A 115343-nucleotide genomic window follows, 5' to 3' on the forward strand; every position below is an offset into this window, starting at 1 on the left:
CTCCTCTCGCGTTTTAGTAAAGCTTAACGGTGCAGTTGTGGTATCCAATTTCAGAGGTTGCGCCAATAACGGCGTTGAGCTCGCACTTAATGGAGCCGTCCTCGGAAAGGGATCCATCCCAGCCGCCAGCAAGCGTCGAGATTGCTTTAGCGCTGCCAATAACTTTGTCTGCAGGCTCCAGGGTGACGACGTGGCTGACGTTGCCGGCGGATACGACGGCAACCGCTTCTTTTGTCGTGTCTGCGAGAGGCTGTGACATGCCGTCCCAACCGGAGCACTCGTCTGTGATGAGGACTGTTTTGACGCCGGCTTTTTCAAGGCGCTTACAAATCATAAGGAGGTCGGAGTCCGGGTTGCCGTAACCTTCCTCGGAAACGATGACACCATCCGCACCCATCATTGTGCAAAGCTTAGCGGTGTAGTCGCAGGTTCTGAACTTGCCTTCAAGGGTGGTCAGCTCAGGAGTGAGGATGACGCCGAGGAAGTTGATGGTTTTGCCGTGCTCCGCATAGAGGTCGAGGATCGCGGAGTTGTTTTGGTGCTGGTAAGTCGTGATTTTATCGCAAGCCGCGACGCAATTGCCACTGATGACAGCGCCGTCAAGCTCTTCATTCGGATGGATGAGCGTCGGAAGAATCTTCTGGCTGTTGACGCCGTAGATGTAACCGTCATGGAGCAGACCTTGGGAGATCAGCATTTCGACGTAGAGGACTTTAGGTAAATTAGGGTATTTTGCGGACTCTTCTGCATGGTTGCCCATTTCAAAGACTTCGACGTTGGTTGGCTCAGCATAACGGCCAGCTTCACCTATGACTTCAGCTGCTTTAAGACCAGCGAGTCTGACAGTTTCCTCATGAACGTGAGGCTCAAGCCCCTCGACAGGAATGATGTCCACAACGATGTTAAACGTTTTGGAGAACGGCGTCCATTTAGCGCCCTCGCCCCACATGTCGACAACGCCTTCCTGGAAACCGACGATGTCGCCAATAGTTACTACTGCAGCGCCGTCAAGAACGTTGACTTTGCCGTCGCCAAGGGGAACCATTTTGCCTGTGACACCAGGGAAGCCCTTGCCTTCGCCTTCGATCTTGACACGTGGCTCAATGCAGTCCTTGACAGGAATGATTCTGGTCTTTTCGCCCGGCTTCGCCAGGTCGATTTTGATTTCCTTGACTCTGTGGTCTTCCATGAGTTTTGCGACGACTTGATCCTTGTTGATGGTCAGAACGCCACCGTTGACTTCCATTTTGTCACCGAATACTACATCTTTGATCTGGATTTTTCTAAGCTCGAGTTTCAAGAAATTCACCTCCGGTAAATTTTGAATGAGTTGGGCATTTCATATCTTCATAAGCTTGTATAGAAGCTTCTAGAAGCGCTTTGTCGACTACGGCGTAGTCGTTCGCGTGTTGGGGCTCTGAATTGCGGCGCTGAGTCAGGGTGCGGTAGTTCAGGATGCTCTGTTCAATGAGTAAAATTTGATCTGCATTCATGGCTTGGCGCTCTGTACCGACGAGAATAGAACGGTAGGGCGAGAGCAGCATTCGGATGCTGGCACCGAGCGGACTGTCGATCAGCTCGACGCCGGAATGGACCAAGTCTCTGACTTTGACCAAAACGTCCTCGTAAGTGCCATCAATAAAAATGACGTTTTTATAACTGTCCCTCACCGAGGGATTGTTGGTGACGATGCGATAGGACAAGGTGCTTTCCTCCTCTTTTGATCAGGGGATAATTTGTGCATCTTTAAGATTTCTTGTTTGGATTTTAATTATATTTTATAGAAATACTTTGTGTATTCGTAATGTACCATAAAAATTCTGAATAGTCAAATGATTGTCAATGTTTATGTTTTTGTATCAAAACAATATATTGTTAATTCCTAAATTTCCCTATGCTTGATTCTACTCATGTTCAGCCTGTTTTACTTTAAAAGCAAAAAAAATAAACACCTGTTGCCCTTCTTTATAGGAAGGGAAGCAGATGTATAATCTCAACAGTACTTTGTGAGGTTTTTGACGTTTACAGCATCTCTTTTTTGATTTTTTCTACAAATTGATCAATATGCAGTCTGGCACTGCGCTCTGCTTTTTCAACATCCTGTTCTTTCAAGGCTTCCAGCAGTTCACCCAGGGTGTCTGTGAATATGTTGATGCTGTCGATATACTGCTCGGAATAGTGCCACATTCTCTCAGTCTGCATATGCAGTTTGGAGAGAATCTCTGCCAGTGCGGGGTTGCCGCTGCTTTCCAGGATAGTTTTGTGAAAGATTTCATCATCATCAATGGCCTTTTGGTAGTCATCAGGGATCCTGTAGTTTTGCAGGCGTCCCATGATTTCCTCGAGCTTGGCGATTTGATGTGGCTGAATACGTTCCACTGCCAGTCGTGCCGCGAAGGGATCAAGCTGCCGCGTCACCTCAAAGATTGATTTCATCTTTCTGAAGTCAACCGAAGTCACCTGGGCGCCATAACGCGGGATGATGTTGAGCAGGTTGTCCGCGTTCAGCTGCTGGAATATCTTGCGGATAGGCGTGCGGCTGACGTTGAACTCTTCTGCCAACTCTTCCTCGTTTAGGACAAGACCTGGCTCATACTCGAGATGGACAACTCTATTCTTCAAAATTTCGTAGATCTCTTCGGTTTTATAGGACTTCTCCATAGGCGTTTCCTTTCAAGCGGATTTGAGTGCTTTGAGCGTCTGAAAAACACTGTGTATTTCACTCAAACTTAATTATACGCAATTTAGGAAGCGGACGCAAATAATTTTGTTTGGTTGTTGAGTTGGGTGTTTACTTGGCGACGCGGACGGTAACACACACGCAACAATTCCAATCCAAATTGTTTATTATTGAGCCTGTTCAAATATCTTTCCCAACCATCCCCGCCCTTTTAAAGTTTTAGCCCAGCTTTTTCAAAGCCCAATTGCCATGCTTTCAGTTTGTCCTCAAAGGATACCGCATGCGCAGGGCTTGTAGATGGCAGCTGGATTAAGCTCAGTTCAAACCCAGTCACAGAGTTGAGTACATACTTTTCATAGAGTTGATAAGCTTTTGCGCCATTAAAAATAATTGTGTGTATACAGGGATGCGCAGCAAAAAACGGCTCAAATTCATTCACCACGACCTCCCGAATCGCTGAGTCCGCACTCCCTTCACGTCTGCAGGAATCCACCACATCCCACAGCGCAATCCCGTGTGCCAGCAGAATGCGCCTCCGCGCCAAATAATCTTCCGGACAAGGCTCGTTAAACAGACGGCAAATCAGCATCCAAAACTGGTTTCTTGGGTGGGCATAATACCTCTGCCTTTCCAACGACTCCTGGCTTGGCATCGACCCAAGGATCAGGACTCGGGCGTCAGGTGCCTCAATTGGCGAAAAAGCTCTCAGCCGTTCATTATCAGGACTCATGGGCTCACCTCATACGATTTGATAAAGATCAAAGTCGATCCCGCTTCACAAATTAATTATGGATAATGAATTAATACCCAAACTTTCACCCTTCTGAGAAGGTTTAACACATGTTTACAGCGTATATTGGGTAACTATTACATGAACCAGCAACTCATCAAGTTTTAAACAACCGGCTCAATCAGATTTACAGCCAGTTCAAAGGCTGTTGTTTTGCCGATGGTCAACGCCACCAACACCCATCCCCATCCCGAAACTCAACCGCGTCACCAAATAAAACAATATAAAAGCGAGGCTGCGAAAATGATACAAACGAACAATGACAACCAGCGGGTCGTCCTGATTACCGGCGGCGGTCAAGGTATTGGAAGGGCACTCGTCCTTCACTTCCTCAAACTTGGCTATGCCGTTGCTGCCATGGAAATAGACAGAGAAGCCAACGAAGAGCTCCGCACCATTACCCGAAATCAAGGTGTTTGCCTCGTCCTCGAAAGCGATGTCAGCAGCGAAAGCGATATTTCAAACGCCATCTCACAAACGATCCAAGTCTTCAGGCGTCTGGACGCTGTCATTCATAACGCCGCCGTCACGGCAAATCAACCCGTGGAGACCCTTTCCCTCGAAGCTTGGAATCACGTCCTAGCCGTCAACCTGACAGCGGGATTCCTCCTGGCAAAGCACGCCGCCCCCCACCTGAGGCAGTCAGAAGGCGGCGGCTCAATGGTCCTTCTCGCTTCTACCAGAGCCTTGATGTCTGAGGCCAATACTGAAGCCTATTCCGCGTCAAAGGGCGGCATAGTCGCCCTTACCCACGCTCTTGCCGTCAGTCTAGGGCCTGAAATCCGCGTCAACTGCATCAGCCCTGGATGGATCGAGACGCGGGACTGGCAAAAAGCCTCAAAAGCAACCCCCCCGGTGCACAGCGAGGAAGACAAGTCCCAACATCCTGTTGGGCGGGTCGGTGTTCCTGAAGACATCGCCAGAACCGCGGCGTTTCTGATCGATCCGGGCAGCGGATTCATCACAGGCGAGAATGTCGTCGTGGACGGGGGCATGACCAAAAAGATGATCTATGTGGAGTGACACTTCCAAAAAAGCCCGGCGCGGGCGGTTGAGACGCTTCTCAACCGCCCGCGCCGGGCTTTCCATTTTTGAAGGCGCAAAATCATAAAACCCTCAAAATTTCAAAAGTCACTAAATAACACTCCAACAAAAACATGCATTCACTTACTTTCGCCCATACTTTACATCTCGACGCCTTCTCTGCCGTTTCCGGTCTCAAACGCCTTTTTTCGCCAATCCTTCAGCAGTGTCAACAGATAAAACACTCCACCAACCAATGTCAGCAATCCCGCGGGCACTTGCCCCATCAGGACTCCGGCGCCCAGAAGCGCCACAGGCAGCACCAGTTTCGCAAGACTCATGACTACGCTGAGAACCCGGCCCTTCAGGTGCTCCGGCACGACCAGCTGAAAGTGGTACATCAGCGGCAGATCAATCCACGCAATACCAATACCGAGCAGCAGCATGCCAGGGATTAATCCCATCCAGGTAATGGACATCAGAGGCTCCGCGACTGAGGTGCCAATATTCACAAGCTGCCACTCCATAAATCCCATAAGCCCTCCGAGAACCACAAAGCTCGAGGCCAGAAGAACACCAGCCACTTTCATGGCCCGGTCAACACCCCATTTAAGCCATCCCAGTAAAATCGCCCCAAGGATCACACCCACAGGAGTTGCCCCCTGAACCACCCCAAGGACTTTCTCACCACCCTCCAGCGCGCGGTGCAGTACATACGGCAGTGGCACAGAAACGCAAAAGCCTATGAAAAAATTGATCGCCATTAATCGCCAGGCCAGTGAACGCATAACCGAGTCAGTCCAAACCGCTGACAAGCCCTCTCCAAATTCTCGTCGCAAAGTGCGCCACAGGCTCACTTTTTGCTTAGGCCCTTCTGAAATCAAATTGTGGACCGTCCTCAAACCTGAATCCATGTTGTCCGACACTAAACCTAAATCCCCACCGGGACCCTCATACCGCATCCAGCTCTCCGTCAACGCGGAAAGCAAAAAAGACACGCCGTTGATCCACAAAAATGCCTCCATCCCAATCCAGGCGTAAACTAATCCGCCAAAAACCGGCCCCGCCACCGACACCACGGACTCCACCACACGACTCGAGGCATTGAGCGACATCAGCTTCGCCTCCGTCACCAGCGCCAGCTTAGACGACTCGAGACTCACTGAAAACAGCGTCGTCAGCACCGTGGTCACCACGGCAGTCGCGTAAACCGCACCCAGTGTCAACCCGTGCACTGACGCATACAGTCCCATAGCCAAAAACCACATGCCATTCAGTGCGTCCATGCCCACCACCATCCGCTTTCGGTTGAGACGGTCGGCCAGGATGCCGGCGAGGGGCATGACCAGAACCATCGGCAAAATTCCCAGAGCCAGCGTCAGCCCAAAGGTCGCCGCGCTCCCCGTCACCGCCAGCACATACCACCCGGCCGCAAATGTATACAGCGCCGATCCGCTCTGGCTCACGGCTTTCCCCGCCAAAAATAGTCCAATGTTCCTGCGTTCCACCCAAGCGTTCATGTTGCTCCCTCCTTACCCTTATTGAACACCCGGGGTCTGACCCCATGTCAACGGGACTTTTGAACCAATTTCAGACAAAATGAAGCAAAAAATCAAAGAAGATGGCCCTAACCCCATGATTCCCGGGCAGGCCATCTTCGTTTATCCCCATTATGCCTCAAAACTGAGTTTTAGCCGATGGTCACCGCATCCCCACCCCCGCCAAACTGTTCAACGCGTTCACGATCTACGCCAGGCCTTCACCAACAGAACCTCGCTCGCCAACCACCACGACGGTCTTGACTCTCTCATCTGCTTCAAAATAGTCTTCGTAGACGCCGCCCTGACTGACTGTCTGAGTCCTGTACACCTCGTGCAGCTTATACCCCAGTGCTTTCAACCCCTCAAGCACTCCCGCCTCAGTAAACCAACTGCGCCGCGGGACTGGAATTCGGGTTTTAAGTCCAAAGCGCTCAAAGACTATATAAGAGGCAAAGAGCCTGGCGTCCTCTCGAATCAGCGGATTCACAAGGTTTGGCAAAAAACCGTCGTTATCAAAACTGTAATTGCTGCTTCCGGTAAAGTCCATAAGGACATCAAAACTGTCCGCCTTCAGCGGCAAGGCCTGAAAGTCCGCGCACAAAAGGACGATCTTTCTGGACTCAGCAGCACCTTCCAGGATCGTCTTCAAAAAGCGGTGACGCGCCGGATCGTGATCCACTGCAACATAAATCATGGAATCAAGCAGCTTATCATATACTGTCCGGAGATAGAAGCCATGACCGCTGCCAAGCTCCAGGGCAGCGCGGCATCCCGAAAAGTCCGCTCTTTCCCGCACCCAGCTGAGCCCCTCGTAGATACGGTCGAGATACGCCGGATCTGTGGAGGTGAGATAGGATTCCAGGAAGTCCGCTGGACTGTAACCTGCCTTTGATATCGCTTCCCGTGCATCATTAAACTCGAGCCGGTCATCTATCTCAGAACTCTGGCGAGATAATAGTTCCGGTACATAGACTATGCCCTCTTCGACTATAAGACCGCCGTTCTCCCCACATCCGCAGCTGCAGATGAGTGTGCCCCGGATGACTCTTCCATCACGGACATCCCCCTCGCTCAATGAGAGGCCGGCGCCACAGCAGCTGCATGCCAGCAACGGCAACGCCTCCAGAGGAAGACCTACAGTATGCCTAAGGTCATCACAATTGTCCTCTGATATAGTCATCAGCGTTCGCTCCGCTTTTTCCAGGGCTGCAAGCGCCTTCTGCCGCGCCTCAATATCGAGGCGTAAAGTGTTTATACGCTGTGAAAACAGCCCGCGGTAATAGACGTCTTTCTGATAATCTGTCATGACCCCCAGGCGCTCAAACTGAAAGATCCTTTTGATCTCCGCCAGAGAGAAGCCCATGTCCTTAAGCTGTAAGATCCGCTCCAGGTCACTTTGGACGCGCGCGTCAAACCCGTAGTGTCCACCCCGTTTCTCAACCACGAGGAGGCCAAGATCCATATAGTGCCGCAGGGTATCTACTGTGACACCAGTGCGAGTTGAAAATTCACCAATTCTCAAGTTATATGCCCCCTCAGCGCAGTTAAGTGAAAAACAGACCGCGAGACCTTTATTCCTCAGCCCCGCCACTTCAGCCGGTCAGAACGGCCCAGCTTAAGGGGTGACTTTTTGTGACCATCGGCAAAATCCTCTCCATGGCCTTCTTCCCGTTCCAGACTCGATTTGCCGCTTTGGGATTCGGCCAGATAACGGGTGAGATCCACGCGCTCGAGCTTCGAGGCCAGGTGCCGCCTGAAGCCCGGACCCCACATGTAAAAGTTCAGGAGGAGTGATGCCGCCAGGAGTCCCATTGTCCCATAAGGCACCAGGGTCGCGCCGTAGTGGAGCCCACCTAGGGCGCCCACGCCAAAGGTGAGGGGAAACATCTTGCCGCTCTCCGCGTTGCGTCCGGCAATGAAAGGCTCAGAAAACGGCAGCCGCTTGCTCAGCACCCTGAAGCAGAACATCAGGAACAGCATGGTGCTGAAAAACGCCACCACCAGGTCCAGCGCGATCCGCGTGCCGTAAATCACCAGAAAGACCGCCGACAGCAGCAGGAACACCGGCACCAGCAGCCGCAGCATCATGGCCTTGAGCGTCCCCCTGTAAACGGCTGCCATGTCGCCCACCGGTGTCGCCGCGTAGATCCAGGCGCCCTTGTGGCTAGACGAGTACTTCATCATGAGCAGGATAGTGGGCATCATCATGGCCGTGAAATAGATGAAGAGATAGGACTTGCCGGCGGTGACCTCTGCCCAGGTGCTGCCCTGCATGCTGTTGAGGATGAAAATGAACGGGAAGATCAGCGAAAATCCCAGGGATGGATACACCCGCAGCTTAAAGTCCCGCTCGGTTTTGATCATGTTGAGGGCGAAGCGGAAAAAGAGCGCTTCTTCGTGAGTTCTGCAGACCAGACCCGACAGCCTGTGGCCTAGGCCAAGCTTGGCGCTGCCCTTGGAGCCTCGCTGTTCCAATTTTTCCAGGCTTCGTTCAAACGTTCGCATGCCCCGGGCATACAGAACGACCGCGAGCACCGGTACACCCGCCGCGAGACCAGCCATGGCCACTAAAACGGGCTCCCGGCCGCCGTTCAGGAGCACCTCAAAGATAGCCCCAATCCAAACCGGCGGCAGCAGAAACTGCCACCAGGCCGTCTGGAAAGTGACCTCCAAATCGACGAACTGGAACATCCGCCCCACAAACTGATACCCCACTGCCATAGCAATAGACAGAGCGATCTGGATATAGTTGATGATGTCCCTGAGCTTCTCCCCGTCGAAAAACCTGAGCACCACCAGATACAGCATGGCGGTCAGGACGATCACCAGAAGGTCCATCCATAAGATCATCCACACATAAAGAAATCCAAAGCCCGCGCCGTGGCGGATAAAACCCGCGATCACACTTGGCCCGGTCAGCGCACCGGTGATCATCAGCAGATAGCCCAGGACGTGGATCGTCTTGGCCGCCGTCAGCGTCCGGCCTTCCACCGGCCGCGTCAGGACTATGCTCCGGTCCCTCAGGTCCAGCAGCACTGACGAAAAATCTGAGATCAGAGAAGTCATGACCATGAAAAGCACAATGCCCATGGCTGCGCTGATTTGAAACATGAAATTGCGCCCCATCAGGACGAGCGGGATCAGGATGATCCCCATCAGGCCGTACACCCAGAGGGACTTCAGGAACTGATTGCCGCTTTTCCCCGACGCGCCGCTCTGGCTGCCGGCCACACTTGGTGCCTTGCGTCCGTCCATGAGGAATTTAATTGCCAGAATCCGCCGCATGACCGGGTAGTCGACGCCCGCACTTGTAAAGAGTCCCGCGAAGCGGTCCAGGATGCTGAAGGGGCTGAAGTTTTTTTTACGCTTGTGAGGGGGTAGGGTGTCCGCGTCTGGGGAAACGCTGTGTGATCCATAAGATTCAGAAGCTTCAGGAGATCCAAGAGATTCAGGTGCTTCTGCCGATGGTTGCGGATCCGTCACCATCGGCACCTCACTAATAATTTTTTGCTCTTCAGTCATCCCGGGTCACCCCTTGAATGATCTGCATGATTTGATCCGCGGTCTCACTCTGGGTGTCAAAGCCTGTCAGCTGATTGAAGATGGCCTCCAGGGAACCCTCGTGGTTCAGAGCCTTGAGGTCCTCGAAGGTACCGTTGGCGACGATGCGGCCGCCGTCCAGCAGGACGATCCTGTGGCTGATTTTCTCCACCACATCCATGATGTGGGAGGAATAAAAAATGGTCTTTCCGGCCCTGGCCAGAGCTTCCAGCAGCTCTTTCACGATCATGACGCTGTTGGCGTCCAGGCCGCTGAGGGGCTCGTCAAGAAATAGAATTTCCGGATCGTGGAGGATGCTGGCAATCAGGAGGACCTTCTGTCGCATGCCCTTGGAAAAAGAGGTCATGCGGGAATTATAGACATCCTTCAGGCCGAAGAGTTCAATCAGACCCTGAGCTTTCTGGTCCGCGTCCTCAAAGGTCATGCCGTAGAGCTCGCCAATGAAGGTCAGGTACTCCCTGGCCGTCAGGTTGTCATAGAGGTCCGCAGTCTCCGGTACGTAGCCGATGTGCCGCTTGTAGCCGACACCCGCACTGCGGATATCCTCGCCCAAAATCTCCACGGTTCCGCTGTAGCCCTCGATCAGGCCCAGCATGATCTTGACCGTGGTGCTCTTTCCGGCCCCATTGGGGCCAATATAACCTATGATTTCGCCTTGTCCTGCCTCCAGATCAACCCCTTTGAGGACCTCCTTGGCGCCGAAGCTCATCTTGAGGTTTTTGAGGGTGAGAACGGTTTGAGGCGTTGCTTGCGTTTGGGTTTCCATGATATTCACTCCTTGAATAAGCGGTGGATGGCGGCGTTGGGGCAGCTGCGGAGGGAAGTTGGTGTCAGACACCGACTTTCACCGAAAGGCTAGTGAGAGAAACTGGGTGTCAGACACCAAGTTTCAAATCCGCCTCATGCTAAAAGTTTATCACATTGGATTCTGGAAAGTGTTAAGAAAGTCTGAACAACGATCAGCCTCTGACAGAAAAAAAAGGTGCAAGCAAAGTGGCGTTAACAGGCCTAAGCCGCATTCACCATCTTTCTTGTACCTTTTCCAAATATAATTATGTTCTTTTTATAACAAAATTAACGCTGTACTCTCCCAGAAGCGTCTCCGCCAACGAGCGCTTCAACTTCCTCAACAGTGACGAGGTTGAAATCGCCAAAGATGGTGTGCTTGAGAGCAGATGCTGCTACCCCAAATTCAAGTGCGTCTTTGTAGTCTTTGCCTGAAATCAGACCATAAATCAGACCAGAGGCAAAAGAGTCTCCGCCTCCAACGCGGTCGATAATTCTCACTTCGTATTTTTTCGAATGATAGAACTCCACACCGTCATAAATAAGTGCGGACCAGCCATTGTCAGAGGCCGAATAACTCTCGCGAAGAGATGTCGCCACATATTTGAAATTGAATTTTTCCTGCATTCTGCGGAACATATCCATATATCCCGCAAGTTCAAGTTCACCTTTTTCAACATTGGTATCGCCTGGTTTGAAGCCAAGAACCTTTTCCGCGTCTTCTTCGTTGCCAATACAAACATCAACATACTGCATCAGCGGCGTCATGACCTTTTGAGCTTCAGCTGGTGTCCAAAGTTTCTTTCTATAGTTGAGATCTACGCTGACAGTGACCCCATTTTTCTTGGCCGCTATGAGTGCTGCCTCCGTAAGAGCTGCTGCTTTTTCACCAAGTGCCGGAGTGATGCCTGTGAAGTGAAACCACTCTGCGCCTTGAAAAATTTCATCAAAGTTGAAATCGCTGATTTCCGCTTCAGATATGGCAGAATTTGCCCGGTCGTAAACGACTTTGGAAGGTCGCATAGAAGCGCCCGTCTCCAGGAAATAGATTCCCAGTCTTTCCCCGCCTCGTGAGATGTAATCAGTTTTAACGTTTTGCTTACGGAGTGCTTCAATTGCACACTGACCAATTTCATGTTTAGGCAATTTGCTAACAAAATAAGCATCCAGGCCATAGTTGGCAAGTGATGCAGCGACGTTGGCCTCCCCGCCTCCGTAAATCACATCAAAGCTGTTTGCCTGACTAAACCTTAAATTTCCCGGGGATGACAGGCGAAGCATAATCTCACCCATGGTCACAACTTTATTAGACATTCATGAACCCTCCTGCAATCTTTAACATTATGAATGACACACAGACTGTGTTCAATTCAAATGATCTATTTCTCGCGTGCTTCCCGAACTGCTTCTACAAACTTTCGAGCCGTTTCAGTGACGAGATCATAATCACCGGTTTTTGCACCTTTGGTTAGATCTCCTCCGGTGCCAACAGCTACAGCACCGCTCTTGATCCAGTCTTTTACATTATCAAGGCTTACTCCGCCTGTAGGCATAAAATTGCCTTGCGGAATTGGGCCTTTAAATGCGCTTATTATCGAAGGACCAAAGGCATTACCTGGGAACACTTTGCAAATTTCGACGCCCAGTTCAAGGGCTTCCAGTGTTTCTTTTACCGTCATAACACCTGGCATGACTGGTACACGATAACGGTTGCACAATTTGACTGTCTCAACATTCAGACTTGGGCTGACAATGTACTGTGCGCCAGCGAGTATGCACAGCCGCGCAGTTTCCGGGTCCAAAACGGTTCCGGCGCCAATTATGACATCCTCATCCTTATACAACTCTGCCAGCTCTTTAATTATGTCAACTGCCCCAGGTACTGTCATAGTCACTTCAAGAGCCTTGATGCCGCCTTTTTTGACAGCCTCTGTAATTTTGATTCCTTGTTCTTTAGATTCTGCCCTAATTACGGCAACAACGCCGCTGTCAACGATTTTTCTAATAAGTTCCATTCGCTTCATAAAGATCCTCCTCAAAAATCTTATACACCTGAATAAGCGTTGAACCCGCCATCCACAGGTATAACGACGCCATTGATAAACCCTGATGCCTTTGCATCCGCAAGGAATAGCAATGGTCCGATCAACTCTTCAGGTTCCCCAAAACGCTCACAGGGAGATTTATAAATAACCTTTTGAGCTCGCGGGGTAAAACTGCCATCTTCATTTAACATGAGTTTACGATTTTGCTCCGTTATAAACCAACCTGGCGCAATAGCATTGACTCGGATGCCAACTTTTGAGAAATGAACAGCCAGCCATTCTGTAAAATTGCTGATAGCCGCTTTTGCAGCACTATAAGCTGGCACTTTAGTCAAAGGAGAATAAGCTGCCATGGATGAAATATTGATAATCGTGGCATCTTTTTTTCCAACCATATCACGGCCAAAGATTTGTGATGGAATAAGAGTCCCCATGAAGTTTAAATCAAAAACATAGCTGACGCCCTTTGGATCAAGATCAAAGAAAGTGGTTCTTCCTTCGGAATTGTCGAGATCCTCCATCCTGAAGTATTCCTGGCTTGAAATTCCATTAGGATGATTGCCTCCAGCAGCATTAATCAGTATATCGCAAGTCCCAAATATTTTGTGAAGTTCATCTCTGACATTTTCCATGCTAGCGGTATCCAACACATCACCGGGAATCGCGATAGCGTCGCCCCCAGCCTCAACAATGCGGTCTGCCACCACCTGAGCTTTCTCTTTTGTACGATTTACGACAGCAACCTTAGCGCCGGAAAGTGCCAGCGCTTCGCAAAAATATCCGCCAAGTACACCGCCGCCGCCTGTGACGACAGCAACCTTTCCCTGCAGATCAACATTTAAAGGTAATTTCATGTTGGAAACCTCCATTTCTTTTGAACCTATTTATTGCCTAACTCCTTCTGAATAGCTTCCATTAACCCATATAAGTAGGTTGCACCTAATGCTCTATCAAAGAGTCCATAGCCAGGTTTTCCGGTTTCTCCCCAAATCATTCTGCCGTGATCCGGCCGGAATGGACCAGCATATCCGTTTGAAATAGCAGCCTTCATAATAGCGTACATATCAAGAGAACCATATTCAGAAGGATGCGCAACTTCATCAAAATTTCGATTCCCATAAGTTAAAACATTTCGCATATGAAGAAAATTGAGGCGATTAACGGATGAGAAATGACCAATAATTTCAACCATATCATTGTTGGGATCAGCACCTAAAGAACCTGTACAGATCGCCAATCCATTACTTGGACTGTTGATAATCTTTATAACCCTATCAAGGTCCTCTTTGTTTTTTACTATACGAGGCAACCCAAATATTGACCAAGGAGGATCATCCGGGTGGATAGCCATTTTTATGCCGAGCGACTCTGCCACCGGAATGATCCCTTCCAAGAAGTAGATTAGGTTTTTCCACAATCCATCTTCATTAAGTTCAGCATAGGCTTTTAAAAGCGCCTTTAGTTTCTCAGGTGTATAGTCCGTCGCCCAACCCGGCAGATCAAGTTCTCCTGAGGTCGGGTCCATTTTCAAAATATCGTCATGACTATAGGATAAGGTTAGCGAGCCATCTTTCAGATGTTTTGACAAAGTTGATCTGGTCCAGTCAAAAACAGGCATGAAATTATAGCACACTGTTTTTATACCAGCTTTTTCCAGATTTTTCAGGGTATCCTGATAATTTTTAATGTATTGATCCCGACTAGGAAGACCCAGTTTGATTTCTTCATGGACCGGCACACTTTCTATCACTTCCAAAGCAAGGCCGTGACGATTCACTTCACTCTTTAGTAATTCAATTTTATCCAGCGGCCAGACGTCACCGAGCGGAACATCATAAATAGCACTGACAATCCCGTACATCCCCGGAATTTGACGAATCTTATCTAAAGTAACCGGATCGTCAGCGCCATACCATCTAAAAGATAATTGCAATGGATTACCTCCTTCAACACAACTGCCATTCAAGTATGGCAACGAATTTACAGTTTATACTTCAGTCTCGTTCATCAAAAGTACTTTGGATAGCGAGCTTTCAAATCCGCCTGCTCATGAATGAGTTTACGAATGTGATTGCCTATCACAAGCTGTGCCTTTTCATCATTTTTCAGCCTGATCGCTTCAACCAGCTGCGCATGTTGTTCAATCAAACTGTTAATCATGTTGTCAAATGTATAACTTAGAATTCTGACGCGTTTATATTGTGTATTCACCTGATCAATGACAATCCAGGTTCTAAGCTTGTTGACACTTTCAAAAATAATCCTGTGAAAAGCTTCGTCAAGTTCAAAATATTTGGAAAGATCCCTGGTCACCAAACATTTTTGCTGCTCTTCGAGATTGGCATCCAATCGATCCAGAAACTCATCTGAGATTCCTTGTGTGACGATTTTCAGCACTGCGCTCTCAAGGACTTCTCTGATAAATCTAGCTTCCTCAACTTGATCAAGATCAATTTTAGCAATATATGTCCCTCTTTGAGGCAAGATGTATAATAAACCTTCTCTTGAAAGCTTAATAAAAGCTTCCCTGACCGGTGTTCTGCTTACCCCAAGCAGTTCTGAAATTTCATTTTCACTTATTCGGTTGCCGGGCTCAAGTTTCATTCTGACAATGTTCATTTTTAATAAGTCGTAAACGTATTCCCCTACGGTTGTCTTTTCGGTTTGGGGAAAAATATCAATTTTCATTGAATCACTTCCTAAAGGTTATTATCACATCGTCAAGTTGTACATGATTTAAATCTAGTATACCAGCAACCACAAACTATTTGGCCCCCAATCGAGCCAAATAGTTTGTTTTAATTAAGTTGACTAAAATAAGCGAGGACTTATTAGTTTAGGAATCCCAATGACGACTTGTGGCACAAATGCAACAAATAAGAGAACCAGTACTGCAACTAAGAAATACGGTCGTACACCTCTGAATGATCTTTCAATTCCAATTTTTCCAATAGAGCCTGCAATCAGAAGACACAAACCATATGGCGGGGTTACCAGGCCCAGTGACAGTGTTATAGTTACAATCAGTCCGAGATGGACAGGGTGAATGCCGAGCGCAATCGCTGCCGGTAAAATAACCGGTACAAATAAGATCATAGCCGGAACGCCATCCATGAAGGTTCCTATAAACAGGAAGAAAGCAATGACAATAGTGATAAACAGATACATTCCGCCAGGCGCATTCAAGAAAAACTCAGAAACAACCGCAGTGACACCATAGTATCCCATCAACTCTCCAAGCGCATTTGCTGTAGCGAGGGCAAAGAGAGAAAGTGAGCTCAATCTGAGGGTTTCAATGATAATTTCAGGAATTTGACGGGCTTTGATAGTCTTATAAATAAACATACCCACCAGCAGCGCATAAACTGCTGAAACACCCGCCGCTTCAGTAGGCGTAAAGAAGCCTGAGACGATCCCGCCAATAATAATAATTGGTGTAACCAGCGCGGGAAAGCTTTTTAAGAATAACTTTCCAATTTCATTAAGTTTTACACGTTCATTTTTTGGAAAATTGTATTTCTTGCCTCGGATCGCAACGACAACCATCATTGCTAATCCAACCATAATCCCTGGAATGACACCAGCTAAAAATAATGCTGCGACAGACGCATTTGTGATTCCCGCGTACACAACCATGACTATACTCGGAGGAATAATGCTGCCGATGGTCGATGAAGCTGCAGTGACACCTACTGCTGTCTCAGCATCATATCCCTGCTCAATCATACTGGGAATTAGAACCTTTCCAACACCTGCAGTATCTGCCTGCGAAGAGCCTGAAACGCCTGCAAAGATCATGGATACCAAAATATTTGAATGCGCAAGTCCACCACGTATATGACCCACCAAGGCCACCGAAAAATCTATCAGCATCTTAGAGATATTGCCGTGATTCATAAGGTTAGCGGCCAGTATGAACAGTGGAACTGCAAGCAAAATAAACGAATTCAGTCCATAAAACATCTTGTTGAAAATAACTATGCTTGGGATTCCGGGAACTGTAGCAATGCCAAAGAACGCAACAAGACCGAGGGAAAATGAGATTGGCACCCCGATCGCAATAAAGGTTATAAAAGCTAAAATCAGCAGGACCTCAGTCACGATATTTCGCCCCCTTTAATAAAGGCATAAATGCCCTCAAACAAATGCGTGATCAAATAAAAAGTCATTGTGATTCCGGTTATTGGGAGCGACATCCATACGTAACCCATTTTCAAGTTTGGCATATTTACCCACTGGTAATTCCAAAACTTCTTAGTGACGTCAATGCCGTATTTAGACATAGCAATTGTAAAAATCAACATTAAAACGATTATTAGGATTGCGTGGGCAGTCTTCCAGCGACCTTTCAAATGATCCCTTAATGAATCAAAGGCAAAATGCTGGTGACTGTTGACAGCAATAGCCGCACCTAAAAACACAGCCCACACAAACGAATACACTGAAACGTCCTGCGCCCACATTACAGGCACTTGGAGAAATCTTGCCGCTATTTGGATAATGACTGTAATGAGAAAAATTGAAATAGCAATTGCACCCGCCATAGTTTGAATTTTTTCAAGCGCGTTAGCAAGGCTTCTCATGTTAAGCCTCCTCTTATTGAAAATCGTTATTTTGATTTATAGTTAATTAGTGCGGTGCAATAAGGATAATGAATTGACCCTTATTGCACCGCTGCCTGTCATTTATTTAATTGCGCGTACCATCTCGAGGAACTCTTCCATGCCATTCTCTTGAGCATATTTGTCCTGAATAGGAACAGCTAATTCACGGAAAGCGTCAAGGTCAACTTCATTGACAACGCCGCCATCTGCGATAACTTTTGCTTTTGACTCGTCAAGCATACGATAAGTGACTGCTCTTTCTTCAGCTGTTGCTGCGTCAATAGCCTCAAGAATCCAAGCTTGCTGCTGCTCAGGAAGCGCGTCAAAGCGATCGCCATTCATGAGAAGAAGTCGCGTTGTGTAGTCATGCATTGTTTCGGAAACATACATGCCATTTTTGGTCTTGTGGTGATCCTGTAGCATAAAGTTAGTGTAGTCATTCTCAGCAGCGTCTACAACGCCTTGTTGGAGTGCTTGATAAAGCTCACCCCATGCAACTGAAGTCGGGATCGCACCAGCATTTGCCCAGAATTCCTGTTGAACAGGGGAAGACTGCGTTCTGATTTTAAAACCGGCTGCGTCTTGTGGCACATTGATTGGCGCTTTGCCATAATAGTTGCGGACACTTGAACTCCAGTAGTCCATGATCAAGAACTCGTTGTTTGTTTTCTCAGTAATAACTTCTTTCATTTTCATGCCAAACTCACCGTCAAGTGCTTTTTCCCAGTGATCAAAGCTATTAAACAGGTAAAGGAGTGACAGCATATCCACTTCATTGACGCCAATGGCTGTCATAAAGCCAGGAGAAGCGACGACCATATCTGCAGCGCCAAGGGACAATTTTTCAATTAATTCAGATTCGTTTGTGCCAATTGAACCATTATGGACCGTTACTGTGATGTTGCCTGCGGAAAGTTCTTCAACCACTTCTTTAAATTTTAAAAGACCATATTGGTAAGGGTTTTCGGTTGAAGTCTGGTTGTGCGCGACTACGAGGTTAACGGGTTCGAGTGTTGCTTCTGCAGGTGTTTCAGCTGGTGTTTCAGCTGGTGCCTCGGCCTTAGGCGCACAACCGGCAAACACACTGACTGCCAGAAGTAACACCATGATCAATGACAAATACTTTTTCATCTGATTCTCCCCTTTTGTTTTGTTTGATATTATGCGGCTTTCGCCGTTGTTGCCACAAAACTGCTTTCTTAGAGTGCTTTGATGGTTTCCCAAATTTCAGGCAATACCGGAATGCCATCTTTCAGGTTTTCAAGTCTCGTCTGATAGTCCCGTTCTCCGGGATAACGGATATTGGAACCTTCAGTGACCGGAATTGAACCTTTCACATCTTCGATGACCCGGTTAATAACATCATCCGTAAATTCCTCTGTATTGAAATGTCTAGGGTCAATAGCAATCAATACCTGAGACAGTCCATATTCATCTTCGCATTTCTTCCCTATATCAGTCGTGGACATCCCTGCTGACAGAATCGCTGCGACGAGATCCAGTGCAATCGACATGCCGGAACCTTTCCAGAAACCTATTGGAAGTACTCGCCATGTTGCTTCAATTTCTTCTGGTTCTGTAGTCAATTCACCATTTTGGTCATACCCGCCTGCAACCGGCAGCTGTGCGCCTTTGAATTTGGTTTCCTCGATTTTTCCGTAGGAGAACTGAGCCATAGCCATATCGACAACTAAATGTTGGCCATTGGATTTAGGTACCGCAATGACAAAAGGATTATTTCCTATTCGACGGTCTTTCCCGCCCCATGCAGGCATGTTAGGAAGAGTGTTCGTCCAGCAAATTCCGACACAGCCGGCATTTGCTGCCTGCCATCCGTAAGCGCCGCCCCGCATCCAGTGATTTGTATTTCCGATGGCGACAAGCCCAATTCCAAACTCCTTTGAAAGCTCAATGGCACGTTCCATAGCAAGTTTAGCATTGAGATTACCCATTCCGAGTTTACCGTCCCATCGCTCAAATGCCCCAATGGAAGATACTTTTTCTGGTTTAGCTTTGACGTCAATATAACCTTTGTCAATGTAGCTTACAACGCGTGGAAAACGATTGACACCATGCGAATAAACCCCGTCAAGACTATTCTCTGTAAAAAGTTTCGCTGATTCATACGCATCGTTCTCATTAAAGCCTTTGCTGACAAGGACCCGTTTAAATTCTTGGATCATATCTTCCTGTGAAATTCTCATGGACTATTCTCCTTTATAACGCACTGACTTTCTGTTACTTGTGTGAGTAGCGCTTTCTGTATTCATCCAATATTTGATCTGTGACTTTTATGACGTTTGCAGCACTGTTTAGGTTAGCTGGACTCTTGTCATATCCTGCAATTTCATTAACAATGGATTGAATATATGGCATCCCCACGTGCTCTGGAGGTGTAAATGAGAACTGTTTTTCGCCATCACTACTCACAACGGTTACCGGTCCATAGCCTAATCCTTCAAATGTCATAGTACCTGCATCCCCTATGATCCGAACAACCTCTTCGGCATGATCCGCAACATAACACCATAATCCATTGCCAACAACGCCGTTTTCGAATTTAAAACTCGCGGAAACGGTGTCTTCAACCTCGTAGAGTCCACCTAAATTCTCAGCAACACCATTAGCTTCAATAATACTACCAAAGAAAAAGTCGAGAATATCAAGTACATGGACACCCATATCCAGGAACTTGCCGCCGCCTGAAATATCCGGCATTAAGCGCCATGGAAGATTCCCCCTGTCAAAATCCGATGCTTCAGGCGGCATCAGATGCCTGACCTCCACGCAGCGAACCCTGCCAATAAGCTGATCCTCCAACATTTCCTTAATCTTGATATACTTTTCCATACCCCTGCGATAAAACGCGACGTAAACGGGTAGTCCTATTTCCTCTGCCTTTTCCATGATTTCAAGACAATCTTGATAGGTTTGAGCCATTGGCTTTTCAATGTAGGGAATCTTACCAGCTTCCAAACATCTTATAGCATACTCTTTATGAAATTTCGGCGGTACAGGCAAATAAACTGCGTCTACCTCCGGATCCCCAAGCATTTCATCCACTGAGTCATAGACATGCTCAATGCCATGCCGCACCGCATAGTCATGTGCTTTTTCAGAATTTCGGCCATAGACTCCTTTTAAAGTGGAATGTTCTGATTTATAAAGACCTGGACCACTTTTTACTTCCGTGACTGATCCATGCCCAATCATACCCCAACGCACATTTTTCATGGTGTGCCTCCTATTTTCAGATCGCACTGATTCGTCCTGCTTTTTCTTCAGAAGACAAATATTCAGAATTTTTCTTGTTCACAACTATACTACCATACAAGAATGGTTGGGTCAATCCATAAACAACTCCTGAATAGGTCTGTCAGGTCAATTTTGATCATTGAGATTTACTCAAATAATGACATATGAAGTTTCATGACAATTTTTCTGATGGAGATCGGTTCACCCATGGCACAAGCTGGCCTATGAACATCCCAAGGGAAAAATACAGCAAAACTGCCAGCGGTCATATTTAGGAAAACTTCATTTTCAACATGATCGTAGAACATAATATCTCTGTCATCCTGATAACCCTCTGAAGAAGAAAATTTACCCAAGTCAGGGACAAAGCCAATCAACTCATTCCCCGCCGGCGAGTATTGAAGATCTACATAATTTCTGTGAACTTCCGGACGCTTATTCTCGATTAGATTTGTGGTTGTATCAATAACCTGAACGTACATCTTCTTACCATCCAGTTCATATACACCGGCCTCCATGGCCAACATGTCATTCGCTTTCAGATAATTAAGCGCTCTTTTAACTGGTTCTGGATAAGTTGCTTCATTGCCCTGATTGTACAGATTTCCGAAAATCATGGTTACGCCTCCATTTTAAATAGTTGATAATATTTGCATTGAAGTCTGCAAGTTCTTTAAAATACAGATATGATTTTAAGGTATTTCTCCGGTGTCGATGATTGGTCGACAACAGCCTGAGCCAAGTCTTCAAATGCGACGCGCTTTGAAATGGTCGCGCCAACATCGACTTTAGAATTTAAGATCAGGTCAAGGGCTTCTTGAAATTCACCGGCACTTGTCCGGGAACCCCTCAAATCCAGTTCTTTCTTGGTAATCAAAGCAGTGGGCAACTCGGTGTCTGCTTTTGGCCATCCTGTAAACACAACTCTTCCTGCATAGGATACATAATCCAAAGTCGCTCGGATTGCTTGATTTGAGCCCGATGCCTCAACCACGGCCTGTGACATGACACCCAATGTCAACTCCTTAATAGCTTGAAGTGCATCCGTTTTTGAGCTGTTGATCGTGTTAGAGATGCCGAGTGTTTTAGCATAGTCAAGTCGTTCATCCAACACATCGATAAGAATTGGGACTGCCCCATACTCTAATGCTGCAAGTGCTGCAACCAGTCCAATAGGCCCGGCGCCAATGATTGTAATATGCTCTCCTGCCTTTAATCCTGCTCTGTGGATCGAGTGAAGCGATATGGTCAGTGGCTCTGCCAGCGGTACCAGGTCCCAGTCGATTTCCTCCGGAACTTTGTGCAGCAAATGGTCCGGATGAGAAAAGTACTCCGCCATGCCACCGTCCCGGTGTACACCTAAAACTTCAAGATTCTCACAGCAATTAGTCCTCCCAATTGAACAAGGATAACATTTTCCGCAGTAGACATAGGGATCCAGGATGACACGATCTCCGGGTTTTAGACCCTTATCGTTTGGTCCAATTTCAACAATTTCACCAGCAACTTCATGACCCAGAATTCTCGGGTAAGTGACCAACACATTGTTTCCTCGAAATGCGCCGACATCAGAGCCACATATACTTGCGGCCTTCACTTTGATAAGCGCGTAGCCTGGCTTTGATTCTGGCATCTCAATTTCTTTCATATAAATCACACCGGGTGCTTCAAGATATACCGCTTTCATCCTAATTCCTCCATGGTCGTTCAATCGATAAGTTCAATCTTCAACTTGTATACTAGTATTGTACTAAAATTCATCAAAAAAGAAAAGAGCTGATTTGTTTATTAATCGGCTCTTTTTGTCCTTAAAGAAACTGGATGTATGACAACATTTTTCATTTCATTTCATTCATTTCTACAACCCCAAAATCTTCTCCCACACCTCCGGCACCACTTCAATGCCGTTTTCAAGCTGCTCCAGGCGCACCTTGTAGTCGCGCTCGCCGGGATAGCGGAGGATGGTGTCGGCGGCCACGGGCTCCGAGCCCTTGAGGTCCTGAATCACGGATTCAATCAGACCGTCTGAAAATTCCGCTGAGTTAAACTGATTTTGGCCGATGGCGACGAAAACCTGCGACAAGCCATACTCTTCCGTATAGCGGCGGCCCACTTCCGAGGTGGTGAGTCCCGCGGACAGCAGCGCGGCGATGAGATCCAGTGCAACCGACATGCTGGAGCCCTTCCAAAAACCTGTGGGAAGAACGCGCATGGTCTTTTCTATTTCGACGGGGTCATCCGTCATATTGCCGTTTGTATCATAGCCGCCTGCGACAGGGAGCTTTTTTCCCTGGAGTCGCGCTTCCTCTATCTTGCCATAGGAGAACTGCGACATAGCCATGTCGACGACGACATGGCGGCCATCGCTTCGAGGAACGGCCAGGACAAAGGGATTATTGCCTATTTTTTTATCCATGCCGCCCCAGGCGGGCATGTTGGGTCGGGTGTTGGTCCAGCAGATCCCCACGCAGCCTGCGTCCGCGGCCTGCCAGCCATAGGCACCGCCCCGCATCCAGTGGTTGGTATTGCCCAGTGCAACGATGCCGACGCTGTGTTCGGAGGCCAGCTCAACAGCCCGGTCCATGGCAGCTCTGGCGTTCAGGACGCCCATGCCGAGGTGCCCGTCCCACCGCTCGAAGGCACCGGCGCTGAGGAGGCATTCCGGCTTAGCGTTGACATCGATGTAGCCTTCGTCAATATATTGGATCAATCTTGGGAAGCGGTTAGCGCCATGGGTGTAAACGCCGTCCAGGCTGTTGTCTGCCATAATTTTGGCGGTAAGGACCGCGACATCCGGGTTGGCGCCTCGCCGCGTGAGGATGTCGGTATAAGTTTGGATCATGGTTGAGTAGGCAATGCGCATTTTCGGCTCCTTTCGGGGTTGTGTTCTTTAAGCCTTTCCCATCTTGTCTTTATTGAATCTGAGACTTTTGGAGGTTTGAGCGTGGTCAACGGCGAGGATACCGTCCAGGTGGTCGTACTCGTGCTGGAGGAGCTCGGCGAGGTCACCATCGGCTAAAAGCTCTTGTTCTTGCCAGTTCAGGTCAAGGTATTTGATGCGCACGTGTTTGTAACGCTTCAGCCAGACTTCGAGGCCCGGAAAGCTGAAGCAGTCGTCCCAGACATAGAAGGTCTCCTTGTCGACGGGCTCCAGAACCGGATTGACGAATACGGTTTCTTCGCCGCTTATGTTCATGTAAAGAATTCTTACTAAGGCGTCAATTTGAGGCGCGGCAATGGCACGACCGAAGCCAAAATTTTTTCTGAAGTTGAGGAGGGTATCCCTCAGGTCTTCTGCTACTTTTGCTGCCAGCTCTTTTTGGGTGTCTTCCAGGGGCGCGCACTCGGCTCTCAAGTGGTCGTGTCCCAGAAGCAGGATTTCTCGAATAGCCATTTTACTGCTCCCTTCTGAAATGATAGTGACCTACATGGTCCACTGGGACGAAGCCCAGTCGCTTGTAAATTCTGCCTGCGCTTGGATTGTCATATTGGAGGGCGAAGGATCTTTCAGGCGTTGCCAGGCTGTTGATCAGCCCTGCGACACAGGCTGAAGCGATGCCTCTGCCTCTGGCTTCCGGCTCCGTGGCCACGCCCACAATCAAGGCTTGATGAGGGGATTCAAATTCACTTTGGGCACAGCCTATGATCCGACCGTTTTCCCTGACAACGACACCATGGCCGCGTGCGGCGAGGAGCTTTTCTTCCATGATGGGCCGGGGCGTGAAGGAGTGAAAGCAGCGTTGGTAAAGGTCAATGATTTCGTCCAGATCTTCAACTTTTAGGGGGTTGAGGTCGTAATGGATCTCCTTATTAAGAGCTTCAGATGCTGCGATACCAGGGGACATGACGGAGATTTCCGCGCCAATGAAATGGCTCACGAAGAGGTTAAAGGGCTCAAGCTGCTTGCAGTAGGACGCTGCAGCGATGAGCTGGTTGAAGCCAATTCGCCGAATGGCTTCTGCAAAGGGCCGCAGGCTCTCCGGCTGAATGGCAGGTTTAAGCAGATCGGGGGACATCATCAGCTGCGCGTTGCCTGAAGACCGTTGGAAATAGGCTGCTTTCAGTTTGTCGTCTCTGGCGCGCAGGGTAATGACACTTTGAAACGTCTTTTCCGGGTTTAGAAGCCCCAACAATATAAAGTAATGCCTTGCTGGGTCCTCCATGGCAAAGCTCTGGAGCTCGCTCCATAACCCGCGCCGGGTGATTTCGTCTGCTTCAAGGAATGCAGCGCTGTATTCTGTTGGATCTGTCATGGATCACCTCGAAGGTTTGGCTTGAATATTATGCTTACATTATTCTATGTTACCCTTTTTCTTTGGGGACAGGTACAAAAATTATTTCGGTGTCTGACACCAAGTTTGTTTCGGTGTCTGACACTCAGTTTGTTTCGGTGTCTGACACCAAGTTTGTTTCGGTGTCTGACACTCAGTTGGTTTCGGTGTCTGACACTCAGTTCATTAGTGTACCAGAGCTTCAAATGAAAAAAAGCCGCTAAGGCTTTTAACCGAGCGGCTTTGAGGTGTGTGAATCCATTCACTAGTTTGGCAATCTTCTTACGGCTGCGTCCTGTCGATCAAGGTTCACCTCAAACTAACAGACGTGCACCTCGCTACGCCCCAAACCACGCTGCGCGTGATTTGGGGCTGCGCTTCGGTACCGGGCTGCGCCCTATATAAACTGAAAAAGAATCACCTCTGTGTGAGCAAGCTCACACTTAGGCAATTCTTCTCCAGTTTATGCACGTCTGTTAGCCTTCGCTAAAGTCTTCCGACAGCAAACGCTTCTGCCCCTCAATAGCCTTGATTGGGGCAATGTTCTGCGTGACTTCCAGTGTCCCCAGGTACGCGCCTTGATCATCCCGCACCGCAAAATAGCGGATGTAAATCATGGCGTCGCCCATCTGAATCCAGAAGTGCTCGTGGTCCTTGCGGCCAGCCTTAAAGGCTTCCAAAATGGTTTCCACCACATGAACGCTTGAAGGCGGATGGCAGTTCTGGACGGAGCGGCCAATGACGGACTTCGTGCGCGGGAAGATCCGCTCAGCGGATTGGGAGAAGTATTTCACTGTGTCGTCTTTATCAATAAACGTCATGTCGATTGGCAATGTATTCAACAACCTGGTCAGCTCATCCACGCTGAGAATGCCCGTTTCCATTCGAACCATACCATCGGCAGCCGCTGAGGCCTCCGCGGCCGCCTCTTCTCCAGGCGCGCCAAAAGGCACCATTCTGGATGGCTTCCACTTAGCCTCCGGACTGACGATACAGTAGCCAATCTCGTCGCTGTCCAGGGCGATCTCAACCCACTCGTCCTCAGTCAGGGTTTCCAGCAGCATAGGGATCAGAATGGAATCTTCTTTAAAGATCATATCGAGAATCTTCGCGTTCATGGCTTCAGCGGCTTCCTGAAGCTCTACCGCCGTCGCATCCGGACCAGACAGCAAAGCCTTTAACCCTTTGATCATAGCCCGAATCTCATCATCCACGCCCCACATGACCTTTGGCGGCGCTGATATGCCGTACTTTTCCATGTAAGGGAAGAAAATATTCTCTTTGCGGCTGTAGTGCTTGTCAATATCCAGGAGCAGATTGACATCCTCAAGCATCTCATAACGTTTCTCCGCCACAGTCGCATCCGTCAGCGCCGCGACCTTTGGCATCAGCGTATTCTTCAGCAGACTCTCAATGGCGAAGTTCTCCTCACGAAGCACTCGAACCGGATGCCCGGGCTTTTCCTCTTCCTTGGAGGTCGTATGAATCTGGGTGACCGCGCCTCGGAAAATTTCTGCGTGGACGTCGCACAGCTTCTGGATTTCCTCAATGGCCATGCCCTCTGCGACGAGACCAGACTCCATCTCAGAGATCTCGCTGGCCGACACGCCGTCGATCAACTTGGCGAATTCATTCTTGACGTCTGCCGGATCCTTGCCCTCGTGAAGCTGCAGGATGATGTCCTTCAGGACCTTCTGCCGCTCCGCGCGGTTGCTTTTGGCGCTGTCACTATTGGCACTGCTTCGGTTGTCAATGTACTCACTCAAAGTCATTCTCCTCCTTCAACGACAAACCCCGCTTCCTGCAAGGCGGTGATGATGGTGACCATCGGCAGGCCCTTCATTTGAGCGGCCTTGGGGATGGTCATGACACGCGCTGCGGTTTTCATCATGATGGGATTGCCTATGCTCTCAAAGCCGAGGCCCTGCAGGATGCCCACCAGCTGCGGATATTCCTCGCACAAACTATAAACCGTTTTATTCAAATCTAATATACCCATTTGTACCCTCCGTAACGATTTTCTGACTCCATCTTAGCGAATTCCCGCAGAAAATGTTGTGATCCAAATCAAATATTGAGGGTAAAAATGATAAGAACAGCTTTAGCCGATGGTCACAGTCCACAAAAAAAGCGGATGGGGCAATAGGCGTAAGCCGCTGAGATGGAAGCCGGTGTCAGAGACCTTCTTACTCGTCATTGAACCCACGGCACCAGCAGATCGTGCACCGCTTTGATCACCGCCTGATTTTCCTCAAAGCTGTAGCCGTCGACGGTGGCTTCCTGGCGTTTGGTGGCGCCATCGACAGCACCCATATCGACCATGGTGTGGAGGAGGTCGGAGGCGGTTTCAGCGGAAATCAGCAGGTCGCGGCCGCAGAGGAGGGACAGGGTCCCCGCTAAAACGTAGGCCCCCCAGTTGGAGACGGCCGCCGGCATCAGGATGTCTGCCGCTGTGACCGCGGCAATCGTTTCACCTCTCGGCACTTGCTTCACGACGGCCTCGTAGAGCCGGCCCATGCCAATCTCGTTGCCGCCGTCGCCTATGGCCAGGGTTGACTTGTGGTCCCGGACCGCCAGCTCAAAGAACAGGTCGAGGGATGGGGTCAGGTCGGAGATCACTTCGCCGCGCATGGAGTGGCAGAGACCATCGGCAGCTTTCCCTGGGCGCTCGATGGCAAAGACCAAATCCGGATCAAAGTCGGTGTACAGGCGCTCAAGGGTCGTCTCGTCAACTTCTGGCAGGAACGGATAAATGGCGGCGCGCAGGCTGAGTTTGGGGCCGCCGAGTGCCAGGAGGGGCGCAGAGGTGTCGTCAGTGGCGTAGGCCACTTGGATGCCGAGACGCTCAAGGGCATTGCCCAGGGCCAGTGCACCTGGAGGTCCGTCCGTCTCGCCGAGTGCCGCGCCCCGGATGGGAAACCCGGTCAGAATCAGGATGCTTTTTGCGTCCAGGAGCCGCCGGGCAGCCTCCAGGTAAGCCCCTGGAAGATCCAGGCCACCGAGTCCGCGACTCGCCAGCCGTTCATAGGCAAGGGCTTCGAGCTCAGAGAGGGTTTGCGCCTGATCAGCGCTCAGGTGGTACGGTTCCTTTGGCATGGGTCAGTGGCCTCCTTGAACGTTGGGGGTGAGCAGCGCGGACTCGCGCAGCGCTGCGGGCATTGAAAGCTCGTTCGAATTTTACGGCCGAATTGGGCCTTGGATTTTCACTTGTGTAGCTCGTCGAATTTCTAAGGATAACTATAGTTCCATTTTACCCCGCAAAAATTGTGAAAACAAGAACAATCCGCCGATAGTCGTTGATCCGACTGAATCCTACACTTCGAAAGGGGTTTTATGAAATGTCAGTCACCACCGCCAGCACTGCCAGCACCGCGACAGAGGCGCCAAGGAAAGTGGACTACAAAAAGGATTTCAAATGGCTCTACCTGCCAAAGGAAAAACCGGAGCTGGTTGAGGTGCCGGAGCTGCTGTTCCTGACCATAGAAGGCTCCGGCAGCCCGGACGCCCCGGCGTTTTCCGAGGCGGTTGAGGCGCTTTATGCTCTCAGCTATGCGGTCAAGATGTCTTACAAGAGCGCTGCGGTTCCGGACGGTTACTATGAGTACACCGTCTACCCCCTGGAGGGCGTCTGGGACCTGATCGATTATACTAAAGCGACGCTGGATAAAGATAATTTCAAATACACCTTGATGATCCGGCAGCCGGACTTTCTGACGCCGTCTTTGTTTGAGCGTTTTCTGGCTGAAGCAGGAAAGAAGAAGCCGGGGCTGCCGCTGTCGCGCGTGACGCTGACGACTCTGACGGAAGGCGCCTGCTGCCAGATGATGCACCTCGGAAGTTATGCCGATGAACCCGCGAGTTTCGCCGCCATGGAGGCCTACTGCGCTGAGCAGGGCTGGGTTCGGGCCTCCAAGACGCACCGTGAAATCTATCTGTCCGACCCGCGAAAGACCGAGACTGCAAAGTTGAAGACTGTTTTGAGGTTTAGAGTGGCGAAGAAATGACGGGGTTTGAGGTCGCTTTTCGGGGTGACAGTCACTGTTTTAAGTTGAGTGTCTGGCACCATTTCAACTTGAGTGACTGACACTCAAGTTGATCCAGTGCCAGAGCTTAGTGTAAATTTACACCATTGAGGACACTTCATCACGTCCTTTCAAAATTTTCATCCGGTGAAACTTTTTCAGACTTCTGACGTCTAAGTTTATATTCCAGCTATTATAAACCGAAACAACTGCGGCCAGAAGCATTCTAACAGCCACAAACCAGGCTCGCACCAGATCTGAAAGGAGACCTCACTGATGAAAAAACTATCAATTCTCAGCATTATGCTGATCCTTGTATTCGCCCTCGTCGCCTGCGCAACCCCGCCCGCACAACCGGAGCCAGCGCCCGAGCAGCCGCCGGTGACGACGCCTCCGGTCGAGGACCAATCCTACACAACGCCGCCTTTTGCCTTTCCAATTATAGGTGACTATCACGAAGGTCTTGCCGAGGCCCAGAGCGCACTCCGCGAAAAAGGAGAAGGCCAGTTGTTTGGGCTTCTCATCGACAACACTGCCGCGTGGGAGAAAGCCATTGAAACCTACGGCTTTAAAAACGCCCGTGAAGGCCAGACCCTGAACTATGGAGATGCGTACTTCGAAAGTTACGCGCTCCTGCTCGTCTTTGCGGATCAAGGCTCCAGCAGCGTTCAATATCAGTTTGGAAAAGCTGAAGCCACAGACTATCTGATCGACGTCACTTTGGAACAGTACATGCCGGAAATTGGGACCACGGATATTGTCATGAAGGGCTTCGTCGCTGGCCTTGAAAAGGAATCGCTCTACCTTCAGGACGGCAGCCCAAAACCTCTCAACATCACCCAGCGCACCATCCCGGTTGTCACGGATACGCCAGTGGACGATCTGACCATAGAAGACCTCCGGCTTGGCAATCTCTCCGTGAGACTAGCCGCCCTGGAGCTCGACTTCCGCATGGCACAACAACCTGAGCGCGTCGAAGTGAACCACGACGGTTACGAAGAGACACGCTACTATGAGAATGGCATTGAAATCATGATCATCGAGAACGAGGTCTTTATGATCTCCACAGACAATCCCGATTACTCTACGCCGCGTGGCCTCAAAGTCGGAGACAGCCTCGAAACCCTCACCACGCTCTACGGCGAGGCTTCCGTGATCGAGACCCTCGAAAACGGCAACACCCTCCACAGCTTTGACCTCTCCGGCGAATACCACCTCTTCCACGCAGAACTTGAGGATGACACCATAGTGAGACTGCAAGTGAATTTGACGATGTAGCGAAAAACGTAAAAAGGGGGCTCCGGGGCAAGTTCTTACTTGCCCCAGAGTCCCCTTTTCATGAAACTCGGTGTCTGACACCGAGTTTCCACCGAGTTTTTCCTACCGAATCACATTCCGCAAAATCCCAATGCCCTCAATCTCGCAAATGACCTCATCCCCAGCCGTCAGGTATTTAGGCGGGCTGAAGCCCATGCCAACCCCCTTCGGCGTCCCGGTGGCAATGATGTCCCCCGGCTCCAGCGTCATGCCCATCGACAGGTCCGCAATGACCGTTGGAATATTGAAAATGAAATCAGACGTATTGCCGTCCTGTCGCAGCTCGCCGTTGACGTAGCTCTTCAAATCGAGGCTCAGCGGCAGCGGCAGCTCCGACTTGTGCACAAGGCATGGGCCGATGGGCGTAAAACCATCAAGGCTTTTGCCCTTAAACCATTGCAAATGTCTGGCCTGCATGTCCCTGGCGGAAAGGTCATTCAGGATTGTATAGCCAAAGATGTAGTCCTCAGCCTGATCCGCAGGAATGTCACGTCCAGCCTTGCCAATGACGACCGCCAGCTCCACTTCATAATCCAGCTGGGTCGATCCGGAGGTGGAATAAGAAATCTCATCATCAGGCCCCATCATTTCAAGGACGCGCTTCGAGAAGTAGACCGGGTGCTCCGGCATTGTCGGTGCGTGGTTCAAATTCTTGGCGGTTTCCTTGACGTGCTCCCTGTAATTGAGTCCGAGACACAGCACGTCGTGCTTGGTCTTCTGAAGGGGCGCCAAAAGTGACACGGCTTCAGCCGCATAGGAAGGAAATTCCTGCAGCGCGGCGCAGCAGCTGATTTCCTTGAGGATCGCAAGCTCGTCCTCAGTAACGCTTTCAATAAACGCGTTCAAGGTTTCAAACTGCTTTCCGGGAATCAAATGGTTCAGTTCATAGATGTGCGTCATTGACTTATTGAAGAGTCCCAGCAGAATCTGGTCTCCCGTTTTGAATCTGACGAATTTCACTGTGTGGCCTCCTTTTTGTTTTCTTAGGTTTATTATAAACAACTTTTGCATCTTTTTTCGCAATTCTTGCTGAAAGGTTGTTTTTTTTGCCAATTCCTGCATTATAATTAGGTGAGGTCAAATTTAAATGGCTTAATTTTTACTGTGATTCGGTGGCGGTATGGGCGACAGAGTTGCTTACTGACCATCGGATAAAACAATCACTGTCTTTACAGGAGGTTACTATGAACGACGTTATAAAAGCTCTATACGAACGAAAAAGCGTCCGGCGCTTTCTTCCGGACCAGCTGAAGGACGAGGACATCCTCGCAGTCATTGAGGCGGGCAACCAGGCGCCCAGCGGCCACAACACCCAGCCGGTGCGCTTCACGATCCTGCAGGATCAGGCGCTGATCGATCACATCAACGACGCCACCAAGAACGTCATGCGGGACTCTGAGGTCGACTGGATCCGCAAATTCGGCGCGAGCGAGCGCTACCACCTGCTGCACAAAGCGCCTACGGTCGTCATTGTCTCCGTCCGAAGCGACGTCTATTCACCTGTGGCGGACGCCTCAGCGGCGGTGGAAAACATGCTGGTGGCGGCGCACAGCCTGGGCATAGGCTCCGTGTGGGTCGGTCTGATCAGTTCTTACTTTCAACTCCCTGAGGCCTATGGGAAGTTGAAAATCCGCGACGGTTACAAACCGCTCTATGCCGTGTGCCTCGGATACGAGGACCCGAAAAAGGTCCTTCCCAAGCCGTCCAGACAGAAGGACGTCTTTGACTGGATCCGGTAGCGGCAGGACTCGCAGGTCGGTTTAAAAAAGGCGCAGCCGATGGTTGGTAGGCTTGACAATAGGACGGCACCTGCTACAGGATATGCAGATCATTTTATTGTGAAGGAGAGATTCCATGCAATTTCTAGTTATTGGACGCGACGACTCAGACGAAGGCGCCATGTCGCGACGCCTGGCTGTCAGAGACAACCACCTTGCCCTGGCCCAGCAAATGAAAGATACGGGCGAATTGCTTTATGCGGTCGCATTAATGGACGACAATGAGCGCATGGTTGGCTCAGCCTTGATTATGGAATTCGAAGACCGTGCAGCGCTGGACGCATGGCTGGAGGTCGAGCCTTATGTCGTTGGCGACGTCTGGAGAACCGTCGAGGTCAGCCTTTGCAAGGTTCCGGGGTTTATTAAGCCATAGGTTTTAGTTGGAGGCCAATAGGCTACAAGCCGCGCGGACGGGTTTCAACTTGGGGACGCGGACAGGTTTCATTCTGGGGACGCGGACAGGTTTTAATTTGGGGCCAGAGCTCGGTGTCATAATACTCAATTCTACGACAAAAGTCCTTCACTCCAGTGGTTTGTTCGCCACTAAATGGAGTGAAGGACTTTCAATTTTTCAGATCGATGGTGCGCGTTGGTGGTTTGGGGACCATCGGCAGACCAAGCACTGAAATTCTCTGACCGCGATGCCCTCGATGACCAATCATCCTGAACCGATACCTGAACCGATACCTGAACCGATACCTGAACCGGTTCCCCAACCCAAGCCCCCTACACCTTACACTGCTTCAGCGTATAGACATCATGCCTGCGGTGCGCGAGGAGCGGCAGCTCCCGCCGGACCTTCTCGACGTAATCCATGTCAAGCTCCGCCAAAATCATGCCCGGGGCCGCCTCCAGCATCTCGATGACATCCCCCCACGGGGACACCGCCAGCGAATGGGCATAGGACACATAAGGCCCGTTGACATCCCGCGCAGGCGCTGCCCCGAGCACATAGGCCTGATTGTCCAGCGCCCGGTTCCTGAACAGAATCTCCCAGTGCGCCGGCCCCGTCGTCATGTTGAACGCCGCCGGCACCACCAGAATCTTCGCGCCTTGGTCCACCATCATCCTGGCCAGCTCGGGGAACCGCAGGTCGTAGCAGATTGCCAGGCCGACGCGCCCGAACTCCGTCTCAAACACCGTGACCTGGGACCCGGCCGACAGAGTGTCAGATTCCTTAAACCGCTGCCCGCCCTCTATATCAATGTCAAACAGGTGCATTTTGCTGTGCTTCGCCACCTGACGGCCCCTGCGGTCGAACACAAAGGACGTGTTGTAGAGCTTCCCGTCCCGCGCCCGCTCCGGAATGGACCCGGCCACCAGCCAGATTCCCAGGCGCCCGGCCAGCTTCGAGAGAAACTGGTGGGTCTCGCCGCCCTCAGGCTCCGCATAAATGGGAAAGCTGTCGTTGGAATATGGGCAGTTGAACATCTCCGGCAGCACCACCAGGTCCGCCCCGGCCTCCGCCGCCTGAGCCGCATACCTCTCGGCCGTCTCCAGATTGGCGCGCTTATCCGCGGTCACCGCCATTTGAACCAAAGCTGCTTTAAGCTTCACCATTAGCCCTCCAGTACTTGGATAAACGCCTTCATGTACGCCGGCAGGTCCATTGGCGCCCGGCTCGAAATCAGGTTGCCGTCCACGACCACTTCCTCGTTGACCCACTTGCAGCCCGCATTTTCCATGTCGTCCCGGATCGCTGGCGTCGACGTCGCCGTGCGCCCCTTCATGATCCCGGCGGATATGGTGACCCACCCCGCATGACAGATTATGCCGATGGGCTTGCCATCCTCATTCATCTCCCGCACAATCGCCTTCACCTTGTCATTGCGTCTCAGCTTGTCCGGCGCCCACCCACCCGGAATGAGCAGCCCCACGAACTCCGAACCGCTGATGTCGTCCCAGGAGACGTCACTTTTATACGGTACACCATTCTTCCCTTTGAGACCGCGACCGCCTGCGTCCGAGGCCATCACCACATTATAGCCCGCCTCGATCATCCGGTAGTATGGATACAGCAGCTCAAGATCCTCCGCGTAGTCATCCGTGAGAATCAGAATTTTGTCTCTTCCCATGTTCAAGCTCCTTTCGGTTGTCGCGTTCGGTTAGCCGACTCAACTGTGAGAGTAATTGCCTGTCTCAATTTTTACCCGATTTTTCTATTCTGAAAACAAACTGTTTCCCCCGAATCCGAATGCCGCTGTTTGCTGCGGTCCCATTCTGGGTAACGTTGTACTTATATTAATTAAGGACACTCTTGAATGACGTGAATGTTTTGCAAAGATAGCAGAGCAAAGAGAAGAGAAGAAAAGCAAAGAAAAAAAGACAAAGAAAAGGAGGGCCGATGGCCATGTCCGACCCCCAGCACCCCGCCTATATCCCAGGTCTGCGCAACCTCAAAACCGCCCTGGCAGTCCTAATCATCCTGACCCTCGCGAAGCTGATGGACTACCCTGCCCCCATGTACGCCGGCATTGCGGCAATCACCACCATGCAGGACAGCATTGCCCATTCCATTTCCTATGGCAAAATGCGGATTATGGCCACTTTGGTTGGCGGCCTCATGTCCGTCATCATTCTGTACGCCACGCGGCACATCCCGGTCGAAAGCATTTCCATCCTGCTGATCCCTCTGGGCATTGTGTTGACCATTTTGCTGTGCAACATCATCCGCTTCAAGGAAGCGTCAGGCCTCGCGACGGTGGTCTTCGTCATCATCATGATGCAGTATACCGGAGACCCCTATACCTATGCCATCATTCGAACGATTGAGACCATTGTTGGGATCGTCATAGCCGTGGTGATCAACCGCTGTGTCAAGCAGCCGGAAAGTCCGGAGCCTGCAGAACCCGCTTGATGGACACAAATGGTGTAATCTTACACTTAGCTCTGGCACCGGATTTAACTTGGTGACAGGCACTCAGTTCAACTTTGTACCAGAGCCTATCGTCCTCCCCTATGACGTCAAAGTCACCCTTTCCGCTAACAGCTTAAACCTAAAAGGACGGAGAAATGGATTCACTTTCCATTTCTCCGTCCTTTTTAAGCTTCTACTTCGCCATCAGCCAAACACCCACAGCCGCCGCGATCACCGCAAAGACATAAAAGAAGATCACAGTGCCCTGCTCGCCCAGCAGCTTCCGGAACAGTCTAATTTTGGCCATATTCCAGATCTTTTCGGGTTTTTTCGCGGCAATCCAAACCACCGCGACGCTATAAAGGATGAGAAATATACCTAAAAGTGCGAGTCCGTCCATTTAATAGACCTCCTTAAAAAGTTCAGTTCAGCCCACGCGCGATCCGCCTGCTGAGCAGCGCGAAGACCACCGCCGTAATCGCCAGCACAATCCCAGTGTTTCGCAGGACCACGCCCCAGGTCGCCTCCAGCAGCACAATGCGGTTCATGCTGTCAAACGCCCAGTAAAACGGCGACCAGTAAAGCAATGGATTCCACTTGTCCGCCAGGAAAATCGCGCCCATAATCGACGCTAAAATAGGCACAAACAGCACCTTCATGCTGGACGCCGCGCTGATCACGTTGTCGTTCATAACCCCAATCACAAAGCCAATCAGCACGCTGATCAACGCAATAGAAAATATCGCCACTGTGACCATGCCGTAGTTCAGCCCCTCAAACCCCAGGATCAGCAGCACCCCAAAGGCGTGAATCACCGGAATCACGACGCCCAAAAGCCCTTTTCCAATAACAAAAGCTTTCCGGCTCACCGGCGCCACGTTCATGGCCGACAGCGTATTGTCCTGCTTCTCCTCCACCAGGTTGATCAGGATCACCATGCCCCCGAAGACCGACATGAAGACCACCAGCACCGACGCCCCGAACTGCTTGAGCGGCGGCAGCTTCCAGCCAATGTCGGAGACGAGCGCGTCCATCGGCAGCTCAAGGTCCTGGTTGACATAAGCATCCAGCACCAGCTCAAAAATCTCGTCCATGCCCTCCTGCTCGTTGCCTTCCTTCACAATCTCAAAGCCCCCCTCGCCCGCCTGACGCAGGCCAAACACGTCGTCCGTGGCTCGGACCCTGCGTTCCAGGGCCTCCCCGTCCGCCTCCAGAACCTCCACTTTGCCGATGGTCTCAAGATATTCCACCACCGCCGGCTCTACACTCGGATCCACCGCCATCTGCAGCACATTGGCCCCCACGGACGGAATCAGACCCCGCAGGATGAGCGCGCTGAGGAACGGCGCCAAAATGACATACACAATAATATTATCCCTAAGACCACTCCGGACATCCCGTCCGGTGATCCTCAAAATTTTCCGAAACATTACCCGTCACCTCCCCTTTGACCGAGTTCAGGACCAGGATGAAACCCAAGTTCCAGTCCAAATCCCAGCCTATGCCCAAACCCCATCCCAAACTCAAACCGTCAGCGTCTTCTTGAACCGGTAGAGCGCCAGCATGAAAATCAAGGCCGCACCAGCCAAGAGCCCGCCCGCAGTCGCGTAGACGTAAGTCAGGTTCGGCTGCTGATACAGCAGCTCCCGGATCGACACCAGCATAGGATACGTCGGGATCATCCGGATGATGAGTGGGCTGAAGGACGGCATAAAATACGAAATCGTCGAAAACGCCAGCACAAAGACGACGACAAAAATGCTGCTCATGGCCTTCATCAGATCATCGTAAAAGCTGGTGAGCAGGAGCCCAATCGCCGTGCCAAACAGGTTGGCCGCCGCCATAAAAATCATGAGCGGCCCATAGTGGGCTGACCCGCGAGCTATGGCCACCGTCACCAAAAGCGACGTCAGCATGCCCATAACCAGCATCATCCCGAGCTTAGCCAGCAGATAATCTGAAATCTTCGCGGGTGTCACCGTCAGCGCCTTGATTGTACCCTCATCCTTGTCCATAAAGATGTAGGCCGCCACAATAAACAGCCCGGTAAAGGCGGAGTTCAGCACGAGAAATACCGGCAGCACCGTCAGCCGGTCAGACAGCTTCTCCCGCGCCCCACCGAGGGTCGTGATCGACACCTGATCCTCATAGTCAGGCATATAAGTCGTCAGGTCCCCAATAAAAGTCTGCTTCAGCAGTTCCACCAGTTTCGGACTCTCGTAGCCCTGCAGCACGAAGTCATAGGTGATCCGCCCTTCCGCGCTCTGGAACACATGGATTCCCGCGGCCTCCCGGTCTTCCAGCAGGGCGTTCTCAATCGCTTCCCGGCTGTCCAGATAGATCAGCCGGTCCGCCTCAGCGCCCTCGTCAAAGAGTGTCCGCACCGAACTATACGCCGGCTCCTCCAGTTCGATCAGCGTGTAGATGTCGTGCTCCGTCGTAAAATTCTCCGGCAGCACAAACAGCATCACCAGAATGAAAATCACCGCCAGCGCGATTTCAATATAAATGTAGAAGGTCCGGAAGGACAGCTTCAGGTCCTTCAAAAAAGTCGTCAGAAATTTCATAGCTTACACCAGCTTTCTTCCGGTGACCTTGATAAAAATCTCCTCCAGCGTCGCTTCCTTGGTGTGCATCGTCTCAATCTTCCTGGTGGCCAGCACCTCCTGAAGCGCCGCGACCTCCACCGGATCCACCAGAGAGAAGTGCCGCCTGATCAGATGGGCACCAGTACCGGTACCCCCGCCGATGGTCGCCCGACCCACAGTGCCGGTGCCGCTGCCATCGGCAGAATCACTGACAATAGGCTGTTCAGCCGCAACGGCCTGATTGGCCTCATCACCCTGAGCGGCCTCTTCCACATACTCCACCTCGACCAGCTTCTCGCCGTACTTGAGTTTGAGATTTCGCGGCGAATCGATCAGCCTGAGCTCCCCGTCCACAATGAACCCGACCCGGTCGCAAAGCTCATCCGCCAGAAACATGTTGTGGGTCGTCAGAAAAATCGTGGTGCCTCGCTCCTTCTTCTCCTTCACAATATCCTTGATCACGCTGGCGATGGCTGGGTCCAGCCCCGTCGTCGGCTCATCCAGGAACCACAGGATCGGCTGGTTGAGCATGCTGCGCACGAAGGTCAGCCGGTGCTTCATCCCCTTCGAAAACGTCGCCGCCTTCTTGGACGCCACCTGCTCCAGCCCCACGAGGGTCAGCAGTTCCATAGGGTCCAGGGTTGGCACGTCGAACAGCTTCCTGTAGAACTCCAGGTTCTCCAGGGCCGTCAGCTTGCCGTAGACGTTGGACTGCTCAAAGGAAACCCCCAGCTTGTTGAACATCTCCCGCTTCGGATGGTGCATATCGTAGCCCGCCACCTGGACCTCCCCGGTCTTCAGAGGCAGCAGCCCCGTCAAAATGTTCTGCGTCGTGGATTTCCCGGCCCCGGACGGCCCCAGCAGCCCGAAGGATTCCCCCTCCGCGATCTCAAAGCTGATGTCCTTCACCGCGTACTTGTCGTCGTTGGTGTAAGAGTAGTAAAGCCCTTCCACTTTAACCATGTGTTTCACCTCCTGAAATTGCTGAACCCCTTAAGCCTTCCCAATCCCAAATCTCAAAAGATCCAAAAATTTGCCGATGGTCACCAAAACCCCATCATCATAAAAATAGTCGTCCTTCTTCGCAATGTGCTTCTGATAATACTCGCTGATCTCCACGTTGAGGGCGCTGATCAGGTGGGCGGTGAGCCCCAGATCGATGTCCGGCCGAATCTCCCCCCGCTCGATCCCCAAGATCAGCAGCTGCTCGAACACCTGGTTTGACTTGTCTATGTTGTCCTCGATGATCTCCTTGAACAGCGCGTGCGAAGGATCCGACCTCAAACGATTCCCTATGACCACAAAATCCGGATTATCCCTGGCAAAATTGAGTCCCGTCTCATACATTTCTCTGACGATGACAAAAAAATCATGGTCAAACGGATTTTTCATCACCGGCGTCAGGTACTCCATTTTTTTTGCGATGATCAGGGACATGATGTGTTTGTAGAGGTCCTTCTTGTCCTCGAAGTATTGGTAGAAGCTGCCCTTGGGTATCCCGCTCCCCTTGACGATCCGGTTCACGCTGGCGTTGTCGAAGCTGTATTCCACGAACTCCCGAATGGCAGCTTCTTCGATTTTAGCGCGTTTTTCCGGCGGCAGATTGAAAAAGGTCTCTTTTGGCATAGCTGCACCTCCTGCTGTCTTACAGATCTTTCTATCGATATGACCACTAAGTCATGTGACTTCTTGGTCATATTATACCTCTAATTCGGCGCGATAATCATTAAATAAGGATTAATTTGCATTGGGGTCAGGTACGAAGTTGAACCTGGTACCTGGTTTAGATATGCATACGGTGTCAGGTGCAGAAATATTTTAGAAATACACAGACATTATTTTGTTCATTATTGATTCGAGACAGTCCACCCTCATCAGATTGAAGCTTGGGCCGGAAGGCTTCAAAGCAAAGCGGGTCAGATCCCGGCTGTCCACTATAAACAGCCGGGGTCTGACCCGCTACCTTTATTCCGACGTGCTCCAGAGCGACCGGCGCCTATTGCCTAGCTGCGCTTCCCTCTGGTCTTGGTCTGTTTGCTTTAGCGACCATCGGCAAATGTTCAGGTCTTAGTCTTAGCCTTGATCTTTATCCTCTAGTTCCTGAGGCTGTGAATAGGTGCCGGAATACGGCCGCCGCGCTCCACGAAGAGCTTGGAGGAGGCTTTGTTCACCGGCATGATTGGCGCCCGGCCCAGCAGACCGCCGAACTCCACGTAGTCGCCCACGCCCTTGCCGTGCACCGGAATGACGCGCACTGCCGTAGTCTTGTTGTTGATCATGCCAATCGCCGCCTCGTCCGCGATGATGGCCGAAATCGTCTCCGCGGTCGTATCCCCCGGGATCGCGATCATATCGAGGCCCACCGAGCACACGCAGGTCATAGCTTCGAGTTTGTCCAAGGTCAAAATGCCTTTCTCAACTGCTTCAATCATGCCCTCGTCCTCGCTGACCGGGATGAACGCGCCGCTGAGTCCGCCCACGTGGGAAGACGCCATGGCGCCGCCTTTCTTGACCGCGTCGTTGAGCATCGCCAGTGCCGCCGTGGAACCGTGGGTCCCGCAAGTCTCCAGGCCCATCTCCTCGAGGATTCGGGCCACGCTGTCCCCAACCTCCGGCGTCGGCGCCAAAGACAGATCCACAATGCCATAGGAAACCCCAAGCCGCCGCGACGCCTCCCGGGCCACCAGCTCGCCCATGCGCGTCACCTTGAAGGCCGCCTTCTTGATGGTCTCAGCCACCTCGTCGAAGCTCTTGCCGCGCACCTCTTCCAGCGCGACCTTCACAACCCCCGGTCCACTGACGCCCACGTTGATGGTGCAGTCCGCCTCGCCCGGCCCGTGGAAGGCCCCCGCCATAAACGGATTGTCCTCCACCGCGTTGGAGAAGATGACCAGCTTCGCGCAAGCGATGCCATCTCGGTCCTTCGTCAGGCGCGCGCACTCCTTGACCACCTGACCCATCTCCCGAATGGCGTCCATGTTCATGCCTGCCCGGGTCGTCGCCACGTTCACCGAGCCACAGACGATCTCCGTCTCCGCCAGCGCCCTTGGCAGCGCCTGAATCAGGCGGATGTCGCCCTTTGTCATGCCCTTGTGGACCAGTGCCGAAAAGCCCCCTATGAAGTTGACCCCGACCGCCTTGCCCGCCCGGTCCAGCGCGTGGGCCAGCTCCAGCGTGACGTCCTCCTCGGAAGCCCCCGCCAGCATAGCGATTGGCGTCACCGAAATCCTCTTATGTATGATGGGAATCCCGAATTCCTTTTCGATCTCCTTCGCTACTGGAACCAGCCGCGCGGCGACCCTTGTGATCTTGTCGTAGATTTTCTGCGCCATGACGCTTCCGTTGCCATCGGCACAATCCAGGAGCGAAATGCCCATGGTCACGGTCCGGATGTCGAGTTTCTGTTCGTGGAACATTTCCTGGGTGTCCAGGATTTGCCGCATAGTTAACATAACATCCTCCTAAATCTGGTGCATAGCGGTGAAAACCTCTTCCCGCTTCACTCTGATCTGCATGCCCAGTTCGTTTTCGACTTCCTGCATCTTCGCCTGCAGCTCCTCAATGTTCGTGTTGAGTTTGCCAAGGTCCACGATCATGACCATGGTGAACAGCCCCTGCATGATGGTCTGGCTGATGTCGTCGATGTTGACTTCACGCTCGTACAGCGCCGTGGCGATCTTCGCGATGATCCCCGGCCGGTCTTTCCCAAGAACTGTAATCACTGCTTTCAATTGAATTGCCCCCATTTCCCTCAAACAGGTCAGGTGTGACGGTGACGGCGTTAGCGCCGGCGCTGGAATCCGTCCGGGTCCGAGAACCAGTACCAGTACCAGACCAAAACCAATACCTCTGCCGATGGTCACCCACCCACACCTTTTCTCCCACTCAAGTTTTCAGAATTTTTCACATTATAGCACAGAACAGAAGGGCATGAACAGCATTTTATTAACAATATTTAATTTATATTAACGATCGTTCGTAATAGTGTATGTTTTTGTATACAATAATACGGTAATTCGATATTATTCTGCGTATGCACGGCAGAAAATACAAACAATTAACGAGTGCCTGTCACCGGCTTCAACTGAGTGTCTGACACCAACTTCAACTGAGTGCCTGTCACCTACTTCAACTGAGTGTCTGACACCAACTTCAACTGAGTGTCTGACACCAACTTCATTTCGGTGCCAGAGCATGCGAAAACGACTTTCATTCTCGCGCTCCCCGTCCGACCACAATCCTCAGATCCTTATTCCCTAATCGCATTCTTCAGCGCCTTCACAAACGCGCCCACAGGCGCAGCCGCTCCGGTGCCGTGCTTCGCCACCAAATCCACCACGGCGCTGCCGACTATGACCCCTTCAGCATACTTCGCCAAAGCCTTCGCCTGCTCCGGTGTGGAAATACCAAAGCCCACCGCCGTTGGAACCGTCGCGTGCCTCTGAATCTCCCCAAAAAACGCGTCAAAATCCGTCGCGAACCCAGCCCGCGTCCCCGTCACCCCCAGGGAGGACACGCAGTACAGGAAGCCCTCGCTGTTCTGGGCAATGGCATGGATCCGGTCCCGGGACGTCGGCGCCACCAGACTGATCAGGTGAACCCTATGAGCCCTGGCCTCCCCGGAAATCTCCACCTGCTCCCCGTAAGGCAGATCCGGCACAATCACCCCGTCAATCCCCGCACGGGCGCAGGCCTCAAAAAACCGGTCCTTCCCATAATGCAGAATACAATTCAAATACATCATCAGAAGCAGCGGCGTCTCCGTCACTCCCCCAGACCTGAGCCGCGTCACCAGGTCAAAAATCCCCGGCAGAGTCGCCCCCGCCTCCAAAGCCCTGGCACTGGCAGCCTGAATGATCGGCCCCTCCGCCATGGGATCTGAAAACGGCACGCCCAGCTCCACCAAATCTGCGCCTTGAGCAATCATTTCCAGCACCAGCGCCTCCGTCGTCGCCATGTCCGGGTCGCCCGCCGTCACAAACGTGATCAGTGCCTTCTCCCTGCGATGTCTGAGCCCCTCAAAAGTCGCATCAATCCTATTCATGGATGTTTTCCCCCCTGTACTTCGCCACAGACTGCACGTCCTTGTCCCCGCGCCCGGACAGACAGATCACCAGAATCTCCTCCGGCCCCATCTCCGGCGCGATCTTCCTCGCCAGCGCCACCGCGTGGGCCGACTCAATGGCCGGAATGATCCCCTCCACCTTCGCCAGGTACTCAAAGGAATCCACCGCCTCCGCGTCCGTCACCGGCAAGTACTCCGCTCTGCCGATGGACGCCAAATAAGCATGCTCAGGCCCAATGCCCGGATAATCCAAACCGGCGGAGATGGAGTACACCGGCATGATTTGCCCGCCGTCATCCTGCAGAAACAGCGACTTCATCCCATGAAAAACCCCCGTCTCCCCCATGGTCACCGTAGCCGCGTTCATCCGCGTGTCGACGCCATGCCCCGCTGCCTCCGCGCCAACCAGCCGAACGCCCGGGGAATCGATAAAATCATAAAACGCCCCCATGGCATTGGACCCGCCGCCTACACAGGCTATGACGCAATCCGGCAGCCGCCCGGCTTCCACGGCAAGCTGCGCCCGGACCTCTTCACCAATAACTTTCTGGAAGTCCCGGACAATCATAGGAAACGGATGGGGCCCCATGACAGAGCCAATCATATAAAACGTAGTATCCGCCTCCCCGGCCCAGCAGCGGAACGCCTCGTTGACCGCGTCCTTCAGCGTCCCCGTACCGCTTGACACCCCAGTAACCTTGGTCCCCAGGAGCTTCATCCGGTAAACGTTGAGCTGCTGGCGCTCCATGTCCTCCACGCCCATGAACACCTCGCACTCCATGCCCAGGAGCGCCGCTGCCGTCGCCGCGGCAACCCCGTGCTGGCCTGCCCCTGTCTCAGCGATCAGCCTCTTCTTGCCCATCTTCTTAGCAAGGAGCGCCTGCCCCAGAACGTTGTTGATCTTGTGGGACCCCGTGTGGTTCAAGTCCTCCCGCTTCAGATAAATCTGCGCGCCCCCCAAGTCCTGGGTCATCTTGCGCGCCGGATACAGCATGGACGGCCGTCCCGCGTACCCTTCCAGCAGTGCCTTCAGCTCCGCCCTGAACTCCGGCTCCTGCGAAAACTTCGTGTACGCCGCCTCTAACTCAATCAACGCGTTCATCAGCGTCTCGGGGACATATTGCCCCCCAAACTCACCGTATCTTCCTGGCTTTGTCATGCTCTTTTCCCCCCGACTCGTTCTATAATTTCGATGATGTCTTCCATCTTTGAAAGATCCTTAAACCCATCCGTTTCAATGCCGCTGGACAAGTCGATCCCATAAGGCTCGACGGCATAAACCGCCTCTTCCAGGTTCCCGGCGTTCAACCCGCCTGCCAGAAAAAATGGCTTCGTGAGCTGTTCCTTGACACCGCGAATCATGTTCCAGTCCGCGACTACACCCGTACCCCCGGCCATGCCCGGTGTAAAGGCGTCCAGCAGCAGCCGGTCCACCTCAAGCCCGTCCGCAGCCAGCAGCACCGCCGCGTCTGTTGTCCTCACGGCCTTCCAAATCTCAGGACATTTGCCGATGGTTCCAGAACACACACCCGACAGCGCCTCTTTAACTGCCCGAATTTCCTCTGGTCCTTCATCCCCATGCAGCTGCACAACATCCAGTTTCGCCTGCCGCACTGCCTCAAGGATTTCCTCCAAAGACGCGTTCACAAACACGCCGACCTTCTTCATGCCTTCCGCCAGCCCCAACCCCAACTGTCCCGCAAGTTCAGGACTCACCTGCCGCTTGCTCTTCGCGAAGACAAAGCCAATATAGTCCGGACGGGTCTGATTCGCGTATTCAATATCCTCAGGACGTCTAAGTCCGCAGAATTTTATTTTCATTGTATGTCAACTCACTTTCTAATGAGGGAAACTGGGGGTCGTTAGGCGTAAGCCGCTGACACCGAGTTTCAGAAACTGGGTGTCTGACACCGAGTTTCATCGACCCCCAGTTTCCTTCCTTTTTCAACATTTTCTATTACAACCCCTTAAGTCCCTTAAGCGTCCCTTCGACGTCCTTGCTTCGCATCAAGGTCTCGCCGATCAGCACCGCGTCGGCGCCCCAGGACCGTACCGCCTCCATGTCTTTTGCATCCCGGATGCCGCTTTCTGAGATGCAGAGGCGGTCTTTAGGGACCATCGGCAGCAGTCTTTGGGTGGTGGAGAGCTCCACATTGAAGGTTTTGAGGTCCCGGTTGTTAATGCCAATCAGTTCGGCCCCGCAGTCAATGGCCCGCGTCATCTCCGCTTCGTCGTGGACCTCCACCAGGGCGTCCAGTCCAAGGGAGGCCGCCAGGGCCATAAAGGACCGGATCTCTTCGTCGCTGAGAATCGCGACAATCAGCAGAATCGCGTCAGCGCCAATCACACGGGCCTCGTAAATCTGGTAGTCGTCAAAGATGAAGTCCTTCCGGATGATGGGGAGGGACACCGCTTGGCGCACCTGCTTCAAATAGTCGGAGCCGCCCTGGAAATAGGCTTCCTCCGTCAGCACGGAAATGGCGCTGGCGCCGCTGCGCTCATAGGCTGCCGCGACCTCCGCCGGGCGGAAATCCGGCTGGATCAGGCCCTTGGATGGGGAGGCCTTTTTGACCTCCGCAATAATGGACAGGCCTTCCGCAGCCAAAGCCTTTGCGAAACCCTTGGTCGCCCGCTCAGGGGATGCGCTATCAGCGATCTCCAGAGCCATGCGCTTCATTTCCTCACGCCCGACCGCCGAGATCTCCTTGGCCAGCTGAATTTTGCGTTTTTCAACAATCTCATCCAATATCATGGTTGTCCTCCCTAAGTCCCTATAAACCTATTAAAGTTAGTACTATTAAGCTTTCCTGCCTACCGCGTTTCGCCGGACATCTATCTCCCATACTGCTGGGTCGTCTCCGCCAGTGCCTTCAGCTTCGCCAGAGCCCGCCCGCTGTCAATGGATTCTCGGGCTGCCGCTACGCCTGCCACAAAGCTGTCCACTTTACCGGAGGCCACCAGGGCCGCCGCCGCGTTCAGAAGCACAACATCCCGCTTTGGTCCCTGCATGCCGTTTAAAATATCCAGCGTGATCTTGGCATTCTCCTCAGGCGTTCCCCCTACCAGGTTCACGAGCTCTGTCGAAGTCAGCCCGACCTCTTCCGGGGTAATTTTGTAGGTGCGGGTCTGACCCCGCTTGATCTCACAAATCGTCGTCGCGCCTGTCAAAGTGACCTCATCGAGGCCGTCGGAGCCGTGTACCACGAGGGCACCCTGGACGCCCAGCTGAACTAAAACATTCGCCAGAACTTCTACCAGCTTTTCATCATAAACCCCAAGAAGCATGTAAGGGGCTCCCGCCGGATTGGACAGTGGTCCCAAAATATTGAAAACACTCCGCAGTCCCAGCTCCCGCCGCGGTGTCGCCGCATGGCGCATGGAGCCGTGGAAGGCCGGCGCAAACATAAAGGTCACACCGGTCTTCTCCAAACAGTCCAGGGCCTGTTCCGGCGTCAGATTGAGCCGGACCCCCAGCTGTTCCAGGACATCCGCGCTGCCGGAGCGACTGGAGACACTGCGGTTTCCGTGCTTGGCCACCGGCTGCCCGGCGCCCGCCACCACAAGAGCGGTCGTCGTCGAAATATTGAAGGTGTTGCTGAGGTCACCGCCGGTGCCCACAATATCCACTGCCGGCAAAGTAGTTTTAACTGTGGCCGCTTTGCTGATCATGGCTCTGGCAAAGCCCGTAATCTCATCCACGGATTCGCCCTTCATCCGCAGCGCCGTCATAAATGCCGCGATCTGGGCATCCGTTGCACCGCCATCCATGATGCAGCCCATGGCATTTTCTGCCTCAGAGGCACTCAGGGACTCGCCCTCCGCCACCGTCAGAAGATAGCGCTTCAGCGCCGACTTCTCTTCGCTGGACACCGGCATCTGGAGGACCTGGCTGGTGGCCTGCACCCCCGCCACTTTAGTGACAAACTTGTACAGCATGGACTTGCCATGTGGAGTCAGCACGGACTCCGGATGGAACTGCACTCCATAAACCGCCAGCGCTTCATTTTCCACTGCCATGATTTCACCCTTGGCGGTCTTAGCGGTCACTTTCAAGGTCTCGGGCAAAGACAAAGGATCCAGCACCAGCGAGTGATACCGTGCCACCTCCAGCTTTACCGGCAGCCCTTCAAAGAGCTTAGAGGACGGATCCACCTCAATCATGCTGGACTTCCCGTGGACCTGCTCTGAGGCGTGAACCACCCGGCCCCCAAAAGCCTCACCTATGGCCTGCAGTCCCAGGCAAACCCCCAGCATAGGAATCTTGCCGGCGAAATGTCGGATCGCTTCAATGGTGATCCCCGCGCTGGCCGGAAAGCCAGGCCCCGGCGACAGGATCAGGGCCTCAGGCCCTAAAGCTTCAATCTCCGCCAAAGTAATCTGGTCATTGCGTACCACTTTCAAGTCCGGATAAAACGACCCGATCTCCTGATACAGGTTATAAGTAAACGAATCGTAGTTGTCTATGATCAAGATCATTAGAGATCCCCCGCTTCCACAATAGCTTGAACGACGGCCTTCGCCTTGTTGACCGTCTCCTCATATTCTTTCTCCGGCACTGAGTCCGCCACAATCCCGGCCCCCGCCTGGACATAGGCCTTCCCGCCTGTAAACAGCGCCGTCCGAATGGCAATGCACGTATCCATGTCCCCATTCAGCGCCAGGTAGCCCGCCGTGCCGCCATAAATCCCCCGTCGGCTGCTTTCCAGGGAGTCTATGATTTCCATAGCCCTGACCTTGGGCGCCCCGGACAGCGTCCCCGCCGGCAGCACCGACTTCAGAACGTCCAGGCCGCTCAGGCCCGGCTTCAAATTGCCTTCCACGTCGCTCACCAGGTGCATGACCTTGGAGTACCGCTCCACCTTCATCAGCGTCGTTACTTCTACTGATCCAAAGGCGGCGACCCTGCCTACATCGTTTCGTCCCAGGTCCACCAGCATCATGTGCTCCGCCCGCTCCTTGGGATCGTTCAGCAGCTGCGCCTCCAGCTGAAGGTCCTCCGCCGCGTCGAGCCCCCGGCGGATCGTCCCGGCGATAGGCCGCGTCATGATCCGCTCGTCAGTCACACTGGCCAGTCGCTCGGGGGACGCCCCGGCAATCTCATAGGACGGAAACTTGAAGTAATACATGTAAGGCGACGGATTCTGCACCCGCAGCACCCGGTACACATCGAAGGCCGGCGGCGGGTTATCCACCTCAAACCGCTGAGACAGAACGATCTGGAACGCGTCCCCATCATAGATGTGATGTTGGGCCTTCCGAACCTTCTCCATAAACGCCTCCCGCGTCGTGTCGCTGGTGGCCTCGGCCTCGCGCTGACGGGGCTTCCTGCCATTACTGAACCTCTGACCTCCTGCTCTGCCGATGGCAGTCGAAAGTCCCTCCGACAAGTCCCGCAGCCTCTGAACCGCCGCTGCGTATTCTGCCTCGAAACCAGCGTCGCTCTTAGTTCTGGCATGAGTCATCAAAATGACCTTGTGCTTCAGGTGGTCGAAGGCGATGATCTCTTCAAAATACATCAGATGGATCTCAGGAAGTCCTATTGTGTCTTCAGGACCGGGGCCCAGGGTCGTTTCCACGTATCTTGCCGCGTCATATCCGAAGACGCCCACCAGGCCGCCCGTCAGCGGCGGGAGATGGAGGAGCTTGGGGCTGCGTCGCGTCGAAAGAAAGTCGCCTATGACGGTAAAAGGGTCGGTGATGCGACCATCGGCCACCCTCTGTCCGTTAATGGTCATGATCCCATCCCTGAGCAAAATCTCCGCCTCCGGGCAGCGGCCTATAAAGGAGTAGCGGCCCCACTGGGCCCCGTTTTCAACGCTTTCCAGCAGGAAGCAGTGGGTCGCGTCGTCCTTAATGGCATGGAACAGCTGGATGGGGGTCATCATGTCCGCCATCAGCTCAACGGCAACCGGTACAAGGTCATAGCCCTCTGAGATGCGCTTAGCCTTTTCGAGTTCTGGATAAATCATGGTTGTCACTCCTTGGGTATAGTCATTTTAGTGGAAGCGAAGGGGTGGAAGATGGGTCGATAGGCCAAAGGCCGCTGAGTGATTGGAAGCGGGTGTCAGCGGCCAATGGCTTATTGACCCCGCCTTCCACAAGAAAACTCGGTGTCTGACACCAAGTTTCTTCTTGAGGTGTAACTCGGTGTCTGACACCAAGTTTCACCCAGATTTTCATACAAAAAAAGAGCCTATCCTCCCGGTTTGGGACGATAGACTCGTGGTGCCACCCAATTTTGAGAAATAGTGCTCTCCTTGTTTGAGATACAGCACATGGCGCTGCCGAGTCTTTTGCTGCGACGTCCGGCATCTGTGTTCAACCTGTGCGATATCCTGTCCCTATAACGCGAGACACGCGGCTATGGATACTTCAGCAGTCCGCCCCAGCTGGCCGATCCGGCCAAACCAGGCAAACGCGGTTCACCATGCTCCTCACAAACCCATTCGTACGCGGCGTCTGTGCCGGCATCCCACCACCGCCGGCTCTCTGTGACATTCGCTGATGCCTACTACTTACTTTTGCTTCAGGATCAAATATTGATAATCAATTTTTAGAATTATACTGCCGAGGCCGCCGCTTTGTCAAGGCCATCTTTTTTAGTCTTTTCAAATTTTTCATAATTTTTGTGAAAACGCGCCGCCAGTGCTTGGGCAGCCACGTCATACTCACCGGGATCCGCCCAAGTGAATCGCGGATTCAGAAGCTCAGACGGCACCCCCGGGCAAGCCTTGGGAATGCTGAGCCCAAAGAACGGCTCCGTCTCAAACGCCACCGAGTCCAGCTCGCCGTTCATGGCCGCGTTGACCATAGCCCTGGTATAGGCCAGCTTAATGCGGTCCCCGGTGCCATAGGCGCCGCCCACCCAACCGGTGTTGACCAGATACGCTTTGGTGCCATAGGTCTCCATGCGCTTTTTCAGCAGACCTGCATAAACCATGGGATCCCTCGGAAGGAACGGTTCCCCAAACCCTGTCGAAAAAGTCGCTTCCGGCTCCGTGATGCCCCGTTCTGTCCCCGCCAGCTTGCTCGTGTAGCCCGAGAGGAAGTGGTAGAGGGCCTGTTCCGTGGTCAGCCTTGAAATAGGCGGCATAACGCCAAAGGCGTCCGCCGTCAGGAACAAAATAGTTTTGGGATGTCCGCCCCTGCCGCTAGGCACAGCGCCTGGTATGAACTCCAGCGGATATGCCGCCCGGGTGTTCTCTGTCACCTGGTCTGTTGAAAAGTCGCTGATCCGCGTCAGCGGGTCCATGATGACGTTTTCCAGAACTGACCCAAAGCGCACGGCGTCGAAAATCTCCGGCTCCTTGTCTCGGGTCAGCCCTATACATTTCGCATAGCAGCCGCCTTCGAAGTTGAACACGCCGTCATCGCTCCAGCCGTGCTCGTCGTCTCCGATCAGCTGGCAGTGGGGATCCGCGGACAACGTCGTCTTACCTGTCCCCGACAGTCCAAAGAACAGCGTCGTGTCCCCCGCGTCATTGATGTTGGCAGAGCAGTGCATAGGAAAGACGCCGGCTTCCGGCAGCAGGTAGTTCATCACCGTAAAGACCGCCTTCTTCATTTCCCCCGCGTACCGCGTCCCGCCTATGATGACCGTCTTCTCCTTGAGATTCAGAATGACGAACGCTTCCGAGCGGGTCCTGTCCACGTTGGTGAACGCGTTGAAGCCAGGCACGCACAGCAGCGTGTACTCCGGCACATGGCTCTCCAGTTCCTCTGCCGATGGTCTCACAAACAGCTGCCGGGCAAACAGGTTCTGCCACGCATACTGGTTGATGACCGAAATGGGAATCCGGTGCTTCGGATCCGTTCCGCAGTAGCCCTGGAATATGTATAAGTCCCGGTCCTCAAGGTAGGCAGTCAGACGGTAATAAATCCGCCAGTACACATCCTCCGTCATGGGCTGGTTGATTTTGCCCCAGGAAATCTTGTCGTGCACATCGGGCGAATCCACAATAAACCGGTCCAGTGGCGAACGCCCCGTATATTTCCCCGTACGAATGGCCAGCGCCCCCGTGCTTGAGAGGACACCCTCCCTATTGATCAGCGCCTGCTCTACCAGCCTCGCTGGCGGCAGATTGTCAAATACATCCCCCACGTTGTAAATGGATAGGTTCTTTAAATATGCTGTATAATCCATATGTACCTTCCTTCTTGTGATGCCCTTCCAGAAGGGCCCAGTTCTCTCAACATGACTATATCAGGATTATTCCCTTTTAGACAATGCAAGAAACAAGGCATTTAACTGAAAACTCTAAAACAAAAAAGGAAATACCTGCCGATGGACGTGAAACCTTCAAAGTTCGAGAAAAACGGACGAATCCAAATCTTCCGGTTTCGTCCGCCCAATAGGCCTTTATTCGCCCGCCACCTCTAAGCCTGACATCCAGTTGCCATAGCGCTGAATTACTTCCTGGTCCAAGCCATATTTCGCGTCCAAACCTGATAGGAGCGCGTCGGCCTCCTGTCTGGCCGCTTCATTCAGTATGCCATCATGTTCCTCAAGGATCGACATAAAACTTTGAACAAGCTCTACCGTATAGGAGTTCTCAATCTGGCTGACGGACTTGAAGAAATCAACCGTGGCCTCTTCAATCCGATTGGTCTCATAGTTGAAGTTTGGAGTATTGTTCACCCCAAAGAACATCATGACCATGTGATCTCTGTAGCGCACAGCCAGATATTGCTCATACAGCGTACCTTGATAGTCTTCCAAAAGTTTCTCCATATGCCATGTTCTCGCACCCAGTACCTCCCGGTCCACAATTAGAGCAGCGTCTGACAGCATAGGCTCGAGGGCGTCAATGGCGAGCGTCTCAATCAGCTGCGACATTTCCGGTGTATTGCAGCCCCTGTATTTGGCAATTTCCGTGAAGTCCACGAGATAGAAAAGCATGCCCTCGGCACTGGCCACATAATAGCCCTGTGACTTTGCGTCCTCAACCATTGCTTTGATTTCCGGATCAGAGATTTCTTCAACGTGGCGATTCAACAGAACATAGTGATATTGATGAGCCTCGGCGGCCTTGAAAAAGCGCTCCAGCGCCCCTTCTGTGGCCATAAAGGGCTCGAGGGCCTTGTAATCCTCAAAGCTGTTTCGCCTCAATCCCGCGATGGCATAAGCGGTAAAACGGTCTGCCGCCTCTGGGGATAGTATTGTGATGCCCTTCACATAAGCACTGTAGATCTTCCGGCTGTCCGCGCCATTCTGAACTAACCTCTCCATGTCTTCAAGAATGGCCTTTTGATCCTCCTCTGGCGCTTCTTGACTTGTCACTTCCGTAGGAATCGCTTCAAGGTACCCGTTCAAGATGGCCAGATAACGCTTTTCTGTTTCAGAACCGGCCTCTGCCGATGGTTCCGGTTCCACCACCGTCACCCCACCGCCTGGTTCTGTTGGCATCTCCGTTTCAGGTTCTGCAGGACTGCAGCCTGCCAGCAACGCAATGGCAAATAGTATCAAGGTTCCCAACACCATGCAGCGATATCTCCATTGTATATTCATTTCCATCCTCTTCCTTTCCATCCTCTTCATTTCTTCCTTAATTCAGAACAATCATATGACTGACTGGTTTTCCCTGGTCCTGAGGCCCGCCATATTCAAAATCCACCAATAATCGGCTGCCATCCGGAGAGAGTTGAAGCTTGCCAATCCACATGTCCCTATAAGACGTGATATAACTGTCCGTTCCTGTCTCCAAATTCAACATGCCCAGGTCAGTCTTGACACCGTCTTGCCTGGCGGCGTACAGCAGTGTGTTCTTCTGAAGGTCAATAAAATCAAGAAGATAGGGGTTTGAAATCACTTTGATTTCCTCACCGGCTTCTGAAACTATGACCAGCTGAGAAGCCTGCTGATTGGAGGGTCTCTTTACGACGAGCAGCGCTGGAACATCAGGCAGCGCCCAAACCAGTTCAGGATCTTCTACAGGAAGTATTTCAAGAGACTGAGTCAATAAATCGCCCTTTATGAGTTGTTTTTCCTCACCAACATGCACAAAGCCATAGGTCTTGTCGCCCATCCGGGTGAAAGACGCGGCGTAAAAATATGGAAATCCTTGTGTAAGCTCAGCAGCGTTCAGTGTCAGATATTTAATCTGTGCGTTATCAATTTCCGCGAAGGCAAGTTGCTGCGACATGCTGTTCAGCGTGATCCAAGCCTGATTAGGTCCCGTCCACCTGAAATGCTGTTTAAACAAATAGGGATCCCAACTCAGGTCATTCGGCAGACTCAGACGTTCGTAGGTTTTCGTCTCACCACTGTCCAGGTCCAGCAGATTCAGCTTTGCGCTGTCGCGGCCTGTGCTGCTGGACACGTATACCAGTAAACTTCGGTCTGGGGAAAGGCTTCCGTCAAAATAAGTGCCCACGGTCTTGAAATATTTGCTGACTTCCAGTGTAGAAGAATCCAGAAAGACCAAGCCACGGTCCTCGCCAAACACGCTTTCAGAATACTTGTAAGCCAATATGGTTTGGTCATTCGCCCATCCTATGGCCTTATAACCCTTCAGGGAGATAATAGCAGACGCGATTCCCGAATCCGGCTTTACGGCTTCTGGATTTTCCGCGGCGATCCAGCCGGAATCCAGCCCCTCAACCGAACTTCGAGAATTTGGGGCCAGTTCGCAGGCGTTGAACTGCAGCGCCAAGACCATGATCGACGTTAATAGGACAATTGTTTTTCTTCGCATCAACGGCACCCCCCTCCTTCCGCTGTTCTTTAAATGAATTGTCTCATACTCCTGTTTCAAAACTTCAGCGAAAAGTTATCCAAGTTGTATCGAAATCCTTAAAATTCTATCACAATGCGACAGCCTTTAAGGTTGTTCTTCTGATGCTCCGGCAATCCGTCCTGAAGGACAATGTTTCCTCGCTGAAGTTCTACCAGGCGCTTGACCAGCGCAAGACCCAAGCCGGTTCCAGTTTCTTCGGTTTGTCCAACCCCATCATCCATGGCATAGGGCTCAAACAGACGGTCTCTAATCATTTCGGATATTCCTTCCCCGGTGTTTTCAATAACCAGCTGAATCTGTTCTCCAAAGGTCAGTGAAATCCAGATCTCACCCATTGTGACATTATACTTTATGGCATTGTCCAGAAGATTCACTAGCACCTGGCCCATCATTTCACGATCTGCATTTAAGAATCCAGGTTCCAGTGACAAGCGCCATTTCAAGCCAAACTTATCCGCTTTGATCCTGAGGCGCCCCACAATTTCTTCAATCAACTCTTTCAACTCAAAGGAATCAACCTTCAGTTCAAATTCATAATGTTCATACCTGCTAAATTCAAGGGCTCTTTCCACCATTTGGTTCAGTTTTTGAACCTCCAATCTGATCTGTCTCCGGACTCTTGCCTGGAGTGCCTCATCCTCCGGATACATTTCGATCAAATCGTTATTTGCATTGATCACAGACAGCGGTGTTTTGAATTCATGGGTTATGCTGCCATAAAAAGTCCGCTGAGAGGATTCCAGCGCCTTAAGCTTAACTACGGCTTTCGTTAATTGACCCTGCTCATCTTGAAGGCTTTTCAGCGCTGCGTCAATCGTTTGGGCCATTTGAACAATGCCTTGGCTGAGCTCGCCAAGTTCATCTTCCCTGAATAGTGGGGCTACCTCCGTATAATCCCCACCTTCAACCCTCTTAACAGCCGTTTTCAACATAGCAATGGCAGACGTCATCCGTCCAAAATACCATAGAGCCGCAAACAAACTGAATACAAACACACCGGTGCCAGTGATCAGGATCATGCGGGCCATCGTCTTATAAAATTCCAAATATTCGCTGTAGTAATACCGAAGTCTCAGCACACCTATAATTTCTTCCTGATGATAAAGTGGAGCCAGATAGTCCACATAAGCAAGTTCTGGGATACTGTCCTGATCTTGGATCCTGTAAAGAACCTGGCCGGCCCCCAGTGATTCAAGAAGTTCCGGCTCCAACCGATCTACGCCGTTGGTCGCTCTGCCATCCAGGGTATATAGGGTTGTCGAAAGCGAACGCGCCTGAGTCACCTGACGAATTAACTCCGGCGCAAGTCTGATCAGCGCTGCCTCATAGGTTTCTGAACTCTGTGACATCAACAGCGCCTGGTTCAACGAAAGGTTGACTTGCCTTGCCTTTCCCGCCATATCAGACTCCAGTTGAGCCATTTGAAAAGTATTGACAGCCCGCAGCGTCATTATGCCCAATACCGCCAAAGCCCCTGAAAGAAGCACCACAAGAAAAAGACTCGATTTGAACTTCAGCGAATGTCTGATGCCATATCGTTCTTCAAAGCTTTTCACGCCGCTCACCTGCCCATTTATAGCCAACCCGGTAAACTGTCTGAAGCGCTGCCTCACCAATTTGTCCAAGTTTTTTTCTTAATCGCTGCACATGCAGATCCACGGTCCTTTCTCCACCCTCATAATCCATGCCCCAAATCTGATCCAAAAGTGCTTCCCGACTGAACACCTGATTTTCATGACGCATCAGAAGAAAAAGCAGTTCAAATTCTTTGGGTGTCAGCTCAAGAACTTCTCCCTTAAGGATTGTCGTTCTATTCCGCTCATTGATCTCAACGCCCCAAGACAACAAGGTTTCTTGTTGTCCCTTATTCAGACGCCTGACCAGCGCTGCGGCCCTCGCAAGGACCTCCCTCATGTCAAAAGGCTTCGTGATATAATCGTCCGCGCCCAGCTCAAGTCCTATGACTTTATCGACAATATCATTTCTCGCAGTCAAAAGCATCACACCAAGATCATAAACACCTTGAATTTCTTTCAGGATCTCATATCCAGTCATTCTGGGCATAGAAATATCTAAAATCACAAGATCCGGCTTTTTTTCCATTATTATCTCTAAAGCTGCCTTGCCCTCATAAGCTGTCAGTACCAAATAACCTTCCCTCCTGAAAGCATAACTGAGAGAGTCTGCCAATTGCTTCTCGTCATCCGCGATCAAAACTTTTACAGCCATGTTCTGTCCCTCGTTTCTCAACCGTCTGAGTTTCTGATTTCACTATACCTCAAAATGTGGATTGATCTACATCTTATTTTGAAACATTCTTAAACGCGAAAAACACTGATTTCATCGTAATTTCTACTAAGAATCAGTGTTTTTTGTTAAGTTGCAAATAATAAATGTCATTGTATGCGCTTTTATTTATGGTAGGGCTCATTTCTCAAAATCCGCATCGCCCTATACACCTGCTCCAGCAGGATCACCCGCATCAACTGATGGGGAAAGGTCATTTTCGAAAAGGACAGCTTGAAGTCTGCCCGGTCCAGGATACTGTCCGCAAGCCCAAGTGAGCCGCCTATAATAAACGCCACATGGCTGTCCCCCTGAAGTCCAAGCCCGGCCAACTTTTCTGCCAGCCCTTCACTGCTCAGCATCGTTCCCTCAATGGCGAGGGGGATGACATAGGTGCCGGAAGGCAGTTTTGCCAGAATTCGCTGGGCTTCCTTATCTAGAATTTGCGCCTTCTCCCGCTCGGAAGTTTGGTCGGGGGTCTTTTCATCGGCTACCTCTATCACTTCAAGCTTTACATATTTCGAAAGGCGCTTCGAATATTCCGAAAGCGCCTCTGTATAAAACTTTTCTTTTATTTTGCCAACGGCAATCAATGTGATTCTCAAGACTCTACCTCCATGCTGCTAAAGTGACGCACCAGCAGTCCCGCATCTGCGGACTGCTTTCGCTCCTCAGCGCTATCTCCCTATGCTGTAAACGCGGCCGACACGGTCCCTGTAGCTCAGATCGAGACACACGTCCGTTCCCACATGAATGTGGTTTTCCCTCAACACACCGCTGACAGTTTCAAAGGCGAGCTCCGGAAAATTGTTTTCTTTGCTGAGGTGGCCCAGCAGGATATTTTGAACCCGTCCGCCCTGAACGGCCAAAGTGGCAATCTCACCGGCGTTGTCGTTGGAGAGGTGGCCAATTTCAGACAGGATTCTGCGCTTCAGATAATAAGGGTAGGAGCCCATCTTGAGCATCTCAATGTCGTGGTTGGATTCCAGCATCAAAAAATCGACCTGAAGCAGCTCCTGAAGGATCTCCTCCGTCACGGTACCCAGGTCTGTTGCCACAGCCAGTCGGGAAATGCCGTCAGAAAAGCGGTAGGCAACGGGATCCGCAGCGTCATGGGAAACCGCTATGGATTTGACTTCAAGGTCGCCAATTGAGAATGGCACCCCATTCTGGATGATCTTGACCCGCTCCGGGTCCACTTTGCCTATTTTGGGCATCATGGCGTCCCAGGTGCTTTGGTTGGCATAGACGTCGAGATTATAGCGCCGCATCAGCACGCCGACGCCTTGTATATGGTCACTGTGCTCGTGGGTCACAAGAATGCCGCTCAGTGTCGAAATATCTTCTGAAATGCTGTCTATGGCGTTTTTTATATATTTACCGCTGAGACCCGCGTCCAAGAGCACCCGGCTTGTGTTCGCCGCTATGAACTGACAGTTGCCGCTGCTGCCGCTGGCCAGGGAGCAAAATTTTAAACTCATTGGGACAACCCCTTAATGACATGATATCCATTATACCTCAAAATGACCTCGTGGGGAAAGAATATGTCGTTATGTTAACTTATTCCACCGCTTCCACGAAGATGACGCGCCCGTCGGACAGCCGCATCCGCCAGTAAGGCGACGCCTCGCCGGAGGTGATGTCGCTGGTCAAGGATCCGGTCTCAAGCTGATATCCCAATTCGATGGAATCGATTTTTACAGAAGGATCCGGTCCCGTACTGGTCGCAGCGATTTCCTCTGCGGCCATAAACAAGGCTTTTGACGGCTGTATGACTTTGTGAACGTTCTCCTGGGGTTGTGGCTCATTAAACCATCGGCGCTCAAAGGAAACCACTTTGTTGCCGGTCAGGCGAATGCGCATAAAGGCCTCCTCCAGAAAGTAGCTGCCATATTTCTGGCGCCATTCCAGGATGACGTGATCAGGTTCAACACTGAGATCCCAGCGCTGACGGTCAGCCTGGTCAAAGCCGTGAGCGGCAAGAAACGCTTCGCCAGCCTGCCACGCCTCTTCGTCTTCAAGGGGATCAGAGACCAGCCACTGATCTATGGGAAGCTCGAAACGGATTTCACGCTCCAGAGCGACGACCAGGAGTGCGCCGTCACGTCCGACAAACAAGCCGTTGATCTCCTCGTAACCTCCTGTGAGAAGCTTGTCAGCGAGCTGAGCCGCTTCAATTTCATTGTACTCGAGGTCAATTGCCCTGATGTTCAGCGGAATCGAGGGAATAATTGCATTGATGCCTATCCCACGTCCATTTAGAAGTGCTATGACTGATGGCAGCAGCGGATCCTGAGTACTGTCTCTTTGGATCAGCTTATCCAGCCCGCCAGTCATTGCAAATAAAGCAATGTTAGTCAGGATCAGCGCAAATATTAGAATGTTTTTCGATTTTTTCCAGTCCATAATTACTTCACCGCCTGTGTCGGAACGCGCTGAAGCAGCTCGCCGGTGTATAGGTCAAAATAATAGTGGTTGCCGCCAATCCCCAAGTGCCATGCAGGTAAATACGTGAGCACATTATTGTCACGGGAGAGGAAATAAATGAGCTCGTATTCTGTGATGTCATGCAAAATCTGATAGACAAAGCCAAAGTCATCTTTTGATGCTGCCGCTTCAGGATTCAGCGTCAGATAGTCTTCCAAAATAAGGTCAAACTGGCTTTCGATCAGTCTATCCAAACTGAGGATCTGATTTGAAGGCGCTGCTGCTGGCAAAAGACGCTGGATGTCCTTGTAGCTCTTCATCAGGTAGGTCACCTGGTCGTTTGTAATTTCAACGGTCGCCGTATATGGCATCTCACGATTCGACAAGTCTGTTGGGAGGCCCTGATGACGATGGCTGAAATGAAAAGTCTTGACTCTGACTCCCGGCGCGTCCTCTGTTTCAGTAAAATATTTGAGATAGAAGCCTTCAGGAAACTCACCATATTTTCTGAGCTCAGCAACCGCTTTTGTCAGACTATCTTTGAAACTCAGGATTTCATCAGAGGTACTTCCACCCCGGAAGCGCTCTTGATATTCCAGACGCCCTTGAGCGCCAAATCTGAGCGCCCGATCTCCGTAGCCGTAAAGATAAACCACTGATCCGTCTACTTCCCGAACGCGCTTGACGAAGTCAAATCGCGCCCCAAAGGCAATGTCAGCATAATAGCGCTCTTGCTCCTCACTGAGGGTTTCCAGGCTGAATTCGTTCTGGACACGCACCTTTTCAAAGGTTGGCATGGCGACAATGGGTTCAATAATGTGATTTTCTCTGTACACTTGATCAGGCTTTTCCAAAATGGTCCTGAGTGAAAAAGTGTCTTCGATCCGCTTATATTCAACCGTCATTTCGTCCTGTTCAATTTCTGTCAGAAGCGCGGCTAACACCTCACTCTGTGGACTTTCAGCACCACTGGCGCTGCCGGTGCTGTAGCTGAAACTGACAAATCTCGCTTCTGATCGATTCCCCAAAAAGACGCTGCCTGGCTCAGCAGTAGGAATAATGATCACATCGAACGCTGCAGTGCCAAGAAGATCACGAGACACATCAGAGCCAGCGGCGACAAGAATCTGGTCCATTGTCATGGCAAAAGGCAGCTTTAATGTCACGCTGCGCTGAGTCACAGCTTCGTCCCAGAGGGCCTGATCTGCCTCGGTGTAATCAGAAGTTTCAAGGGCACCGCGAATAAGCCCCTTGGCGCTTGACCAGAGGCTGTTTTTCAGACCGGTATCGAAGTGCCCTGAATACAAGCCACCCCCAAAGCTGACCTGATAGCCTTGGGGGTTTAAAAGGTCTTCGATATTCACACTCACCTGAACGTTTCCGCCAGCGGAACCGGCCCGAGCACTTATGGAACTGGTGTCCAGCAGGAATTGTCCCGCCAGATAGGCGCAGATGGCGAACAGCACCATCAGTATTGCGGATTTCGCTTTTTCCAGAAGCATCCGAGACCCTCCATAGTTTCTCAGCTGACTTGATGCACTAAACATTTCCATGTAAAATCGACAACCCCACGTCTGCTCTGAGCGTGGGGTCATAGGCTTATTGCGACAAACTGCTCTTGATGACATTATAGGCATTGTTCGGAAGATCCTGAGCGGAATCCATGGCGCGAACAGTGATGCGCTCCACTTTGATGGTCCGGTTCACATCATTGCGTCTGAAGTTAATCAGATAGGTTCCAATGGCCGGCTTCTCGAGGGTCACTCTAAAGGTCGGAATGGCGCCTACTTTGACATCCTGCCAGCTATAGACCGTCACTTGGGCAATCCTTCTGAACTGATACGCCGCTGCATCATATTCAATCATGATGGCGCTCAAATCACGGGATGCCTTGTTGCGGCGCTCCACAAGGAGGTCCATTTCGTATTGGCTGATGAATCCGGTCTTCATTTTAATCTCTTCCTGAACCCGGTTAAGATCAAACTCAGCGCGTATTCGCTTTTCGTAAGCATTTACAAAAGCATCGATCACCTGACCGCGATAGACCGTAGTTCTGTATTCATTCGCGAAACTGTCAGCCAGCTTGACAGGCCTCAACTTTTCAAGGTTTCTAACGATGTCATAGCCATCCCAGCGCACTATACTCATAGACACATCAATATCTTTGAGCAGGCGCACTGAAAGAAACAGATTGTCCCGAATGAAGACCTCGTTGCTGATGCCATATTTAGGTTCCAGAATTTCGATCGATCCCGCCATTTCACGATCTGTTACAGCAGTGGCATATCCAGGGACGCCGGCAAACGCAGCCAGCAGAACAAATACCGCTGCCGCCCTGACCAATGCCATACCCCGTGACCTGATCGCTGTAAGGATCAGCGGAAGAACACGCATGCTCATAATTTTCACCTCAATGCGAAGCATTTCTCCAGAAAGAAGTCCACCTTTAGGATTTTCATGCACTTAAAAAATCACCGGCGCACTTCGACACTTTCAACTTGGATAAATTCATTATAACGCACGCATGTTACAGTTCCATTACATCAGTTTTAAGAACTCTTTACACAATTTAGACGTTACCAGCAAACTGTCCTCGTTTTCACCATGTTTAGCGCTAATCAGCTTATTTATAAAACAGTTTATGCCGATGGTGCCACAACCGGCAACCGAATCGTCACAGTCGTCCCAATATCGACCGTCGATTCAATGGCAATACTGCCTCCGTGTGCTTCCACAAACTGCTGGGCGATTGAAAGTCCGAGTCCCGTGCCGCCGAGCGCTCTCGATCTGGCTTTATCCACTCTGTAAAATCTCTCAAATATTCTCGACAAGTCTTTCTCCGGGATCCCCATGCCGTTGTCGCAAACTCGCAAAACAAGTTCCTTAGGCAGTTTTGAGGCAAAAATGGTGATCTTGCCCTCCTCCGGTGTATATTTGACCGCATTGCCAATGACATTGATCAACACCTGCTCCATGCGGTCATAATCAAAGGTTGAAACCATGGACTCTTCCTGGGCATTGATTTTGATCCACTGCCTTTTCGGCTTATATGCCGTTTCGAGTTTTTTGATACTTTGACGAATCAAATGCAGCATGTCGTGCTCTTCCAAATGAAGGTTGGCTGTCCTGGCGTCAAAATTAGACAGCTGAAGCAAGTCCCTGACCAGACGCGCCATGCGGTCCGCTTCACCATCAATAACACCGAGAAATTGCTGTACCGTTTCCGGGTCGTCAATGCCTCCGTCCAGGAGTGTTTCGGTATAAGACTTGATGCTCGTGAGGGGCGTCTTCAGCTCGTGGGACACATTTGCCACAAAGTCCCGCCTCATGCGGTCGAGTTTCTCCTGCTCCGTGACGTCCTGAAGCACGAAGACAAACCCGGATTTTATGCCCCTGACATTTTCAAACGGCGCGTAGTTAACCCTTAAGGTGGATCCTTTGTAATCTATGATCCTGCTGCCGGACCAGCGTGTTCCATCTTCCACAATCTGGTTCATAGTCAGATTCGGGTCTATTTCCTTTAAAATCTGATCGATCCGCTCAGCTCGAAACGGTAATTCCAACATCTCCAGGGCTTTCGGATTTAAATGGATGATATCTCCGTCCCGATCCACTGCAACCAGGCCATCATCCATATAATGAAGAATGGCTTCGAGTTTGCTCTTTTCCCGGGAGATTTCGTCCATGCTGGTTTTTAATTCACTGGTCAAAACGTTGAACATCTCGGCGAGTTTCCCTATTTCGTCATTAGATTTTACATCCACCTTCTGGTCAAAATCACCTGCAGCCATTTTGGCTGCCTTTTCAGTCACATCGTTGATAGGCTCCGTAATCGTACGCGCGATCATAAAGCCCAGGAGAATAGTGATCCCGAGGGCCGCCAGTGTCGCGCGGACTATAGTCGCCTTGGATTCCGAAAGGCTCTTGTAGACATCTGTCAGGTCATACCTGATATAGAGGAGCCCGACGACCGTCTGTCCCCCATCCAGAATGGGTTCTACACGGTCCATGGTCCTGATCAGGTAACCTTCATCTTCTATAGTGATGCTTTTCTCAGAGGTCTTTCCGTTAAGACCTTCCACCAGCAACTCAAAATCCAAAAATTCCTCGGCACTTCTGCCAACATTCTGCGTACTGGTTGCCGCAATTTTATAGTCTGAGCCATTGATTATGAAAATCTCTTCCCTAAAGCCCAATTCACTCTGGTTTTGAATAATCGTTCTGATTTCGGCACTGTCAAAACCCTGATCCACATAGCGCTCAATTTGAGGCTTGATCAGTTCCGTCAGATTCAACAGGCGCCTTGAAACATCATCCATGTGATAGCGCTCAAAGGATTCAACAATAATGACACCCGCTATGATCATACCAATAAAAACCAACATAAAATAAATGGTGGTAAACTTCCAACGTATGCTTTTGAACATAAGCTCTAAAACCTTTTAAAATAGTAACCGACACCGCGCTTGGTCAAAATATATTTTGGATTGCTGGAATCATCTTCAACTTTTTCTCTCAAACGGCGCACAGTAACGTCCACTGTACGGATGTCGCCAAAGTATTCATAACCCCAAACATCCTTCAGCAGCTGCTCACGGGTGAAAATCTGATTATCTTGAGTTGCCAGAAATTTCAGGAGCTCAAACTCACGCAGCGTCAGCTCAATAACCGTGGATCTCTTGGTCACTTCATAGCGTTCGAAGTCAATTTTCAATTCGCCGGCTTCAAGCATTTGATTCTGAACAGATGCCCCCGGAAAGTCCGCCCCTGCAGGCTCTGTTCGTCTCAGATTGGCTTTGACTCGCGCGATCAACTCTCTCATGCCAAACGGCTTGGTGATGTAATCATCCGCGCCAAGCTCAAGCCCAAGTACCTTGTCGACCTCTTCCTCTTTTGCGGTCAGCATGATCACGGGGACTTGGCTGCCCTCTCTGATTTTCTTCAAGACCTGAAAACCATCCAGCCGCGGGAGCATAACATCCAGAAGCACTAAATCCGGCTGCTCTGCTTTCATTTGCTGCAGCGCTTCTTCACCATCAAAGGCGGTAATAATGTGATAACCCTCCTTGGTCAGGTTAAAACGTATGATATCCGAAATCGGTTTTTCGTCGTCTACAACTAGCACTTTGCGTGGATTCATTGGTGCCACCCCGTTTCTCTAGGATTAATATCATTCTAACGTACAAATGTTCAATTGTCCACAAGGCCAAAAAAATGGATCTAGGTAGGGATGTTGTCGAAGAATATAGTTTCTCCAGCCCCTATCCTCGCAGTTGATCACCTGCTTTCCTAAATCCCTGTACTAGTACAACGTTCTTGAAATATCTATGCAAAAGAACGTAAAACCTGCTGGCAAAATTCAGGCTTATAATTCATTTTTTATTGCACAGTTATTTCCGGAATGTACTACTAGTCACATTCAGTGACCTAAAAAACAAAGCTTCAGGAAATGTGGCTTCCTGAAGCTTTATATACTCTAATTCATTTTAATGTAATTCAACGGATTCTTAGGCACGCCATTAATTCTGACTTCAAAATGAAGGTGCGGACCTGTACTGCTTCCGGAATTGCCGCTAAGCGCGATTTGCTGGCCTTTGTATACCTTGTCGCCCTTTTTTACCTGGAGCTTGGAGTTATGCGCATACACGGTGACTACGCCGTCTCCGTGACTTATGCGAATCGTATAGCCGTAGCCGCCGTCATAACCGGAAAAGGTGACCGTTCCACCATCCGCAGCCTTAATAGCTGTACCAGTAGACAACCCTATATCAATCCCGTTATGTCTTCTGCCCCAACGGGTACCAAATGGTGAGGTGACAGTGCCGCGGGATACAGGTTTAGCCAATACGCCGGATCCCACGGTTGCTGGTCTGGCTTTGGTGCCCTTGACAACGACTTTTGTCGTAGGTTCTGCTATAACTTTTTCGCTGAGAATTTCTCTGTTCACTTCAATGCCATTTTCTCTGACGACATTGGCAACCACTTCCCGTTCACCGTTTGAACCGGAAGTAGTCACTTTGTTGGTCCCCTTATATGTAGAGGCGTCTTCTTTAACCACTGTCTCAAATGGAATCTGCTCTTTATAGACAGCTTTCTCCACCGTACAAACTGTAACGAGTGAAGCCGGTACCATCAAACTGACTTTTTCGCCAATCTGAAGTTTCTCAGGTGTAATACCTGGATTAGCCTTTTCAAGATCCTCAACTGAGATCTGATACTTTTGTGAAATTGTCCAGAAGTTCTCGCCCGATTCGACGACGTGGATCTTTTCCTGGTCAGTGCCCTTCATAATGTACTCAACGGATCTTTCAGGAACGCTGAATGCCTTAAACAAACCCGCTTCTTTTCTTGTTGCAGCAACTTCGACTGTCTCTTTGAAGTAGGCTTCAATAATGTCTTTATCCGCAGTGAAGTTCGACATTAAGGTATCGATTACGTTTTGAGCTTCACTTTCTGAATTAAAAAAACCATACTCAACGCCGTCAATTTTAACCGCATAGCCCTCAAGAGCAGGCGCATCAAAAGAAGCAGCGTCCTCTACGAGTTCTGCAATATCCGAAGTCGCTTTTTTCGCGCCCTCTGGAATCAGAGGCATTTTTTCTGCAATACCGGCTTCGGAAAAAGTCGATGCCAGCATGATTTGATTTGGTGATTGAACTTCAACGGATTGAAGGTCACTTGACTGAACTGATGAAAATGAACCGGCTTCCAGCGTAAATACGCTCGAAACAGCGACAGCAAGCATAGCCGCGACCACAGACGTGGCATATCGGTTGCGCTTGAAGAAATCGACATGTTTATGAGTATCGAAATCTGCAGGGGTAATAACAGAGCTGTCAAGTTTTTTCAAGGTTTTGCCCGATGCTCGGCGCAGCATAGCTTCGCCTGATTCAAGACCCTTTGCAATCCTTTTCTGGATCTGTTTAAGCTGCATAATTCTCTCCTGTGTTCTTTAGATTTTGTTACAACAGAAATCAGAATTTAATGATTTCTTAATAAATCCTCAATCAGTATACCATAAAAATCGTTTCCAAACTAATTACAAAATCAAATTTCTTTTGTGATATAATAAAAATGCTCGAATTCAAAAAAGAACGTTGTATTTTCAATAGAAAGCAGGGAATGCCATGGGGTTCCATCTACAAGAAGAAAAGGTTGATTTTGGTACAACTTCCATAGAAAATATATTTATTAACGACTTTATGCCAATGGCTAATGGAACTTTTGTTAAAGTTTACCTTTTGGGATACAAATTGGCACGAGATGCAAATTTAAGTATAAAAAGCGATCACCGTTCCATTTCCCGCCATTTAAACATACCATTGGAAGATGTATTGTCGGCTTGGGATTTTTGGGAAAAGAAGAAAATCATTGTAAAGCATTCAAAAGATGAAGCCCAAGGGAGCTCCAATGATTATGATGTTGAATTTTTATCTCTGAGACAACTCTACCTAGACAATAATTTCTCTCCAAAAAATTTGGACCCGGATCATTCCAAGCCTTCTTCAGGTGATTTGATCGACTCTATGAAAAATGCCGAGATTAGAGATATGTTTTATAGCATTGACCAGATCATGAGGCGGCAGCTCACGCCAAATGAACGCTCCGAGGTCTTGAGCTGGGTGTTTGAATTCAACCTGTCACCTGAGCTGATTATCAAAGCTTTCCTATACTCTGTAGAGCAAAAAAACGTAAAGAACGTCAATTATGTCGGTGCCGTCCTGCGCAGTTGGTATGACCAGGGTGTTCTGAGCCCGGAGGAAGCTGAGGAACTCATGAAATCAAGCGGTAAGGCATACACCGCTTACAGAAAGATTTACAGGCTGCTGGGATACAGCAACAGGACAGTATCCGGCGGAGACCGCGAAATTATTGACCGTTGGATTGACAGAGATCAGCTGGATCTTGATTTTTTGTGTGAAGTCATCAAGGAAGCCAGCAAAAGAACCTCGAACGCCAATATGAATTATATGGATACAGTCGTGAAAAACCTTATCGAAAATAAGATTGATACCGTTGAGAAATATAAAAACTACATGGCGGAACGCGCCTCTGCAAAGGCCTCCAATGCTGAGTCGCAGAGCACTTCAAAGTCAAGGGAGCCCGTGAAAACCGGTTCCAAAAACCGTTTCCACGAGTTTGAGCCAAAGAGAGATGACTATTCTCCGGAGGATCTCGAAAAGCTATTGCGGTCTAAAAAGTAGCACAATAATCATAATTAAAAGGGGGATCGGATCTGGAGCAGCGCCTCAGCAAGCCTGTTTGCCGGACACATCATATGAAAAATCGCATCCGCGACATCCAAAGCGCTTACCAAATGCGCCGTGATCGTGCCAGATACGATCAGGAACGGCGAAAAAATGAAATTTATGATAGAGTTCCACAAATTCGTGCCATTGATGAGGAGATTTCCAGAACCGGCTTAAAACTCTCAAAGCTAGTCCTTTACGGCCAAGTTGATCCTGAGAAAGCTGTTAAAGACCTGGAAGAAGCCATGAAGAAACTAAAGAACGAGCGGGCCTTTCTCATGACTGAGCACAATTTTCCTCTCGATTATGCGGAACTGCATTATACCTGTCCTCTTTGCTCAGATACCGGGCATCTCCCGGATGGGCGTCTTTGCAAATGCTACCGCCAACAGCTCATAGAGTACGCATATGATATGTCCAATTTGAAAGGCGTTCTGAGCCGCGAGAATTTTTCAACTTTTGATATGTCATTGTTCAGTGATGAGCCTTTTAAAAGCGAAGCCCTAACACCACGGTCGAATATGAACGAGATCCTCTCCATAAGCGAGGGTTTTGTCCACGAGTTTGGGAACAGATACGACAATCTTCTGTTCTACGGCGCTACTGGCCTGGGAAAAACCTTTCTGTGCCATGCAATCGCTAAATCGCTTCTGGACAAGGGACACACTGTGATTTACCAGACGGCGTTTGGTTTAATCAAACTGCTTGAAAAGTATACCTTCAGCGAAACCGGCCGTTCTGAAGCAGCGGAAGCCTATCAGATGCTCTTTGAGTCTGATCTTCTGATTATTGATGATCTGGGCACGGAAATGGTGAATACCTTTACAAATACCGAGATTTTCAACCTCATCAATACGCGCCTGCTCAGACAGAAGCCTATGATTCTCTCCACCAACCTAACGCCGGTTCAACTACGAGAAACCTATAGTGAGCGCGTCGCTTCCAGGCTGTTCGGTGAATTTCGCTTTCTCTACTTCTACGGAAAAGATCTCCGCTGGGAAGTCTGATAGAATAGTGCCATATAAACGCTAAAAGGGAAGTTGGTATAATCACCAACTTCCCTTTTCCATTTTATTTCATTCAATTTATGCCCTGTAAATAGTCCCACGCACAATAGTCTGATCGCGCTTTGGACCCACTGACACGATCTTTACCGGAATACCCATGAGTGCTTCTATGCGCTCAATGTAGCGCTTTGCGTTAACCGGCAGCGCGTCATAAGACGTAACGGTGCTCAGATCCTCCTGCCAGCCCTCAAAGACCTCATAGACAGGCTCACAGACTTCAAGCACGGAAAGCTTCGCCGGATACTCCGTGAGAATCTCATCCTTGTAACGGTATCCCGTACAGATCTTGATTTCCTCAAATCCACCGAGGACGTCGAGCAGCATCAGCGCTACAGAGGTCATACCATTAATGCGCGCAGAATACCGAAGCACTACCGCGTCCAGCCAGCCGCAGCGTCTTGCCCGGCCGGTGGTCGTACCAAACTCATTGCCTTTGATACGGATCGCGTTACCTACTTCGTCATCCAGTTCAGTGACGAATGGCCCCATTCCGACTCGGGTCGTGTAGGCTTTGGCAATACCCAATACTTCCTCAATCTGGTTTGGTCCTATGCCGCAGCCTACAGCAAAACCACCTGAAACCGGATGGGAACTTGTAACATACGGATACGTACCGTAATCCACGTCCAGCATGGTCCCTTGAGCACCTTCCAACAGCACCTTTTTGCCTTCCGTAACAGCATTGTGAACGAGAATCCCCGTATCTGCAACAAAAGGAAGCACCTGCGCCGCAAAGACTTTGTAATCTGCCACAATAGCGTCCTCAGAAAGCGGTGAACCGCCGTAAAGTTTGACAATGATGTCATTCTTTCTGCGAATGTTGCTTCGGAGGTGGGCTTCAAAGCGGTCCCAGTCTTCCATGTCACCGACTCGAAGTCCAATTCTTTCAACTTTGTCCATATAGCATGGACCAATGCCTTTTTTAGTCGTGCCAATTTTCATGTCGCCCAGCGCGTCTTCCGAAAGGCGGTCGAGTTCTTTATGGTATGGGAATATGAGATGCGCGCGCTCACTGACCTTGATCTTGTCCGTGGCAACGCCGTCTTTTTTAAGTCCCTCAATTTCCTTCAAAAATCCCTCTGGATCAAAAACGACGCCGTTGCCTATCAGATTCAGGGCATCCGGATTGAGAACGCCTGAAGGGATCAGGTGGAGAGCGTACTTTTTATCACCTACAACTACAGTATGGCCGGCATTATTGCCGCCCTGTGCGCGAACGACGACATCTGCTTCACGCGCAAGATAGTCGATCACTTTTCCTTTGCCTTCGTCGCCCCACTGAGCGCCTACTATGACGACTGTTGCCATTCTGGTCACCTCATTAGATTGGATATTCTTGGTTTAACTGATCACAGGCATTATCGTAACAGAGTTGCGTTCTAAAGTCAAACGTTTTTCGTATATTTGTTCAACAAGAGCACTTAATGTTCGTCTTATAACGAACATTATTTTTCATTATCCCGTTTCTCGATCTCCATATAGATATAATCCATCCAAGCCAGTTCATCGTGATACTCGAACCACTCCGGCCACTGATTGACCAGCGTAATCGGCATAGCTTGATCTTCATAGGGCTCCCGCTGCAGATCATAAGTCACGAATCCGGCTTTCTCATAACATCGGATCGCCCTGGCGTTGAAGGATGCTGTCTTGAGCCAAACCCGCTCGAGATCAAACCGCTCAAAAACAAGTTCAAGATATCGTTTCACCGCCTCCGTACCGAAGCCTTTGGATGTCCAGTCGGGATTGAAGCTGATGCCCATTTCTGCTGACTTCTGTTCTCTGTTATACTGCTTCACGGTGATATAGCCTATCAGGAGCTGATCCGCAAAAACGCCGTAAACCCATTTTCTGAAGGGCTGACGCTTCATGAGGTACCAAGACAAAAAATCGGAAACATTGCGCCCTATAAAATTGTAAGCTTGAAACCGGAGATCCTCATGCTTTCCCCATTGTGCCATTTGTGCCACATCTCTCAGCCTCAGCGGGCGCACCTCAACATCAGGCAATCGACATACCTCCTAGAAAACCGGTTCGTCCACATAGTGGGCTTTGTCGGCGAATTTTGCGTATTGTCCCAGCCAAACCAGTTCGACATCTCCCACCTCGCCGTTACGCTGCTTGGCGATAATCAGGTCAGCGATATTCTTGCGCTCTGACTCTTTGTCATAATACTCGTCCCTGTATAGGAACATGACGACGTCCGCGTCCTGCTCGATCGCTCCGGATTCCCTAAGGTCAGAGAGCATTGGCCGATGGTCGGCTCGAAGTTCCGGTGCTCGTGAAAGCTGGCTCAGTGCCACCACCGGGCAATCCATTTCACGGGCGATGGCCTTCAGCGACCTTGAAATGGTCGAGATCTCTTGTTGTCGCGACTCGGCGCGTCCGGATACATTCATGAGCTGCAGGTAGTCAATCATGATCATGTCCAGACCCTTTTCCATTTTAAGGCGCCGGCATTTGGCCCTAAGCTCCAATGGCGTTATGGCCGGGGTATCGTCAATATGAATCTTCGCGGCAGAGAGTTTGGACATCGCCTTAGTCAGTGCCACCCAGTCATCCTCAGCCAGCTTGCCATTTCTCATATTCTGCATGGGAATCTGGGCTTCTGAGCTCAGCATCCGCTGTACCAGCTGCTCTTTGCTCATCTCGAGACTGAAGACCGCGACAGAAGCGTCGTTGCGCAGCGCGGCATTCTGACAAAGATTCAAGGCAAATGCGGTTTTACCCATGGAAGGTCGCGCAGCAACCAAGACCAAATCCGACTTTTGCAGACCGCTCAATTTATAGTCCAAATCCTTGAAGCCCGTTGACAAACCGGTAATTGAAGCTTTTGAGGCATAAAGCGCCTCAATGCGCTCGTAGGCCTTAATAAGGACTTCTCTTATTGGTTCGAGTCCCATCCTGTTTTTCTTTTGTGAAATATCGAAGATGGTCTGCTCTGCAAACTCCAGCAGCGTGTCTGCACCTTCGTTGTCATAACCTCTCTCCAAAACTTCTGATGACGTTCGGATTAAGGTTCTGAGCATGGATTTCTCTTCTATTATAGTTGCGTAGTGACGTGCGTTGGTCGACAAGACGCCAAAACTCGTCAGATCCGACAAATACTCAATGCCGCCCACGGCTTCCAGCATGCCGGCTCTGGTAAGGTCGTCCGACAGTGTCACAATATCCACCGGCTCATTTCTTCCGTATAGCCTCAGAATGGCGCTGAAGATCTCGCTATGGGCCTCTTTGTAAAAATCTCCGCTCTCAATGATCTCAACCACATCACTGATGGCGCCTTTATCCAGGATCATGGCGCCAAGCGCCGACTGCTCCGCCTCGATATTGTGCGGAGGCAGTTTCGGATTCAACTCCATGTTGATCTTTCCCCTTTCAAGTAAATCCAGTACAAATACCTGCATTTTTTTACCCAGTTGCGCTCGCCCTTGACAAAGTCGTCTCTAAATTGTTTTAGCGACGCTGCTGTCAATTCGTCTCTGTAATTGCCATAGTAGGCATTTTCAACCCAGCCAGTCAGTTTTGACGGATCAATGCCCGCAGAGTGATTTTCACTTTGATTGGGCATCTGTGAGGCACATTGGTAAATGACTTCCTTTGGTGTCATTCCTGTCCAGGCGTCAAGGCCGCATTTCAGAATCAGGAGCGTCATGACATCATCCGCAAGTTTGATTGTCAGATGAAGTTCATTTTGGGCGTTCAGCCACCATCGGCGGACAAAAAAAGCCAAAATCAACAGAATGAACAGCAGCGCTGATCCACCCAGCCAAATACCGTAAGCGGGAAAACGCTGTGACGGTTGACCATCCACTTCAAACGGGTCTTCTTCTATGTCATCTTGAGGCCGTACAGGGAGGTCGTCTGTTACATTTGGCTCCAAAACAGGCCCGGGATTACTGGATGTTTCAGTTTCCGCTACATAAGAAGGCGTGGTTTCCATTACGGTCCACCGGCCGTCAAGATAGAGTTCGGCCCAGGCGTGTGCCCTGTCTGCGGTGACAACGTAATCGCCGTCAGCATTTGACTCATAAGGTGTGAGAAAGCCCTCTACGTATCGGGCAGGGATGCCGGCTGCCCTGGACATGATGACCATGGCACTGGCAAAGTAGGTGCAGTATCCCTGCTGCTCTTCAAACAGAAAATGTTCTACAAAATCCACTTCATCACCCGGTATGGAAGGGCTTAAATTGTACGTCAAGGTGAGAAGGTATTCCCGAATGGCTTCGGCCTTGCCGCGTGTATCCGCTGTCTGGGCTGTCAGAGATGCCGTCAATGTCTTAACCGCTTCAGAGTAATTTTCAGGAAGTTGAAAATACTCCGTCCCGGATTCCAGACGGCTGGGCTGCGGCTCTATAGTCGCTATACGGTAACCATTTTCGAGTGACTCAATAGGCCGGTCCAAATAGATGATCCCATAACGGTCTCGCCGGAGGATCCCGGGTGGGACGTCAATGCCTGCGACGCCAAGGGGTGCGAACAGGGTTTTTGTATTTATGTCGATTCCAAAGATCTCGAGATCATACCGAACATCTCCGGAACCTCTGAGCGGTGCCGGCTGATCGAGATAGAAGTTTTCAAATTCGCCTGTCTCTACCTGCCAGGACTTTCCGTCATAAACCGTCAGGACGCGCCCTCTGAGATACAGATGGCCACCGTGATCGCTTCGCACTGAAAAAATTCGGTCACGCCTGAGAGTAACCGGACCTCCCAGACGATTTTCACCAAGTGGCTCGTAAATCGTATCTGAGAAACTGAAGTTTCCACCTGAGAAGGGTGAGTATTCTGACCTCAGCCAGGCGACTTGACCAAAACGTTCGTCCAGCAGCTGGATGGTCTTTTCCACCGGAAAAACAGTGTAAATGCCTATTCCAATAAGTATGGCCATTCCAGACAGGATAAGGCCGCTGTAGCCGCGTTCCCCGGAATTGGTGAATAAATACCCCGTATAGCCGGCAAAGTAAAGCATGAAACCGGTGTCGATCCCGTAACCTTGGAACCAGGCGGACAGTACCAAAACCATCGGCAAAAAAAGTTTTACTCGCCTGCTTTTCGGACTTCTGAAGATCAGCCAAGCCGCTGATGTCAACCCCCAGGCCATTAGTGAGAAAAACAGCTGTGGTGATTGAAAAGGATATTTTTCGTAATCCAGGGCGTAATAAAAGAGACTGTTGAACAGGTTTGAAAAACCGCGAACTCCCATCAATCCCTGCTCAAAAGTTTGGGCAGCTTTCATAGCCTGATAGGCCGGCATGAGGGGATGAAGGCTCAGCGGACTCACCAGCATCATTAAAACCAGGATCAGACTCCCAATGAGCGCCATCACTCTGACGGCTGCGAAGCGCTCAGCACTGTAAAGCGCCAATGCCGAACTGACTGTCAGCACAGCAATAAAAAGGGACGACGTCTCAATCCCCGTCACGGCGCGGATGTGTGCGAGCATACCCGCCAGCATCAAACCTGCTAGGACCAGTGGGATCCTATCTTTTTGCGGCATATAAGCTCACCTCCTGCGGCTGTGGCGCGTCAACGCAAGGCAAGACATTGCCCCCTGCGCATGGATACCCTGTTTTAAAGCTTAGAGAGCGCTGACGCCTCAGACAATCTGAAAATCTGAAGATTTTTGACTGTTTGAAGGGATAGGGTCAACCCGTTGGTTTGATGCGGATCTATAGCGTCCCACTCAGGGTCCAGGCTATAGCAGATCACTCTGAAATGTCGTTTCACCAACCCTCTCAATGTCTCCTGCATCACGGGATCCAGCGGTCCGCAAATCACGATCAACTCTGCGCCTTCCTGAAAGCGTCTGGATTCACGGCTCAGAAATTCCGGAAAGGCCAGGGGGCCATCCGGCAAAAAGGCGGTGAGTTTATCCATAAACAGGCCTAGATGGCGATACTGGCGGCCGTGGGCTTCCGTTCTGCGGCGATCGTTGATCAGCATCACAGTTTCGGTGCCCTCTCTCAGCAGTACCGTCAGGATGGAAGCTGCCACTTCTGCGATGCCATCGAAGCGCAGCGCTGAAGCTTTCGCTTCGGAAGGACTTTCGGCGATTTGTGGGGATTCGTAACCATCGGCAAAAACATAGGTCTTTTTGCTGCTGGCATTTGAGTACTCTTTGACCTGAAGCTCCGCCATTTTCGCGGTGAGCGCCCAATGGATGCTGCGGGCGCTGTCGCCTTCATGATACTTCCTGACGGACTTTACCGAGGTCTGGTCTTCCTTTCGCTGATCTGAGGAACGACGTGCGCCAAAGAGCTCCACTGCCTCGAGCTTAGGCTTTCGATATGGGTAGACTCTGGGATAAACGGCAACCTCAATAGGCTTCAGTCTGGTCATGGTCCATGTCATGAGCTTCAGAGGATCGCTGAGTTTCATGACAATTTCTCCGGCCGTGTAAAAACCTCTTCGATCACACCTCAGATGGCGTTCGATTTCCTGAATTTCATAAGGCCTGAAGACGTAGTGTCGGAAGTCAAACTCAACCTCACCAAGCTCCTTTGAAATTACGGGCTTCACTGACAGATGAAAAATTGGAAGAATCGAATTATTCAACAGCCGGTACTGGATTGTCAGGGTTTCCCCGGCTGTCAAGACAGAGGCGCTGATGTGAAAAGTCGAAACGAGGAGGAGGATATTTGTCCAGAGAATTAATCCGTTCACCAGGAGGACGCCCAACAGGAGCGCCGTTGTCAGATAGAAGAACCTGGCGCCGGTAATCAGCACCAATAGGACCGAGACTGAAACCACCAACAGAATTCTTATAAGGACGCCGCGGTCAACTTCAAACACTCTGGTCATTGTTTTTTCGCCACCGGAACCATCTCGATCAATTGACGAACGACCTCCCGCTCAGTTATGCCGCGATACATTGCGTCCGGTTTAATGACGAGACGGTGGGCCATGACGGGAAAAACCACCAGGCGGATGTCGTCCGGCGTCACATAGGGTCGGTCCGCCATAAGTGCCATGAATTTCGACATCCTGACCAGCGCGATCCCCGCTCTTGGACTTAAACCATAGTGCAGATCATGATGGTGCCTGGAAGCGTCCAGGAGCCTTTGAACGTAACTGTAGATGGCGTCGCTGACCTCTATTTCGGCAACTGTCTCCCGAATCATCAGGAGATCTGTCTTGGATATGGGATGGCTCATCGTATAATCTTGACGCAAAGTCTCTTTTTTTAAGATATCGATCTCTGTCTGGGCATCCGGATAACCAATATCAATTCTTACCATAAAACGATCCAGCTGTGCTTCCGGGAGGGGAAATGTCCCTTCGAATTCGACAGGATTTTGCGTCGCGATTACCATAAATGGTCTTTCGAGGGGATATACCTGACCATCCATGGTGACCTGTCTCTCTTCCATGGCTTCCAGCAAACTGGACTGCGTTTTGGGCGAAGATCTGTTGATTTCGTCCGCCATTAAAATATTCGTAAACACAGGTCCGCGTTTGAAGTTGAAGGTGCCGGACTTGAGGTCGAACAAGCTTACGCCTATAACATCCGAAGGCATGAGATCCGGAGTAAATTGAATTCTTCTGAATGCCACTTCCATGCACTGAGCGAGTGTTTTCGCCAGTGTGGTTTTACCAACGCCAGGCACATCCTCAACCAGGACATGACCATCGCTGAAAAAAGCCCCCAGCACCATTTTCAGGGTCTCTTCGCGTCCCATGAAAAACCGGCGCATTGCTTGCTCTATTTCTATCAGCCTGGCTCTGCAGTAAGCCTTTGGATTCTGTTCAGAAGTTTCGGCATTTCCGGGTTCAGGTACTGTGACCACAGTGGATTCACTCTCCTTCTGAAAAAACCCTGCATGAAGAAGTTCGTTCATCAGCAGGGTCGGTTGGCAGCAGCTATGAGGGACTGGCGTCAAGCAATCACTTAAACTTGACTTATTACAGGCTTCAATTTGAATGGCACTGGGACTTGATCAGCCTTCGACGACTTCAATTTTGATATTGGCATGGACGCCGTGAGCCAGCTTGGCTTCAGCGTGTGTCGTTCCGGTGGACTTGATTGGAACGAGCTCAAGTTTCTTCTTGTCTATCTTGATGCCGTGTTGTTTTTCGAGGGCTTCAGCAACGTCTTTCGTTGTAATGGAGCCAAACAGTTTTCCGCCTTCGCCAATCTTAACCGCAAATTTTAAACTGATTGCCTCCAGTTGCTGTGCCAGTGCTTTGGATACATCCACTTCCTTTTCCTTGCGTTTATCCGCAGATGCCTTCTGATGTTCAAGTTCACGTACGCTGGAATCTGTGGCGGGCTTGGCAAGTCCCCTTGGGAACAAATAATTGCGGGCATGGCCATCACTTGCTTCAATAACTTGTCCTTTTTTACCTGTTCCTTTAATATCCTTCAATAGTATGACTTTCATGACTTATCACCTTCCTCAAAATAGTCCTTTATGGCTTTCAGCAACTGATTCGTAGCTTCCTCAAGCGAACAGCCGGAAAGCTGGGCGCCCGCGACCGTCATATGGCCACCGCCGCCTATTTTTTCCAGAATGATCTGAACGTTGACGTCACCAAGAGATCTGCCGCTGATGAAAATCAATTGGTCTTTGTTGACTGAAATGACAAACGAGGTTGAAATACCCCGGATATCGAGAAGCTCATCTGCTGCCTGTGCTGCGATCAGCTGGGCGTTAGGAATGTCTTCCAGGCAGTAAGAAATGGCAATGCCATGGTCATACAGCTTAGCGCTGCCCACAATAGTCGACTTGGCGATAAAGGTCTCAAGATCATCCTGAAACAGTTGCCGGACGACTGTGGTATCTGCACCAAATCGCCTGAGAAGCGAGGCTGCCTCAAAAGTACGGACGCCCGTCTTAAATGTAAAGTTTTTAGTGTCGACAGCGATCCCGGCCATTAAAGCTTCGGCTTCGATTTTTTCAACAGTCACTTTGTTGTCCATGTACTGCAAAATTTCAGTGACCAATTCACAAGTTGAGGACGCATAGGGTTCGTGGTACTTTAACGCGGTATTTTCAACGAACTCAGTGCCTCTTCTATGATGGTCGATCAATACGACTCTTGAAATTTTATCGAGCAGTTCCGGGCATTCTGTATAGCTTGGCCGATGGGTATCAACAATGACTAGAAGTGTATCTTTCTGTACCATATTTAAAGCTTGTTCCCCTGTCACAAAATGATAAACCGGATTGTCCGAAAACATTTTGTGGACGCTCTTGATCGCTTCATTGACACCTGTCAAAACGATATGCGCATCCTTGCCGCGGTTGATGACTGCCCTGTAGATCCCAATAGCGGAGCCATAGCAGTCCATATCAGGATACTTATGCCCCATAATGATGACGTTGGATGCTTCATCAATTAGAGGTCTGAGGCCGTGGGCGATAATTCTCGCTTTAACTCTGTTTCTTTTTTCTACCGCTTTAGCCTTGCCGCCATAGAATTCGAAATTGCCCCTCTTCCTGACAACCGCCTGGTCTCCGCCTCTTCCAAGCGCCAGCTCCAGAGCACTGAAGGCATACTCTTCCGCCTGGTTGAGGTTTCGCCCGTTAACGCCTACCCCAATACTCAGGGTCATTGGAAATTTGTTGCCCACTTCAATTTCACGGATATCATCCAAGATCGAAAACCGCTTGGCTTCCAGATTTTCCAGATACCGCTCCTCAAAGAGCACAAGATATTTGTCCGTTTGATATTTTTTGATCAACGCGTTCATGCGGGAAGCCCAGAGATTGACCTTCTGGTCGATTTCCGAGGTGAGAAACGGCCGTTTGTCCTCCTTGGTTTCACTCATGACATCATCATAATTGTCCACTTGGATCAAGGCGACCACCGGACGCTCGTCTTCATACTGGTCCTTCAGCACTCTGAATGGCGTCGCGTCAATCCAGTAAAGCATTACTATGACCCTGGAAGCATCCTTTTCGTCTGTTTTGACGACGTTGGCATAAACTTTGTAATAGCGCTCGCCAACCTTGACATCCGGCGTCTCGTTCTTATTTAAGATCTCATCGAGGTCCAGGCTGGGGACCACGCCTTCCAGCTCTGAACCGATCAGCTCACGTTCGTCGATTATCTCGCTGAATTTAGAGTTGTACCAAGTGATTCTGCCGTCAAAATCCACAAGCGTCAGCGGTATGGGCAAGTTGAGGATCGCGTACCTCGCGGCGGAATCGATGTCGCTCGACAATTCTTCAATGTACTTTTGCCAGCGTTTGTTTCTCTGTCTGCTCGACCGCCAGGCGTAGACGTTGAGGTAAATCAATACCAATACGCCTATAGCGCCTATATAAGGGTTATAGAACATCAGGATCAGAACGAGAACGCCTATGATGCCGAGATAGATTTTCGCATCCGGCTTAAATAATTTGAGGAATTTGGCATTTCCCATTTCATCACCTCATCATTAAACGGTTTTCATACCGCTTTCGAAAATTCAACATGACATCTGACATTCCAAGCAACGCCAAATAAACGGTTCCGCCGGTAAAGACCAGCATGAAGACCAGCAGCCATTTAAGTAATTTTTGTCCCGGGATGCGCTTGAAGAAATAGACAATCACAGCTGCGCCCTGGAGAACAAAAGCCATGGAAAACACCATGTAGACGTTGGCCAGGAGTGCTTCAGACTGAATGAGTTTAAAGTAACCAGCCAGATAGCTCAGAACAATCATAATCAGCATTCCAAAAAAGACACTGCCCGGAAGCCTGAATTCCCGAAATGGCAGCATTTCTGTCAATGCGACGCCCATGCGTTTCAGAATAGCCCTGAACAGCATATAGTTGGCGGCCGCGCTCACAAGGGCGCTCATGACAATGGCTGAGGGAATGAGGAGCTTCATATTCCGTGTATAACTCTCGAGAAGTCTGGCACTTTCCTCAGCAGCCTGAGCATCCGCATTCATGCTGTTTTGCATAACTTCCATGGTGACTTTCATTTCCGCAATCATCTGGTCCATCTGAACATTCAGATCAACGCCCGTCAGCGGCAATACGACATAGTAGGATAAATAGAGCGAAAAGAGAGTAGCCAAGGTAGTCACAACAATAGCCGGCCAAGCTTTAAATTGCTTTTTAACGACGATCCCTAAAAAGATGCCGTTAAAGCCGCTTGAAAAAAGTGTTATCAAGGCCGAAATTGGATTCGTGGCCATGGCGACTATGACAGAGGCAATGACAGCCCCGGAGATTCCATAGGAAATCCCGTTTCGAAGTGTAATTATGGCAAAAGGTATGGCGGTGAATATCAAAAATATATTGAGAAATGGAATGTAATATCCCATTATGGTGGCAACTGCCCCAATGGCGGCGACGATACCTGTTTCTGTCATGGATCTGGTTCTGGATCTTGGATTCAACAGCTCAGCTCCTCTAGTGGTTCAATGAAATGCTACCTTATATTATACAATATCCGACAGTGATTGCAAATCGAACCGCATTCAGTTTGAACTGACAAAATCCGTTTATTGTAATAGGCATAAAAAAAGAAGTCATCCCGATCAGTACACTGACTGACCGCAACAACTTCTTTATACTCTGATTCTATTCGTTGACGAACGGAAGCAGTGCAATGATTCTTGAGCGCTTAACCGCAACAGTCAAAGCACGTTGGTGCTTAGCGCAGTTGCCGGTAACACGTCTAGGAAGAATCTTTCCGCGATCCGTCAGATAGCGTTGAAGTTTTCTGGTATCTTTATAGTCGATTCCAGTAGCTTTTTCCTGGCAAAAGCTGCAGCCTTTGCGCTTCTTTCTTCTTTTAATAACAGCCATCTTTATTTCCCTCCTTTAACCCTAATCTAGAATGGCACCTCGTCGTCGTCCAAATCCGCAGATGCGTTTGAGAAATCGCCCGGATCATAGTCCATGGATGGATCACTGTAGGATCCGCTTCGTCCGGTTGAATCAGCTTTTTCGAGGAACTCCACATTGTTTGCAGTAACCTCGGTCGTATAGCGGGTTTCACCGGTGTTCGTCTTGTACGAGCCCGTTGTGATTGAACCTTCTACAGCGACCATTCGACCTTTTGTAAGGTACTGAGCTGCCGTTTCTGCCTGACGACCCCATACATTGACACGGATGAAGTCTGCAGTTGGGAGGCCCTTTTGCTGATATTCCGCTTTCTTTTCGCGGCTCAGGCTTCGGTCTATTGCAAGTGTGAAGTTGGTGACCGCTCTTCCGGTGCTGGCGATGTGGCGCAGCTCAGGATCTCTTACGAGGCGGCCGATCAAAACGACATGATTCATGATTTCACTCCTCTGCCTTGGTGACTACTTGTCGTCAAGATTGACGATCATGTAACGGATAACGTCGTCAGCGATACGGTAGTTTCGCTCAAGCTCCATTGGCAGCGAAGGAGCCGCATTGAAGTTGACCAGAACGTAGTAACCGTCGCGGAATTTCTCGATTTCGTAAGCAAGCTTGCGATTGCCCCACTCTTCGATTTTCACGACTTCGCCATTCGCGGAGATGATAGAAGTGAACTTGTTGATCAGTTCTTTTCTCACTTCCTCTTCCAGAGTCGGCTTAAGGATGAAGATTGTTTCGTAATTTCTCATTGATTTTGCACCTCCCTATGGTCTGTTTGGCCCGGTCTCTTTGGACCGGACAGAGAGTACAGGGAGCCACTGGGCTCCCGTCATACCTAGGCATTATATCACGTTAGAAATAGCGATGCAAGAAAAATATAAAACCAAGGCCAGAACCCACTGCCTTCAAAATTGCTTGCCTGGGGGCGGTCTGACCTTGGTTAAATTCATTTATGTATTGAAAGAACGTCCTTACTGCTATTTCTTTTCTTTTATGGCTCTTACTGCCTCATGCAGGACTTCACCCAGCCGTTTGATCCCCTCGACGATAAGGTCTTCCGGCATGTTTGAATAATTGAGGCGCATAGTATTTTCCTGCCCGCCATTAGGGAAGAATGAGCCTCCAGGTACAAAAGCAACGTTTTTTTCGATTGCTTTGAGCATCAAGTCCCTCGCGTTCAGCTCCGGCGGCATCACTGCCCAAGTAAATAGCCCCCCGTTTGGATAGGTATAGGTAACCTCTTCAGGAAAATATTGCTTCATAGTATCCAGCATCAGCGTTCTGCGCTTACGGTAGACCTCTTTGATCTTTTCAACATGGTCGTCCAGGCTATAGAGCTCCATAAACATGTCCAGTTCGCGCTGGGTCATTGAGTTGCTTTGGAGATCCGCGCCCTGCTTGACCGTTATAAATTTATTCAGGATACTGTCCTCAGCACATACCCAACCCACGCGAAGCCCTGGGCAAAAAGTCTTTGAAAAGGTGCCAAGGAAAATTACCCGGCCATCTGTATCCATGGATTTGACGGATGGCAGCATGTCTCCTTCAAATCGAAGTTCTCCGTAAGGATTGTCTTCAACGATTGGCAAATCAAATTTTCTCGCAACATCCAAAAGACCTCGTCTTCTTTCGAGACTCCATGTTCTGCCCGTTGGATTTTGGAAATCAGGGATGACATATATCATTTTAACATTATCATGAGCGGCAATTTTTTTCTCAAGGTCTTCGATCAGCATACCATCATCATCTGTTTCAACTTCAATGAATTGACATTGATAAGCTTTGAACGCATTGATAGCGCCGAGGTAGCTCGGGCTTTCACAAACGACATAATCTCCCGGGTTAAGGAAGACTTTCCCTGAAAAATCCAAGCCTTGCTGTGATCCGGTCGTAATTAAAATTTCGTCTGCTTTGGCTGCGACGCCGACTTTCATCATTCTGGCAGCAATCTTTTCCCTAAGCGGCGCAAAGCCTTCAGTCGGACTATATTGAAGCGCTTGTCGGCCCGCCTCCTCCAGTACTTTTACAGAAACAATCTTCATTTCTTCAATTGGGAACAACTCGGGTGCAGGCAATCCACCAGCAAATGATATGATCTCAGGTCTTACAGTCAATTTTAACAGTTCTCTGATTTCAGAAGCTTTAATTCCTTCCATTCTATCCGCGAACTTAATTGCCACAACATCGACCTCCGTTTTGTTCAAAAAGTAAAATCCCTAGTGCCTTGTAAACACTAGTCCTATTATACCATGAAGCAAAGGATTGGGATTAAAAATTTACAATTTTTTAAGTTCTTATCAAATTTTTTAGCATTTTATTTTTTAACATCCTCGGGCTTAAGCAGACTTCCCTGTCTTTCAATTTTTCTAATTCTTTTTTCGAGATTGGTCCGGGAAATCCAGATTTGCTTATCGCATTTCATGCAGCGTATCCTGAAGTCCATCCCAATTCTTAAGACCTCAAAACGATTGTTGCCACAGGGATGTGGCTTCTTTGTGTCTATAATATCCCCAATCTGGATTTCGAGCGGCATCTCAATCCCTCCATTCTAACTTGACTGATTTATTCTCAGTTGAAGTCCGATCTATCCTGAACAAATTCATGCCTTCTTTTGACACACCATTCAGCGCTTCAAGCACCCGCTCGAGATTCTCATCCAGGATCCTGATAGAAAGTCCGCAACTTGTGGATATTTCACGGGGTGTCGGCACCATGGTGATAGGTGCTCCAACTGCTGCGAGCTTTTTTTCAGTGCTGATGGCATAATGGGTTGAATCGAATGCAATGACATAAAACTTCTTTTCCAACATAAATACTCCTAAATTCGAATTGTATTTTTAGCTTTGTGCATGGTCTCAACGATAGCGTACATATTTCCAATTCCGCCCGCTGCCAGCTTCTCTTTGACTTGGTAATAGTCAAGGCAGGTACCGCACGACAGGATCTCAACACCGTTGGATTCCAGTGCTCTCAAATACTCAAGAACCGGCGATCCTTCTATTGTCAGATGTACCCCGCTGTTAACAAACATGATGGATTTCGGGTATGGCTCCATCTCAGTAAGCGTGTAGAAATACCCCTTGATGAGAACTTCCCCAAGGGTTTCGTCGCCCTCACCAAAAGTGTTTTTTCCCACCAGAATGACGATCTCAGAGAGTTTAGGCTTTGTCTGAGGCAAGATCTCAGAATCAAACATGACTTCCGTTTTGTAGATGTCGATATAGTAAAAACCATCGGCCTGCTTCACTTCATAACGATAATTCTGACTCTTGGCGTACTTAATGACATTTTCACGCGCGGTATCATTGTCAACAATAGTCGTCACTACGCCCGATTCGAGCTGATCCACTGCTTTCTTGGTTTGTATGACAGGCTTAGGGCACAGGAGGCCCCTTGCGTCCACTTCCATTTTATGATTCAACTTACAGTCCTCCTTATTCAAAGGTAAATCGCATGGAACTTTCAGGTTAAAAAACTATGTCCTAACAAAATAATATAACAGATACAGCAGTAAATTGTGATTGTAAAAATTTATGGCGAAAGTTGATCCATTCAAGGAATTAATAAGCCATTCGCTCGCTGTCAGAGGAATCAAAAAGGTTATCACCATCATTAAGATCCATACATTGACCAGTCCCAGGACCCCTCCCAGAGCCAGTCCGGCCAGTTTGTTCGCCTGCTTGAGCAGCGGCAGCTCGGAAATAGCGGAGGTTACGATCCCAAGGACCAGCAGGACCAGCATAACTGCCAGGAACACGAGGATAAAAGCAAACCCCTGGGTCACCGCATTCGCGAGATTCTTTGATAGTTCTCCAAACAAGGCACGGTTCACAACGTCTGAGGCCGATTGTCCCGCTGTCATCAACTCAGGCATTGTCAACGCCTCAGCTATTGAGTCCGATGGCACCCAGGAGGCTGATGCCTGAGCAGCGAAATGTTCCGTCAATTTGTCATAAATGCGTTGTTCAAGGGATGCAAAAAATTCTGTTTTCAACAACAGCCAATTGGCAACACCACTTCTAAAGTAAAGCGCTACAAGAAACGCTGCCAGAACGCCGGTTAAATTAAGCAGCATCCTGAAAAATCCCTTTCTAAACCCATTTATGGCTGTAGCCAAAATCACGATCAGCACAATCAGATCAAGCAAATTAAAGCCCATCCAAGCGCCTCCTTTTCATGCCTTTTCATGCCTTTTCACGTTTTTTCACGCTTATTATTTCCTGTCTCTCAACCTTCAGACAAGCTGTTCAGCCTTAAATCCCGGCTATTTAATCAATATTTGCAGGAATAAATTTCATAGCGATTTTCATACTCGACACCTAAGTGGGTCTCATCCAGCCATTCCAAAGCGAGAAGACTGTCGTCCACAACCTTGGCTCCCAGCAGTTTTCCTGAAAAATTCAAAATATGGAGTTTGCCATCCCCCAGGAAAGCGATTCGCTCCGGCCCCATGGCCATCAGATCCACCACGACCTCCATTTTCCGCTCGAAGACCTTTTCCCCGGCAATATTATACATGGAGAGCACATTGTCGTCCCGGGTGTCATCAATAGCCTTATTTTGAATCGTCAGATTCAGAAGCGTATTCCCAAGAGGATCAAAAGCAAGTCGTGTTACGTCTCGATCAATAATTTTCTTCCAAAGCTCATCGTTTTGATCATCAAAGGCAATAATCATATCATCCGAATATCCAATGAATCCCTCTCCGGCATCAGATAGCCTGTAGAGCACGGCGTTGTTGAAATTTCTTGCCCCTCTCATCTTGCCGTCAGTTCCGAACATCAGAACATTGGTATGAAAGTAATCATTCTCTACTACGAGTACGGACATGGCAATGAGCTTCATGGCTTCGGAATACCTGAGATCCAGAAGGTCCTCATAAGGCACAGGGATCGTCGCAGACATCACACCCTGTGGATTGATCAAGGCAATTTTCTTATCATTTTTTAAATATAGCGCAGTATAGCCATCTGATCCCACCAAAAATCGTTCGACTTTTCCTAGTCCCTCTAGCTTGGATAGGATCTGCCCCTTTTTATCCAAGACATAATAGTCACCTGTAACCTTGTCGCAAATATAAAACTTGTCATTTCTTTCGTGGGCGAGGATATCACTGCCAAAAAACTCTTTTTCCCAAACAACTTCACCTCTGACTGTCAAATAGGTGAGCCGCTCATTTCCAGTCATTATAATGCCGGAGACTACCGGATAAAAAAAACTTTGCTTTTTATAAGTCGGTTCAGCCGTCGTATTAATCGTATTGATTTTTTCGATCGAAATTGGACCCAGCCCGCTGGCTTCCCGAATCAGGGATATGACATAACCGGCGCCAAAAACAATTGTAAACGACAACAGCAGCATGACCAATGATAGTCTTCTCCGCTGTCTTCTTCTTTTTTTTATCTGATCCAGCTTCTCATGGATGCTTTCTGTCATGATGCTCACCCTTATCTTCTATCTGAATCGGAATTAAGGATCTTAGATAAATGCGCCAGATCTTCAGCACGGTCGATATCCATCAATTCCTCTGCATTTGCTATTTCGTACCATACCACCGCCTCGGGATACTGCCGGATGATTAGTTTGCCTCCGGTGTCTCCCTTGAGCTGCATCAGCGAAGCTTTGTACTTTCTGTCAAAGATAACCGGATTTCCCGTATTGCCCCTGTGAGCTGCCAACATGATCTTTCCCTGCCCTGCAGGAAACGACTTCAGCATCCCGGATATGGTTTGTCCCCTCAAGAGCGGCTGATCAGCCGTCAGAAACATATAGGCATCAGCCTCTTTTGAAGCCGCCAGCCCTAGACGGATCGAAGCCGCCTGGCCCTCCTCGGGACCGGGATTATAGCAGGTATTAAATCCATAAAACTCCGCCAAAACCGCAATGTCCGGATCATGCCAGACCACGGTTACACTGCAAGGTGGGCAGCCTGCTGACTTAAGTGCTTCAAAAACCCACCCGGCGAGTGGTCTGCCCTGAAAGTCAGCCGTCAGCTTGTTGCTGCCAAATCGTCTGGCCAGACCGGACGCCATGACGATCAGCTTAATCCCGTACTCGCGCTCATCCTTGCCTTCATTCGAATTGGCGGCTGCTTCCCAATGTTCGACTACCCGCTTCATGCCCATCTGCCCCGCTCCACAACTATGACCGGCAGAACCGTATGCGACTTTAGCTGATTTATAAAGGCTTCATGACGCGGCTCTGCCTTGTTCACCAATATGATTTTCAACGCATCCGCGGGACAGGACTTAAAAAGTCCGTTTTCTGAGTGGATCAAATCCGCCAGCGCCTCCGCAGTTACCAAGTCTCCTTCTTTCATTCCGGTGAGCTCCAAAAAGAGTGCCAGCCGATGGATTCTTGCCTCAACTGCAGGCAGATCAAAGGCATCAGCCCCAAGCACACCCAGGACAACCTGAGTTTTCCCGGGAAATCTGGGTTCACCGTCCCTGGGTGCTTTAAGCGGCTTTTTATTGGCCCCATCTGCTTCGATGAGTACAAAGCTGTTGTTCTGTTCAAAAGCCGGACCCTCTATCCAAAGATCGATGTCTCGGGGTTCAAAGCCATAGATTTTCCCCTGTTCATCCATACCTCTTGCCACCATGGTAATGCCAGGGCTTAACTTGCCTATCTGCGTCAGAGCGTCCACAGAAATAAAATGGTCAATTCTGGGTGACTTCTCAACCATCATTCGGGTCGTTGTCAGAACTACGATCCTGCTATGCTGATCCCGCTGTTTCAGAGTCGCGGCCAGGTCAAAAAGCGCACTGGTCTTTCCGCCTGCGCCGCAAAGTGAAATCACCGCAGGGAATGGCCCCTTCACAAGACCTTCAATTTCTTCCAGCAGCATACTGACGCACCCCAGTTCTAATCGTTTTCAATCTCTTCCTTTGGTCTCCTCGGTGGCCTTGGCCCAAAGTACTGATAGAAATAGCATTTGATTCTTCCGTTGTAAAGTTTTCTGTTCTTAGTGGCTTTTTTTCCAAAGGACGCTTCAAAGCCTTCGTGGGCTGTGATGACATACCATGACCAGGTATCCAGCCTGCCAAAACGGTCTCCCATGACCCCATAGAGCTTTTCTGCTTCTCTTAAGTCAGAAAGCCGCTCTCCATAAGGCGGATTGGTGAGAATGTACCCGTATTTGTCCCTTGAACTCAGATCTGCAACATCTCTGACCTGAAAGTGAATGAAGTCTGCTACGCCGGCTTTTTCAGCATTTTCCCGGGCAATACGGATACTCCTTGGATCGAGGTCATAACCTTCCAGTTTGAAACTCGCATCTTCAACGATTGCGTTTCTGGCTGAATTCCGTTCAAAATCCCAAACGGAAGCCGGCATCCAGTTCCAGTGCTCTGAGTCGAATTGTCGGTTCAGTCCTGGCGCCTGATTTCGTCCGATCATAGCCGCTTCGATCAGCAATGTTCCGCTGCCGCAAAGTGGATCGATCATGGGAATAAACGATTTCCACCTGCTGATTTGAACTAATGCCGCTGCCAAGGTTTCTTTGAGAGGTGCTTCATTTCCCTTCTCGCGATAGCCTCGTTTGTGCAGACCATCTCCCGATGTATCCAGCAGCACCAAAACCTGATCCTTAAGAATGGAGATCAGGATACTGTATCTCGGGCCCGTTTCCTTGAACCATTCCGTAGCGTAAGTTTCCTTTAGTTTCTCAACGATTGCTTTTTTAGAAATGGATTGTATATCCGACAAGCTGAATAAGGTCGACTTGACGGATTTTGCATTAACTGGAAAAGTCCCTTCCTGCGGAATGTATGCCGCCCAGTCGATTCGTCGGACCCCCTGAAAAAGCGCTTCAAAGGTATCTGCTTTAAATTCAGCGAGTTTGATATAAACGCGATCAGCGCTGCGCAGCCACAAGTTGGATCGCACAATGCCTGACAGATCCGCATCATATTCTACTCTTCCGTTTTCCACCGTGACTTGATCAAAGCCAAGGGCTTTGACTTCATCCGCTACGACAGATTCTATTCCAAACGCTGCTGTTGCCTGAACTCTAAATCTTTTTATCATCATAAAAACTCCCATGTTATCATGTCTTATTCAAACATTATAACACAGGAGTCCAGTCAGTATCCCGGTAATCTTAAAACATGAGCGGCGAAACATGCTGCCGCTTGTTAAACGGTGTGATCATTTGAAAAACTTGTCCAGTGCCTTTCTGAGTGCGGACTCTTCTATAGGTTTTGACAAATGCTCGTCAAATCCGTAACTTGTCAGATAATCCCGCTCAGAGTCAATAACCTTTGCAGATATGGCCACGATGGGACATCTGAATCGGTCTGCTTTTTCAATTTCATCAAAGGCTTCAAACCCATTCATGTGAGGCATCATGATGTCCATGAGCACCAGGTCCGGCTTGTGTCGTATGTAGCGTTCCACCGTTTCTTTTCCAGTTCTTGCAAAATCCAGCTCATAATCCTCCTGAAGCAGCAGCTTCAGCGATACCCTGCCCATGACATCATCTTCAGCGATTAGAATCCGGTTTTTTTGTTGAGGTTTATGGGGCTCATCCACGATAGAACGATCCTGGACTATGTCCGTTTGCTCTTCATTGTCAGCACCATTAAATTGAACATAGATGTAGACGTTAACCTCAGAGCCTCTTCCGTAAGCGCTTTCAATTTCGAGCCGCCCCCCCATTTTGGACAGCAGCGTCAGTGCTGTGACATAACCCAAGCCCGTCGAGTCCCCCAGAGAGGCAAGAATATCTTCCGGCTGTGGATTTTCCGTCATTTTTTTCAGCCAGTCCAGCTTCTCTTCTGAGAATCCAATGCCTGTATCCTTCACGCTTATTCTCATTTTCAGCTTATCGTCGATAATACTGACCTTGGCAAAATGGACCAGCACATTGCCGTGTTCCGTATGCTCAAATGCATTTTCCAGCAGATTTCTAACAATATTTCCCAGTCGTACCGGATCGCCAATCAGCTCGCCAGGTAAATTCTCATCCACTTGAATTGTAAAGTCCACATTTCTCTTTTTCGACAAAAATCTGAACCGATGATAGAGGTCATCCACAAAATCCGCAAGTGAGAACGCCTCAATATTAAAGACCAGTTGACCTTCCTCGATGGCATAAATCTCATGCAGATTGCTTATTTTTCTAAAAGCCCTGTCGGATTGATTCATCAGCCGTTCAATAGTATCCCGCTCGTCCCTGTAAAGCTCAATGACTCTAAGGCGGTCAATATCGTTATTGATCGTCTCGAAAATGTCTTTAAGCGATTCGACCATGTCATAAAACAGTGATCTATTCTTATCTTCTCTGAGTCTCACCTTTATTATGTCCAGGTCGGCCTCCGGAACAAACTTCTCCAGCGGCTCAAGCGTGCCCTTCCAATCTTTCGCAATGACAACGGCTCCGGTGATAATCCCTTCTGAATTTCGGATAGGCTCGGCATGCTTGGTCCAAATCTCTCCCAAAGCACCCGGATTTTCTTTTGGAACCACGCCTTCCGCTGCGGCTCCGTCTCTGACTGCCTTAACACACGGGCAATTCAGACACCCCAATTCAGAAGACTGAAAGACCTCAAAGCATTTTTTGCCGATGGCTTCTGTGTCCATTCTGAGCACCGCTTTATTAGCCCATTCAATAGTGTAATCAAGATCCAGCCGTACTACCAAATCCGGTATGCTGTCAAGAATCTCCATCAAATATGGCGTCTTGTCCATTCTCCAGTCTGTGTCACCTTTTGCAAGCATACCTTCCAACTTCGTCAACCCTCTTTCTGTCCCGGCGGCTTCTTTTTAATGATCTGAAATGTATGTGTGGATTTAATTCGACATAGTTCCAGAATCTCCTTCTTTTCGCCACGCAGAATCAGAAAGACAGGCTGCGTCATTGTCATGTCTGAAGGTTTTAAATCCTGGCCAAGAATGCCGCTGATCCTCATAGTATTGAAATGAATCACGCTTTCTTCTCCCCGAATGCCTAACAAGTCGATTTCTTCCCCAATAAAAAGATGATATGCCACCGCATCCTGAGGCTCCAATTTCAGAGCAACCTCCGCATAATCCTGAACAGGCTCAAGGCTGATTCCTTCCCGCGTCAATAGTTCCCCCTGCCTGATCAGCCGAGAGGACCAAGCGGGCAGCACTAATTCCGATGCCTTGATCATCCATGGCTCCATAGATGATTCCGCTATTTTGACTAATGAAAATGAGTCTGCAGTCAAAACTTCGTTGGGATACACTTCTGCTTTGGCGATCAGAACCTCGTGAAATTTCTCAGAAGCCGTGGCTGCTCTCATCAAACTTATTTGAAGTGCCATAGTCACAATCATGAGCCCAAAAGTCCATATAATCAGCCTTTTTTTCAAATCCTCGCCCTCCTTCACCGATCTATTTCTATTTCGCGGTCCAGATGAATCTTGATATCCGTTGCTGAAAACCCCATTTCTTTCGCCAACTGTTCCATCAAAAACGAGGGTTGATGAGGAAACGCGACGACCAAATGGAGGATGGGGTCGTCGCGCATTGTTCCAGAAGGACACAGACCGGAAGGGTGCCATGAAAGAGCCTGAATTTCCACCGCACTGTCAAACTGGGCAGCAACTTCTTCTGCCATAACGCTCTCCAAGTCTGCGCCAAAGGCCGCTACAGCCCCGGACGCATAGTTATTGTCGAGCTCTGTTTGAACCCTCTCAGAAGCACTTTTCAGCGCACTTTCAGACTGACTGAAGCGTATGTAAAACAAGTAAAATTCAAAAGCAGCAACAAAAACGAGAATCAGGATGAGAACTATCAGCATGGACAACGACAAAACCTCCAGCCCTATGAAGCCCCCACGGTTCAGTTTAAAATTTTTCTGCATACGACAAATCTCTCGAAACGGTACGCATAGCGCCGGTCACTAAATGCCATCCAGGTGCTCAGCAACCTCCCCTTGATTTCACCGGTGACCAGAAAACGCGCCCGATCCCCTCGTTTTAATGTTGCCATAGGTTCCGCATTGACTTCTGCCATAATTAATCCCGCATCGTTCAACAGCTGCACCAAATCCGCCTCATCTGACGCTTCAAAGGTTTGGCTGAGCGCCATCTGTTCGCTGAAAGACGCGCAGATCGTGTCCAGCTTGGCTTTTGTCACCACAGGCATCAGCATTTCAAACAGTGCCATGCCTGTTCCAAGCACAAACACCAGGCAAAACCCAACCAAAATTAGACCACCCTCACGCATTTAGGTTACTGGCATCGACGTTTTGAATACGGTTGACTCAATGGTATTCCACCATCCAGATAAAGCACCCACCATATCCTCCACCAGAGTTTCCATGCTCGGCATAACTATGACTGCAGCCAGCACAATTGAAACTACAATCCCAATTACCATATCCACTGCGAACTGACCCTTGTCGTTGTTGAGATTCTCGCCTATAAACGCTTTTAGACCTAATAATGCTTTGATGATTTCTACGTTCAAATGAATGCCTCCTTTTAATGGTTGTCACACTTGTTGTCTTTTTCTCCTGTCTAAATAAATAATGACTCCAGCGCTTCCATCATCTGAAGCACCAACGGGATTGCAATCACTGCAAAAGCAACACTTCCTGATGCAGCAATCAACAGGATCAGATTGAATTGGATCCGTTCCTGTTCTAATGCCACTGATTCCAAATATCTTTGGATCATCACCTCCTCCTGTCTTTGAATGAGCTCCACCGATTCTCCGGATTCAATACCCTGTCTGAGAATGGTGAGCAGCGTCTCTGAAGCTTTTACAGGATAACGCAGGGTCAATTCCTTTGAAGCGCGTTCAAAATCCAAGGTTCTGAAATACACGCCTGTGAAAGCATTCAGCGCGTTCCTCATCTCCTTATCCGGCGCAGCCAGATGCACATGTCTCAGAATTTCTACGGCTGAATGGCCCGCAAGCAGCTGAGTGCACAGAAAACGGTAAATTTTGTACAGGTTCATATTGAACCTGGCTTCAAAGTCTCTTTTATACTGCTTAAGCCGACCCCTTCTGATCAGTTCAACCAAGATCCATACCGGCAAAGCTCTTGCTGGATTAATGACTGCTGCAGAGGCCGGCAGCACTACGTTGATTATTCCATAACCATAAACCAGTTTTTTTGCCTCTTCCGCAGAATAGCCCGCTTGTTGATAGAGGCTCATATTTTTTATCATCCAGCGCCTGAGCGGATTTTCCGAGCTTCTGACATGGCCCTGTTTCTCTGAAACAGAGCCAAATATTGCCACCTTCTTGTACCATTGTTTTTTTAAGCCCCATTCAGCCAGCGCATAGGCCGTTATTAGATCCCAGCATGTCAAGGCAATGGTCGTCGTCATGAGGAACACTTTGATCATCTCCTTGTCCCCCTTTTAGATCCCGAAAAAATTGCGAGGCACGTGGTTAATAAGATCATACAGGATAGACCCGCTGTGATATTAAGCCCTGCTGAGCTTTCCAAATAAAACCTTCTGACGTGAGGTTGATCAGAGATCATCATCAGAAAAAGTGCAATACCTGTAACATCGAGTAAAAATATTGTCATTTTAAACTTTCTGTTCTCAAGTCGATTTTTATTTCGTTCTAAAAAGAGTCTGTAGGATTCCTTTTCGAAGCTGTCAAAGAGTTTTACCAGATCACCGCGGTTTCTCGCCGAGAACTTAAGGTGGATCATGAAATCCCTGAAAATTGGGATGTCCAGAGCCAACGAGAAGTCATCAAAGGCTTTTTCCAGCTCCATCCCATGTTGAACAGATTGAAGAAGACGTTTTAATGCTAACTTCAAAGCTGGGGTCAACGGCTCCTCAGAAACTCTCGACAAGCACTGGATCAAGTCCGGATGTATGGACGCCCAGCGCTTCAACATCCCGAACATCAAGGATAAGGAGGCTTCCTGGTCTGCAATTATTTTCTGAATGACAAGTTCAATAGAAAGTATGGGCAGTGCCACACCGGTCAAAAAACCTACACTCCCTATTAAGTGGCTGTTTGTCATCCCTCGCAGACTGACATAGCCAATAATTCCGGCCAGAAGTGTCACCGCTGCGAGATTGTGTGCATTTGCCCAGGGTGTATCATAGACAATCCTAATGGGCATCCCGTAATGTCTATCGATTTTCTGCATCCAATCAATATTTGATATGCCGCCCATTCCAATAATCATCATTCCACAGCTGAGAGCCAGCATGAGAACCGGCAAATAGTAGACAGACAGTATTTACGACCTTCTTTCATAGAGGATTTTAAAGTTTGGAACCGCCTCTGTACCAGCTTCAGGCCGCAAAACCTCTGCTATACGCTCCACCTTGAAATTTCTCATATAGATGACTCGGTCCAGACTGGAGGTAATAACCTTCATGGCAGTTTTTTCCGAGATCCCTCTTTGTGACAAATCAGAGAGCATCATAATTCTGATGGGGGTTTCTTCTATCCCGCCACAGTGAAGGGTCCCCATAATTCTATGGTCGGTATATCCCGCTTTGATGAACTCCCATGCCTCAGGACCTGTCAACTCCCCTACAACATAGCCGTCCAGACTCATGGTCAAGCCATCACGGACAAGGTGCTCCAGCGTCACTCGAAAGCCAGGCTGTCTATGCCTGACAATTCTCTGTACGACAAATGTGGGACTGTCCGGAAAAAGTTCAGTTTCAGATTCACAGATCAGCAGGCGCTGAGTTTCACCTATGTTGTTTAATAGAGCTCTCAACAAAGTTGTCTTCCCCGACCCGCCCTTTCCAACTATGACAAACCTTAGATCCGACTGTGCCAGCCGAGTCATTATTTCATATGAATCTTGATCGAGCATCCCCATGTTCATCAGCGTCTGTAAGTCATAGCTGGAGAATCTGTGCTTACGAATGCTTAAAGACGGCCCGCCCTGACTTCTTGGTGCAATAGTCGCATTAATTCTCAACCTCAATCCGTCATCCGAAACCCTGGCATGACTGTCTGTTTCGTTTAAAAGGCCACCATTCCGTATGACTATCAGCTTGCAATAGTTTTCAAATTCGCGGGCAGACTCAAATTTTAAGGGCAATCTGAATGCTTCGCCCGACCGCTTCACATAGAGATGATCGTATCTCGTCACGATCAGATCTGAAACAGATTCATCCTCCAGAGAACTTTGTAGAATGCCATAACCAAACATATGATCCATAATCTGCTTAATCATTTTGTCTCGTCTGGCCAGATTTCCAAGGCGATCTACAATCCTGACCACTTCCGTTTCCAGGACACGCCTTTCAACACGCTTTCCTTCCACATCAGCCAGTAAATCCGAGTGATGCTCGACCAATTCCTCAATGACACTGATGATCTCACGATCAAATCTACGTCCGGGTTCAGAAGCTATCGGCTCAATTAATGGTTCATGAAAGCTTTTTAAAACTCCCATTACCTCTATCCCCTCATTTCATGCAATAGTTTGAGAATAACCTTTTCATGTGCCTCTGCCACAGAACGGTCCATCATTGGGCCATACATCCTGCCTTCCATCCGCGCCTTGTCCCGCTTCAAACTGGAAGGGATCCTGCCCAAATAGCGCGACCCTGTCAAAGCGTCATAATCTTCAGCGGACAAACTGCGATTCTCATTTGAGTCAAACGCTACGAATTGATGCTTCAAACGATCAATTCTTTGTCGTTCAGTAACATACGCCGCAGAAGAAGCTGCAGATCTTAAAGCAAGAACACCTCCCGAGACCGGAACCAGATTTTTATCCGACATTAATAAGCTGACCGCGGTAAAGGCATCATAGATAAAGGCATTGACCAGCAAAATCACCACTTCAAAACAAGAGTCAATCCGCTCCAAGAGCTTCATGAAATCGTCTTTGTCATAGTACTCATAGTCATTGAGGTTGTAACTGCCGGTCAAAGCGTATAAGTCTTGGTTGCCCTTGATTCTGGCACATGTCCCAAGGATCTTCTCCGACGTCAGGCAATTTTTTCTGATTGCATCCAGCAGTACATTGAGTCCCGTCGATTGATAGGAATCATAACCCTCAAGTGAATCTGACAGGGTTTTTCGCACCTCAAGAAGTAAGTCCAAGGAGGGAGACAGCCTGTCCGCATCAATGATGAGCGTTCTTTTTTTAAACCTTTTCGAAAAAATCCAACCAAGCTCACTGCCGTATTCGCTATTTCCAAAAACACACAGTTTTAACCTCTGGTTCAAAAATTCAGGTCGTTTTTCAGCGACCTTAAAGATGCCGTCAAATCGCTGAAGCAATTTTTTCTTTTCCGTGATATGTATGCCTCGCATTAAGGATTCTGCCTCATAACGCCTAAGGTCCGGTGCCTCAGCTATTATTCGGCTTATCTCGTCAATACGCTCAAAATCAACAATGCCCTCAAGCCCTAAAGCATCAGATCGCTCATAAACACTTCTGATGCGGTATAGCCTTTCAACGAAGCTTCCCGCTTCGAGGGCACTTAATTCAACAAACTCATCAAAGCCTGACAATATCAGCTGTCCATCAAATTCAGAATTTGGCAGAAGTGCAATCCACTTCACTTCAGACCACTTCTGACGTAGGGTTTGAATTGATGGCCACAGACCTGCCAATCGTTCCTTGGTCACTTCAAATAGCACTGTACGTACCGGCGCACACTCCAGAAGTGTCGTGACCGAATCCAGCTCAGTCCGGATGGCTAACTCTAAACCTGAACCTATGCGATCTTGTACCTCGGACATCATAGCTTTTACAAGTCCTACTGTTGAATGAGATTCATACCAAAACAATGTTATCATGCGATCGCCACTTTCCAATTTTTAACATTACTATACTTAAATATCCATATATTGTCAATAGTAATATTTTTACATTTCGCTGCACTTTCCTCCACAGCTCTGTTTTTACACAAAAAAGACGAGGAAAATGGCACCTATCACCATTTTCCTCGTCAACTCTTAAGTTTAAATTTTGAACTATTCCTTTGAACCGATCAACTCAGGCTCAGCCGGTTCGTCTTCTGCGCCTTCTTTCACTTCCTCTTCCTTACTAGGTGCGCTGACAGCGAGCACAGTCAGGTCGAGATCCGTCAGCAGCGTGACTTTTTCCATGTTTTCGAAGACGAGATCCGAAACCCGAACGACATCACCAAACGCCATTCCTTCGACATCTACATAAACATGCTCAATCAAATCAGATGGCAAAGCTTCTATTTCAATTTCAGTCAGATGATCCTCCAAAATCGCGCCAATTCTTTCGATGTATTCACGATTCTTAACCAGAATAGGTACTGGGATCTTGACGGTTTCGTTCGCTGAAAGTTCTTGGAAATCGACATGAATCAGCTGATCCTTTAAACCTCTGCGCTGAAAATCCTTGAGGACTACCATAGCTGATTTCCCATTGATTTCAACATCAAGAGTCGATCCCTTCGTATGGTACATCAGGAAACGATCCATTTGTTTGCGGTCCAGCTTAATACTTCTGGTCTCCTTGTTATGACCATAAATGACTGCGGGTACATAGCCTTGGGTTCGGATATATTTGATTTTATTCTTTCCGACCTCTGTCCTAAGATTTGCTTGTATCAATTCTCTCATGATGCTACCTCCTTATATCATTATGTTCAGAAGTATACATACCCCAAAAACCCTCATTTAACTCGGTTTTACTCGATCCATTGAAGGATTTCTTTAACATCCGCGACACGTCCGCTAACCTTGAGTTTTTCATCAATCACCAGACCAGGCGTTTTCATGACGCCATATTTCAAAATGTCCCTGAACTCAGTCACTTTGACAACCTCAGCCTCAAGGCCTTTCTCAGCTAAAGCTTTCCTGACATTTTCTTCAAGTTTATAACAGCTGGCACACCCTGAACCCAAAACTTTTATAATCATGATTTTCCCTCCTGTTTTTAAATAAATAGCGCATCCATGGCATTAAATGTATAGCCCATGATAATTATGCCGATGGTGACAATAGACACAAACACTACAAGAAGCTTTCTTTGGACCACTTGGCTCAGCATGATCATTGAAGGAAGTGACAACGCCGTCACAGCCATCATGAAGGCAAGAACTGTACCTATTCCAACGCCCTTTAAAAATAATGCCTCGGCGATTGGAAGCGTCCCAAAAATATCCGCGTACATTGGGATCCCAATGCCTGCAGCAAGAATGACTGCAAATGGGTTTTTCTCGCCAATTACTTGCTCAACTACAGAGACAGGAATCCAGTTGTGAATCAAAGCACCTATGCCAACACCAATCAAAACATACTTCCATACCCTGTGAATGATTTCAGACACCTGCTGCTTCGCATACCGCCATCTGTCGGAATTCGTCATTTCCATTTCTTCAGAATTGACGTCCGGAAGTTCTCGTACATAAGCCTCAATGTATTGCTCCATCCCCAGCTTGTCAATCAGAGTACCACCGACAATCGCAATGATCAAACCAACTATGACATAAGCCACCGCAACCTTGACACCAAAAAAACTAACCAGAATCAGAACAGAAGCCAAATCTACCAGAGGTGAGGAGATCAGAAAGGAGAAGGTAACTCCTATGGGGAGCCTGGCTGCAGTGAATCCCATAAAAATTGGTATGCTGGAACAGCTGCAAAATGGCGTCAAAGTACCCAGCAATGCCCCGAGAATATTGCCGCGTATACCTTTGATCCCGCCCAACAGGCGTTTTGTTCGTTCTGGAGGGAAATAACTTTGAATATAGGATATGGTGAATATCAAAAAAGATAACAAAATAAAGATCTTAATGGTGTCGTAAAGAAAAAATTGCACACTGCCACCAATTCTATCAGCAGTTTCAAGTCCCAGAACATTTTCAACAAAGCTTTGAACCAGGTTGTTCAGCCAGACCATTTTTAAAATCTGATCGTTAAACCACGCACCTAGAGCCGACATATAATCCACCTTCTATCCTATAATTTAGTAAGAACTGAGCATTGATTCAGATATTTTTCCGCCATTCCAAGTCTTTCTTGATCCTGAATCAGAATATTGTCATCAGCAGCCTCATGAGACAGAAGTCTCAGAGACTCAATCATGACATGATCATCCCGGTTCAAGGAATAATAGATAAATTGATCTTTTCTGTCATCCCTGACAACGCCTAGATCCTTAAGCTTTCTCAAGTGCTTTGATATTTTGGGCTGAGTTTCTCCCAAGATCCCCTGAAGTTGGCAGACACACAACTCTCGCTGTAATAAAACCATTAATATTCTTAGCCTTGTTTCATCTGACAGCGCTTTATAGCGATTGATCATTTGATCCATGACAGCCTCCTGAAGTTAGTCATATGTCCGTTCTCGTATATCCCTTTTTTAGTATATGCAATAATCGGCATATTGTCAACTTTATTTCCCGGGAAATATCCGAAAAGTGTCGTCTCCTCAAAATTTTGAATAAAAAAAACTGCACTTACCGTGCAGTTCAGGTTTTCATATATGATATTTTAGTCCAATCTTCTTCTGCCTTCAATAGCCTTCATTAATGTCACTTCGTCTGCAAATTCAAGATCTCCGCCAACTGGTATACCGTGGGCCAAGCGCGTTATAATGATCCCCGTCCCCTTTAGGAGCTTGGAAATATACATTGCAGTCGCTTCACCTTCAATAGTTGGATTTGTGGCGATTATAATCTCGTCAACATCATGTTTTTGCAGCCTTAGAATTAATTCTTTGAGTTTGATGTCTTCTGGTCCAATGCCATCCATTGGTGAAATCGCACCGTGCAGGACATGATATAAGCCATGATATTCTCTTGTCCTTTCAATGGCAATAACATCCTTGGGTGATTCAACAACACAAAGGGTTTTTTGATCCCTCTTTGCTGATGTACAAATAGGGCACGGATCAACATCCGTCATATTAAAGCAGACTGAGCAAAAGATTATCCTCTGTTTGGCATACATGATCGCTTCCGCAAGGGAAGCGGCTCGATTCTCTTTTTCATTGACCAGATAAAACGCCAGGCGCTGGGCAGTTTTTCTTCCGACACCAGGAAGCTTTGCCAGCTCGTCAATCAGTAAATTCAGTGGCTGGGGCAAATAGACCATGTCGTTTGCCTAAAAAAGACCGGGGATATTCATACCACCCGTTACTTTGCCCATTTCTTTGGAAACCGCTTCTTCAGCCGTTCTCAACGCCTCGTTGACACAGACCAATATCAAGTCTTGAAGCATTTCAACATCCTCCGGATCGACCACTGAAGGATCAAGTGTTATCGAAAGGATCTCTTTCTTTCCGCTTACTTTGACAACTACTGCACCGCCACCGGCACTTGCTTCATAATTTGCTTTCTCAGCTTCTTCCTGTAGTCTCTGCATGTCTGCCTGCATTTTTTGTACCTGTTTCATCATTTGATTCATATTCATGCCACCTGGCATCATTGGACCTTTTCCTTTAGCCATTTTAGTTCCTCCTTTAAAATGTTAATCCATTCTACTTTTAGTTTAACTTATAAAACAATTGTCCCTTACTTATCCTGAATTTCAAGTAAATCTGCCATATCTCCGAGAAGAGATTTAATTCTGTCTTCAGTTGATGGCCCTGAAATCGACCCTTTGTCTGGAATAACTTCGATCATAAACCCTACTGGATGACCGACAACACTCCTGAACGCCTCCTCAATGACTATCCGATTCGGCTCTTCACTCAACTTTTTGATATGCAGATCATGGACAGCCTTAAAACCAACGACTAAACGGCCCTTATCCATTTTTAAAGGTGTTCCGTCCACAAGAAACGCATAAACACGACCATTATTCTTTTGTAAGTATAACAGAATCTCCGGCCACAATCGAAGTACTTTCTCAGGATCAAGCGCTGAACTCGTACTTGATATTTCATCCGTTTTTTTCTGTTCTGCCTTTTCTGCCTGTATCACCGAATCAGAGGCAGACTTAGATTCACTCAGAATCGGCTCAAGTCTTGAATTAGGATTAAGGATCTCCGGCTTTGACGCCTGATAGGCTGGATGTTCGTCAGCAATAGTGTTATTTGATCCGCTTATTGATAAACCTTCTCCTGACGCCATCAGCCGCTTTAGAGCAAACAATTCTGCCTCTAATTTTTCAAGCCGCTCTATGGCGTCCGCAGCTGCGATAGATGCAGGGGTCATTGCTTTCAATAAACCTGTCTCTAAAAAAATCAGCGGGTTTTGCGCGTATTTAATCTGATTTTCAATCATTGACAACGCTTCAAGCAACTTTACAGCGCCGTTCAATCCAAACATCTTCGCCTGTGCTTTGACGCGGTCTGGCATTAATCCAGAAAATTTTAACATTTCCGGATGATCCGGCGCTGCTGCCGTCACCATGACATCGCGAAAAGCCAGTGTCATATCCCTGCAAAATGATTGCAAATTCGCCCCACTTACTGAAAGTTGGTTAAGGCTGTCTAGCACCAAGTTTCTTTCGCGCCTTCCAATTTGATCAATCAAATCCATCATGAAATCAACGCCAATCAAGCCGAGGATTCGATCCACATCCTCTGCCCGAAGCAAATCAGCCGTTGACGTGAGGCAACGGTCGAGGAGACTGAGGGCATCCCTGACTGCACCATCCGCCCTATTGATTATTTTGTCTAAAGCTTGTGTTTCATACACCATACCCTGAGACTCACAGATCAACTGCATTCTCTCCATCAAATCTTCTTTGCCCACTCTTTTGAATTCAAATTGCTGGCATCTGGATTGAATCGTTGCCGGAATCTTATGGGGTTCAGTCGTTGCAAGTATAAAAACGGCATACTCAGGAGGCTCTTCGAGTGTTTTAAGCAAAGCGTTGAAAGCACTTGTCGAAAGCATATGAACTTCATCAATTATATAGACTTTATACTTGCTCCTTGATGGCGGATACTTAACATTTTCCCTAAGCTCTCGAATATCATCCACACCATTATTTGATGCAGCATCCATCTCAATGACATCCATCAACGTCTCATCTAAAATTGACAAGCAAATCTCGCATTTGTTGCAAGGATTATAATCTTTTCTTTCCGGGCAATTGATAGCTCGTGCCAGTATTTTGGCAGTGGAGGTCTTCCCTGTGCCTCGAGTTCCGGAAAAAATATAAGCATGGCCGAATTTGCCGCGTTCAATCTGACTGCGTAGAGTATCTACTATGGCCTTCTGTCCAATCAGATCTTCAAAGACTTTTGGTCTCCACTTCCTGTATAGCGCAGTATAGCTCATGGCAATTCGCCCTTTCTAAAACGATTAATAATCTGATAATGCTTTCTCTATTATAACAGAAGACTTCGTGAAGTAAAAAAAAAGAGAGCTTCCGCTCTCATTTTTGCTTTTACCTATTAACGCGCACCCGGCTGTGAAATCAAAATCATATGAATTCCCGCAGCCGCAAATACTATCAGGCACCCTTGCGGCACATAGAACGATCTGCTTACCGCTGCTTTCTTCCGAACCTGACGGGGTTCACAGGGTGCTATTGCGCAAGACCCGACAGTACCAGCGAACTGCGGGAAAAGCATAGTCTTAATTTCTCATCCGGGTTCGGACCCTGCTTGCAGCGGATTGCAGGTTATAGGGTTCCGCCAGGCTCCCAATCCATGCGCGGTTAACGACTTAAATAAAATGGCGGAGAGGGCGGGACTCGAACCCGCGGGGCGGTTAAGCCTTACACGCTTTCCAGGCGTGCCCCTTAGCCAACTCGGACACCTCTCCACTTTATCTGTATTTTGTGCGCAGCTTTTCGAAAAATCCACTCATTATCTGAGCACATTCTTGTTCCAGAACGCCCTTTCGCAGCTGAACCCTGTGATTGATTCTCGGATCCTCAGACAAGTCATACAGCGAGCCAAAAGCTCCAGCTTTCCAGTCCTGAGCGCCGTAAACCACTCTCAAAATTCTAGCTTGATAAATTGCGCCTGCACACATCAGACAGGGTTCTATTGTAACATACAACGTACTGCCTGTCAACCTCCATGAATTAAGATATTCTGAGGCATTTGTCAAAGCTATCATTTCGGCATGTAATTGAGCATTTTTTCCCAATTCTTTTAAATTGTGCCCTCTCGAAATGATCACACCACGTCTCACGATCACCGCGCCAATGGGAACCTCACCTTTTGCAGCTGCTAATCGCGCCTCGTAAAGCGCTTCATGCATGTACATTTCATCATGCAGCATACTTACCTCCAGTGTCAGGTTTGTGCCGTACCATGTTTGAATATCAACATGGTACGGCACAGCTTTGGCGCACTCGAAAGGAGTCGAACCTTCGACCTACCGCTTAGGAGGCGGTTGCTCTATCCTACTGAGCTACGAGTGCATAGTGAGACAGCATCGTAAAAGTGGCTGAGCCGACAGCTACTTTACTATGTTAAAGAATTCCACACGATTTGTCAACGCCGAATCCATGAATCCTTGGTAAGTTTACGCCTGTTAGGCATTCGGCATACAAAGTTCCCGCCAAATAACCGAAATATCGGTCTCTGGCTTTGATCACCTCCAGGAAACCACTATTTAAATAAGTTCTATTCTCGTTGCCATCACATCCAAATTGCGATGCATGGCATCGAAGAGCGTCCATTTTTAAATCATAGACAGTTGAAATGTCGTAGGTCACAGAGACATCAGCGACATCATTGATATAGTACATGTAAACCACTTCAGGACGGTAGGCTTTCAGCCCTTCACATTCAAATTTTACAAGCCCTGCTGACCAGCAAGCTTCCCGAAGTAGCGAAGCGCCATTTCCATGATCTGGATGGCGGTCATGCAGGTAAGGATAAAAAAGCCGCTTAGGTCTTAGACGTCTGATGAGTGATACAATTTGAGACACACTTTCGTTGTCAGTCTTTATGCCGCGGTCACTCATTTCAAGATTTAATCGCTCATCCGCTCCAATCAAATGAGCTGCTGACATGCTTTCATTTCTTCTGCCTTCAGGTGTACCATTACTGGCCATTTCGCCAAGAGTTAAATCCACCATGACAATGTGCGCACCCCTTTGTGCTTCAGAAATCAGGAGCCCACCAATTCCTATTTCAATGTCATCTGGATGAACCCCAAATGCAAGAATATCGCACTCCATATGATTCCTCCAAGTTATTTAGATCTTCTAATCACAAAACATACAAATTTTTTCGTTTGCCAATGTAACCTTAACTGGCGTCGTTCCGACAATATTTCCATCAACATTGAGAAGCAAACTTTTCTCCAAACTTTTAACTGAGACTTCCGAACAATTGTAATACTCAACTTCCTTTATATTGAGATGCTCTCCTTTAAAAATTGACGGAAACATGGCCATCAGCTTGAGTTTGGGAACATGATTGACAATACAAACATCCATTAATCCATCATCGATTTCAGCTTTTGGCGTGATTTTCATTCCGCCGCCAAAATAACTGCCATTTCCTATTGCAACAATTAAGGTTCTCCTTTGTATCTTTGTCTGATCCATTTGAATCTCTACTTTTCTGGCTTTGTAGGTCATCAGTGATTTTAAAGTGCTTAGAAGATATGAAACAGGCCCTGGAAATACTTTCTTTATTTTTTCAGTATCAATAACAATTTGGCCGTCTATGCCCATTGCGCAGATATTTATGCATTTAATACCATTGCAGTCGAATAGATCAGCATTTTTAGTATTTCCCAGAATAATTGACTCTAAAATTATTAAAGGATCTTGTGAATTGTAAAGCACTTTTGAGAAGTCATTGCCAGTACCACATGGCAAAATCCCCGCTTTAATATTTTGGGCGCCAGACTGACAAATCCCCTGAATCATCTCTGTTAAAGTGCCGTCACCCCCAATGGCTACAATCTCATTAAAACCATCGCGAATTGCCTGCATTGTCAGTGCAGTAATTTGTCCTTTTGACTGAGAGATTATCATTTTATACTCGATCTCAGTATTTTCGAATCGTTTATGAATGGGCTCCAAAAGTGTTTTCGCAGAACCCTTCCCAGCTGCAGGATTAACTATAAACATCAGCTTTCTCATTCTTCACCCCGCAATGTTTCACGTGAAACACTAATTTCTTTGTAATAGACTATACAGTCTGTCAAGATCCTCATCATTGTAGAATTCAATTTCAATCTTACCCTTTAGCCTACCTCGCTTAATTTCTACCTTAGTCCCAAAATGTTCTCTTAGCTGTGTCTCCATCATTTTGACCTCAAGATCAGGCTTTGATTTCTTTTTCTTAAGCTTTACCTTTTTTTCTGGTTTTGATAAAGCATCTTCAATTTCTCGGACACTCAAAGCGCCGTCAATAATTTTTACAGCCCAGGCATGCTGGTGTTCAGGATCTTCAATGCGCAAAAGTGCTCTGCCGTGTCCACCGGTGATCTGTCCTACTGCAATCATATCTTTGACACGATCATCCAGCTTTGTCAACCGCATCGTATTTGCAATATGTGACCGACTTTTGCCTACAGCTTTTGATAAATCCTCCTGAGTTAACCCATAATGTGCCATTAAATGCTCATAAGCAATCGCTTCTTCAATATCGTTCAAATCTTCTCTTTGAATATTTTCAATTAACGAAAGCTGGGCTACACTGATTTCATCCACTTCTCGAATAATAACAGGCACGCGTTTTAATCCGGCCATACGAGCAGCACGCCAACGACGTTCACCCGCAATTATTATATAACCTGTACCATCATGCCTAACCAAAATTGGTTGAACAATACCATGAGCTTCAATCGAATCTTTAAGGGACAATAGTGCATCCTCATCGAAATGTCGGCGTGGCTGTCCCGGATTTGGCATAACTCTGTCTATTTCAACTTCTATGACCTCAGCGGATCTATATTCACCCATGGATGCTAATTCTGCTTCAGGAATTAAAGCACCCAAACCTTTACCCAGTCCACGTTTAAACTTACCTGTACTCAAATTAATTTCCCCCTCACCGTTTAGCGAATTCTTTTGCTAGCTTTAAATAGGCCTTTGCACCTTTCGAATGCTTATCATATGCAACGACAGGCATTCCAAAACTCGGCGCTTCAGCTACGCGCACATTTTTCGGTATCACTGTCTTATAGACTTTATCTTTAAAATATTTATTTACTTCTTCAACGACTTGAGAGGAAAGATTTGTTCTGCTGTCAAACATCGTTAAGAGCACACCTTCAATCTCAAGACTTGAGTTCAGATTTTTTTTAATTCGGTGATAGGTATCAACAAGTTGACTGACACCTTCCAAAGCATAGTATTCACATTGAATAGGAATCAAGATGCTGTCAGCTGCCACCAATGCGTTAATCGTTAGCAATCCTAATGATGGCGGACAATCGATTAAAACATAATCATAGTCATCCTTAACTGCGTGGATTACCTTCCTTAGTCTATGCTCGCGTTCTGTCAAATCGATCATCTCGATTTCAGCACCTGCTAAAGCAACATCTGATGGCATAATAAAAAGATTCTTGTAACTTGTCTCGTGAATGCAAGCTTTGGGTTCCATATCACCTAGCAAAGCATTATAAACATTGCTGTCTACTTGATGTTTATCGATTCCAAGTCCACTGGTAGAGTTACCCTGAGGATCGTTGTCGATCACCAGGATTTTCTTTTTCATTGCAGCAAGAGCTGCACTTAAATTCACGTTGGTAGTCGTTTTCCCGACGCCACCTTTTTGATTGAACACAGCGATTGCTTTACCCAAGAAAACCACTCCTCGAACGAATATTACTCTCATTATACTAGAAATAAACGCAAAAAAAGTGAAAGAGCACAATTAAACTGTGCTCTTTCTTAAAAATTACATTGTTTCACGTGAAACATTCACTTTTTAATGTTAATTCTCACTTCAACGCCATCATTTGATATGATTTCCTCATAAGTTACATTACCGCCAGCTGCACGTATAGTCTCAACGCTCTGCTTTAATGTATTTAAATATATTTTAAAACTAGCGATTCCTCGAATCCTTTTCTTTGGTGTCAACTTTTCATCAGATGCTTCCGGCTGCTGCACCAATTCCGAGATCAGTCTCTCCGTATCCTTTACATTCAATTGCTCTTTTACAATTCGACTGGCTACTTTTCGCAAATCAGCCGTTCTGTCTAATTTCAACAAAGCACGCGCATGACGTTCAGTCAGCTGATGATGGATCAGAACATCTCTGACAGGCTGGGGGATAGCAAGCAGTCTTATTTTATTCGAAATAGTGGATTGCTTTTTACCTAACATTTCAGCAATTTCCTTCTGTGTCCATTGCTGATCCTTCATCAACCTTTCAAAAGCACTGGCTTCTTCAAAGTAATTCAAATCATCTCTTTGAATATTCTCAATCAAAGCCACAGTGGCAGATTCCTGATCATTCATGTTCACAAGCATTACGGGAATTTCTTTCAATCCGGCCATGGAAGCGGCTCGCAGTCTTCTTTCTCCTACAACCAATTCATAGCCGTCCTTTATGACTCTGACTGTGATTGGCTGAATTAACCCTACGCTCTTTATTGAATCAGAGAGTTCCTTTAAGTCATCCTCCGAAAAATGTCGCCTGGGCTGATACGGATTGGGCCGAATATATTCTATAGGAAGATGAATCAAGTGCTCACTTCGATTCACAACTTAACCCTCCCTAAACAATTGGTTTCTTTGCCGGCGTACCAGCTTTTCTCGGATATAAAGCTGGCGTAGACTTCACTTTTCGAATCACGACCAAATTATGTTCAAAGTCTGTACCCGGAACACTTGTAGGTATTATCTCAGGACTGGCGCCACCAAGAATTTTGATAGCTCTTTCTGCAGCTTTAATCTCTTCAAAAGCCTCATTAGTCTTTTGCGCTATAAAGTAACCGCCTGTCTTCACGAAGGGGAGACAGTACTCAGATAAAGTACTCATATTGGCAACGGCTCTGGAAACGACAATATCATATTTCTCGCGATGATCAGTTTGTCTTGCTGCTTCTTCAGCTCTGGCATGCAAACACGTGACATGCTTAAAATCCAACACTCTGCAAACCTCTGTCAAATACTGAATCCTCTTGTTCAGAGAGTCCATAAGCGTCACATCCAGTTCAGGCATCGCAATTTTTAAAGGTACACCTGGAAACCCTGCGCCTGTTCCAAGATCCAACACTTTCTTGCCATTAAAATCTACTGGCGCTTGAAGACAGGTCAGAGAATCCAGAAAATGTTTGTATACAATCCCATGATCATCTGTAATGGTCGTCAGATTAATCTTCTCATTCCATTCCAACAACAGAGCTTTATAGGTCATAAATTGCTCAAGCATCTCATTGGGATTTTCGTAACCCAGAGCCAGCAATCCCTCTTTCAATGCGTTTCTAACGTCCATTGTCGACACCCCGTCTTCTGTTTCGCTGTTCCAGATAAATCAATAATACAGAAACGTCCGCCGGAGAAACCCCGGAAATTCTGGAGGCCTGTCCCACTGATTCTGGTCGTATTTTAGACAGTTTCTGACGAGCTTCAAGTCTTAAACCCTCAATGTCAAGATAATCGAGGTCTTCCGGAAGTCGTTTGTTTTCCAGCTGTTTAAAACGTTCCACCTGCTGAAGCTGCTTTTGAATATACCCTTGATATTTTAGCTGAATCTCACATTGAACAAAGACGTCCTCTCTTAACCAAGGTCGGTCAATATCAACTTCCGCCAGTGATATATAGTCAACTTCAGGCCGTCTTAGAAGCTCCATCAACGACATACCTTGTTTTATAGGTGAGCTGCCTAGTCTTTCAAGCAAACCATTAACCATTTCAGGGCGGACAGTTACGCTTTCCAGACGCTTTAATTCTAAATCGATATTCATCAGCTTGTCCATCAGCTTCTCATAACGTTCATGGGTCGCCAATCCAATGCTGTAACTTCTTTCAGTCAAACGCATATCCGCGTTGTCCTGTCTCAATAGCAGGCGATACTCCGCCCTCGAAGTCATCATGCGGTATGGTTCGTTCGTTCCTTTTGTCACCAAATCGTCAATCAATACCCCAATGTAAGCCTCAGAACGATCCAAAGTAAAAGGCGGCTCTCCCTTGAGCTTAAGTGCGGCATTTATGCCAGCAATAATGCCCTGAGCAGCTGCTTCCTCGTAGCCTGAAGAACCATTAAATTGGCCTGCAGAAAACAGATTCTCAATGGATTTTAATTCCAATGTGTTCTTAAGTTGAGATGGGTCCAAACAATCATACTCTATTGCATAAGCCGGCCGCATAACCTCGACATTTTCAAGTCCAGGAATTGTCCTCATGAAAGCCGTTTGAACATCCTCAGGAAGGCTTGTCGACATCCCTTGTACATACATTTCATTCGTCTCATAGCCCTCAGGCTCGACAAATAACTGATGACGTTCTTTGTCTGCAAATCTCGTAATTTTGTCCTCGATAGACGGACAATATCGTGTTCCGGTACCTTCAATTTGTCCGCCATACATTGCTGATCTCAAAATATTCTTCTGAATGACAGCGTGCGTCTCAGCATTGGTATAAGTCAACCAGCAAGGTAGTTCTTCAAAGGAGATGCTGTCATTCAAGAATGAAAAGGGAACAGGTTTAGGATCGCCATACTGAGCTTCCATCTTTGAATAGTCCAACGAACGCTTATTCACGCGCGCCGGTGTGCCGGTTTTGAATCGCCAGATCTCCAACCCGTGAGATTTCAGATTCTCAGCCAGCTTTAAAGAGGGTGCCAAACCGTTTGGACCACTTTGAAAGACTGAACTTCCAATGAAAATTTTACCACCCAAGTAGGTTCCAGTCGCCAATATGATCGCCCTGGTTTCGTAGCGTGCGCCTGTACTGGTTAAGAGGCTTTTCACGCGACCATCGGCAACCTCAATCTCTATGATTTCACCTTGTTTTAAATCCAAGTTAGAGGTATTTTCTATGACCTTTTTCATTTCTACATGATATCTCGTCTTATCTGCCTGAGCTCGAAGAGAATGAACAGCAGGCCCTTTTCTGGTGTTGAGCATTTTACTCTGCACCATGGCTTGGTCCGTTATCAGGCCCATCTGTCCGCCCAGCGCGTCCACTTCCCGGACTAAGTGGCCTTTTCCGGTTCCGCCGATGGACGGATTACATGGCAACATAGCCAATGAATCCAAATTTATCGAGAACATGACGGTTTTCATGCCCATTCTGGCACTGGCCAGAGCAGCTTCACAGCCGGCATGACCGGCACCGATTACGGCAACATCATATGTGCCGCTGTAAAATTCTTCTGGCAAGATGAACACCTCTCTATTTGCCTAAGCAAAACTGACTGAAAATCTTCGTGATCAAGTCGTTTTCAACCGTTTCACCTGTTATTTCGCCGAGCGCATCATACGCGTTCCTGACATCTACCTGTAAAAAATCATACGGCATTCCCTCTTTGCATGAGCCGAGCGCATCACCAAGGGATTTCGCAGCTCTTCTCAACGCATCCTGATGTCTGAGATTTGTCACCACAGAGCGCTCTGCAAGCGACATTTGGCCTCCGTAAACCATTTTGGCAATTTCATCTTCAAGCTCCTGGATGCCTTCTTCTTGAATGAGAGACGTCCGGATGACCGGAATCTCATTTCCAAGGCGATCACGCAGTGTCATTTCATCTAGAACCGGGTCAAGATCGCTCTTGTTTAAAAGTACAATAGCACGCCGATCCTTTAGATATTTCATAATATCCTCATCTTCAGGGGAAAGCGCTTCAGCTGCATTTAAAACGAAAACGACTAGATCCGCACGATTAAAGAATGCCTTGCTTCTTTCAACGCCCAGTTTTTCAACAAGATCCTCCGTCTCACGGATTCCTGCTGTATCAACGAGTTTCACCGGTACCCCACGCACGTTGAGGGTTTCCTCAATGACATCGCGCGTCGTACCTGGTATATCCGTGACAATAGCCCTGGATTCGCGCAGCAGCGCGTTTAAGAGCGAAGATTTGCCTACATTTGGCTTACCGACGATAACAGTGCTGAGACCATCCCTCAAAATGCGTCCTGTCTCGCTGTTTTCAAGCAGTGCAGACACGGATTTCTCAGCTGCTTTGAACCGGTCAGTCATCTCCGAATAAGTCATTTCTTCGATATCCTCTTCCGGATAATCTATACAGACTTCAAGCTGTGCCATTGCAGAAAGGAGCTCTGCTCTCACAGCGTCTACTTTTCCCGACAAATGACCTTCCAACTGATTATAAGCTACCTCAAACCCCTGTGGTGTCTTAGCCTGAATCAAGTCCATCACTGATTCAGCCTGAGCCAGGTCAAGACGTCCGTTCAAAAACGCACGTTTGGTAAATTCACCTGGTTCTGCCATGCTCGCTCCATTTTCCAAAATCAGCTTCACAATCTCCGTTAACGGTACCATGCCACCGTGACAATGGATTTCGACGAGATCTTCACGCGTATAAGTTGCCGGAGAAAACATAGGTACTAGAAGCACCTCATCAACAACGGATTCATTCTTGTAAATATGTCCGTAAAGCATCTTCCGATGATCATTTATTGTAATATCTCTATCCTTTTTCTGTCTGAAAATCTTATTGGCTATTTGCATGCTGAGCTCGCCGCTCATTCTAACTATACCTATGGCACCTTCACCTGGAGGTGTTGAAATTGCAACAATTGTATCCTCTCTGAACAATGTCTGTCCTCCTTTCGGATACAAAAAACCCAGTAGCTTGACTGGGTTTTTCAAGGTTACTTATTCAAGAAAATTACGACTTTGCGATTTGGCTCCTCGCCTTCACTTTTTGTGCTGACGTAAGGATGTCCCTGCAACGTCGCGTGTATGATTCTTCTCTCGTATGGATTCATAGGTTCAAGCACAATATCTTTGCGCATTTTTTTAGCTTTAGCAGCAAGTCTATGCGCCAATTTCTCGAGTGTTTCCTTGCGCTTTGCGCGATAACTTTCTGTATCCAGAGTCACTCGGAGATAGTCCGCTCTTTCTTTATTGACTACCAGACTCACCAGATATTGAAGTGCGTCCAGTGTTTGGCCTCTGCGTCCTATCAGGATCGCCATATCATTGCCAAGAATGTCAAGATTCAAAGCATCTCCATCCAGTTTAGCTACAACTGTACCGTCAATGCCCATCTTATCAAGAATTTTTTCTAGAAACTCCACTGCGATTCTATCGCTTTTTTCCTTAAGCTCTACACGAACTTTTGCCTCTTTTGCGCCAAAGAGTCCAAACAAACCCTTCGAAGACTCTTCTATGACGTCTACTTTAACCTGATCTTCAGTTGCTGACAATTCAATCAGCGCTAGTTTAAGCGCTTCTTCTACAGTTCTCGCGGTTTTTTCGACAACATACATGAACGTGTTAAGCCTCCTTCTTTTTCAGGTGACCAGTAAGCTTTTGCTGAACGAGCTGGAACAAGCTGCTGATGATCCAATAAATCAGCACGCCGGCAGAGAGTGTGCGGCCGGTAAAGAGAATTACGAACGGCAAAATTTTATTCATAGTCTTCATTTGCTCATTGACCTGTTGGCCATCATACATTGAATTCATCTGCCAATAAGTGATTGCTGCTGCGAGAATAGGCATGATGCCCGGAAGTGCTCCAATAAATCCAGTTGCCGATGGTATCAATAAGCTAAGTGTATCAGGCGCAGCAAGGTCTTTTATCCATAGAAAGCCTTTACTGAGCGCCTCATTTGCCAATGCGGCATCATTGTTGAACACATATTGAATGGGATCTCTAAGCGTACCAAACAACGCAAAGATAATTGGCAGCTGAATCAAAAGGGGAAGACATCCCGCCATAGGATTGATGTGATGCTGTTTGTAAAGATCCATTTGCTTCGCAGCAAGTGTCTCTTTATCATTCTTGTATTTTTCCTGCAGCTCTTTAAGCTTTGGCTGAATTTCATTAATGGCCTTAGAAGAACGAATTTGCTGCAAATTCAGCGGATACAGCAATAATTTGACCAATATTGTAAAAACGATGATGGATAATGCGTAATCATTGACAAGGTTATAGATCAAACCTAATGTTTTACCAAAAATTGCATACAAAAAACTCAATTTTTTTTCCTCCCGACAAGCATTAACACAATTTTATTTTAGTGGATCATATCCCCCCGGATGTAAGGGATGGCATTTTAAAATACGTTTGATGCTAAGCCAAGAACCTTTTAAAGCACCATACTTGGACACGGCGTCAAATGCATAATGACTGCAAGTGGGATGAAACCTGCATCTCGGTCCGAGAAGCGGTGATATGTACCCTTGATAAAAGCGGATCAGTGCAAGAAGCAATTTTTTCATTTCTGACGAAGCTCCTTCAACAACCGGCGCACACTTTTTTCAATATCCTGATAAGTTGCTTCAACTATTCTGACACGCGCAATAAATACCAGATCATAGCCCACTGGGACCCGGTCCGAATTTAATCTGTATGCTTCTCTGATCAAGCGTTTTGCCCGGTTTCTCACAACACTCTTCCCAACTTTTTTGCTGACTGAAAAACCAACCCGGTTCACTGTCAGTCCATTAGGTTTATGATACATCACGACAAATCGTGTTGCTGACGACTTGGAATGTTTGTATACCTCAGCAAATTGACCGCTCTTTTTAAGCCCTTCAATCTTCACAATGAACCTCCAAGGCCTATAATTGCAAAAAAAGACCACTAGTCGCGGTCTTAAGCAGTCAAACTCTTTCTTCCTTTTCTTCTACGAGCTCTCAATACGTTTCTTCCGGATTTAGTTTTCATTCTTTTTCTAAAGCCGTGTTCGACTGATCTTTGTCTCTTTTTAGGTTGATAAGTTCTTTTCACTTGAAACACCTCCTTGAAATTAGATATCTATTAAACCAATGGGTTCACAAAACAAAAAGTCTGCTATGTCATTATAATTTCTCAGACAGACCTTGTCAATACCGATTTGCACCTTTGAAAGCTTCACTCACACCCTCGCTCATGCCATTTCCAAAAGTTGTCGGACAAAGAGACGAATTTGATAAAAGGATCATCCACAATGTTACCCACATAGGACCAAACTCACAGGCTGTGGATATTTTCTTTATTTGAATTGAAATGGACGTCATAATTTGATATTATTATCTCACTGTTGATAAGTGAATTTTTTAATCCAAAACATTCACATTTATCCACGATTTGTGGATAACACTGTGAATATTTTTCATTTAACTGCGCAAAATCGCGTTTGAATGTGCGTTGGGCCATATGGATATGTGGATAAACCCCGCGCAGTCACATGTGGATAAACGACCAATGCGCATTTTTTTATGCACCTTTATCCACATAACGCACACAAAACTGTTGATAGCTTAAACGCAGGTGAACTCAGGAAGTTATCCTATCTTACCTGTTGATGATTTGTGAATAAAGTTTTTGGAGGTAAAAAAATGAGTTTGAATGTCCGGGAGTTATGGGAAGCGACTATGGCATTAATCAAAAAAGAATTGACAGAAGTGAGCTACAATACATGGTTAAAGTCGATCTCTCCCATTGCGGTCCGAGGCAATCGATTAATTTTGGCTGTGCCAAATGATTTTAACAAGGAAATCCTAGAAAATCGTTATTTGTCCCTTATCACTAATGCTGTGCATGAAGCTGCAAACAGAGAATTTTTAATTGAATTCGTCCTAATCAGCGAATCGGCAAAATTTGAAAAGGAAAATCAATCTTCTTCAAGAGAATATGATGCATTTAATGATGACATCAATCAGATCAGACTCAATCCAAAATACGTTTTTGACGAGTTTGTCATAGGAAACAGCAATCGATTTGCTCATGCTGCGTCGCTTGCAGTCGCTGAATCGCCTGCGAAAGCCTATAACCCGTTGTTTATTTATGGCGGTGTAGGTCTTGGAAAAACTCACCTTATGCACGCCATCGGCCACTATATTCTTGATCAGAATAAGAAAGCTAAAGTTGCCTATGTCACTTCAGAGAAATTTACCAATGAATTAATCAATTCCATAAAAGATGATAAAAACGCCGAATTCAGAAACAGATACAGAAATGTAGATGTTCTGTTAGTGGATGATATTCAGTTCATCGCAGGAAAAGAAAGAACCCAGGAAGAATTCTTTCATACCTTTGATGCTTTGTATGAAGCGAATAAGCAAATTATTGTCTCGAGTGACCGTCCGCCAAAGGAAATTCCTACTTTGGAAGATCGTCTTCGGTCACGTTTTGAATGGGGCTTAATCACGGATATCCAGGCGCCGGATTTTGAAACAAGAATAGCTATTTTAAGGAAAAAGGCAGAACTGGACAGCATAATAATCCCAAATGAAGTCTTTGAATTTATCGCCCGCAAAATTAAATCGAACATCAGAGAACTTGAGGGTGCTCTGACTAGAATCATCGCTTATGCTTCACTCGCAAATGTCGAAATTTCAGTGGATATCGCTGCGGAAGCCCTAAAAGATATAATTGCTTCCTCAAAACCAAAACAAATCAATGTTGAACTGATAAAATCGATTGTTGCTCAACATTTCAATGTCAAAGCTGAAGATTTTGATACTAAACGGCGTACACGCTCAATTTCATATCCACGTCAAATTGCCATGTATCTATGCCGTGAACTGACAGACATGTCTTTGCCCAAAATAGGTGAAGAGTTCGGAGGCAGAGATCATACCACCGTCATTCACGCCTATGATAAAATCTCAAAAGAAATCCAGGAGAGTGCTTCCTTTAAATCGAGACTCGATAAAATAACAAAGGAAATCCAGGGCGAATAGACTCAGATTAAAATTACTCACAAAATCCTGTGAAAAACTTTAGGTGCGCCTGTGGATAAAAACGGGCGCCTGTTTTTATCTTTTTCTGTGGATAAAACATCAACTTTCAAGTGGTTTATCCACAGTGTACAAATTTGTTTAACGACCTGATATCAACACTTCCGTGAGTTTTCAACATACTAACAGCCCCTACTACTATGACTAATAATATTACTTAGTTAATTTTAAACTCAAAATTGATCGCAAATGAGGAGGTTTTCCACATTGAAATTCACTTGCCCGCAATCCGTACTCTCTGAAGCCATCCTAACCGTCTCAAAAGCTGTCTCTTCAAAATCAACTCATCCTGTATTGAATGGAATATTAGTTGAAGCCAGTGGAAGTGAAGTTACTCTTACTGGAAATGACCTTAGCCTGGGTATAGAGACAAAATTCATCGCTGAAGTTGACCAGGAAGGAAGTGTCGTTCTTCCAGCCAGACTTTTTGGAGAAATTATACGCAAATTAGCTCCACTTAACGTCGTGATTGAGTCCAGTGACAATTATGAAACCAGAATAACCTGTGACCGATCAGATTTCAAAATAATGGGCATGTCAGATGCTGAATTTTCCGAGATCCCTGAAGTGGATGCAGCTTCAGGCGTTCAAATAGAATGCGGCCTTTTGAAGGGCATGATCCGCCAAACTCTATTTGCTACTTCTTTGGATGAGTCACGACCTATTTTGACAGGTGCGCTCTTTGAATTTGAGCCAGACCGCTTGTCAGTAGTTGCAATAGATGGTTACAGACTGGCTCTCAGACAGGCTATGCTTCATTCGGAATTGACAGGAAAGGTTGTCGTTCCAGCAAAAACACTCAATGAAGTGGCTAAGATTCTGTCAGGAGTTCCTGATGCCGAAACTTTACATGTTTTATTCACTGATCGTCATATCCTTTTTGAGTTCAATCAGATTAGGATAGTAAGCAGGTTGCTGGAGGGTGAATTTATTAAATACGCGCAAATTCTTCCAAAAGATAACAAAACAACTGCAAAGGTAAAAACAGATGAGTTGTTGAGTGGTCTAGAGCGTGCTTCTCTGATGGCAAAAGAAAGTAAGAACAGCTCCATAAAATTATCTTTAAAACCACAAAGAATGAATATCCTTTCCAATGTCGAGATAGGCAGTGTCAACGAAGAAGTTTCAATCGACTTAAGTGGACCTGAACTTGATATTGGTTTTAATCCTAAATATTTGATTGATGCATTGAAAGTGATGGAAAGTGAATGGGTTGTCCTTGAATTTTCAACGAACGTAAGCCCATGCATCATGAAACCTGTCGATCACGGATTCTATACTTATCTTGTTCTGCCAGTCAGAATGGCATAAAGGAGACGCTTATGCAAGTCATGATAAACACAGAATACATTAAACTGGATCAATTGATAAAATTGTCGGGTATGGTTCAAACCGGGGGCTTTGCAAAGCAGATTATTGCCGATGGTATGGTTAAGCTAAATGGTAACTATGAGCTGCAGCGAGGTAAAAAAATTAGGCCTGGAGATCTTATTGAAATTGAAATAAGAGATGAATCGGACAAGATCGTTGAAAAGCATACCATTGAGGTCGTATTTGGCCAGGAGGAATAAGCTGTGTTTGTTCGAAAGCTAAAGCTCGAAAATTTCAGAAATTATGATGAGCTTGAGCTCGAATTTGATCGATATTTGAATTTAATAATCGGTGATAATGGGCAGGGAAAGACAAATCTGATTGAAGCACTTTTTGTGGGTGGATTTGGAAGATCTTTCAGAACATCCAGAGAAAGAGATATGGTTCGATTCAATCTCAACACAGCGTATCTCGGCATTCATTTCCAACAACATGGGATTGAAAGCCAACTTGAGATGCGCTTTTTAGAGGACAAGAAAAAGTCTTTACGCTATAACGGATCCCCTATTCATAGATTAAGCGAATGGGTCGGTCGACTTAATATTGTCGCATTTACGCCCGAAGACCTTAAATTGGTCAAAGAGTCTCCCG

Annotated in this window: 118 protein-coding genes, 2 tRNA genes, 1 other RNA gene and 1 pseudogene (1 of these 122 only partly in view); 12 read left to right on the top strand and 110 right to left on the bottom strand. The window is 48.4% G+C overall.

Annotated elements, in window-relative coordinates; all coding sequences use genetic code 11:
- Positions 1–13: 13 nt before the first annotated feature.
- The 4 genes from OEL90_RS03030 to OEL90_RS03045 all read right to left on the bottom strand — a co-directional run bounded on the left by OEL90_RS03030 (position 14) and on the right by OEL90_RS03045 (position 3410).
- A complete protein-coding gene (locus OEL90_RS03030; RefSeq protein WP_291404599.1) occupies positions 14–1300 on the bottom strand; it encodes a glycine/sarcosine/betaine reductase component B subunit in 1287 nt (428 codons plus the stop codon).
- Positions 1284–1703: a GrdX family protein gene (locus OEL90_RS03035; protein ID WP_291404598.1), complete on the bottom strand. Its 420-nt coding sequence runs from the start codon at positions 1701–1703 to the stop codon at positions 1284–1286. Before OEL90_RS03035 ends, OEL90_RS03030 begins: the two co-directional genes overlap by 17 nt.
- Before the next feature lie 319 nt (positions 1704–2022).
- The gene (locus OEL90_RS03040) at positions 2023–2661 is read right to left on the bottom strand and encodes a GntR family transcriptional regulator (RefSeq protein ID WP_291404597.1); all 639 of its coding nucleotides are present in this window, start codon (positions 2659–2661) and stop codon (positions 2023–2025) included.
- A gap of 230 nt (positions 2662–2891) precedes the next feature.
- Positions 2892–3410, bottom strand: a complete 519-nt coding sequence (locus tag OEL90_RS03045; RefSeq protein WP_291404596.1) for a DNA-deoxyinosine glycosylase — start codon at positions 3408–3410, stop codon at positions 2892–2894.
- Positions 3411–3713: 303 nt separating this feature from the next.
- Between OEL90_RS03045 and OEL90_RS03050 the strand changes: the two genes are divergently transcribed.
- Positions 3714–4493 carry an SDR family oxidoreductase gene (locus tag OEL90_RS03050; protein WP_291404595.1) on the top strand — a complete coding sequence of 260 codons (780 nt, stop codon included), beginning with the start codon at positions 3714–3716 and terminating at the stop codon, positions 4491–4493.
- 161 nt (positions 4494–4654) lie between these two features.
- Here OEL90_RS03050 and OEL90_RS03055 read toward each other — a convergent pair whose 3' ends face one another.
- The 22 genes from OEL90_RS03055 to OEL90_RS03160 all read right to left on the bottom strand — a co-directional run bounded on the left by OEL90_RS03055 (position 4655) and on the right by OEL90_RS03160 (position 27652).
- On the bottom strand, positions 4655–6013 hold the full coding sequence (locus tag OEL90_RS03055; RefSeq protein ID WP_291404594.1) for an MFS transporter: 1359 nt from the start codon (positions 6011–6013) through the stop codon (positions 4655–4657).
- Positions 6014–6239: 226 nt separating this feature from the next.
- Entirely contained in the window at positions 6240–7556 is a 1317-nt protein-coding gene (locus OEL90_RS03060; protein WP_291404593.1) for a MerR family transcriptional regulator, read from the bottom strand.
- A 56-nt stretch (positions 7557–7612) separates the two neighbouring features.
- Complete coding sequence (locus tag OEL90_RS03065; RefSeq protein ID WP_291404592.1) at positions 7613–9556, bottom strand: hypothetical protein; 1944 nt, start codon at positions 9554–9556, stop codon at positions 7613–7615.
- Positions 9549–10361 (bottom strand): ABC transporter ATP-binding protein, encoded by an 813-nt coding sequence (locus tag OEL90_RS03070; protein ID WP_291404591.1) that lies wholly within the window; start codon positions 10359–10361, stop codon positions 9549–9551. The genes OEL90_RS03065 and OEL90_RS03070 overlap by 8 nt, the downstream gene beginning before the upstream one ends.
- Positions 10362–10669: 308 nt before the next feature.
- Entirely contained in the window at positions 10670–11695 is a 1026-nt protein-coding gene (locus OEL90_RS03075) for a sugar kinase (RefSeq protein ID WP_291404590.1), read from the bottom strand.
- A gap of 65 nt (positions 11696–11760) precedes the next feature.
- On the bottom strand, positions 11761–12405 hold the full coding sequence (locus tag OEL90_RS03080; RefSeq protein ID WP_291404589.1) for a bifunctional 4-hydroxy-2-oxoglutarate aldolase/2-dehydro-3-deoxy-phosphogluconate aldolase: 645 nt from the start codon (positions 12403–12405) through the stop codon (positions 11761–11763).
- A 20-nt stretch (positions 12406–12425) separates the two neighbouring features.
- On the bottom strand, positions 12426–13280 hold the full coding sequence (locus OEL90_RS03085; protein ID WP_291404588.1) for an SDR family oxidoreductase: 855 nt from the start codon (positions 13278–13280) through the stop codon (positions 12426–12428).
- Between the two features lie 26 nt (positions 13281–13306).
- A complete protein-coding gene (gene uxuA / locus OEL90_RS03090; protein ID WP_291404587.1) occupies positions 13307–14359 on the bottom strand; it encodes a mannonate dehydratase in 1053 nt (350 codons plus the stop codon).
- A 74-nt stretch (positions 14360–14433) separates the two neighbouring features.
- Complete coding sequence (locus OEL90_RS03095) at positions 14434–15114, bottom strand: GntR family transcriptional regulator (protein ID WP_291404586.1); 681 nt, start codon at positions 15112–15114, stop codon at positions 14434–14436.
- A gap of 123 nt (positions 15115–15237) precedes the next feature.
- Complete coding sequence (locus tag OEL90_RS03100) at positions 15238–16527, bottom strand: TRAP transporter large permease (RefSeq protein ID WP_291404585.1); 1290 nt, start codon at positions 16525–16527, stop codon at positions 15238–15240.
- The gene (locus tag OEL90_RS03105) at positions 16524–17009 is read right to left on the bottom strand and encodes a TRAP transporter small permease (protein ID WP_291404584.1); all 486 of its coding nucleotides are present in this window, start codon (positions 17007–17009) and stop codon (positions 16524–16526) included. Before OEL90_RS03105 ends, OEL90_RS03100 begins: the two co-directional genes overlap by 4 nt.
- Before the next feature lie 102 nt (positions 17010–17111).
- Positions 17112–18161, bottom strand: coding sequence for a TRAP transporter substrate-binding protein (locus tag OEL90_RS03110; RefSeq protein ID WP_291404583.1), 1050 nt, complete (start codon positions 18159–18161; stop codon positions 17112–17114).
- Between the two features lie 68 nt (positions 18162–18229).
- Positions 18230–19234 carry a 3-dehydro-L-gulonate 2-dehydrogenase gene (gene yiaK / locus OEL90_RS03115; protein ID WP_291404582.1) on the bottom strand — a complete coding sequence of 335 codons (1005 nt, stop codon included), beginning with the start codon at positions 19232–19234 and terminating at the stop codon, positions 18230–18232.
- A gap of 34 nt (positions 19235–19268) precedes the next feature.
- Positions 19269–20264: a Gfo/Idh/MocA family protein gene (locus OEL90_RS03120; protein ID WP_291404581.1), complete on the bottom strand. Its 996-nt coding sequence runs from the start codon at positions 20262–20264 to the stop codon at positions 19269–19271.
- A 167-nt stretch (positions 20265–20431) separates the two neighbouring features.
- Entirely contained in the window at positions 20432–20902 is a 471-nt protein-coding gene (locus OEL90_RS03125) for a YhcH/YjgK/YiaL family protein (RefSeq protein WP_291404580.1), read from the bottom strand.
- A 56-nt stretch (positions 20903–20958) separates the two neighbouring features.
- On the bottom strand, positions 20959–21972 hold the full coding sequence (locus OEL90_RS03130) for a zinc-binding alcohol dehydrogenase family protein (RefSeq protein WP_291404579.1): 1014 nt from the start codon (positions 21970–21972) through the stop codon (positions 20959–20961).
- A 171-nt stretch (positions 21973–22143) separates the two neighbouring features.
- Positions 22144–23148 (bottom strand): 3-dehydro-L-gulonate 2-dehydrogenase, encoded by a 1005-nt coding sequence (yiaK, locus tag OEL90_RS03135; protein WP_291404578.1) that lies wholly within the window; start codon positions 23146–23148, stop codon positions 22144–22146.
- 27 nt (positions 23149–23175) lie between these two features.
- The gene (locus tag OEL90_RS03140; RefSeq protein ID WP_291404577.1) at positions 23176–23679 is read right to left on the bottom strand and encodes a peptide deformylase; all 504 of its coding nucleotides are present in this window, start codon (positions 23677–23679) and stop codon (positions 23176–23178) included.
- 1 nt (position 23680) lies between these two features.
- Positions 23681–24538: a GNAT family N-acetyltransferase gene (locus OEL90_RS03145; RefSeq protein WP_291404576.1), complete on the bottom strand. Its 858-nt coding sequence runs from the start codon at positions 24536–24538 to the stop codon at positions 23681–23683.
- A 494-nt stretch (positions 24539–25032) separates the two neighbouring features.
- Positions 25033–26322, bottom strand: coding sequence for a DUF438 domain-containing protein (locus OEL90_RS03150; protein WP_291404575.1), 1290 nt, complete (start codon positions 26320–26322; stop codon positions 25033–25035).
- A gap of 2 nt (positions 26323–26324) precedes the next feature.
- Positions 26325–26555, bottom strand: coding sequence for a DUF1858 domain-containing protein (locus OEL90_RS03155; protein WP_291404574.1), 231 nt, complete (start codon positions 26553–26555; stop codon positions 26325–26327).
- Positions 26556–26749: 194 nt separating this feature from the next.
- Positions 26750–27652, bottom strand: coding sequence for a DUF4392 domain-containing protein (locus tag OEL90_RS03160; protein ID WP_291404573.1), 903 nt, complete (start codon positions 27650–27652; stop codon positions 26750–26752).
- 242 nt (positions 27653–27894) lie between these two features.
- On the opposite strand from OEL90_RS03160, the gene OEL90_RS03165 reads away from it, so the two are divergent.
- On the top strand, positions 27895–28560 hold the full coding sequence (locus OEL90_RS03165) for a GyrI-like domain-containing protein (RefSeq protein WP_291404572.1): 666 nt from the start codon (positions 27895–27897) through the stop codon (positions 28558–28560).
- Between the two features lie 294 nt (positions 28561–28854).
- Positions 28855–29856, top strand: a complete 1002-nt coding sequence (locus OEL90_RS03170) for a hypothetical protein (RefSeq protein WP_291404571.1) — start codon at positions 28855–28857, stop codon at positions 29854–29856.
- 102 nt (positions 29857–29958) lie between these two features.
- Here OEL90_RS03170 and OEL90_RS03175 read toward each other — a convergent pair whose 3' ends face one another.
- On the bottom strand, positions 29959–30855 hold the full coding sequence (locus tag OEL90_RS03175; RefSeq protein ID WP_291404570.1) for a fumarylacetoacetate hydrolase family protein: 897 nt from the start codon (positions 30853–30855) through the stop codon (positions 29959–29961).
- 224 nt (positions 30856–31079) lie between these two features.
- Between OEL90_RS03175 and OEL90_RS03180 the strand changes: the two genes are divergently transcribed.
- Together OEL90_RS03180 and OEL90_RS03185 are read left to right on the top strand one after the other, a co-directional pair.
- Positions 31080–31634 carry a nitroreductase family protein gene (locus OEL90_RS03180; RefSeq protein ID WP_291404569.1) on the top strand — a complete coding sequence of 185 codons (555 nt, stop codon included), beginning with the start codon at positions 31080–31082 and terminating at the stop codon, positions 31632–31634.
- Positions 31635–31749: 115 nt separating this feature from the next.
- A complete protein-coding gene (locus OEL90_RS03185; RefSeq protein ID WP_291404568.1) occupies positions 31750–32046 on the top strand; it encodes a YciI family protein in 297 nt (98 codons plus the stop codon).
- A gap of 353 nt (positions 32047–32399) precedes the next feature.
- On the opposite strand, the gene OEL90_RS03190 is transcribed toward OEL90_RS03185, so the two are convergent.
- Complete coding sequence (locus OEL90_RS03190; protein ID WP_331488101.1) at positions 32400–33338, bottom strand: carbon-nitrogen hydrolase family protein; 939 nt, start codon at positions 33336–33338, stop codon at positions 32400–32402.
- Positions 33233–33748, bottom strand: a complete 516-nt coding sequence (locus OEL90_RS03195; RefSeq protein ID WP_291404566.1) for a type 1 glutamine amidotransferase domain-containing protein — start codon at positions 33746–33748, stop codon at positions 33233–33235. The genes OEL90_RS03190 and OEL90_RS03195 overlap by 106 nt, the downstream gene beginning before the upstream one ends.
- 275 nt (positions 33749–34023) lie before the next feature.
- On the opposite strand from OEL90_RS03195, the gene OEL90_RS03200 reads away from it, so the two are divergent.
- The gene (locus OEL90_RS03200; protein WP_300687102.1) at positions 34024–34530 is read left to right on the top strand and encodes an FUSC family protein; all 507 of its coding nucleotides are present in this window, start codon (positions 34024–34026) and stop codon (positions 34528–34530) included.
- A gap of 193 nt (positions 34531–34723) precedes the next feature.
- Here OEL90_RS03200 and OEL90_RS03205 read toward each other — a convergent pair whose 3' ends face one another.
- The 27 genes and pseudogenes from OEL90_RS03205 to OEL90_RS03330 all read right to left on the bottom strand — a co-directional run bounded on the left by OEL90_RS03205 (position 34724) and on the right by OEL90_RS03330 (position 64566).
- Entirely contained in the window at positions 34724–34930 is a 207-nt protein-coding gene (locus tag OEL90_RS03205; protein WP_291404564.1) for a hypothetical protein, read from the bottom strand.
- A gap of 22 nt (positions 34931–34952) precedes the next feature.
- Positions 34953–35960 (bottom strand): ABC transporter permease, encoded by a 1008-nt coding sequence (locus OEL90_RS03210; protein WP_300687104.1) that lies wholly within the window; start codon positions 35958–35960, stop codon positions 34953–34955.
- Between the two features lie 93 nt (positions 35961–36053).
- The gene (locus tag OEL90_RS03215) at positions 36054–37097 is read right to left on the bottom strand and encodes an ABC transporter permease (protein ID WP_300687106.1); all 1044 of its coding nucleotides are present in this window, start codon (positions 37095–37097) and stop codon (positions 36054–36056) included.
- Positions 37098–37100: 3 nt separating this feature from the next.
- A complete protein-coding gene (locus OEL90_RS03220) occupies positions 37101–38081 on the bottom strand; it encodes an ABC transporter ATP-binding protein (RefSeq protein WP_300687108.1) in 981 nt (326 codons plus the stop codon).
- A gap of 30 nt (positions 38082–38111) precedes the next feature.
- Entirely contained in the window at positions 38112–38744 is a 633-nt protein-coding gene (locus tag OEL90_RS03225; protein WP_291404560.1) for a TetR/AcrR family transcriptional regulator, read from the bottom strand.
- A gap of 467 nt (positions 38745–39211) precedes the next feature.
- Complete coding sequence (locus OEL90_RS03230; RefSeq protein WP_291404559.1) at positions 39212–40570, bottom strand: PFL family protein; 1359 nt, start codon at positions 40568–40570, stop codon at positions 39212–39214.
- Between the two features lie 9 nt (positions 40571–40579).
- On the bottom strand, positions 40580–40981 hold the full coding sequence (locus OEL90_RS03235; protein WP_291404558.1) for an ACT domain-containing protein: 402 nt from the start codon (positions 40979–40981) through the stop codon (positions 40580–40582).
- Between the two features lie 386 nt (positions 40982–41367).
- Positions 41368–42162, bottom strand: a complete 795-nt coding sequence (gene trpA / locus OEL90_RS03240) for a tryptophan synthase subunit alpha (protein WP_291404557.1) — start codon at positions 42160–42162, stop codon at positions 41368–41370.
- Complete coding sequence (trpB, locus tag OEL90_RS03245; protein WP_291404556.1) at positions 42155–43342, bottom strand: tryptophan synthase subunit beta; 1188 nt, start codon at positions 43340–43342, stop codon at positions 42155–42157. Before trpB ends, trpA begins: the two co-directional genes overlap by 8 nt.
- Positions 43339–44004, bottom strand: a complete 666-nt coding sequence (locus tag OEL90_RS03250; protein ID WP_300687111.1) for a phosphoribosylanthranilate isomerase — start codon at positions 44002–44004, stop codon at positions 43339–43341. The genes trpB and OEL90_RS03250 overlap by 4 nt, the downstream gene beginning before the upstream one ends.
- Before the next feature lie 136 nt (positions 44005–44140).
- Positions 44141–44935, bottom strand: a complete 795-nt coding sequence (trpC, locus tag OEL90_RS03255; protein WP_300687112.1) for an indole-3-glycerol phosphate synthase TrpC — start codon at positions 44933–44935, stop codon at positions 44141–44143.
- A gap of 80 nt (positions 44936–45015) precedes the next feature.
- On the bottom strand, positions 45016–46059 hold the full coding sequence (trpD, locus tag OEL90_RS03260; RefSeq protein WP_414635013.1) for an anthranilate phosphoribosyltransferase: 1044 nt from the start codon (positions 46057–46059) through the stop codon (positions 45016–45018).
- 21 nt (positions 46060–46080) lie between these two features.
- A pseudogene (locus OEL90_RS15190) lies at positions 46081–46659 on the bottom strand (anthranilate synthase component II); the annotation flags it as partial.
- The gene (gene trpE, locus OEL90_RS03265) at positions 46659–48152 is read right to left on the bottom strand and encodes an anthranilate synthase component I (RefSeq protein ID WP_291404552.1); all 1494 of its coding nucleotides are present in this window, start codon (positions 48150–48152) and stop codon (positions 46659–46661) included. The gene trpE and the pseudogene OEL90_RS15190, both read right to left, overlap by 1 nt.
- A gap of 590 nt (positions 48153–48742) precedes the next feature.
- Positions 48743–50326: a phosphoenolpyruvate carboxykinase (ATP) gene (gene pckA / locus OEL90_RS03270; RefSeq protein ID WP_291404551.1), complete on the bottom strand. Its 1584-nt coding sequence runs from the start codon at positions 50324–50326 to the stop codon at positions 48743–48745.
- 216 nt (positions 50327–50542) lie between these two features.
- Positions 50543–51691: a hypothetical protein gene (locus OEL90_RS03275; protein ID WP_291404550.1), complete on the bottom strand. Its 1149-nt coding sequence runs from the start codon at positions 51689–51691 to the stop codon at positions 50543–50545.
- Between the two features lie 37 nt (positions 51692–51728).
- Positions 51729–52877 (bottom strand): hypothetical protein, encoded by a 1149-nt coding sequence (locus OEL90_RS03280; protein ID WP_291404549.1) that lies wholly within the window; start codon positions 52875–52877, stop codon positions 51729–51731.
- Positions 52878–52975: 98 nt separating this feature from the next.
- Complete coding sequence (locus OEL90_RS03285) at positions 52976–54475, bottom strand: sensor histidine kinase (RefSeq protein ID WP_291404548.1); 1500 nt, start codon at positions 54473–54475, stop codon at positions 52976–52978.
- Positions 54462–55148 (bottom strand): response regulator transcription factor, encoded by a 687-nt coding sequence (locus OEL90_RS03290; RefSeq protein ID WP_291404547.1) that lies wholly within the window; start codon positions 55146–55148, stop codon positions 54462–54464. Before OEL90_RS03290 ends, OEL90_RS03285 begins: the two co-directional genes overlap by 14 nt.
- Before the next feature lie 182 nt (positions 55149–55330).
- Positions 55331–55810: a 23S rRNA (pseudouridine(1915)-N(3))-methyltransferase RlmH gene (rlmH, locus tag OEL90_RS03295; protein WP_291404546.1), complete on the bottom strand. Its 480-nt coding sequence runs from the start codon at positions 55808–55810 to the stop codon at positions 55331–55333.
- Positions 55811–55882: 72 nt separating this feature from the next.
- On the bottom strand, positions 55883–56686 hold the full coding sequence (locus tag OEL90_RS03300; RefSeq protein ID WP_291404545.1) for an MBL fold metallo-hydrolase: 804 nt from the start codon (positions 56684–56686) through the stop codon (positions 55883–55885).
- A gap of 79 nt (positions 56687–56765) precedes the next feature.
- Positions 56766–57611, bottom strand: coding sequence for a two-component system regulatory protein YycI (locus OEL90_RS03305; protein ID WP_291404544.1), 846 nt, complete (start codon positions 57609–57611; stop codon positions 56766–56768).
- A 2-nt stretch (positions 57612–57613) separates the two neighbouring features.
- The gene (locus OEL90_RS03310) at positions 57614–59134 is read right to left on the bottom strand and encodes a hypothetical protein (RefSeq protein WP_291404543.1); all 1521 of its coding nucleotides are present in this window, start codon (positions 59132–59134) and stop codon (positions 57614–57616) included.
- A 97-nt stretch (positions 59135–59231) separates the two neighbouring features.
- Positions 59232–60032: a hypothetical protein gene (locus OEL90_RS03315; RefSeq protein ID WP_291404542.1), complete on the bottom strand. Its 801-nt coding sequence runs from the start codon at positions 60030–60032 to the stop codon at positions 59232–59234.
- Positions 60033–60271: 239 nt separating this feature from the next.
- The gene (locus tag OEL90_RS03320) at positions 60272–62059 is read right to left on the bottom strand and encodes a sensor histidine kinase (RefSeq protein ID WP_291404541.1); all 1788 of its coding nucleotides are present in this window, start codon (positions 62057–62059) and stop codon (positions 60272–60274) included.
- A 5-nt stretch (positions 62060–62064) separates the two neighbouring features.
- Complete coding sequence (gene yycF, locus OEL90_RS03325) at positions 62065–62772, bottom strand: response regulator YycF (RefSeq protein ID WP_291404540.1); 708 nt, start codon at positions 62770–62772, stop codon at positions 62065–62067.
- Between the two features lie 336 nt (positions 62773–63108).
- On the bottom strand, positions 63109–64566 hold the full coding sequence (locus OEL90_RS03330; protein ID WP_291404539.1) for a M23 family metallopeptidase: 1458 nt from the start codon (positions 64564–64566) through the stop codon (positions 63109–63111).
- 592 nt (positions 64567–65158) lie between these two features.
- Here OEL90_RS03330 and OEL90_RS03335 point away from each other — a divergent pair.
- Both OEL90_RS03335 and OEL90_RS03340 read left to right on the top strand, forming a co-directional pair.
- A complete protein-coding gene (locus tag OEL90_RS03335) occupies positions 65159–65836 on the top strand; it encodes a DnaD domain protein (protein WP_300687115.1) in 678 nt (225 codons plus the stop codon).
- A gap of 74 nt (positions 65837–65910) precedes the next feature.
- Positions 65911–66888: an ATP-binding protein gene (locus OEL90_RS03340; protein ID WP_291404537.1), complete on the top strand. Its 978-nt coding sequence runs from the start codon at positions 65911–65913 to the stop codon at positions 66886–66888.
- A gap of 78 nt (positions 66889–66966) precedes the next feature.
- Here the strand turns inward: OEL90_RS03340 and OEL90_RS03345 are convergent, their stop codons facing one another.
- The 54 genes from OEL90_RS03345 to rpmH all read right to left on the bottom strand — a co-directional run bounded on the left by OEL90_RS03345 (position 66967) and on the right by rpmH (position 111387).
- Complete coding sequence (locus OEL90_RS03345; protein WP_291404536.1) at positions 66967–68256, bottom strand: adenylosuccinate synthase; 1290 nt, start codon at positions 68254–68256, stop codon at positions 66967–66969.
- Between the two features lie 137 nt (positions 68257–68393).
- Positions 68394–68957 (bottom strand): GNAT family N-acetyltransferase, encoded by a 564-nt coding sequence (locus OEL90_RS03350; protein WP_291404535.1) that lies wholly within the window; start codon positions 68955–68957, stop codon positions 68394–68396.
- A gap of 12 nt (positions 68958–68969) precedes the next feature.
- Positions 68970–70310, bottom strand: coding sequence for a replicative DNA helicase (dnaB, locus tag OEL90_RS03355; protein ID WP_291404534.1), 1341 nt, complete (start codon positions 70308–70310; stop codon positions 68970–68972).
- Positions 70301–72445, bottom strand: a complete 2145-nt coding sequence (locus OEL90_RS03360) for a transglutaminase domain-containing protein (RefSeq protein WP_291404533.1) — start codon at positions 72443–72445, stop codon at positions 70301–70303. The genes dnaB and OEL90_RS03360 overlap by 10 nt, the downstream gene beginning before the upstream one ends.
- Positions 72446–72519: 74 nt before the next feature.
- Positions 72520–73749: a DUF58 domain-containing protein gene (locus OEL90_RS03365; RefSeq protein WP_291404532.1), complete on the bottom strand. Its 1230-nt coding sequence runs from the start codon at positions 73747–73749 to the stop codon at positions 72520–72522.
- On the bottom strand, positions 73746–74735 hold the full coding sequence (locus OEL90_RS03370) for an AAA family ATPase (protein ID WP_291404531.1): 990 nt from the start codon (positions 74733–74735) through the stop codon (positions 73746–73748). Before OEL90_RS03370 ends, OEL90_RS03365 begins: the two co-directional genes overlap by 4 nt.
- A 150-nt stretch (positions 74736–74885) precedes the next feature.
- Positions 74886–75329: a 50S ribosomal protein L9 gene (gene rplI / locus OEL90_RS03375; protein ID WP_291404530.1), complete on the bottom strand. Its 444-nt coding sequence runs from the start codon at positions 75327–75329 to the stop codon at positions 74886–74888.
- Positions 75326–77317, bottom strand: a complete 1992-nt coding sequence (locus OEL90_RS03380; RefSeq protein WP_291404529.1) for a DHH family phosphoesterase — start codon at positions 77315–77317, stop codon at positions 75326–75328. The genes rplI and OEL90_RS03380 overlap by 4 nt, the downstream gene beginning before the upstream one ends.
- Positions 77318–77321: 4 nt before the next feature.
- Positions 77322–78284, bottom strand: a complete 963-nt coding sequence (locus OEL90_RS03385) for a YybS family protein (protein ID WP_291404528.1) — start codon at positions 78282–78284, stop codon at positions 77322–77324.
- Positions 78285–78468: 184 nt separating this feature from the next.
- Positions 78469–78696: a 30S ribosomal protein S18 gene (gene rpsR / locus OEL90_RS03390; protein ID WP_291404527.1), complete on the bottom strand. Its 228-nt coding sequence runs from the start codon at positions 78694–78696 to the stop codon at positions 78469–78471.
- Positions 78697–78722: 26 nt separating this feature from the next.
- The gene (locus tag OEL90_RS03395) at positions 78723–79169 is read right to left on the bottom strand and encodes a single-stranded DNA-binding protein (protein WP_291404526.1); all 447 of its coding nucleotides are present in this window, start codon (positions 79167–79169) and stop codon (positions 78723–78725) included.
- Positions 79170–79193: 24 nt separating this feature from the next.
- Entirely contained in the window at positions 79194–79481 is a 288-nt protein-coding gene (gene rpsF / locus OEL90_RS03400; RefSeq protein ID WP_291404525.1) for a 30S ribosomal protein S6, read from the bottom strand.
- Between the two features lie 228 nt (positions 79482–79709).
- Positions 79710–80912: a PLP-dependent aminotransferase family protein gene (locus OEL90_RS03405; protein WP_291404524.1), complete on the bottom strand. Its 1203-nt coding sequence runs from the start codon at positions 80910–80912 to the stop codon at positions 79710–79712.
- Between the two features lie 134 nt (positions 80913–81046).
- Positions 81047–81265 (bottom strand): DUF951 domain-containing protein, encoded by a 219-nt coding sequence (locus OEL90_RS03410; RefSeq protein WP_291404523.1) that lies wholly within the window; start codon positions 81263–81265, stop codon positions 81047–81049.
- A gap of 1 nt (position 81266) precedes the next feature.
- Positions 81267–81539 carry a DUF3343 domain-containing protein gene (locus OEL90_RS03415; RefSeq protein WP_291404522.1) on the bottom strand — a complete coding sequence of 91 codons (273 nt, stop codon included), beginning with the start codon at positions 81537–81539 and terminating at the stop codon, positions 81267–81269.
- Between the two features lie 11 nt (positions 81540–81550).
- Complete coding sequence (gene yedF / locus OEL90_RS03420; RefSeq protein ID WP_291404521.1) at positions 81551–82153, bottom strand: sulfurtransferase-like selenium metabolism protein YedF; 603 nt, start codon at positions 82151–82153, stop codon at positions 81551–81553.
- A 54-nt stretch (positions 82154–82207) separates the two neighbouring features.
- Complete coding sequence (locus OEL90_RS03425) at positions 82208–82891, bottom strand: CvpA family protein (RefSeq protein ID WP_291404520.1); 684 nt, start codon at positions 82889–82891, stop codon at positions 82208–82210.
- A gap of 113 nt (positions 82892–83004) precedes the next feature.
- A complete protein-coding gene (locus tag OEL90_RS03430; RefSeq protein WP_291404519.1) occupies positions 83005–84168 on the bottom strand; it encodes a DUF5711 family protein in 1164 nt (387 codons plus the stop codon).
- 11 nt (positions 84169–84179) lie between these two features.
- Complete coding sequence (locus tag OEL90_RS03435; protein WP_300687120.1) at positions 84180–84851, bottom strand: nucleotidyltransferase family protein; 672 nt, start codon at positions 84849–84851, stop codon at positions 84180–84182.
- Positions 84848–85579 (bottom strand): selenium cofactor biosynthesis protein YqeC, encoded by a 732-nt coding sequence (gene yqeC, locus OEL90_RS03440; protein WP_291404517.1) that lies wholly within the window; start codon positions 85577–85579, stop codon positions 84848–84850. Before yqeC ends, OEL90_RS03435 begins: the two co-directional genes overlap by 4 nt.
- Positions 85580–85596: 17 nt before the next feature.
- On the bottom strand, positions 85597–86760 hold the full coding sequence (locus OEL90_RS03445) for a THUMP domain-containing class I SAM-dependent RNA methyltransferase (protein WP_291404516.1): 1164 nt from the start codon (positions 86758–86760) through the stop codon (positions 85597–85599).
- A gap of 120 nt (positions 86761–86880) precedes the next feature.
- Positions 86881–88452: a hybrid sensor histidine kinase/response regulator gene (locus OEL90_RS03450; protein ID WP_291404631.1), complete on the bottom strand. Its 1572-nt coding sequence runs from the start codon at positions 88450–88452 to the stop codon at positions 86881–86883.
- 14 nt (positions 88453–88466) lie between these two features.
- Complete coding sequence (locus OEL90_RS03455) at positions 88467–89069, bottom strand: SAF domain-containing protein (protein ID WP_300687122.1); 603 nt, start codon at positions 89067–89069, stop codon at positions 88467–88469.
- 14 nt (positions 89070–89083) lie between these two features.
- Positions 89084–89563, bottom strand: coding sequence for a hypothetical protein (locus OEL90_RS03460; protein ID WP_291404514.1), 480 nt, complete (start codon positions 89561–89563; stop codon positions 89084–89086).
- Positions 89542–89907, bottom strand: coding sequence for a hypothetical protein (locus tag OEL90_RS03465; protein ID WP_291404513.1), 366 nt, complete (start codon positions 89905–89907; stop codon positions 89542–89544). The genes OEL90_RS03460 and OEL90_RS03465 overlap by 22 nt, the downstream gene beginning before the upstream one ends.
- A 21-nt stretch (positions 89908–89928) precedes the next feature.
- On the bottom strand, positions 89929–90171 hold the full coding sequence (locus tag OEL90_RS03470; protein WP_291404512.1) for a hypothetical protein: 243 nt from the start codon (positions 90169–90171) through the stop codon (positions 89929–89931).
- 50 nt (positions 90172–90221) lie between these two features.
- Positions 90222–91058 carry a hypothetical protein gene (locus OEL90_RS03475; RefSeq protein ID WP_291404511.1) on the bottom strand — a complete coding sequence of 279 codons (837 nt, stop codon included), beginning with the start codon at positions 91056–91058 and terminating at the stop codon, positions 90222–90224.
- Positions 91055–91864: a type II secretion system F family protein gene (locus tag OEL90_RS03480; RefSeq protein ID WP_291404510.1), complete on the bottom strand. Its 810-nt coding sequence runs from the start codon at positions 91862–91864 to the stop codon at positions 91055–91057. Before OEL90_RS03480 ends, OEL90_RS03475 begins: the two co-directional genes overlap by 4 nt.
- 54 nt (positions 91865–91918) lie before the next feature.
- Complete coding sequence (locus tag OEL90_RS03485) at positions 91919–93097, bottom strand: ATPase, T2SS/T4P/T4SS family (RefSeq protein WP_300687126.1); 1179 nt, start codon at positions 93095–93097, stop codon at positions 91919–91921.
- A 5-nt stretch (positions 93098–93102) separates the two neighbouring features.
- On the bottom strand, positions 93103–94455 hold the full coding sequence (locus OEL90_RS03490) for a hypothetical protein (RefSeq protein ID WP_300687128.1): 1353 nt from the start codon (positions 94453–94455) through the stop codon (positions 93103–93105).
- A gap of 177 nt (positions 94456–94632) precedes the next feature.
- A complete protein-coding gene (locus tag OEL90_RS03495; RefSeq protein WP_291404507.1) occupies positions 94633–95256 on the bottom strand; it encodes a 50S ribosomal protein L25 in 624 nt (207 codons plus the stop codon).
- Between the two features lie 68 nt (positions 95257–95324).
- Entirely contained in the window at positions 95325–95555 is a 231-nt protein-coding gene (locus OEL90_RS03500; protein WP_291404506.1) for a thioredoxin family protein, read from the bottom strand.
- 17 nt (positions 95556–95572) lie between these two features.
- Positions 95573–96580 (bottom strand): permease, encoded by a 1008-nt coding sequence (locus OEL90_RS03505; protein WP_291404505.1) that lies wholly within the window; start codon positions 96578–96580, stop codon positions 95573–95575.
- A 17-nt stretch (positions 96581–96597) separates the two neighbouring features.
- The gene (locus OEL90_RS03510; RefSeq protein ID WP_291404504.1) at positions 96598–96951 is read right to left on the bottom strand and encodes an ArsR/SmtB family transcription factor; all 354 of its coding nucleotides are present in this window, start codon (positions 96949–96951) and stop codon (positions 96598–96600) included.
- A gap of 179 nt (positions 96952–97130) precedes the next feature.
- Complete coding sequence (recR, locus tag OEL90_RS03515; RefSeq protein ID WP_300687129.1) at positions 97131–97733, bottom strand: recombination mediator RecR; 603 nt, start codon at positions 97731–97733, stop codon at positions 97131–97133.
- 9 nt (positions 97734–97742) lie between these two features.
- On the bottom strand, positions 97743–98087 hold the full coding sequence (locus OEL90_RS03520) for a YbaB/EbfC family nucleoid-associated protein (RefSeq protein ID WP_291404502.1): 345 nt from the start codon (positions 98085–98087) through the stop codon (positions 97743–97745).
- A gap of 65 nt (positions 98088–98152) precedes the next feature.
- The gene (gene dnaX / locus OEL90_RS03525; RefSeq protein WP_291404501.1) at positions 98153–99871 is read right to left on the bottom strand and encodes a DNA polymerase III subunit gamma/tau; all 1719 of its coding nucleotides are present in this window, start codon (positions 99869–99871) and stop codon (positions 98153–98155) included.
- A 120-nt stretch (positions 99872–99991) separates the two neighbouring features.
- Positions 99992–100252: signal recognition particle sRNA large type (ffs, locus tag OEL90_RS03530), an RNA gene on the bottom strand.
- 19 nt (positions 100253–100271) lie between these two features.
- Positions 100272–100360 (bottom strand) — tRNA-Ser (locus OEL90_RS03535).
- 3 nt (positions 100361–100363) lie between these two features.
- Positions 100364–100825 (bottom strand): tRNA adenosine(34) deaminase TadA, encoded by a 462-nt coding sequence (tadA, locus tag OEL90_RS03540; RefSeq protein ID WP_291404500.1) that lies wholly within the window; start codon positions 100823–100825, stop codon positions 100364–100366.
- A 65-nt stretch (positions 100826–100890) separates the two neighbouring features.
- A tRNA-Arg gene (locus OEL90_RS03545) sits at positions 100891–100967 on the bottom strand.
- 51 nt (positions 100968–101018) lie between these two features.
- Positions 101019–101732: a bacillithiol biosynthesis deacetylase BshB1 gene (gene bshB1, locus OEL90_RS03550; protein ID WP_291404499.1), complete on the bottom strand. Its 714-nt coding sequence runs from the start codon at positions 101730–101732 to the stop codon at positions 101019–101021.
- A 27-nt stretch (positions 101733–101759) separates the two neighbouring features.
- Entirely contained in the window at positions 101760–102647 is an 888-nt protein-coding gene (locus OEL90_RS03555; RefSeq protein WP_300687132.1) for a diacylglycerol/lipid kinase family protein, read from the bottom strand.
- Positions 102648–102677: 30 nt separating this feature from the next.
- The gene (locus tag OEL90_RS03560; protein ID WP_300687133.1) at positions 102678–103547 is read right to left on the bottom strand and encodes a ParB/RepB/Spo0J family partition protein; all 870 of its coding nucleotides are present in this window, start codon (positions 103545–103547) and stop codon (positions 102678–102680) included.
- Positions 103548–103560: 13 nt separating this feature from the next.
- Positions 103561–104319, bottom strand: coding sequence for a ParA family protein (locus OEL90_RS03565; RefSeq protein ID WP_291404496.1), 759 nt, complete (start codon positions 104317–104319; stop codon positions 103561–103563).
- A 119-nt stretch (positions 104320–104438) separates the two neighbouring features.
- On the bottom strand, positions 104439–105227 hold the full coding sequence (locus OEL90_RS03570) for a ParB/RepB/Spo0J family partition protein (protein ID WP_300687135.1): 789 nt from the start codon (positions 105225–105227) through the stop codon (positions 104439–104441).
- 13 nt (positions 105228–105240) lie between these two features.
- Positions 105241–105960, bottom strand: a complete 720-nt coding sequence (gene rsmG / locus OEL90_RS03575) for a 16S rRNA (guanine(527)-N(7))-methyltransferase RsmG (protein ID WP_300687136.1) — start codon at positions 105958–105960, stop codon at positions 105241–105243.
- Positions 105950–107848: a tRNA uridine-5-carboxymethylaminomethyl(34) synthesis enzyme MnmG gene (gene mnmG, locus OEL90_RS03580; RefSeq protein WP_300687137.1), complete on the bottom strand. Its 1899-nt coding sequence runs from the start codon at positions 107846–107848 to the stop codon at positions 105950–105952. Before mnmG ends, rsmG begins: the two co-directional genes overlap by 11 nt.
- Positions 107849–107861: 13 nt before the next feature.
- Entirely contained in the window at positions 107862–109244 is a 1383-nt protein-coding gene (gene mnmE, locus OEL90_RS03585) for a tRNA uridine-5-carboxymethylaminomethyl(34) synthesis GTPase MnmE (protein ID WP_291404492.1), read from the bottom strand.
- Positions 109245–109300: 56 nt separating this feature from the next.
- Complete coding sequence (gene jag, locus OEL90_RS03590; RefSeq protein WP_291404491.1) at positions 109301–109921, bottom strand: RNA-binding cell elongation regulator Jag/EloR; 621 nt, start codon at positions 109919–109921, stop codon at positions 109301–109303.
- Between the two features lie 7 nt (positions 109922–109928).
- A complete protein-coding gene (locus tag OEL90_RS03595; protein WP_291404490.1) occupies positions 109929–110633 on the bottom strand; it encodes a YidC/Oxa1 family membrane protein insertase in 705 nt (234 codons plus the stop codon).
- Positions 110634–110666: 33 nt separating this feature from the next.
- Entirely contained in the window at positions 110667–110876 is a 210-nt protein-coding gene (yidD, locus tag OEL90_RS03600) for a membrane protein insertion efficiency factor YidD (protein ID WP_291404489.1), read from the bottom strand.
- Entirely contained in the window at positions 110873–111202 is a 330-nt protein-coding gene (gene rnpA, locus OEL90_RS03605; protein ID WP_291404488.1) for a ribonuclease P protein component, read from the bottom strand. Before rnpA ends, yidD begins: the two co-directional genes overlap by 4 nt.
- A gap of 50 nt (positions 111203–111252) precedes the next feature.
- Entirely contained in the window at positions 111253–111387 is a 135-nt protein-coding gene (gene rpmH, locus OEL90_RS03610; RefSeq protein WP_291404487.1) for a 50S ribosomal protein L34, read from the bottom strand.
- A gap of 596 nt (positions 111388–111983) precedes the next feature.
- Between rpmH and dnaA the strand changes: the two genes are divergently transcribed.
- The 4 genes from dnaA to recF all read left to right on the top strand — a co-directional run.
- Positions 111984–113324 carry a chromosomal replication initiator protein DnaA gene (gene dnaA / locus OEL90_RS03615; RefSeq protein WP_414635014.1) on the top strand — a complete coding sequence of 447 codons (1341 nt, stop codon included), beginning with the start codon at positions 111984–111986 and terminating at the stop codon, positions 113322–113324.
- Between the two features lie 264 nt (positions 113325–113588).
- A complete protein-coding gene (gene dnaN / locus OEL90_RS03620) occupies positions 113589–114692 on the top strand; it encodes a DNA polymerase III subunit beta (RefSeq protein ID WP_291404485.1) in 1104 nt (367 codons plus the stop codon).
- An 11-nt stretch (positions 114693–114703) separates the two neighbouring features.
- The gene (locus OEL90_RS03625) at positions 114704–114952 is read left to right on the top strand and encodes an RNA-binding S4 domain-containing protein (protein ID WP_291404484.1); all 249 of its coding nucleotides are present in this window, start codon (positions 114704–114706) and stop codon (positions 114950–114952) included.
- Between the two features lie 3 nt (positions 114953–114955).
- Positions 114956–115343 carry the beginning of a DNA replication/repair protein RecF gene (gene recF / locus OEL90_RS03630; RefSeq protein WP_291404483.1) on the top strand. 734 nt of this gene lie beyond the right edge of the window, so only the first 388 of its 1122 coding nucleotides appear in the window; its start codon is at positions 114956–114958; its stop codon lies beyond the right edge, outside the window.

It is taken from the genome of Acidaminobacter sp. (assembly GCF_030247605.1).
Lineage (GTDB): Bacteria > Bacillota > Clostridia > Peptostreptococcales > Acidaminobacteraceae > Acidaminobacter.

Bases quoted from the DNA above. Each gene is read 5' to 3' on its own strand.
- OEL90_RS03040 (WP_291404597.1), bottom strand. From the start codon at position 2,661: ATGGAGAAGTCCTATAAAACCGAAGAGATCTACGAAATTTTGAAGAAT.
- OEL90_RS03045 (WP_291404596.1), bottom strand. From the start codon at position 3,410: ATGAGTCCTGATAATGAACGGCTGAGAGCTTTTTCGCCAATTGAGGCA.
- OEL90_RS03050 (WP_291404595.1), top strand. From the start codon at position 3,714: ATGATACAAACGAACAATGACAACCAGCGGGTCGTCCTGATTACCGGC.
- OEL90_RS03055 (WP_291404594.1), bottom strand. From the start codon at position 6,013: ATGAACGCTTGGGTGGAACGCAGGAACATTGGACTATTTTTGGCGGGG.
- OEL90_RS03065 (WP_291404592.1), bottom strand. From the start codon at position 9,556: ATGACTGAAGAGCAAAAAATTATTAGTGAGGTGCCGATGGTGACGGAT.
- OEL90_RS03070 (WP_291404591.1), bottom strand. From the start codon at position 10,361: ATGGAAACCCAAACGCAAGCAACGCCTCAAACCGTTCTCACCCTCAAA.
- OEL90_RS03075 (WP_291404590.1), bottom strand. From the start codon at position 11,695: ATGTCTAATAAAGTTGTGACCATGGGTGAGATTATGCTTCGCCTGTCA.
- OEL90_RS03080 (WP_291404589.1), bottom strand. From the start codon at position 12,405: ATGAAGCGAATGGAACTTATTAGAAAAATCGTTGACAGCGGCGTTGTT.
- OEL90_RS03085 (WP_291404588.1), bottom strand. From the start codon at position 13,280: ATGAAATTACCTTTAAATGTTGATCTGCAGGGAAAGGTTGCTGTCGTC.
- OEL90_RS03095 (WP_291404586.1), bottom strand. From the start codon at position 15,114: ATGAAAATTGATATTTTTCCCCAAACCGAAAAGACAACCGTAGGGGAA.
- OEL90_RS03105 (WP_291404584.1), bottom strand. From the start codon at position 17,009: ATGAGAAGCCTTGCTAACGCGCTTGAAAAAATTCAAACTATGGCGGGT.
- OEL90_RS03110 (WP_291404583.1), bottom strand. From the start codon at position 18,161: ATGAAAAAGTATTTGTCATTGATCATGGTGTTACTTCTGGCAGTCAGT.
- yiaK (WP_291404582.1), bottom strand. From the start codon at position 19,234: ATGAGAATTTCACAGGAAGATATGATCCAAGAATTTAAACGGGTCCTT.
- OEL90_RS03120 (WP_291404581.1), bottom strand. From the start codon at position 20,264: ATGAAAAATGTGCGTTGGGGTATGATTGGGCATGGATCAGTCACGGAA.
- OEL90_RS03125 (WP_291404580.1), bottom strand. From the start codon at position 20,902: ATGATTTTCGGAAATCTGTACAATCAGGGCAATGAAGCAACTTATCCA.
- OEL90_RS03130 (WP_291404579.1), bottom strand. From the start codon at position 21,972: ATGAAAGCGGTATATCTTGAAGCACCCGGTGTGATTTATATGAAAGAA.
- yiaK (WP_291404578.1), bottom strand. From the start codon at position 23,148: ATGCGCATTGCCTACTCAACCATGATCCAAACTTATACCGACATCCTC.
- OEL90_RS03140 (WP_291404577.1), bottom strand. From the start codon at position 23,679: ATGGCTATTCGAGAAATCCTGCTTCTGGGACACGACCACTTGAGAGCC.
- OEL90_RS03145 (WP_291404576.1), bottom strand. From the start codon at position 24,538: ATGACAGATCCAACAGAATACAGCGCTGCATTCCTTGAAGCAGACGAA.
- OEL90_RS03155 (WP_291404574.1), bottom strand. From the start codon at position 26,555: ATGGGTATATTAGATTTGAATAAAACGGTTTATAGTTTGTGCGAGGAA.
- OEL90_RS03160 (WP_291404573.1), bottom strand. From the start codon at position 27,652: ATGCCAAAGGAACCGTACCACCTGAGCGCTGATCAGGCGCAAACCCTC.
- OEL90_RS03165 (WP_291404572.1), top strand. From the start codon at position 27,895: ATGTCAGTCACCACCGCCAGCACTGCCAGCACCGCGACAGAGGCGCCA.
- OEL90_RS03170 (WP_291404571.1), top strand. From the start codon at position 28,855: ATGAAAAAACTATCAATTCTCAGCATTATGCTGATCCTTGTATTCGCC.
- OEL90_RS03180 (WP_291404569.1), top strand. From the start codon at position 31,080: ATGAACGACGTTATAAAAGCTCTATACGAACGAAAAAGCGTCCGGCGC.
- OEL90_RS03185 (WP_291404568.1), top strand. From the start codon at position 31,750: ATGCAATTTCTAGTTATTGGACGCGACGACTCAGACGAAGGCGCCATG.
- OEL90_RS03195 (WP_291404566.1), bottom strand. From the start codon at position 33,748: ATGGGAAGAGACAAAATTCTGATTCTCACGGATGACTACGCGGAGGAT.
- OEL90_RS03200 (WP_300687102.1), top strand. From the start codon at position 34,024: ATGTCCGACCCCCAGCACCCCGCCTATATCCCAGGTCTGCGCAACCTC.
- OEL90_RS03205 (WP_291404564.1), bottom strand. From the start codon at position 34,930: ATGGACGGACTCGCACTTTTAGGTATATTTCTCATCCTTTATAGCGTC.
- OEL90_RS03210 (WP_300687104.1), bottom strand. From the start codon at position 35,960: ATGTTTCGGAAAATTTTGAGGATCACCGGACGGGATGTCCGGAGTGGT.
- OEL90_RS03215 (WP_300687106.1), bottom strand. From the start codon at position 37,097: ATGAAATTTCTGACGACTTTTTTGAAGGACCTGAAGCTGTCCTTCCGG.
- OEL90_RS03220 (WP_300687108.1), bottom strand. From the start codon at position 38,081: ATGGTTAAAGTGGAAGGGCTTTACTACTCTTACACCAACGACGACAAG.
- OEL90_RS03225 (WP_291404560.1), bottom strand. From the start codon at position 38,744: ATGCCAAAAGAGACCTTTTTCAATCTGCCGCCGGAAAAACGCGCTAAA.
- OEL90_RS03230 (WP_291404559.1), bottom strand. From the start codon at position 40,570: ATGTTAACTATGCGGCAAATCCTGGACACCCAGGAAATGTTCCACGAA.
- trpA (WP_291404557.1), bottom strand. From the start codon at position 42,162: ATGAATAGGATTGATGCGACTTTTGAGGGGCTCAGACATCGCAGGGAG.
- trpB (WP_291404556.1), bottom strand. From the start codon at position 43,342: ATGACAAAGCCAGGAAGATACGGTGAGTTTGGGGGGCAATATGTCCCC.
- OEL90_RS03250 (WP_300687111.1), bottom strand. From the start codon at position 44,004: ATGAAAATAAAATTCTGCGGACTTAGACGTCCTGAGGATATTGAATAC.
- trpC (WP_300687112.1), bottom strand. From the start codon at position 44,935: ATGATATTGGATGAGATTGTTGAAAAACGCAAAATTCAGCTGGCCAAG.
- trpD (WP_414635013.1), bottom strand. From the start codon at position 46,059: ATGCCGGTGTCCAGCGAAGAGAAGTCGGCGCTGAAGCGCTATCTTCTG.
- trpE (WP_291404552.1), bottom strand. From the start codon at position 48,152: ATGATTTATCCAGAACTCGAAAAGGCTAAGCGCATCTCAGAGGGCTAT.
- pckA (WP_291404551.1), bottom strand. From the start codon at position 50,326: ATGGATTATACAGCATATTTAAAGAACCTATCCATTTACAACGTGGGG.
- OEL90_RS03275 (WP_291404550.1), bottom strand. From the start codon at position 51,691: ATGAATATACAATGGAGATATCGCTGCATGGTGTTGGGAACCTTGATA.
- OEL90_RS03280 (WP_291404549.1), bottom strand. From the start codon at position 52,877: ATGCGAAGAAAAACAATTGTCCTATTAACGTCGATCATGGTCTTGGCG.
- OEL90_RS03290 (WP_291404547.1), bottom strand. From the start codon at position 55,148: ATGGCTGTAAAAGTTTTGATCGCGGATGACGAGAAGCAATTGGCAGAC.
- OEL90_RS03300 (WP_291404545.1), bottom strand. From the start codon at position 56,686: ATGAGTTTAAAATTTTGCTCCCTGGCCAGCGGCAGCAGCGGCAACTGT.
- OEL90_RS03305 (WP_291404544.1), bottom strand. From the start codon at position 57,611: ATGGACTGGAAAAAATCGAAAAACATTCTAATATTTGCGCTGATCCTG.
- OEL90_RS03310 (WP_291404543.1), bottom strand. From the start codon at position 59,134: ATGCTTCTGGAAAAAGCGAAATCCGCAATACTGATGGTGCTGTTCGCC.
- OEL90_RS03315 (WP_291404542.1), bottom strand. From the start codon at position 60,032: ATGAGCATGCGTGTTCTTCCGCTGATCCTTACAGCGATCAGGTCACGG.
- OEL90_RS03320 (WP_291404541.1), bottom strand. From the start codon at position 62,059: ATGTTCAAAAGCATACGTTGGAAGTTTACCACCATTTATTTTATGTTG.
- yycF (WP_291404540.1), bottom strand. From the start codon at position 62,772: ATGAATCCACGCAAAGTGCTAGTTGTAGACGACGAAAAACCGATTTCG.
- OEL90_RS03330 (WP_291404539.1), bottom strand. From the start codon at position 64,566: ATGCAGCTTAAACAGATCCAGAAAAGGATTGCAAAGGGTCTTGAATCA.
- OEL90_RS03335 (WP_300687115.1), top strand. From the start codon at position 65,159: ATGAAAAATGCCGAGATTAGAGATATGTTTTATAGCATTGACCAGATC.
- OEL90_RS03340 (WP_291404537.1), top strand. From the start codon at position 65,911: ATGAAAAATCGCATCCGCGACATCCAAAGCGCTTACCAAATGCGCCGT.
- OEL90_RS03345 (WP_291404536.1), bottom strand. From the start codon at position 68,256: ATGGCAACAGTCGTCATAGTAGGCGCTCAGTGGGGCGACGAAGGCAAA.
- dnaB (WP_291404534.1), bottom strand. From the start codon at position 70,310: ATGGAGTTGAATCCGAAACTGCCTCCGCACAATATCGAGGCGGAGCAG.
- OEL90_RS03360 (WP_291404533.1), bottom strand. From the start codon at position 72,445: ATGCCGCAAAAAGATAGGATCCCACTGGTCCTAGCAGGTTTGATGCTG.
- OEL90_RS03365 (WP_291404532.1), bottom strand. From the start codon at position 73,749: ATGACCAGAGTGTTTGAAGTTGACCGCGGCGTCCTTATAAGAATTCTG.
- rplI (WP_291404530.1), bottom strand. From the start codon at position 75,329: ATGAAAGTCATACTATTGAAGGATATTAAAGGAACAGGTAAAAAAGGA.
- OEL90_RS03380 (WP_291404529.1), bottom strand. From the start codon at position 77,317: ATGGGAAATGCCAAATTCCTCAAATTATTTAAGCCGGATGCGAAAATC.
- rpsR (WP_291404527.1), bottom strand. From the start codon at position 78,696: ATGGCTGTTATTAAAAGAAGAAAGAAGCGCAAAGGCTGCAGCTTTTGC.
- OEL90_RS03395 (WP_291404526.1), bottom strand. From the start codon at position 79,169: ATGAATCATGTCGTTTTGATCGGCCGCCTCGTAAGAGATCCTGAGCTG.
- rpsF (WP_291404525.1), bottom strand. From the start codon at position 79,481: ATGAGAAATTACGAAACAATCTTCATCCTTAAGCCGACTCTGGAAGAG.
- OEL90_RS03410 (WP_291404523.1), bottom strand. From the start codon at position 81,265: ATGCCGCTCGAAATCCAGATTGGGGATATTATAGACACAAAGAAGCCA.
- OEL90_RS03425 (WP_291404520.1), bottom strand. From the start codon at position 82,891: ATGGGCTTTAATTTGCTTGATCTGATTGTGCTGATCGTGATTTTGGCT.
- OEL90_RS03430 (WP_291404519.1), bottom strand. From the start codon at position 84,168: ATGACAGAAAGCATCCATGAGAAGCTGGATCAGATAAAAAAAAGAAGA.
- OEL90_RS03435 (WP_300687120.1), bottom strand. From the start codon at position 84,851: ATGAAGCGGGTAGTCGAACATTGGGAAGCAGCCGCCAATTCGAATGAA.
- yqeC (WP_291404517.1), bottom strand. From the start codon at position 85,579: ATGCTGCTGGAAGAAATTGAAGGTCTTGTGAAGGGGCCATTCCCTGCG.
- OEL90_RS03445 (WP_291404516.1), bottom strand. From the start codon at position 86,760: ATGATAAAAAGATTTAGAGTTCAGGCAACAGCAGCGTTTGGAATAGAA.
- OEL90_RS03450 (WP_291404631.1), bottom strand. From the start codon at position 88,452: ATGCTTGCAAAAGGTGACACAGACTGGAGAATGGACAAGACGCCATAT.
- OEL90_RS03460 (WP_291404514.1), bottom strand. From the start codon at position 89,563: ATGCAGAAAAATTTTAAACTGAACCGTGGGGGCTTCATAGGGCTGGAG.
- OEL90_RS03475 (WP_291404511.1), bottom strand. From the start codon at position 91,058: ATGATCAAAGTGTTCCTCATGACGACGACCATTGCCTTGACATGCTGG.
- OEL90_RS03480 (WP_291404510.1), bottom strand. From the start codon at position 91,864: ATGATTATTGGAATGGGCGGCATATCAAATATTGATTGGATGCAGAAA.
- OEL90_RS03485 (WP_300687126.1), bottom strand. From the start codon at position 93,097: ATGGGAGTTTTAAAAAGCTTTCATGAACCATTAATTGAGCCGATAGCT.
- OEL90_RS03490 (WP_300687128.1), bottom strand. From the start codon at position 94,455: ATGATAACATTGTTTTGGTATGAATCTCATTCAACAGTAGGACTTGTA.
- OEL90_RS03495 (WP_291404507.1), bottom strand. From the start codon at position 95,256: ATGAGAGAATTGATACAAGCAAATCTTAGGACAGAGGTCGGAAAGAAT.
- OEL90_RS03500 (WP_291404506.1), bottom strand. From the start codon at position 95,555: ATGATTATAAAAGTTTTGGGTTCAGGGTGTGCCAGCTGTTATAAACTT.
- OEL90_RS03505 (WP_291404505.1), bottom strand. From the start codon at position 96,580: ATGTCGGCTCTAGGTGCGTGGTTTAACGATCAGATTTTAAAAATGGTC.
- OEL90_RS03510 (WP_291404504.1), bottom strand. From the start codon at position 96,951: ATGGATCAAATGATCAATCGCTATAAAGCGCTGTCAGATGAAACAAGG.
- recR (WP_300687129.1), bottom strand. From the start codon at position 97,733: ATGGTCTATTTGCCCCAGCCACTGAATTTACTGATTGACGAGCTGGCA.
- OEL90_RS03520 (WP_291404502.1), bottom strand. From the start codon at position 98,087: ATGGCTAAAGGAAAAGGTCCAATGATGCCAGGTGGCATGAATATGAAT.
- dnaX (WP_291404501.1), bottom strand. From the start codon at position 99,871: ATGAGCTATACTGCGCTATACAGGAAGTGGAGACCAAAAGTCTTTGAA.
- tadA (WP_291404500.1), bottom strand. From the start codon at position 100,825: ATGCTGCATGATGAAATGTACATGCATGAAGCGCTTTACGAGGCGCGA.
- bshB1 (WP_291404499.1), bottom strand. From the start codon at position 101,732: ATGGAGTGCGATATTCTTGCATTTGGGGTTCATCCAGATGACATTGAA.
- OEL90_RS03555 (WP_300687132.1), bottom strand. From the start codon at position 102,647: ATGAGAAAGCTGATGTTTATAGTTAATCCTGCAGCTGGGAAGGGTTCT.
- rsmG (WP_300687136.1), bottom strand. From the start codon at position 105,960: ATGGACGTTAGAAACGCATTGAAAGAGGGATTGCTGGCTCTGGGTTAC.
- jag (WP_291404491.1), bottom strand. From the start codon at position 109,921: ATGTATGTTGTCGAAAAAACCGCGAGAACTGTAGAAGAAGCGCTTAAA.
- yidD (WP_291404489.1), bottom strand. From the start codon at position 110,876: ATGAAAAAATTGCTTCTTGCACTGATCCGCTTTTATCAAGGGTACATA.
- OEL90_RS03625 (WP_291404484.1), top strand. From the start codon at position 114,704: ATGCAAGTCATGATAAACACAGAATACATTAAACTGGATCAATTGATA.